This window comes from Gloeocapsopsis sp. IPPAS B-1203, assembly GCF_002749975.1.
In the GTDB taxonomy this organism is placed as follows: Bacteria; Cyanobacteriota; Cyanobacteriia; order Cyanobacteriales; family Chroococcidiopsidaceae; genus Gloeocapsopsis.
Genome location: NZ_PEIG01000008.1, coordinates 173,015 through 268,200, shown reverse-complemented (window position 1 = coordinate 268,200; position 95,186 = coordinate 173,015). Strand labels below are relative to the sequence as shown.

The following is a 95,186-nucleotide window of genomic DNA, read 5'->3' as shown; positions in this document are numbered from 1 at the left end:
TCTGATAGAATTTAGGCAGCATTTTTTGTGATAGGCAGGCGATGTCAATAGCCAGCCTATCTTTTTTTGACCCAAAGCTTAAAACTATTATCTAGCTTTACTTTTAGCCCTCCTGTCACCCCATCAGTTGAGTATAGTAAACAGCCAAGACGAGTTCTATAGATATTGGTCAATATCAACTCTTGCGCGTGCGTAATGAATCCGTAGCACAAGCCCTAAAGTTAACTGCTTCATAATCCAATAAAATATAGTAAGGATAATGAAGATAATAAAAACAACAAAGAGTGGGCGTCGCTCAGTTAAATCATTAACCGTTCTGAGTAGAACACTACCAGGTTCTGTTACTAAATCCCAACTATTAAAGCGGCGAAATCTACCAAGATAAACTCCAACTGCACACAAAACATGGGCGATCAGTTCTCCCCAAACAACAAATTGTCTTGCGCCCTGACGTCTTAAGTAATAACCTTGATTAATTAAAGAAACGACGTACGCTTCAAAACCAATAAGCATGGCAAATAGATGCACAGGGATCACAAACAGCGTAATGACCCACGGAGATAGCCCAGGGCGTATTCCGCGAATAAGATGAATAATATCTGTGAGTACATAAGGTGCATTAGGCAGAAAAGCCACGAAAACAACAAAAACTACCCACCACACAAAGGAACGAGAGTGTGTTTTGCGCCGAAATAGCCAAAAGCTAAGTGCTAATGGGACAAAAGCTAAGAACAAGTTCCATAGAATCCAACCACTGTAGATTGCGTCAAAGGCGCGTACTAGTTGGGTGGATAATTCAGTAAATACTCGGGTTGCAAAAATGTGAGTCTCCATCTTAGCTGTAATAGTCTAATCTTGTTTTTCCTAGATTAACCCCTATTCAAAACGGTTCCAGAAAGATAAAGCTATCCTGGTATGGAATGTTCAAACAAAGGTAGAATCTTGCTACTACCTCGATCGCATCATTACCAAAGAAAATTATGATATCAAGGAATGATCTAGCGATCGCCATATTTGTTGGTAGTGTCAATGCTGAAGATTGCTCTTTACTTTTAGAGCTACTTTAATAATACAGATGACTTTCACCACAAATACCATAAACTGTATTTCACAAGCCTTCAGAGATTTTGTCTTGCTTGCGCTGCAAACTTATTCAATTCAAAATCATGATGAAAACCTGGTTACAACCTCCACGGTTACGCATAGGCGAAGATAGCGAGGGAGAACGCCACGCCACCTGGTTAGAACTGTTTTATGACTTGGTGTTTGTTGTTGCCGTCTCTCAACTTGCACACAACCTCAATGATGATGTTTCGCTGTCAGGATTTTGTGGCTTTGTTGTTCTATTTATTCCTGTATGGTGGTCGTGGATTGGCACAACACTGTATGCGAACCGCTTTGATACCGACGACATCGTGCATCGGATACTTACAGCAATGCAAATGCTGGCGATCGCAGCTTTAGCTGTGAATGTACATCACGGTTTAGCCGAAAATGCACCTGGTTTTGCTCTTGCATATGCTGCAGGACGGGCATTACTCGTTTTTGAGTATATTCGTGCGGGAAAACACGTCAGCGTAGCGCGATCGCTAACAAATTATTACGCTAGAGGTTTCGCTATTGCGGCGTTGCTGTGGCTCATATCAGCATTTGTCTCACCACCGCTACGTTTCATTCTTTGGGCATTCGGCTTAATTATTGACTTTGCCACACCATTAACTGCTAGAAAATTCATAACAGGATTGCTACCCCACGCGGCACATTTACCTGAACGTTTCGGGTTGTTTACGATTATTGTTTTGGGTGAGGCGATTATTGCCGTTGTGGATGGTGTTTCTGAGCAAGAATGGGATATTGGCAGTGCGATCGCTGCTGTCTTCGGCTTGAGTATTGCGTTTAGCTTGTGGTGGCTTTACTTTGATAATATTGGAGTTTCGGCAGTTCAACGTGCACGTAACGAAGGACGCATAGCAGTTTTGAATGCATGGCTTTATACGCATCTACCGCTAGTCATCGGTATTGCTGCAACTGGAGTTGGTGTAGAACAAGTCTTGTTAACTGAAGCTAATGTTGCCTTACCTACTCCTCAACGGTGGCTACTTTGCGGCGCAGTCGCATTATGCTTACTTGCTTTAGCAATTTTACACCGCACTGGTACAATCGTATACTGCAAAATCAGAACCAAATACCGGCTCATCGCAGCTGTACTAGTCTTGCTGATCGGTTTAATTGGTGTAGGTTGGTTGCCAATTGTGGTTATTGGATCAGTCGCGTTCGTTTGTGGAACACAAGTGATCCAAGATTTGAGGCAGAGTCGCCCGTTTACGCGCTTGAGCGATCCAGAGTAAAGTCGCTAAATTTGGGTAAGCTATTGCGTTATATAATGATAGGTTTATCTATGCAAAAAAACAAAAAGAAAACAACATTTTAATAACTACACAGTAATACTTAAAGTACCACAAAATTGATAACGGCTCAAACAAGAGAAAACCGTTAATTATTTGAGAATATTTAGCAGGGTTTTCTAGCAGTTCAAAAAAATTAATATGTTACTAACTGAATTAAAGTTACCACCGATATAAATCTTTCTATAACTTATTGTCTTTCTGAGTCACAAACTCTAGGTAGCAGTGTTTTCAGCTACAGTATGTGCGTCATTAGTAGTCAAAAATGGTGATTTAGACAACAGTAGATTACTTTTGCTTGCTACTGTTGGTTGTGACTGAGATATGACTCGAATTATTGTCTGCGGCTTAGAACGCACGGGCTACAAAATCTTTTGTTTACTCAGACAACAAGGAGCAAGTGTCGTTGGCATTCATCATCAACTAATTCCCAAAGAGGAAACGATTGTTGTGGGGGATCTCCAAGCAGCAACAACTTTACAGGCTGCAGAAATTGAAACCGCCCAAACATTAGTACTGGCAAACAGTGATGATGCTTTGAATTTGGCAATTCTGATTCAAGCACGAGTACTCAATCCGCGAATTCGGATTATCAATCGTTTATTTAATGCTAACTTAGGCGATCGCCTTGACCACACCTTACCAGATCACGTCAGTATGAGTGTTTCCGGTTTAGCCGCACCTGTATTTTACTTTGCTGCACTCGGAAGTCGAGCGATCGGACAACTTAAACTATTTAATCAAACTTGGCCTATCCAAGAAGAATATATTCACGAGCACCATCCGTGGCGCGGGCGCTTATTAAGTAATTTATGGGACGATCGCACTCGGATGTTGATTTACTATTTACCTGTACGAGGTGAAATTGATCTTGTCTGTGCAGTCAGTTCAGGGCAACAGTTGCAAGTAGGCGATCGGCTGATTGTTGGTACGCAGCCAAATATCCGTACAATGCGAAAGTCAGCAATTTCTAAACTACTAAAAGTACTCACTAACTTACGTCAATTTCGCCAACATGGACAATCTTTAATGATTGTGACGCTAGTCCTGCTCGTAACTATCTTTACTGCCACACTCACTTATATCTGTTTTGATTTAAACACTTCGATTATTGATGCTTTATATTTTTCGGTTGGTATGATCACAGGTGCTGGTGGCAAAGAAGAAGTTGTCGAAAAAGCACCTGATAGTATCAAAGTGTTTACAGCGTTCATGATGTTAATTGGCGCAGGTATTATTGGGATTTGTTACGCGCTACTTAATGATTTTGTCTTAGGCACGCGCTTCAAACAGTTTTGGGATGCGGCACGAGTTCCCCAACGCAATCATTACATCGTCTGCGGTTTAGGCGGAATTGGCGTGCAAGTTGTGCAACAATTCCATGCGAGTGGGCATGAAGTCGTCATTATCGAACGCGATCCTAATAATAGATTTCTCAATACTGCTCGTGGATTAGGTATTCCAGTTATTCAAGGTGATGCTAGCTTGCCTGAAACATTACAAGCTGCGAATCTTAAATCAGCAGGCGCTTTGTTAATTGTGACAAGTAACGATGCAGTTAACTTAGAAATTGCCCTTAATGCTAAAACATTAACACCAAGTATTCCCGCGATCGTTCGCTATGAACATCCAGACTTTGCCCATATGGCACAACAAGTCTTTGAATTCGAGGCGGTGTTGAGTCCAGCTGAACTTGCAGCCCCTGCTTTTGCCGCCGCAGCTTTAGGTGGGCGCATCTTAGGTAATGGTATCACTGCAGATAGCCTTTGGGTAGCTTTAGCAACTTTAATTACACCTTCGCATCCTTTTTGCGGTCAGCGCGTCAAAGAAACTGCAATGCAATCTGATTTCGTTCCGTTATATATCGAAACTAACTGCCAAACGATCCACGGCTGGGATTTATTAGACACATATTTGAGTGCAGGAGATGTATTGTATCTTACAATGCCTGCAAATCGGTTAGATCAGTTGTGGCGAGCTGTACCTTCTCAAATTATGGTGAGTTGAGAGCAATTCATTTATTCATGCGGTACGCGAGAGATACTAACGACTGCTAGTAAAATCAAACTACCTCCCATTCCTTGTGAAACTAAAAGCCGCTCTCCTAGTATTAAGTAAGCGCTGATAACTCCAAAAACAGGAGTCAATGTTAAGTAAAGCGAAAGTCTACTTGCAGGTAAATAACGCACAGCAGCTAGGTAAAGTAAAAATGCTAATCCATATCCAAATGCTCCTGATGTAACAGCAATAAGTAAGCTACCCCACATTGCAGGTACAAACTCAAAAGACTCTAGACCCAAAAACAATGCGCCTAATAGCATCATCATAAAGAGAATGAGAGCAACAGATTGCTGAATTGCCGCTAATGCTACAAGATGTAAACGTTGAACTGAACGAGCAGCCGTCACTGCATAAAGTGAAGCAAACAAAACACTGAGACAAACAAGCAGATCTCCCCAGATTGATCCTTGACCGATTGAAGTTGCATTAGGAATAGAAATAAACGCAACCCCCACACAGGCTAATAGTCCTAACCCAATCAGAGGAAAATTAATGTGTTCGCGCAGAATTATCCATGATAGGGCAATGGTAACAATAGGTTCAGTTGTGCTAATAAATGTGGAATTACTGGCTGTTGTCAACGATAGTCCAAACACAGCAAAAGTGTAAGATAAACCTGGTTCGAGCAGTCCTATTAAGCTCAATTTGAGTGTATTCCACTGTAAAGGAACTTGGATACCTTGGAAAATAATGATTGTCCAGAGAACAACCACGCTAGAAGCAGTTTGAATGCATAATAAGGTAAATGGTGGTATTTGTTCTAATGCTCCTTTAGTTAACACAATGGTTAAACCATAAATTGCCGCAGCTAATATAATTGAGTAAGTTCCTTCAGGAAGATCGGGCAAACGTTTAAAGCCGCGCAGCGATTCGGTCATAAGATTTACAGTTTATCTTTAACAAGGTTTGTATTGTTTAGCTGTAACTCAACGATGATAGCTAAGAAGCTTGAGGATGATATGCTTTGAGCAATTAAAGCACAGTTTGTATAGGCAACTGTTGCAATACTACCCACATCCGTGCAGCATAGGCACAGACAGTAGTATTTATTTCAATACTTCCCAGCTAAACTAAAAATAGTTAACTAGCTGTAATAGTTACAGACTCTACAATATACACAATTGCTTTTGATATACCAGCAATATTAACTACAGTAAGACTTTTCAAATTTAATATCACAACCTTAACTCCTTTATTGAGTCGGAATTTTGGTTTATTTGTGATGATTCAAGTAAGGCTGATAGTGTTTTTATCTAAGTTATGAAGATCTAGTTGAAATGGTTAATTGTTTATGGCTATTTGTGACATTCAAGCTGCTTCCATCTCGGCAATACACTGCTGTAGTAGATGCTGCATCTTATCAGCATCGGCATGATGTCTGCGTCCATGACCTGGTAATACCCACTCAAAAGCGTATTTTGTCAACTTCCGCATCGATTTAATTTGTTCTGACCAAGAATACCAGCAAACATCGCGCCAAGCAACGAGTGAATTGCGATGCTCTGACCAAGCCAGGTGATCTCCAGTAAAGAGAAACTGCTTGTAGAGTAAAACTGTATGCCCTCTAGTATGCCCAGGTACAGGAATAACGAGTAAATGTGAATCAATTTCAACAGGTTGTGAAGCTGTCAGTTGAACTTCGACACTGCGGGTACTAGAAGTTATATCGTCTCGATGCAGAATGCGATCGCACTGAAAATACTCGTGGTACTTCTGATGATCGGCAACATCATCTTTGTGTGTGAGATACAAGTAGCGAATTCCTCCCATTTTCTCAATTTGCTTCACCAATGGCGGTGTAAACCGAGGTGAATCGACCATAACATTACCTTCAGGACGGACAATCAAGTAACTTGCTGCGCCATAGGAATTTTCGGCATGGTAGCCGCAGTGGTAAACATTCTCGGCGACTGGAATGGGAAAGCTTTGTTGTGCTTTTTTAATATCGTGTGGCTTCTCGATTGTCCCAATCGAACTTGTCGGACACGCTAAAAGTGCTTGCAGCGATCGCAGTCGCTCGCCTTGATTCACTGGCTGATGATAAACTGCTGACTGTTCTCCTACACGATTAAACACCTCTGGAGTCATCCAACGGCAAGTATCGCAATCAATACAGGTGCTATCAACGTAAAAGTCTCCACTCACGTTTTGCGGGCGACGCTGATTTAAGTGAGCCATAAGTGAACCTCTAGGACGCAGTGAGATAGTAAAATCACTGTTATATTCCTAAGCTAGCGCACTTGACATCAGCTTGCCTTTTTGCTAAAGAGCTAAGTCGGGAAACACCTGTTGTACTGCCGGATGTACAAGACGATGACTTTGGACGTTCACACCTGCTGCTAAAGCTGGATTAGTTTGCATCGCTTGCATTCCCAAGTTAGCTAACTGCACGATATAAGGTAAAGTACTATTATTCAACGCTTGTGTTGCTGTCCACGGTACGGCTCCTGGCATATTAGGAACACCGTAGTGAACTACCCCTGCTGCAACATATGTAGGCTTGGTATGACTCGTCGCGTGTAATGTTTCAATACAACCACCTTGGTCAACTGCCACATCGACAATTACTGAACCTGGACGCATTTGTCCAACCAATGCACGACTGACAAGAATCGGCGCTCGTCGTCCAGGAACTAAAACAGCGCCAATAAGGAGATCTGCCTCTGGCACGACAGCATCAACTTGCGCAGAATTACTATAAAGTAACTCAACTCTAGAGCCAAATAGTGTTTCTAAGTAAGATAATCGTTCGACATTGACATCTAAGATTTGAACAGTAGCACCCATGCCGATTGCGATTCGTGCTGCTTCTGTACCGACAACTCCACCCCCTAAAACAACCACTCTTCCAGATCTGACACCAGGGACACCACCTAATAAAACACCGCGCCCTCCTTGTTGACGTTCCAAAAACCGAGCGCCAAACTGTACAGATAAGCGCCCAGCAATAATGCTCATAGGTGTGAGAAGTGGTAGTTTATTTGTGCTACTCGCGACTTCTACCGTTTCGTAGGCGATCGCTGTTACCCCACAATCAATTAAATGCTCTGTTAAAGCTTTATCAGCTGCTAAATGCAAATAGGTGAATAGCAGTTGTCCTTTTTGTAAAAATTGATATTCTGGCTGTAGCGGTTCTTTAACTTTAATAACAAGTTCTCGATTCCAAGCATTTTTAGCAGTAGAAACAATTTCTGCTCCAACTTGGCGATAATCCTCGTCTGTAAACCCAGCGCCAACACCTGCTTGTGATTCTACAAAAATATTGTGACCATTCTCTTTAAGAACTCGCACGCTACTCGGACTCAAGCCCACCCTAAACTCTTGATCTTTTGTTTCTTTAGGAACGCCAATTTCCATTTTTGATGATTTTCTTCTACATCTGTTTTTAGCTTAAGCGCGTCCGCTGCAAGTGGCGAGATAGCGAGTGTAATCTCATATACTACGTCAATCTCCTGCGTAGACTAGTACCTGTCTTTAGATACCACTTTTGACAAGTCACTTTGTACGATATAGTAAAGAAATGTAAATAAAACGTAATTTTGGGTACAATTTAATCTCAATTCTTATAGAAGCTCCTAGCCAATTTCCTTACAATTTAGAGGTTTAGCAAATGACAACTCAGCCACAACCTACAACGACTCCTAGCTTAGAGGAACCTAAGTTTGGATTTAATGAGTATGCCGAACGCTTGAATGGCAGAGCAGCAATGATTGGATTTCTCATTTTAGTTGTGATTGAATACCTGACAGGTAAAGGCGTGCTTGCTTGGCTTGGGCTAAGATAGAGTAGAAGAGAGTTTGATATCAATACTGAGGTCAAAAGCAAGCTAGCAAAGTTGCTAAGAAAAGACCTATTCAGCTCTAACTATAGTTTGCGGATCTCAGTCCAGACTCACAGTGTACCTTAATGATGATTCTGCCCAGCTTAATTGCTGTCTTGTACATAAAACAATGCAAATTGCGTAAAGACATCTGCAAGTCTGGAAAGTAGGTCTTAAGATGATAGGTAACTTGAGATAATAGCTGACCCAAAGAATATATTAATTTTGTGATGAACGCAGCACTACCGAAGTTGTTATCTGCATACCGTAAAGAGCCGTTACCCAGTGTATTAGTGACTATGGGAGCGGTGGACGCTGTTATTGGCGGACTAGGCGATCGCTGGTCTTTGTTTACGTTTGGGTTAGTCACTGTGAGTATGGCTATTGGTCTGCGTTGGTGGTTATTACAGCAGCGCCGTCCTTACCCGACAGAGGAGATTGCTACACCGCGCTATTTGCCGCCTAGTAGTTCGCATCAAGCACTACCCGTTTTAAAGGTATCCAAACGCCGACCACGATAAGATCACTTTGTGCTTCTTGATGCCCTTCTACTAACTAGTTTGCTAGTAGCAAACTATTTATGCTTGTTGTTCTGCTGTTTCAACTAATTTTTTTAGCTTCATGTAAGCTTCCTCTGGTGTGAGTGCCTCTGATTCCTTTTCATTAGGAATATAGTACTGTCTGTTATCAGGAAAGTGTCGAACAACGAAACTAGGAATTAAGCCTAGCTCCATAGCTTTCTCTCCTAGCATATCAGCAGCTTCTGCCAAACTATATTCATCGTGAATTTTATACTGACTCATATTTTTTGTATTCCTATAAATACTGTATACACCTAGTTGAGCTAGTACTTTAAATATAATTTAAATTTACAAATTTACAAGTTTATCGAAGACGCATTCTCCTATCTGTTTATGTAAAGCATTACTACCAGCCCTTTGATATTCTTCTTGCTGCCAGTTTTAAAAAATCTAAAATGCGCGGCACGTTTTGCATGCATTGTTATTCCTTGTTGTGAGCTACGTTTAGTTCATTAATAGTCATAAAAACTAAAAAAACTTCAAGCTTAAATTTCTCCATAATAATAGGTGAATTGTCTGTAGATTCTTTACTTTTTTCATCTTATAATTCGTGGATGTAAAGGCTACTCATTTCTTAGTTAAGGACATATACTAATATTTTTTTTATGTTTTAGTAAAAGCTATCTCCTACAATAGAGTTAAGAATAATTGTTTAATTAATAGAATTGAGACAACATTTTAAGTGACTCCTGACAGGAGTACAAAGCTGACTAAATCTCTGGAACGAAAGTAACTTAGTTTTAGATATGGCGCATCTCTCTAAAGAATGGTTTAAGCAAAAAATGCGTAGTTTCTTAAAAAGGTTGACAAGGCTATAAGCACTTTTACGCTAACCATCCACCAGTAGCCCAACATGATTGTGCTGCTTCAAGGGCTAAATATTCAGTAAGGAAAATGTCGAGTTTAAATTTTGCAAGCTAAGTTACTATTACTCTTGGAGATAGCATGTGAATGTAGATAAATTTGCTCAACCAGTCTATAAACAAATAGAAAGTTTATATCAGCTAGGTAATTCACCAGATGCTTCGCAAGAGATGCTACCGATAGCTCTTACAAATCTTGGCATTGTATCAGAAGAGTTACAACTAACAGTAGATGAGCTACAGCGTCAGAATAAAGAACTCTTGGCGACACAAGCAGCACTTGAATTACAAGTTTGCCGCTATCAAGAACTATTTGATTTTGCTCCTGATGGTTATATTGTCATCGATAAGTCTGGAAAGATAGAAGAAGCAAATCGTGCTGCGGCTAAACTGTTTAATGTTCCACAGCGATTTTTGGTGGGCAAACCGCTGATTATTTTTGTTGCAGAAGACGAACGCCAAGCGCTTTACAGTAAGTTGATGCAGTTGCAGCAAGCACAATCGCTGGAGTGGGTGGTAAATCTTTGCCCGCGTAATCAGGCACCTATAAAGGTAGTATTAACAGTAGCTATCGTAATAGGTAACGCAGGTAACAATAGCAAAATGCAAGTATGTATTCGCCAGGTGAATGCTGTTCAGGATCAACCTTGCACAGATCAAGAAGAAACATCGAATGGCGATCGCCGTAAATATGTTTATCTAAAAGGCGAACTAATACCGCTTAAGCCACAAATGATTTGGCAAGTCGATCAAGGAATTGTCAAGCTTAGTACTTTAAGTGAAACTGGGGAAGAGGTTGTTGTAGGTTTGGCAGGACCTGGAATGCCCTTTGGCGTCGAGCTAACATCGCTACACACATATCAAGCTACTGCGCTATCCCAAGTTCAATTACTGTGCTACTCCTTTAACGAACTTGCTGCATCACCGTTGCTGGCTGCTCAAGTATTACCGCGCATTAATCAAAGGTTACGGCAATCTGAAGCTTTGTTAGCTATTTTTGGGCAAAGGCGAGTCAAAGATCGTTTTGAGCAGTTACTACAGCTATTAAAACAAGAAATTGGTCAGCCAACTGAGCGAGGAATTCGTTTGAGCGTGCGCTTTACACATCAAGAATTAGCTGAAGCTTGTTCAACGACCCGCGTGACAGTTACGCGATTGTTAGGAAAACTTCAAGATGAAGGTAAAATCTCTATCGATGCCAAAAATCATATTATTCTTAAAGAACAAAGTTTATTCGATAGATTACCCGCAAAAGATATCTACACTGTGTAAAAGAAAAACCCCATTGCAGGGGCTTTGCTACTGACTAATAACTCAATACGATCGCCAGTTGATTTAGAGAATGTACAATAGCCCAAATAAAACAATCCACACAACATCAACAAAATGCCAGTAGATTTCTGCAGCTTCTACGCCAAAGTGTTTTTCATTTGAATAGTGACCAGCAACACGCGATCGCCATAAAACAGCCAAAATCGCGACTAGTCCAATAAAAACGTGCAATCCGTGAAAGCCAGTCAGGACATAAAAGGCACTAGCAAATAAATTGGTAGTTAGACCAAATTCTAAATTACTGTACTCGTAAAGCTGTCCAGCTAAGAAGATTGCGCCCATTGCCGCAGTAATTGCGAGCCAAGTACGCATTCCACCTACATCATTTTTTTTGATGGCAGTGTCTGCATTATGCATGACAAAACTACTAGAAATTAGAATGATCGTGTTAACTCCAGGTAACAAAAGTTCTAATTCTGGTGTTCCTTCGGGAGGCCACGATGGTAGCACAGATCGAAAAGCCAAATACGCACCAAACATACCGAAGAAAATCATTCCTTCAGCTACCAGAAACATAATAAGTCCAGTAATACGATGATCTGGATGTTCCTCATGATGCGCTTCAGCTTCAGTGTGATGGTAGTTAAGCGCTGTTTTTGCTGGGTCAATAGTTTGACTTTGCATGATTTAATTTGATAACGAATGTAGGAATAGTAAATCGTGAGCCACCATAAAAACTGATTGCTCACAACTTATCAAGTTATTTGCGGTCTTCAGGGTTAGCAGCAAATTTGGGATCGGGATCAGCACGTAATGCTGAATTAGGACCAGCAGCTAAAGCAGGTTCTCTTTCATCAGATAGTGGCACATCCTCCACTTCTTGATCATCAGCATTACTCATACCATAGTCATAAGGTCCTGTTGCTAGCACAGGTAGCTTGTCAAAATTCTCAATTGCTGGTGGTGAAGTCGTCATCCACTCTAAGGTTAATGCTTGCCAAGGGTTATTACCTGCCTTAGGACCGTACATCCAACTCCAAATAGCATTGATGATGAACGGAAAAGTAGAAACGGCAAGCAAATAAGAACCCATTGTGCAGATAAAGTTGATTGTTTCAAATTTAGGATCGTACACTGCAATCCGTCGGTTCATGCCCATCATGCCCAACTTGTGCATAGGCAAGAAAGTCAGATTTAAGCCTACAATCGTGAGAGCAAAGTGAACTCTGCCCCAAAACTCGTTGAGCATTCGCCCAGTAATCTTAGGAAACCAGTGGTAATAACCCGCAAAGATACCTAAGACACTACCTCCAAAGAGAACATAGTGCAGGTGAGCAACAACAAAATAGGTATCATGAACGTGAATATCAAAAGGTACAGCAGCTAACATGACGCCGCTAATACCACCGATAACAAACGTGCCGACAAAACCCATAGCAAACAGCATGGCGCTATTAAGACGAAGCTTACCACCCCAAACTGTGGCTACCCAGCTAAAAACTTTGATCCCTGTGGGTACAGCGATGATCATTGTTGTGATCATAAAGAACATCCGCAACCAACCAGGAATACCACTAGTAAACATATGGTGCGCCCAGACGATTAAGCCCAAAAAGCTGATTGCCAAACTTGAATAAGCGATCGCTTGATAACCAAAAACTGGTTTACGGGCGTGTACTGGCAAAATTTCGGAGATCAGCCCGAAGAAGGGCAGAATCATAATGTAAACCGCAGGGTGGGAGTAAAACCAGAACATATGCTGGTAAACAATCGGATCTCCACCGCCAGTCGGGTTAAAAAATGTTGTCCCTGCGAGTAAATCAAACCCTAAAAGAATTAAAGCACCTGCTAGTACAGGAGTAGAAAGCAAAGTAATTGCGGAAGTAGCAATCATTGCCCAACAAAATAACGGCATTTGGTTTACCGACATTCCTGGAATCCGCATTTTCCAGATTGTCACCAGAAAATTGATCGCCCCCAGAATGGAAGAAGTACCAAGTAAGAGGACGCTCATAATCCAAATTGCTTCACCCACCTGTCCTGTCACCAAGCTTAAAGGTGGATAGGACGTCCAACCTGCATCAGGTGCATCTCCCACAAGTAAGCTACTGATAAGTAACAAACCAGCAGGTGGAATCATCCAGAACGCGACTGCATTCAAGCGAGGAAATGCCATGTCTTTTGCCCCAATCATTAGGGGAATGAGATAGTTGGCAAATCCAGCCCCCGCAGGTACAATCCACAAGAAAATCATGATCGTCGCGTGGAGTGTAAACAAGCTGTTGTAGACTTCTGGACTGACAAAATCAGTTTCTGGTGTTTTTAATTCTGTGCGTACTAAGTCAGCTAAAACGCCACCAATACAGTAAAAAATAAAAGTTGTGACGAGATATTGAATTCCGATAACTTTGTGATCGGTATTAAAGCTGAAGTAGTCGCGCCACTTTCTTACTCCGTGTTCTTCACTGTGAGCAGGATTAGCGCTTTCTTGTAGCTGTGCTTGTGTCATATCGAAAAAGGAAGTAGGGAGTGGGCAGTAGAGAGTAAGACTGATGAGTCGAACTCCTAACTATCTCTAATGATGAGTGTGGTGGATTTGGTGAAGCATTTCCGGTTGAATTTCTAAATTGCTGATGTAGGGAGCTAAAAATTCTGCTGGAGATAAATCAGCCGAGTTGACTGCAACAAGTTGTTGCGAGTCTGTGTTTGCGATCTGCTCTTGCTGCCACTGTTCAAATGCCTCCGGTGTTTCAATGACAAATTGTGTATTCATTGCACCGTGGTATGGACCACAGAGTTCAGCACAGATCAGTTTATACTCACCTACAGTTCTCGGTGTAAATCGAATTTCTGACTGTCTACCAGGAATTGCATCCTGTTTTAGGCGTAATTCTGGTACCCAAAAAGCGTGAATGACATCGTTTGCGGTCATACTAATTTGAACTTCGCGTCCTACCGGAACGTGTAATTCACCACTTGTAATGCCTGTATCAGGATACGTGAAAATCCAAGCGTACTGTAATCCTGTAACGTTAACTGTTAAAGCTGGGGATGTACCCTCTTGATCGGGACTTGCACCGATGCTCGGAGAAACAACTCCTACACCTGGAGCGTTTTGCCTTTGCGGTATTTGATCGGCGTTGCGAACTTCTGCCGTTGCTGGGTCTTGCATTGCTGCGTCAGACTTCTGTTGATTCAAATTAGAATCTGTATTTGGCGGTGTATCACTCAGTGTTGCTGCGATCGCTGCTCCTGGCATTCTGACTGCTTGCTCTCCTATAGGTGCCTCATGCACACTATGCGGATTGAAGCCACCAATTGAGTTATAAACATCAAAGCTGTAAATCGCAATTCCAATGACAAGAATTGCTGGTACTGCTGTCCACAAGATTTCTAGTGGTATATTACCGAAAATGGGTGGTCCGTCAGAATCGTCACCAGGGCGACGCCGAAAGCGAACAGCAGAGTAAATTAGGGCACCCTCCACAATAAGAAATAAACCTGTGGAGATAGTCAACATTGCATTGAATAGCCTATCTACCAACTCGGCTTCATCTGATGCTGGTGTTGGCAACAGACCATGATTTTGACCGTACCAAAGGCTAACTATGGTTACGACTATACCGACGATTAAAGTCCAGATCGATGATGGAATGTTCACGGTTTAGCTATTTTAATGACTTTACTTCTATTGTTAACTCTGCTCATCTTCCACGGTAGTGTAGAGACAAACTACCGTCGAGAAAATCAAGGTTATTTTTACTAATTTCTTTGGGATCGCTCAATTAGATTTAGTTAGCGTGCTTCTCTAGTATCACCTGTGGCAGATGTTAAGCAAAGTAAATTGTGTTACTTAATGGACGTCATTGATATAAGAGTGGTCAGAGGATGCGCTTTTCTCAGACCTACAGTTCATGAGTCAGGGGTCAGGGTTAAAAGTCGTTTAGAGTAATGGTTCTAAGCCTCTATAATATCCTAATAATATTGACCGTTGCTATATAAGCAAACTCTAACAATAATATTTGAGTGATAGTCAATGTCATTTAAAAGTTGGAGATCCAGTCACTTGAAAGTTCTTATTTCCTATAGCTCATTTTCTGTTGGGAATGCGCTAGCGTGGAAATGAGCAAATAATCACAAAAACATTAACTTTGATAGCTCTCAAACAGGCAGAAGGTATCGTTCATGACCGAATCCGTCCTGCATCAACAAACTATAACGAGTGGCGAACAATCGCAGCCAAAAGAACGAATCCGGCGGCTCGTATGGAAAATTGCGATCGCTACCTTGATTTTGATGGCAATCGGTAGTGCCACTCGCGTGATGAATGCTGGGCTGGCTTGCCCAGACTGGCCTTTGTGTTATGGTGAGCTTGTCCCAGCAAAGCAAATGAATTTTCAAGTATTCCTCGAATGGTTTCATCGTTTAGACGCAGCTATGGTAGGGTTGGGAGCGATCGTATTGGCGAGCTTGTCTTGGTGGAACCGTCGAATGTTACCGCAGTGGTTGCCTTGGGCGGCAACTTTTGCGCTTGGCTTAGTTGTCTTTCAAGGTGTTTTAGGTGGCTTGACTGTCACAGAACTTTTACGTTTTGATATTGTGACTGCTCACTTGGGCACAGCCCTGCTGTTTTTTGTGACACTACTTGTCATTGGCACAGCATTAGTACCCTATCAAGGAACTGGTACAGCAGGTAATCTTCCTTGGATAGGTTTGATTGCAGCTAGTCTTGTTTATTTACAAAGCCTGATGGGTGCCTTAGTAGCTTCTCGCTGGGCACTGCATCAGTGTTTTGCGGGTAATGCTCTGTGTAACGTAATGTATAGTCACATCGCTGGCGTCGTTCCACCAACTTTGGCAATTGTTACCGTTGTCTTTTTTGCTTGGCGGACTCCTGCATTACATCCAGCGTTACGACAACTCGCAAATATGGCAGGTGGGCTGCTGGTTCTCCAAATGTTGTTGGGTATAGCAACATTCCGCTTGCACCTACAAGTAGAGCCACTCACAGTAGCACACCAAGTAGTCGGTGCAGTTTTACTGGGAACGCTAGTTGCTTTTACCGTATTGGGATTACGCGATCGCACAACAGCTATTATCGCAATTCCTACAACTGAACCATCAATTTGATAAAGTTGCAGCCAATACAAAAATCGAGCGCAAATGACAATTTAATTTTGTTGATCAAGAGCAGATTCTGTTCGCGAGTTAGCTCATCTGGTTGTATGTTGTTTCAAATATTAAGGAACTGGTGCAAATATGATTGAGACGAGTGTCTCACGCCATCATCAAAACTTTTTTCAAGTTATTCAAAGCTACTACCAACTGACAAAGCCAAGGATCATTCCACTTTTATTAATCACAACTGCTGCGAGTATGTGGATCGCTTCTGATGGTAAAGTCGATCCAGTTTTACTTGTAGCAACTTTGAGTGGCGGTACTTTTGCGGCTGGTGCAGCACAAACAATCAACTGTATTTACGATCGCGACATCGATTATGATATGGAACGCACTCGCCACCGTCCACTCCCCTCAGGACGAGTGCAATCGCGCGATGCACTGATTTTTGCGATCGCACTTGCTACTATATCTTTTACTTTACTTACAGTATTTGCTAACCTGCTCAGTGCACTCTTAGCCATGTCTGGCATTGTGTTCTATGTTGGTATCTATACTCACCTACTCAAACGCCATACAACACAAAATATTGTTATTGGTGGTGCTGCTGGAGCTATTCCAGCCCTTGTTGGCTGGGCAGCTTGTACTGGTGCGTTAAGTGTACCAGCTTGGGTACTCTTCGGGATCGTATTTTTGTGGACACCGCCACACTTTTGGGCATTGGCACTGATGATCCGAGATGATTATGCCAAAGTAGGAGTCCCTATGTTACCTGTTGTTGCCGGAAATACAGCAACGACTTGGCAGATTTGGTGGTATACCTTAATTTTGATTCCCACAACACTGCTACTTGTTTATCCGCTGCATGTTTCAGGGCTGTTCTATGCCATTGTTGCCTTGCTTTTAGGAAGCATCTTTATTAAGAAAGCTTGGGCATTGTTGCGCGATCCCAGCAATCAACAACAAGCGCGATCGCTCTTCCTCTACTCAATTCTTTATATGATGCTATTGTGTGCTGGCATGATGATTGATAGCTTACCAATTACACATCAAGTTACTACCGCAGTGATGGCTTTGGTTACAAAATAGCTACCAGGTGGGCTTTTTGCCCACCCTTGATCCCCAACTGCATTAAAGCCTTAAAATAGATTGTATAGAATTGTGTATTTTTGCAAGCAGAGATATATTATATGGCTCCTGCTGTTTTAATAGAGAATTTAAAGAAACGCTACGGCTCAACGGAAGCTGTTCAAGACGTCTCCTTTCAAGTCGAACCAGGAGAAATATTTGGCATTCTAGGTCCAAATGGAGCCGGAAAGACAACAACACTGAGAATTTTGTGTACTTTGGCAACACCAGATGCGGGAAATATTGCTGTTTCTGGTATCTCAGTAGTTGACAACCCTAGAGAAGCTAGAAAAAAACTCGGCTATGTAGCTCAAGAAGTTGCACTTGACAAGATTCTTACAGGGCGCGAATTATTACAGCTGCAAGCAGCACTGTATCACCTTCCCAAAGCAGTCGCTAAAGAAAGAATTAAGAATGTCATTAGTTTACTAGGCTTGGAAGAATGGGCAGACAAGCGCACGGGAACATATTCTGGCGGAATTCGCAAGCGCCTCGATCTCGCTGCTGGTTTACTTCATGCACCAGATGTTCTCGTTTTAGATGAACCGACGGTAGGACTTGACATTGAAAGTCGATTCATTGTCTGGAATTTCTTGCGTCAAATTCGAGCAGCAGGGACAACCGTCCTCATAACAAGTCATTATTTAGAAGAAATAGATGCTCTGGCAGATCGCGTTGCCATTATTGATCGCGGTAAAGTTATCGCCGTAGGAACTCCATCAGAATTAAAAGATCGCGTGGGTGGCGATCGCATTACCTTACGCATTCGCGAGTTTTCTCCAGAAGAAGAAGCAGAAAAAGCAAAAAACTTATTGGAGAACTTACCCTTTGTTCAAGAGGTGATTATCAATAGCGCTCAAGGTAATTCACTCAATTTGGTTGTCACTCCCCAAAATGATGCCCTAACTGCTGTTCAGCGATCGCTGAACTCAGTGGGTTTACCCGTTTTTGGGATCGCTCAGTCGCGCCCTAGCCTAGATGACGTTTACCTAGCTGCGACGGGAAAAACACTCATGGATGCAGAACTAGCTGCAGTGGGAAGCCGCGATCTCAAGGCGGAACGCAAACAAAATATGCGATAAAGAAGAGGTCAGAGGTCAGAGGTCGGAGATCAGGGTAATTCAATGGCGCAGAAGAGAAGTTTTAATTTTGATGATAGTTACTTTATAAAGATTGGAAGCAAACAGCGATCGCTCCCTTCTGGATTCAACTCTGACCTCCGACCCCTGATCCCTTCTTCATCAATTTTATAATCTCAAATCTAAAACTATTATGAGTGGTACTGTTACACCTCCTAAATCGGAAATTAATTGGCAGCAAATAGCATCACCGCAACTTAATACAGATGCTACTCCCAATTTTTTAAGTGAAATAGTTCAAGAAACACTTGCTTTAACTCGCCGGCTGTTTATTCAGTTGCAACGACGCCCCTCAACGTTAGTTGCTGGAATTATTCAGCCAGTCATGTGGTTGATTCTCTTTGGTGCCCTATTTCAAAATGCTCCTCAAGGATTGTTTGGTACAAGCCAAAGTTATGCACAGTTTCTTGGTGCGGGCATTATTGTTTTTACTGCTTTTGCTGGCGCACTCAATGCTGGATTACCAGTGATGTTTGACCGCGAGTTTGGCTTTTTAAATCGTTTACTTGTGGCACCATTAGCCTCTCGATTTTCAATTGTTTTAGCTTCCGCAATCTTTATTATTACGCAAAGTTTACTGCAAGCTGCTGTTATTGTTACGGCAGCAGCCTTTCTGGGCGCTGGACTACCTGATGTAGCAGGGTTGAGTGTAATTACACTTGTAGTCTTTTTACTTGCTTTAGGTGTGACAGCTTTAAGTTTAGGTTTAGCTTTTGCTTTACCTGGTCATATTGAATTAATTGCTGTCATTTTTGTAACGAACTTGCCATTGTTATTTGCCAGTACTGCCCTAGCGCCTCTATCATTCATGCCAAAATGGCTACAAGTCGTAGCAACGTTGAATCCTCTGAGTTATGCAATTGAACCAATTCGCTATCTTTACACTCATAGCAATTGGAACTTCAGCAGTGTCGTTATGCAAGCACCTTGGGGAACAATTACTTTTGGTGGAGCGTTGCTAGTATTACTTGGCTTCAGCCTTGTTGCTTTACTTAGTATTCAACCACTATTGCGCAAGTCACTTGCGTAAGATATAAGCATCACAACAGTGTTTACCCCATCAAGATTATGAAAATACCACGCATCTTGCTGACTCAAATTATGTTAGGGACAGTAGCTGGAGTTGGTCTAGCATTGCTAGTTCCTCAACCTAGCTTGGCGCAAGTAACTAATAGTGCCGATCCCCAAGAAATTTTTAGAAGAGAACGTAACAACGATCCCTTTTCTAGCCAGAATACGGATGATTCATGGGGTATGTTTGACCTGATTCATCGCGCTCAGCTAGGCACTATGCGCGATCCAAACGAATATGCCAATGAACAAAATCAGAATATCAATTCGGCAGCAGATGCATTTCGCGAACGGCAAAGACAGTTGATGCAACAATCTAATCAACAGCAGCAAGTTACTCCAGCTAACTCAGCGCCAGTAATTCGTTTAGAAAATTAGATTCTCCGTAGTAGTACTATTGAGAAGCCACAAAGCATAAAACATCTTTGTGGCTATTTTACGTATTAAGATTAGTCTCCTGCACGAATTGTAGATGCCCTGCGCCTTCCTACCCAAACGAAGTGTACTAAAAATTAGAGGTTTGAGAGGTGTAGTCCACGGAGGTGGGCTTTTTGTCTACCGAAAAGCGAATAAATTCGCAATTCTTTTCGTGCAAGATGTCTGTATTAAAGTCCCAATGCTGTGAGAACATCGCTCGCGTGAGTTGTCGTATTCACTGCACTATCTATATGAGCGATTTTACCCTGAGGATCAATGACATAAGTGACGCGCTTAGCATAACCGCCACCGTCTACATCATAAGCCTTGATAATTGATCCGTCCGTATCTGCCAATAACGGAAAATTCAAATTATACTTCTGCGTAAATTGCTGGTGGGAAGCTTCGTCATCTTTGCTTACACCCAAAACAACAATATCCTTGTTTTGATAATCGGGTTGGGCATCGCGAAAGCTACAAGCTTGTTTAGTACATCCAGGGGTGTCGTCTTTAGGATAGAAGTACAAAACAACCGTTTTACCTGCAAAGTCAGATAGCGAGACAGTGTTGCCATTTGTATCTTTGGCGGTAAAAGTAGGAGCATCAGTACCAACTGCTAAGGTCATACTTGCATCTCTCTATTTATAAGGTTAGCTGATCTATTTATCAAGGTTATTTTACCGCTTAATCTATCTACACATTACAGCGATCGCAACTTGTTAGGGCAACTATCACAATCAGTAACTTGAACTTATTACGCAATTATACTTAAATTATATCGACCTCACAGTTGTTTTTTAGCTGCACAAAAGTATTGGGATCAGATTTTTCGTGAAATAGGATCAGAATCAACAGACACTTATTTATTTTATTTATAGTATGCTTATAGCTTGCTTGCTATTACCCTAGACAATATTCTTTTAACAGCGGCATTAATAGACTAACTAAGTTTTTCAATAAATATAAACAACTAGTTTTCATGATTATTTTGTGTATTGATGTGTTGGTCATTATGTTTACTTATACTATGGATTTATTACATCCATTTTCTGCTAGCAAAGAAGTTGACCAAGTTATCAAGAGTCAAGATCTAAATCAGTATTTAATTTCTGGTAGTAAAATTATGCAGTAGCTCCTCTGGTTGCCCTACTAAACCAAAATATTATTTAGAGAGCGATCGCTTGAGAGGTTTTATTAATTGAAATCAGAGAGAAAATTGAGATGAGACAGAATTTACTATAGGTTAGAAAAGGTAGTTCTTCAACAGAATACTACAGTTTTAGTTGTTAATCATGAGCTGAGCAAAAAAAGTAAATAAAATTTTAAATGTTACTCAAAAAAATAAAACAAATAAAAGTATTGTTCAGGGTGAAGATTACTATTTGTATTTGGTAGATAAACAGATTGCTCAGGGAGCAAACGATTAAAACGCGATCGCTACAATTAATTAAAAATAAGCAATATCGGTGGTTTACTCTAGAGTAAAACTCAATAAAAAGATAAAAGTCCTTTTCAAGTAAGAAAAGAACCTTACATACCAACTCTTATAAACTGTCAAAGATTAATTACTGAGCACTAGTGTTACCTGCTTCAGAAGTGCTATCTGTTGAGTCCTCAGTTGAATTAGTTGTCTCACTACTTTGTGTCTCTGGTGTAGAAGTTGTACTGCTGTCTTGTGGTTGCGATTGTGTAGATTCTGGCTGAGTTATTGGTGCTGGTGCAGCAGGACTAGGAAGTGTAATATTGACGTCTGGTGCTTCTGGGGCTGGGGCTTGTGGTTGCGGAACTGGAACCGGAACGGGGACTTCTCTCACTCTGTCAATAATTGTTGTTTGGTTCTCAGGTGCTGGAGTTGGTAATGGTGATGGTTCGCTGTTAGGCGCTGGAACAATAACATTTGTAGGAACAGGTTCATCACGTTGATTGAGTAACCAAATTCCGCCCGCTGTTAAAGCTGCTAGTGAAGCAAGGAGAATACCAAGTAACAAGCCACGGGAAGCATTTTCGTTGTCTCTTACAGCTAAAACTTCTTCTTGGTAAAGATTTTCTGATACTTGACCTTGAACATAGCCTTCGCGGTAAGCTTCAGCATTAGAAGCACCACCACTCAATGTTTCGTTTGTACGCGTGACGTTAGTGTGGGTATTTCCATTTGTATCAGTGTGGGTCTCTTGGCGTTCGCGGTTATAGCTTTTGTAATCGTTAGGGTTGGTAGACATAGTTTTAAAGTTACTCTCTCACAGAAATGTATGACTTCGGAATTTACTGAGTTTTTAGTATTTTTTGATACTCATCTTTTGGATTGCTTTTAGAATAACTTCTGCGATCGCTCATTCAGCTCTGTCTGGAGTAATGCTTTTTTCTTCTATCTAGAGGTATACTTTGCTCAGATATGTCGTCTTTTGTTAATTTTCCGAGTAATTACGCTTGACACTAATAAGTGTCAAGTACTAACAAAATCGCGGGCAGGCGAGATGCCTACCCTACATCTCATCATCGGATATTTTCTAAATACAGTAGTCCACTTGCAATCACTAACATTGCTGCACCCAGTAACCCAATTGCACCGATTTGCTCGCCAAAAAACCACCAAGCGAGTATAGTTGCGGTTAATGGTTCAAGTAGAGTAGCAATACTAGCAATGGTTGCTGTTGTATGGCGAATTCCGCTGAAGTAGAGTAAGTAAGCTAGGGCAGTGGGTACAATTCCCAAATAAAGTAAAATCAACCAACTCCAGTCCCTAATGCAAAAGGTAATAGAATAAGAGTGCCAGCACTAAACCCAACCGTCAGCGATTGCAGAAGATGACATTTCCTAGCTAGAGTACGACTACTTAGAACGCCAAGTGCATAGAACAAAGATGAACTGAGTGCTACTGGAACAAAGTATTTATCAATTTGTACTGGGATTCAGTCAATTCTAAAAAATCCCAATATCGACACAAAATATTAAGAATCGTAAAGGTAATGACTGGAAGGCTAGAAACCTAATATTCTCGTGGATAGACTAGGCAACAGTGCAAATGTACTGTTATTTCTTAGATATATTCCAAGTGTGGCGCTATAGCCTAGATGATTCCAGTTCAACTAACACTGAAAAATTTCTTGAGCTACCGCGATGTCACCCTTGACTTTTCGGGGCTGCATATTGCTTGCATTTGTGGTTCTAATGGTGCAGGCAAATCTTCCTTACTTGAAGCAATGACTTGGGCAGTATGGGGACAAAGTCGTGCTGCTGCTGAAGACGATATCATCCATACAGGAGCTAAAGAAGTTCAAGTAGATTTTATTTTTACAAGTAACCAACAGCAATATCGCGTGATTCGGACTCGCCATCGCGGGCAAAGTAGTTCGTTAGAGTTTCAAATTGCAACGCCGAATGGCTTTCGGGCTTTGACAGAACGAGGTGTTAGAGCAACACAGCAATTAATTCTGGAACATATCAAGCTTGATTACGATACTTTTATTAATTCAGCGTATCTTCGTCAAGGGCGTGCAGATGAATTTATGCTCAAACGTCCGACTGAGCGTAAAGAAATTTTAGCTGAGTTACTGAAACTCAATCAGTATGACGATTTAGAAGAAAGAGCAAAAGATTTATCGCGATCGCTAAAAGGCAAAGCAGAAGAACTTGAACGGACTTTAGCAGGAATGCAAAATCAGTTGCAACAAAAAGATGCGATCGCATCAGATCGCGCACAATTAGAAGCACAACACAATCAACTGCAACAACAGCAAGCTTTTGATACAATTCAACTGCAAAGTTTACAAGTCGTTCAACACCAACGCCAAACCTGGGAACAACAGCTAGGATTTCTGCAACAGCAGTATCAAAATTTGACACAAGACAGCGATCGCTTAGCAGAAGAACGTCGTGCTATCAATGAACAATTATCAGCAATTGAGGAAGTTCTCAGTCACACTGATGAGATTCATGCAGGCTACGCTAAGTACGAAAGCTTGCAAGCAGATGAAGAAAGCCTTTCAGCTAAATTCCAAGAACATTCTCGCACTACTTTGCAACTCCAGCACTTGCAGCAGCAACTCACGCAGCAAGTTAATGAAGTTCGCTCTGCATTGCAACACGCCGAAGCACAATTTGCAGCTTTACAACAGCAAGAACAAGAAATTCAGCACACGTTACAGAAATCTGCTGAAGTTGAAACAGGGTTAGCACAACTTGCCACCGCCCGCAATCGATTAGTACAGTTGGATCAGTTGCAACTCCAAGTCACACCACTATTACAATACCGCACCACAATTCAAACACAACTCGAAAGGGTACAAGCGCGACTTCAGGCGCGACTCGAAGAACTACAAACTTCCGAACATCAACTTACCCATCAACAGCAACGCCAACCGCAATTGCAGCAAGCGGTGATGGATGTGGCGGTACAACTCGATCAACTAGAGAAAAAGCGCGTTTACCTGGAAAGAGTCCGCGAAAAAGGACAAGAACGGCGTCATTTTATGGAACGCCTACAAGCGCATCAGCGCGATTATGAAAAGCAGATGGGCGAACTAGAGCAAAAACTGCAAATGCTGCAAAATCCTGATGCAACTTGTCCACTGTGCGATCGCCCTTTAACTGAACACCATTGGCAAAAAGTTGTCGAAAAAACCCAAAGCGAACAACAGGAGATTCAACAACAATTCTGGGTTATCCGCGAACAAATGGCAGTGTCTGATCGTGAAATTCAGGTATTGCGTCAAGAATATCGCGAAATTTCGCAAGAACTTGCAGGCTACGATGCTTTGAGAGAACAACGCGGACAACTCGCCGCCCAACTTGAAGCAACAGACGACGTACAACGCCGCTTGCAGCAGATTGTAACTGAAAAACAACAACTAGAGCGATCGCTAACGCAAAATGACTATGCGTTGGATAAACAAGCAGAATTGCAGCAAATCGAGCAACAATTACAACAGTTAAACTACAACGAGAAAGACCATGCTTTAGCCCGCAGTGAAATAGAACGGTGGCGGTGGGCAGAAATTCGCCAGGGACAATTAAAAGATGCTCAAAAACGACTGTCACAAATTTTACAACGTCAACCTCAAATTCAAGCCCAAATTGAGCAATTAAATCAAAAAATTGTCGAGCAGCAAACTTATTCTGAATGTGCCAGACAAATTGCTGAGTTAGAAGAACGCATCAAGATCATTAACTACGCACCCGAACAACACAACGCCACTAGAGGAGCATTACGTAAGGCTCAAACGTGGCAAGTTCGCTATCAACAACTGAAAAATGCTCAAGAGCAGTATCCGCAATTGCAAGCGCGATCGCAAGATCTCAAAGAAGCAATTCAATCTCGATCAGCTGAACGTCAAGTTTTAATTGCCCAAATGGAATCCTTGACTCAGCAACTTGAACAAACGCCTTTACCTACAGTTGCAATTCAAGCTTTAGAAGAGCAACTAGCGCTACGCAGACGACAGCTTGACGATCAACTCAGTCATTTAGGACAACTTCAACAACAATTCAATCAACTTGAAGAATTACAAGCACAATATCAACACGGACAACAACAACTGCAAGCGACAAAACAACAGCAGCGCGTTTATCAAGAACTAGCACAAGCCTTCGGGAAAAATGGCATTCAAGCATTGATGATTGAAAATGTCTTACCGCAACTCGAAGCTGAAACTAATCAACTTTTGGCACGGTTAAGCGCAAATCAACTTCACGTCCAATTTGTGACTCAAAAAGCTGGACGAAGTGGCACGAGGAAAAAAGCAACTAAAATGATCGATACGCTTGATATTCTTATTGCCGATGCACGCGGTACAAGACCATATGAGACTTACTCAGGAGGAGAAGCGTTTCGGATTAACTTTGCAATTCGCCTTGCATTAGCGAAACTTCTCGCCCAACGAGCAGGTGCAGCGCTACAATTACTCATTATTGATGAAGGCTTTGGTACTCAAGATCAAGAAGGGTGCGATCGCTTAATTGCGGCAATCAATGCGATCGCCAATGATTTTGCCTGTATTCTCACAGTGACGCATATGCCTTACTTTAAAGAAGCTTTTCAAGCTCGAATTGAAGTTGCTAAAACCCAAAATGGATCTCGCCTAAGTTTAGCAATTTAAAATATTGCAATCTATTGAGATAATACAGATATTTTAATTTGAGGAGTATTGATCGTGCGTTCTAGAGCAATTGAAATGTTTCTTGCACTTGGGCTAGCTGCAACTGTTTCAGCTTGTAATGGTGGGACAACTCCTGGTGGAGAAGCTGGTGAAGCCGGTGAAGTTGGAGAACCAACACAAACTCAACCTGTTGTTCCTGGTGGAGAAGCTGGAGAAGCTGGTGAGGCTGGTGAGGCTGGTGAGGCTGGGGAAGGTGGTGAAAGCTAATTCAATATAACTTACTTAAATGTGGGATAGCCGTCTTGGCTGTCCTTTTAGTAAACGTCGGATCAATTATGATTTTATGCATCGATGCAGTTCTCACTTTAGATGAACTTGAACAAATCACGACAAAACTTAAAGTTGCTGAGTTTGTTGATGGTAAACTAACAGCAGGATGGCACACTAAAGAAGTAAAAAATAATACTCAGCTTAAAGGAGATTCCATAATAACACAGGAATTGCGTCCGATTGTGCATCAAGCACTGCAACGCAATCGGCTGTTTCAAGCTGCCATACGACCAAAAGTAATACGTCCAGTACTATTTAGTTACTACGAGCCAGGAATGTACTATGGCTATCACGTAGATAATGCATTGATGGGAATACCGCCAATGCGCTCAGATGTATCGTTAACACTATTTCTGAGTTCTCCTGATACTTATGAAGGTGGTGAACTTGTTATTGAAACTTCGTTAGGCGAACAGACATTTAAACTGGCTGCTGGCTCGGCGATCGCTTATCCTTCTTCAACGTTACATCGTGTTGAACCTGTAACAACTGGAATTCGACTTGCGGCTATTACTTGGATACAAAGCTTGATCCGCGATTCAAACGAGCGAGAAATTCTCTTTGACTTGGATACTACCAAACAAGTGATGTTTGAGAAATATGGTAAAACACCAGAATTTGACCTCATTTGCAAAACTCATGCTAACTTGCTCCGTAAATGGGTTGATATTTAGCTAATTCTTATCCACCTCACTAAGAAGCAACTATAGTATTAAGTAAATGAGTCAAAATAAACGTAACTTCAGGGCTGGTGACTGGTCATTGAACAAAGTATCTATTACCCGATAGATGTTGTCTGTAATATTAAAGTTTTGACATTTGGCTAGCTGCAACAATTTGTTCTGTAGTGAGGTTTATTTCTGGAAAAGTTAGTGAGATAATTCTATCCGCGCCTTTAAAAGCTTGTGTTTGATACTTGCTATCGACTAGCTGATGAACAAAAACAGTAGGAAATTTTGGCGAACCCAAGATAGTGCGAGAAGCGATCGCTAAATAATCAATAATCCAATACTCAGCAATTCCTAACCTTTGATACTCATCCAACTTATCAATATAATCATCTTCCCAATTCGTAGAAACAACTTCTACCGCAAGTTGAATCGGTTCAGTTACCGCACCGTAAGCGGATACATTATTGTTCCACACACTTGATAAAACCACACCAACATCGGGGTTTCTGCCTTGTTCTTTACCAGACGCCTTGACAGTGCGGATGACGATATCTTTGTCAACAATGTAATCAAGTCCTAATCGCTCAATTTCTCGATCCATGCATCTAACAAGGTATCTTGCCACATTTTTGTGCGCTCTCGTCGGTTCCACCTGAACAATTTCTCCATCCACAAGTTCAAAGATACCTTCGCCATCTGGGTATTGTTCAAGAAATTCGATGAAAGTTAGTTTTTTTAGCGTTGTCGTACTCATACAATTTTAGAATTGCGTTTTTTAGCGTATTGGTCAAACACTGTGCTATCTAATCATCACTCTCTTGTTTACTATCCCAAAAATCTTGTAGCTTTGAATCATCAATAATGTATGCTGCATCACCATCGCGGATCGCACGTTTACCCAATCGAGGAAAAACACCAATATCGCAACGAACTTTTTCACCACCCATTAAATAAACGAGATCTTCATTGAAAGGATTACGGAGATGATGTGGTTGTTGCGGTAGCCCAAAGCCCATAAAGTCACCTGAAGCTACTTCATATTCGCTGTCTCCAATTTCTGCTATTCCTCTACCAGAAAGGATGTAAATCCACTCTTCCTCATGATGGTGCAGATGATAAATAAAAGATTCTTTTCCTGATGGTACGCGAGCAAGTGTAATGGCAATATGTTCTAGCCCAACAACACGACTGATATTACGCCAATAAATTTCTGATTTGGGATTGAGTGGATGATGAAATTCAAACTCATCCATAGAGTTAATATCTGAGGCTTTTAGTAAAGAATGTGGTTGCTCATCCATAGCGACTCATGACCTCATAATAGCGACATTTGAGCAAGAAAAATAAGCTTAAGATTAACTTATCAGTCTCATAGCCTGTTCTTAACAATACTTTTGTAAGTTTTCTGCATAACTCTACATATGAAAGCATGAGCAGGTTAAACAGCATGAGGGCGATCGCTTTTGCCCAGCTTTGTTTGTTAAGTCGAGCGCTGGAAAGTATTTTACAGTTTTGGAAAGCAAGGTTATTTGGGCGTTTTATTCTAATTGTAGTAGCTGTATTTATCGTGGCGATCTTTGCTCATTCAACTGCTGCAAGACAAATACTAGGTAATATAAAGCAACCTAAGATAATTGTCATCTCAATCGGTTTAGTTTAGACACCAATGAATTTATTGGTCAAGATTATAGCGATGTGTTTGCAATTCTCAATCTGAGTCCACCTCCGTGGACTACCCTACGGGAAGCCCTTCGGGTTCGCAGTCGCTTCAAGTCGGCGCAGCCGCCCAACGCGCTGTTCACCGCTTTGCGTCTATGTTTGTTTGGCGGTGAATTCATTTGCACTCGCATTCTTAGGTAGCATTTGTATAAAGCTTTATCAGGTTGTCACGCTTTCTGTGTTGATAACCTACCTTGTACAGGCTTTTCTCTTTTTCAAATGCTCTTTAACGCCAATACAGATCAACTATGCTACAAGTGTCTAAAACAGTCACTATTCCTGATAGCGAAATAGAAGTGAGTGCCGTTCGTTCTCAAGGGGCGGGCGGTCAAAATGTCAATAAGGTGGCGACAGCAATTCATCTGCGCTTTGATATCCAAGCTTCCTCATTACCTGATCTCTATAAAGAACGATTATTGCAACTAAGCGATCAACGCATTACAAAAGACGGCGTGATTGTGATTAAATCACAAGAACATCGCAGCCAAGAACAAAATCGTGAGGAAGCACTGAAACGCTTGCAAGATTTGATTCAAAGTGTCATGGTTATCCCTAAAAAGCGTAAACCCACTAAGCCATCGTATCTTTCTCAGCAAAAACGGCTTGATAGTAAAAATAAGCGATCGCGGATTAAAGCAACTAGAAGGAAAGTGGATGAATGAGGTTATAGAGTGCGATCGCCTAACATAAGAAAGGGTCATCGCAGTATAAGCATCTTATGGCAACATATTTAGTGACAGGGGCAAATCGCGGTATTGGTTATGAATATTGTCGTCAACTTCAGCAGCGCGGGGATAGTGCGATCGCAGTTTGTCGAACAGCAACGGATGAGTTAAAGGCGTTAGGAGTTCGTTTAGAAGAAGGTATTGATATTACCTCTGATGCTTCAGTTGCAGATTTGCACAAGCGACTAGGAGAAACCCCGATTGATGTCTTAATCAACAATGCTGGTATTATCAAGCGCGTTACATTAGAACATCTCGACTTTGATAGTATTCGAGAACAGTTTGAGGTTAATGCGCTTGGTGCATTGCGGGTTACTCAAGTATTGCTTCCTCGCCTAAAATCTGGTGCAAAGGTTGTATTGATGACAAGCCGGATGGGTTCGATTGCAGATAATACTTCTGGTGGATCTTACGGCTATCGGATGTCAAAAGTGGCACTATCTATGGCAGGTAAATCGCTTGCCCACGATCTCAAACCACAAAGCATTGCTGTAGCTATTTTACATCCAGGCTTAGTGCAAACTCGCATGACGAATTTTACAGTCAATGGCATTACAGCGGAAGCCTCAGTACAAGGATTGTTAACGCGAATTGATCAATTAACGTTGGAAAATACAGGGATTTTTTGGCACAGCAACGGTGAGATATTACCTTGGTAGAGATACACAAAATCGTTACTGCATAGTTCTCACTTTGACTAAATTAGAGAAGGGGCTTTAAGGAATCGCAATTTCATGCTGCAATGCGGACAACTTTTACAAGGGCGCTACCAACTTCAGGAAAAGCTGAAGAATTGCCGAAGCAAGCAAACTTGGCTAGCAGTTGATTGCACACACCCAACCACTTGTGTGATTGTAAAAGTACTGTTTTTTAGTCATGTGACAGAATGGGAAGAATTAAAACTATTTGAACGCCAAGCCCAAGTTTTACAGCACATCAGTCATCCTCAAATTCCCCAATATCGAGACGCATTCTGGCTAGAAGCACAATCACCTGCTTATGTTTTAGTTCAAGAGTATATTCCTGGCATATCACTACAACAATGGCAGCAACAATGCTTGAGTGAATCGCAAATTCGTCAAATTGCTGCACAAGTATTACACATCCTCGTATATCTCCACGAGTTGTATCCGCCACTTATCCATCGCGATATCAAACCGAGTAATTTAATCTGGAGTAACGATGAGAAAGTATATTTAGTTGACTTTGGTGCAGTTCAATATGATACACATCTCGGTGAGACATTTACAGTCGTTGGCACTGACGGTTATACGCCTTTAGAACAATTTGGCGGGAAAGCTGTTGCTGCATCTGATCTTTATGCTTTGGGTGCAACTTTAATTCATCTACTTACTGGTACTTCACCTGCAGATTTACCCCAGCACAACTTACATTTTCAATTTGCTGACTTGGTAAATTGTAGCTCTAGTCTGCTTAGCTGGTTGCAGAAAATCACAGAACCAGCAGTAGAAAAACGATTCAATTCTGCACGTCAAGCTTTAGCTGCATTAGAATCGGGGATTGTTGTTAGTACTACTGTGGTGAATAACTCTGGTAAAGGTGGTTTATTTGATACCTCAATCTGCGTACCAGAAGAAATTCAAGGTTGGAACTGGGGTGCATTTTTACTTGCACCTTTTTGGTTAATTTCAAATGGCGTGTGGATTGGTTTTTTGTCTTGGGTTCCTGTATTGGGGTTTTGGATGGCGATCGCTCTTGGTGTTAAAGGTAATGAATGGGCGTGGAAAAGTCGTCGTTGGCAAAGTATTGAACACTTTCAGCAACATCAAAAACGCTGGGCGATCGCCGGAATTGCCACAGGTATCGCTGTCAACCTGGTATTCTGGCACTTAGGAATACTTTTTGTACTTTCGACTTTTTTGTGAAAGTGGTAATGGGTAATAGGTAATTGGTATTTTTTTAAACTCTTAACTCTGCTAATCCTAAATAGCTGATACCTTCAGGAGTAATTTCAAAGCGACACGGTAAGACTATTAACCCAAGTGCGATCGCAGCCCGTAATAATTGACCATAAATTGGATCGGCACCATCTCCAGGTGCAAACGCAGTACAATCACCGCGATTGATAAAGTACAACATCACCGCATCGTTTGCTGGTATTAATGCCGTAAGTTCGCGTAGATGTTTTTGTCCGCGTGTTGTTTCGGTGTCAGGAAATAACGCAGTTCGCCCGTTTACCCAAGTTGTGCTTTTTACTTCAATATAAGTTGTGCGATCGCCTCTGGTGCTGCGCGAAGCGCAATCGCCATCTAAAACAAAATCTACTCGACTTTTTTTATCTGTACCATAGGGAACTTCAAAACGAATCTTGTTGTAACTCCCCAAAGGAAACAGATTTTGTTCTAGCGCTAGTTTGATAATCCGATTAGGTAAACTCGTATTAACACCTACCCAAGTAGGCTCATTATCATTGACGAGAATCATTTCCCAGGTGTACTTAAGCGATCGCTTTGGATTGTCGCTATAAGATACTTGCACAGTACTACCAGGTTGACAAATGCCCGTCATTGGTCCAGTATTCGGACAATGTGCTGTAACAACTTCTCCAGACTCCAACTGCACATCTGCAAAAAAGCGCTTGTAGCGTTTGAGAAGAACACCAGGATATAACGTTGGGTAGTGGTAAAGAAACGTCATCACTAAGCCAGAATAATAGCATAGCAACCCTAAATTGTTTGTGAAGTCTTTTCTTTGAGACCTTTAGATCCTACCGCCTGCGGCTAACATTGTGCTGGCAATACGCTGGTGTGGTTTGGTGCAAAAAAGAGTTTATAACTTAGATAGGATTGCTCTACTACTTTAACAGCTAGCGACGACTTCAAGAGGAGCGAGGAGTGAGACACCCCCATGCTTAAAAGTGAGGATCTCATTTTAGATACCTTTTCTCCTACTCCACGATTAAAATCGGGGACATCACAATTCTAATTAACAGGGCTAGGTTTTTATATTTTCCCCTCGCTCCTCGCCCCTTCTAACAATTTTTACACCTGAATTGTAAAGTCGCTAACAGTAATTTCTGGGAGTCCTTGCAGTTGGACAAAAGCACCACCTGTACCAAAGCCAGTTTGAACACCGTTTTGGTTGAAGAAGACGCGATCCGAGCCAAGGCTAAAGCTAATTAATGCATCGCTAGTAGCAGCGATCGCATCATTAGCGACAATCTCAATATCATTCACCGTGATATTTCCGAATGTGGTTTGATCCAGAACGATCTTGTCGGTTCCTGTCACAAAGTCACGAATGGTATCAACTCCAAAGTCGCTGCGCTGGAACGACTTACCAGAATCGAATAAGAAGCGATCTGCACCTGCACCGCCTACTAAGACATCATTGCCTTTGCCACCGGAGAGTTGGTCGTTACCTGCACCACCATTGAGAATATCAACTCCATTGCCACCAATCAGCGTGTCATTGCCTGCTAAACCATTCAGCGTATTATTAGCACCATTTCCTCTGATCGCGTTATTGAGTTCGTTGCCGGTACCATTAATCTTGGCAGTGCCTGTCAACGTCAAGTTTTCGACAAAATTACTCAAGGTAAAACCAACCGAAGCCCGAACAGTATCATTGCCACCTTCGATGATGCCACCACTTTCAGGATCAATGACTGAGCCGAAAAACTCAATGACTGTATCACCCACGCTATCGACAATATATGTATCATTGCCAATTCCACCCGTCATTGTATCATTGCCAACACCACCATCTAGGGTATCGTTGCCTGGATCGCCTAGATTCACAATTCCATTCGGTTGATTAATAAACGCTTGGACAACACTGAGGCGATCGTCACCCGCAAGTCCTTGAATCAGGTCATCTCCATTCGACCCAATCAGTGCGTCATTACCAGCAGTTCCTACTACTTGTACCATGATGAGTTATTCCTTAATTTAGATAAATCAAATTGCTTTTCTGGTGCGAGCAGTTAACAAGTGCGTTTGCGTTCTGCTCGATGACCTAATCTTATGCAACTCAACCCTGGCTCAGCGTCTAAAGAAAGTTTGAATTCCACATCAACGAAATCATGACAACAACTCTAACTTTCGTTGACCCGATTACTCTATCTTTTGATCAACATCACGCAACGTCTGCAACCAAAGTTTGAAAAATTCCTTTGCAATCACTCATTCAAGCTTGTTCGCAGTATTAATAAAATAAGCTCTCAACTTTAGCAAGGATACCTATGCTTCTGTCGCCACTCCAACCTACTCCCTTCCGATTCTTGCTCTACACAGAATGGGCGATGCTTGCTAGCTGTACCGCAATGGCGGTGTTTGAAGCATGGGAGCGGCAAAGTATTCCGGTACAGCATCTATTGATCTTAGCTTTGTTGGGGTTGATGGGGTTAATGCTGCCTAGTGGTAGCAATTTCATGCGGTATGTCTACACCGCGATTGAGATTAGTTTGATATTTTGCGGGACAATTTTGGGATACTTGCACATCTTGCCCACGCTGTATGTGATTGTGATGATCCGGAGTTGCTTTTTATTCGAGCCACCAGGACGCTGGATTGTTGCAGGTTTGTCTTTAATTTTGTTTGCAGTACATCAAATGCAATATCTCAGCACGTTTCTGCCTTTGATACTGCCTGATGTTCAGTTACAGCGAATTTTGATGCACCAAATTGCCGAATTTTTGATGTTTGGGCTAGTGCTGTTTTTAGTGTCGCAGTTGGTCAACACTTTGTTAGCAGAGCGCCAAACCCAGCAACAACTGTTACTTGCGCATAAACAACTGCGGCAGTATGCGCTGCAAGTTGAAGACTTAGCAGCAGTACAAGAACGCAATCGCATTGCCCGCGAGATTCACGATGCCTTAGGTCATGCGCTGACAACCTTGAACATTCAACTGCAAACAGTTGCAAAGCTTTGGCAGCGCGATCGCGATCAAGCACAAGCCTTTTTAGAACACGCGCAACGGTTGGGAAAGTTGGCAATGCAAGAGGTGCGTCAATCGGTAAATGCACTGCGGGCAGATGCTCAAGCCGAACCTTCTTTAGAGGCGATCGCTGCTCTTGTGGAAGATTTTCGTCGAAGTACAGGAATCGAGACTGCAAGCAATATTGATGTCAAAGCAGATTTGTCACCTCAAATTGTGAAAACACTTTATCGAGTTATCCAAGAAGCCTTGACTAATATCTGCAAGTATGCACAAGCTACCCAAGTTCAACTTCAACTGCAAGCAACGTCAGATGTGGTACATCTAGCGATCGCAGATAACGGTCAGGGATTCGATGTAACGGCTGATACTAGCGGCTTTGGACTGCAAGGAATACAAGAACGAGTAGCGGCACTAGACGGAGATTTTCGCCTGGAAACAGCCCTTGGTTGTGGTTGTCGCATCATTGTTAGCCTGCCGACACAAGTCGCAGCACAAAATCTTTCCACAAAGGTGACTAGTGACTAATAACACCGTAATAATACTGTTATTCTGATTATTTAACCGGAGATGATATGATTTCAAAATAACAGAAATTACTTAATCAGAAACGTCGCTCGTGTATTAAATTATTAGACGTTTCGGAGCACACTACATGATTCGCCTGCTGTTGGTTGACGATCAGACTCTTATCTGCCAGGGTTTAAAAGCTATGTTAAGCCTAGAGCCAGACTTAGAAGTTGTTGGAATTGCCAACAATGGCAAAGCAGCCCTAGATCAAGTCACTACGCTGCAACCAGATGTTGTGTTAATGGATGTGAAAATGCCTCTTATGGACGGGAGAGAAGCAACCCGCCTCATCTGTCAGGCGTTCCCAAACATTAGTGTATTAGTTTTAACTACCTTTGATGACGATCAGTACATTTCAGATGCTATACGAGCGGGTGCAAAAGGATATCTACTCAAGGATATGCCGTCAGAAGAGTTGGCACAAGCAATTCGTCTCGTTCATCGTGGCTACACGCAACTTGCTCCCAAACTTATAGAGAAGTTGATTGCGGGTATTCCAGCAACTAAGGCTCCTTTAGTACCTAGCCAGCTACAATCTCAGCTAACTCGTCGGGAACAAGAAGTATTGCAGCTAATTGGGCGAGGTTGCACCAATCGTGACATTGCTGAACAGCTTTACATTTCGGAAGGAACCGTTAAAACCCATGTAAATCATTTACTCAATCGCCTTGAGCTGCGCAACCGTGCTCAACTTGCCATTTATGCACATTCTCAATTTCAGTCTTAGCGACCAAATTTTTTTGATCGCTATTACTATGCGATCGCCCGATTAACTTGTGACTCCAACGCCAAAATCGCCCTTACTGTGTCGATCTCATAAGGAAACGGTGGTTTGTGCGGTTGGTAATCTTTTTCAACTGTTGGACGATGACGTAATACCGCATTGACTAATACACAAGGTTCAGATGACAGATTTATTGCTCCATGCAACACTCCAGGAGGAATTTTTACTACCGTAGGTTTGCGATCGCTCAAGGGTATGTATTGATAATGACGATTTACTAACACTACTAGTACAAAACTACCTTTAACAACTAATAGCTGGTCAGTTTGTGTTTTGTGCACAAAAAGATCGTCAATTGTTTTTGGTGGAATTTGCACCAGCATTGTCTCATGGCTCGATTGAGGGGTATAAAACTCAGTCATACCCCCTTTTATTGCTGATAACGGATGAATCTCTACACCCCTGACTGAACTCATATCAGCACCCATAGATTTCAAGACTTACTTTCTAGTCTAAGTCACTTATTTATAAAAAGTTGTTACAAATGAACAAAAAAGACCAAAGTATGGTAAAGACACAAAAATAAGTGTTAGCAAAAAGCTCATTGCTAATTGCTAACTGAAGAGCGCTAATTAATCGTCACAGTTAAACTACTGGGATCGCCGAAATTACCATTTAAGATGACACCACGTTTATTAGCGTGAAGATGACGCAGGATTTTGTAAATTGTCTCAATTTGGTCAGTTGCTTGAGCTTTTTCTGCTAGTTCTGCGATTGAAAGCGATCGACTGTCGTCTTCGAGAACTTGTAATATACGTTTTTGTAAATCCAAGACCGCAGCAGCAGCTTTTTTGCCAGCTTCAACGCCTGGTTGATGATACGCATTAACATTGACGAGAGAACCATACAAACCAACAGCGCGCTCGTACAGTGCAATCAGTGCTCCTACCGTGCGCGGATTAACTTGCGGGATCGTTACAGTAATTGAGTCGCGGTGGTTATCATACAAGGCTTGGCGGGTTCCTTGCAGAAATCCTGATAAGTAATCACCGGATGTTGTTCCTGGTTCTAATTCTGGGGAACCATACTGACGATCTTCTAAAACTTCAATAAAGGTGGCAAAGAAATTCGGTACACCTTCGCGTAACTGCTGCACGTAGGCGTGTTGATCGGTTGATCCCTTGTTGCCATAAACCGCAATTCCTTGATTGACAACATTGCCATCCAAGTCTTTTTCCTTACCCAGCGATTCCATGACTAGCTGTTGCAAGTAGCGGCTAAATAATAGTAAGCTGTCTTTGTAAGGTAGGACTACCATATCTTTTTCACCGCGTCCGTTACCAGCGTAGTACCAACTTAGTGCAAGTAAAGCCGCTGGATTCTGTTTAATATCGGGTACGCGAGTGGCATCATCCATCTCTTTAGCCCCAGCTAGCATTGCCTGAATATCAATTCCCTGTAAGGCAGCAGGTAGCAAGCCAACAGACGACATTTCCGAGGTACGTCCGCCTACCCAGTCGAACATAGGAAAGGTTGCTAACCATTTTTCAGTTTTCGCTAGTTGGTCTAATTTGCTATCAGGAGTGGTAATGGCGATCGCATAGTGAGAAAAATCTAAATTCTGCCCTGCATAAACTCTTTTAACTTCGAGCATTCCATTACGCGGTTCTGGCGTTCCACCTGATTTAGAAATCACAATCACCAATGTACTTGCTAGGCGGTTGCGCAAGCGTGTGAGAACGCGGTCAATTCCTGCAGGATCGCTGTTGTCAATAAAATGAATTCCCAGAGGTGGAAAATCTGGGGCGAGGGCTTCAGCAACAAATTGCGGTCCTAATGCCGAACCACCAATACCAATTGAGAGAATATCGGTAAATCGCGGGGCTTGTGGCGGGTGAATTGCACCGCTAAGAATTTTTTTGGTAAAAGTTTCGATTTGCTCAATCGTTTGCGTAATATCTTGTTTGATTTCTAAAGTTGGGGCAAGATCAGGATTACGCAACCAGTAGTGACCTACCATGCGATCTTCATCAGGATTAGCGATCGCGCCTTCCTCTAAAGCCGCCATATCTTGAAACGCTTTTTCAAACTTGGGTTGTAATTGCGCTACAAAAGCATCATCAAAGCTCATGCGACTGACGTCTAAATAGAATCCCAAACCTTCGTGGTAATAAAGCCAGTCTTGGTAACGTTGCCACAGTGTTGCAGCGTTCATAGAAAATCTCAACTTACTCGTTATCATCACACCAGTTTAATTTAAGTGTTCAACTATAAACGTTCAGCCCTCTACAGTGAGATTATTGATTGTATTCATGCCTAACTCGTAACACATTTGGCTAGCAATGCTGTAAAATTCACCATCAACAAGCATTTTGCACGGGCTGTCACTAAAGTATATGTTCGAGAATTTATCAGGTTGGGTTGGTTATCTGATTTTCTTAATCATCTCGACAGCTATTTTTGCTTTATTTAGTTTAGGCTTAAATTTGCAGTGGGGATTTACTGGGCTGATTAACTTTGGTCATGTCGCATTCATGACGATGGGTGCTTACACAACCGTTTTATTAACCTTGCACGGTGTTCCTTTAATTATAGCCACACTTGCTGGAGCAGGTACTGCCGCACTGCTGGGACTAATTATTGGTTTATCTACGCTGCGTTTGCGCCAAGATTACCTTGCAATTGTCACAATTGGTGTATCTGAACTACTACGATTAGTTGTCAACAATCAAGACTTACCCACTGGAAATGGTTTTACACCAGGTTCATTTGGGTTACAAGGTTATCCTTTACCACTAGCAAGTTTTGACCCGACTTTACTAACAAGATTGGGTATGATTGGGCTGCTAACACTAGTTGTTGGAGTATGTTATTGGCGTTTGTGGAAGTGGGTAGGAAAGGGGCGCAGAAGTACCTTTGTACAGAAAAAGTTAAAAGAAAAAGAATTTTCTATCTCGCGTTTGATGTTGGGAATTTTGGCGGTGGGGTTGATTTTAGTGTTGTATCTTGCGGGTACGATCGCGCTGTATAACTACACGAACTATGCAAATGCTGGGTTGATGCTAATATCGGTTGTGATTTTAGCGTTGGTGTTTTGGCGACTAGAAGTGCTAGTGCGATCGCCTTGGGGAAGAGTATTAAAAGCTATTAGAGAAGATGAGGATGTGGCGACAGCGTTAGGAAAAAACGTATTTTGGTACAAGTTGCAAGCATTGATGTTAGGAGGGGCGATCGCCGGAGTTTCGGGTGCATTGTTAGCATGGCAATTAACAACGATTTACCCTGATAATTTTCAACCACAGATTACCTTTGATGCTTGGACAATGGTTATTTTAGGTGGTGCGGGCAACAATGTAGGTACGCTACTAGGTGCGGTGATTTACTGGGCATATGATGCAATTACACGCTTTGCTTTACCCGCAATTTTTCCTTTGGATGAAGCGCGCTTAGGTGCATTTCGGATTATGGTGATTGGTTTAATTTTGATGTTACTGATGCTGTGGCGTCCGCAGGGAATTTTGGGTAAGAAAGAGGAATTGACGTTAGGGAAATAAAAGCGGAGTAATAGATATTATGTCCAATTTCCAGCCTTGAATTTACGTTGATTTTTACCCATTTAATTTATATTCCCTAGGGGTTTTTCCTGTCCAACGCTTGAAGGCGCGATGAAATGCACTCGGTTCTGAAAAACCTAGCAGAAATACAATATCGTGAATCATCACATCTTGTTTTTTGAGATACCGCATTGCCAACTCTTTGCGAGTTTCGTCGAGTAGTTGTTGGTAAGAAGTACCTTCTGAGTGAAGTTCGCGTTGTAAGTTACGGACACTCATTGCTAAGCTACGGGCGATCGCCTCAAGTGAAGGAACTTCACCTTGCAAGCAGTGAGTAATTTCACGAACTACTTGTTGAGTATAAATATTCTTTTGATTAATAGTATCAAGCATCACTGTAGCGTGTTCCTCAAATGTAGATAAAAGTAATGAATTAGATGATAAAACGGGCAAATTTAAGTAAGCTGCATCAAAGATTAAGCGATTTACTGACTGGGAAAATAAAATAGGCGATTGAAATATTCGTTGGTGTTCAGTGATGTCTGCGGGCTGAGGATATTGAAACCAAACTTCGTGTAGATGTAAAGAGTAACCTGTGAGAGTTTTAGCTGCTGTAAGTAATGCTGAAAAGTTGACTTCAATTGGTTGTCGGGGTTCTTCTAGGAGGTAGTTTTTCCAATCGCTTATGACATGATATTCAAATAAAACTTGTGTTTGCAAAACAGTAAAATTAATCTCAACTCCTTGACTGATAAGACACAGATAACGGGAAAGCTTATTAAGGACTTGTCCAAAAGTTTGGCAATTGAATAACACATAACCCAAAATACCGATCGCTGCTAGATTGAATTTCTCACCAATGTGTAAACCAATATTTTGATCGCCAGTCTGCTGAACTAGTTCGCGCCACAATGTCTGATCGACTTCTCCTGTAACATAGGCATCAGGCATTTCTAAAAGACTTGGCTTGATACCAATCGCCGCACATAAACTTTGGGGATCGATACCACAGGCGGCTGCATACTGAATTGAATTGCGAATGAGCAATACTGAAATTGCCTGTTTCATAAAAATCAAAAACGGCAGATGCGGTCAATTTTATGGCGTTAGCGGTCAACTTCTCTTTCAATTAACCGAATATCTTTAAATTGTTGGTCAAAACGTTCCAACTTGAAATTGACAACAGGAAATTTTAAAACATGACATCAACACTTCAATCTCAGCAAGCATCCACAATGCTTAATTCTATAACAGGCGATCGCATGACAATCTTTTGTACTACTCAAGATAGTGATGGCAAGTCTTTCAAAGCTCAATACGTTCTTCCACCCAAAGCCAACGGCAGCCCTTTACACTACCACAACTCTATTACTGAAACATTTGAAGTTTTGAGTGGTTCTTTAGAAATGGAATTGGGAACGAAAGGCAATATTAAGATCCTCCAACCTGGAGAAATTGTCTGTGTACCTGCGGGAATGCCACATAGTTTTCGCAATTCTGCAAACAATGAAGTGATATTTGTTTCAGAGGTACTGCCACCACGACAATTTGAGCAGTTTATTCGCGCAATGTACGGTCTTGCCAATGATGGCAGAGTAAATCAAGCAGGAATGCCAACAAATATATTACATCTTGCTGTAATTATGCAAAAAGCCGATCTTGTTCTTGTTGCACCACCGTTATTCATGTTGGTGCAGAAGTTGATTATTGCAAGTTTAGCACGGTTAGCTTACCTGCTGGGAGTAGAGCGATCGCTAATCAAGTATTGGTCAAATTAATTTCCAAAACAGTGAGGTAAATGTGATGAACCGTTTACAGCTTGTGCGGATAACAGGTATTTTATTAATTCTTTTTGCAGTTTTGCTGAATGTACCCTACTACTTATTAGCGCAAACTTTTGAGTATGACGATATCTTACGTCAACCGACAGCTAAGGTTTTAACAAGCTTTCATGCAGGTGGTACAAAATTAATCTTAACTTGGTTTGCCTTTGCGCTTTTGGCACTACTGTTTATCCCCACCAGTGTTTTACTACACCAGGTTTTAAGACGAAAAGACACTCCTTATCTTGCTGCTATCACTTTGATGGGAGTGCTTTCAGCACTGTTACAATCGATTGGACTTATGCGCTGGGTGTTTGTGATTCCGATTTTGGCTAACCTATATGTCGATCCCGATGCTAGTACAACAACTCGGGAAACGGTTACAGTCGTCTATCAAGCAGTTCATCAATATGGCGGTGTTGTTATTGGCGAACAACTCGGACAATTTTTGCTTGCTTTTTGGACATTAGGAGTAGGTTTTGTCATGCTTAAGTCTGCGTTGTTCAAATCTTGGGTAGCTTGGCTGGGTATTTTTACAGTACCTTTGTGGATTCTGGGACAAAGTGAGTTGCTAGCAACGGTGATGCCATCAATGCCTACTTGGGAAGTGACACCTATTGGTTTTACAATTTGGGGGGTTTGGTTATTTGTTGTGGGAATATTTTTGCTAGGTGCAACTTATGGTAAAGGTCGGAGGTTGGGGTTAAAGGTTGGTTGAAGCATTGATCGTGATTGGAACTTTACTCTTCTAAAAAGTACAGCAGTAAATTGAGTTTATGGATTTGCTAGCAGCGAGTGGTTTAGTGAAAAGCTTTGGTGGCATTAAGGCAGTTGACAATGCCGAAATTAGTGTAGCACCAGGTAGTATTACAGGTTTAATTGGTCCTAATGGTGCAGGGAAAACCACTTTATTTAATCTATTGTCAAACTTTATTCGCCTAGATCAAGGTCGCGTGATTTTTGATGGCAAACCGATTCAGGATTTACAGACTCACAAAATTGCGCAACAAGGAATGGTACGGACGTTTCAAGTAGCTCGCACTCTATCACGGTTATCGGTGATGGATAATATGCTACTAGCAGCACAATCCCAAATTGGGGAAAACTTTTGGCAAGTACAGTTGCAACCTTACATAGTTAAGAAACAAGAACGTCAACTGCAACAACAAGCAATGTTGCTTTTAGAATCTGTTGGGCTAGCACATATGGCATATGAGTATGCAGGGGCGCTATCAGGGGGACAGCGAAAGCTACTGGAAATGGCGCGGGCGTTGATGACAAAACCTAAGTTGATTTTACTCGATGAACCTGCTGCGGGCGTCAATCCCACTTTGATTAATCAAATCTGCGATCGCATTCTCACTTGGAATCAGGAAGGTATGACGTTTTTGATTATTGAACACAATATGGACGTCATTATGTCACTGTGCGATCGCGTTTGGGTATTAGCTGAAGGTCGCAATCTTGCTGTTGGTACTCCAAGTGAAATTCAAAACAACCCTGAAGTTTTAACTGCTTATTTGGGACAGTAGCTAGTCTTTTTACATTATTAGTTTAAACACTTATGAATATGGTTTTTGAATAAAGACTGTTTATCTCAATTTTACTTTTGACTATCCCAATCTATTTGTGCTAAATATTTGAGTAAAAGTTTACCAAAATTGCCACTTTATTGTGTAATTATTGAGGTTTAATCAATATTTTATCGTTCTTTAGACACACAGCAAACCCTGAGTAAACACTAACTAGTTCTTGATCAAGAATTACATTAAATACAAAGATATAACCCCATATTTTTCTAATTCTTTAGTATTAATTAATACATTTATTTAATGTACAAATGTATATTTTTAAAAATATATAAGTCTAGGACAAAGTTTAATTGAATGTGGGGAGAATCTGTGTCTAAAGTGGTACGTAAAACAGCGAGTTATAGTGTAGTTTTAATTAATTTTTTATTGTATCAAATTGCTGATGTTGCGATCGCCTCAGAAGCTAATCAAGCAAACAACATCGTATCTCAATCACTAAGATCTGAAGTTACGCCATCAGAAATGACACAACTAACGTCGGTTTCGCAACTATCTGACGTACAGCCAACAGATTGGGCGTTTCAAGCTTTACAGTCATTAGTAGAGCGCTATGGTTGCATTGCTGGATATCCTGATAGTACATACCGTGGTAATCGCGCACTCACAAGATATGAATTTGCTGCTGGCTTAAATGCGTGTCTAGATCGCGTTAACGAATTGATCGCCGCAGCAACAAGCGGTTTGAGTCGAGAAGATCTAGCTATTTTGCAAAGATTACAGGAAGAGTTTGCAGCTGAACTTGCTAGCTTACGCGGGAGAGTTGATGCTTTAGAAGCACAAACAGCAGAACTTGAAGCAAATCAATTTTCTACGACAACGAAACTTGCAGGAGAAGTCATTACCTATCTTGGTGATGCCTTTGGTGACACTGCGGGTGACATTAATAATACAACTCTCGGTTATCGCGTTCGCTTGAATTTTGACACGAGTTTTACTGGACAAGATCGCCTGAGAACTCGCGTGCAAGCAACAAATTTAAGACTCTTTGACACTGGGGCTACTTTTGGTGGTAGTCAAGGAACCCGCGAGGGACAAGATGCCACAATTGTAGAAGATTTTATCGGGTTTGGCGTCACAGGTGAAACGCGCGTCGCTCCTAGTAGTATTGCCCAAAGTGGTGAAGTACTTGCGACTCAATTACAGTATCAGTTTCCGCTAGGCGATCGCTTCCGCGTCTACTTAGAAGCAGGTGGTACCGATCCTACTTTTATTACCGATCCGATTAGTCCGTTTGTCGATACTGCAACAGGTGCGGTTTCTAACTTTGGGCAAGTTAACCCCATGTATTTCCCCATCGGAAACCAAGCCGGTATTGGGGCAAATTTTTTAGTCACTCCAGAACTTAGCTTAGATTTTGGTTACTTAGGGGGACTCGATACAGCCAATAACCCTGGTGAAGATACAGGATTGTTCAATGGCGATTATAGTGCGTTTACACAGTTAGTCTACAACAATGATCGCTTCAAAGTCGGTTTATTCTATCTCAATGCTTACTCAGGTAGTTTTGGTGTTGACACGCTTGCAGGTAGTAATCCGGCTAAAGTGATTGTTGTCAATGATGTTAATAATCCAGAAAATAATTTTAGTAATCCAGTCGTTGCTAATACTTATGCTGCACAACTGAATTTCCGAGTTTTTGATGGCTTTGAATTGGGTGGATGGGTAGGTTACACTGCGGCGCGTGCGGTTGGTGAAATCAAAGGCGATGCAGATATCTGGAATTATGCGGTAACGTTGCACTTTCCTGACTTATTCCGCGAAGGAAACGCAGGTGGTATTGTCGTCGGTATGCAACCACGCTTGACAGGGACAAGTAATGCAATTTTAGCCTCAGCAATTGGCTTACCCGATGGACAACGCAGCGATCGCGACACAGGTTTACATCTCGAAGCTTTTTACCGCTATCAGTTGACTGATAATGTCTCTATTACTCCTGGTGTCTTTTGGTTAACCGCACCAAATCATGATGCGCGTAACTCTGATGTTGTTATTGGCGTGATTAGAACCTCGTTTATCTTTTAAACTTTTTGTTGAAAGCTAACTAGTAATGGGGAACGTGGTAATGATAGCCCTAGTCAATAGAGTTAGGACATTATAGAAGCTCATGGTGATTTCCCTAACTAAAGTTTAACCCTGAACCGTAGGTCTGCGCTTCGGCGCGTCTTGTGACCTCTGCTATAAAATAATTGCCGATCCCCACTACGTTACTACTCAAGAAAAATCCTGTGAATCCAAAACAAATATGCGATAGTTGGTTTGCAACGCACAAGATTAGCGATCTCCTGTATCGGATTAACGAAATTCACTACTGGGAGTGGAATCGAGCAAATATCTGGTTAATTAAAGGAAAAACGCAAGATTTACTGATTGATACAGGTTTAGGCGTTGCTAGTCTGCGTCAGTATATTGCCAGTTTAATCGATAAACCACTCCTGGCGATCGCTTCCCACGTCCACTTCGATCACGCGGGGGGAATTCATGAATTTGACAATATTGCCATTCATACCGCTGAAGCTGAAGCTTTACGTCATGGAGATTGTCACGCAGCTTTGTGCAATCCTGAATCAGGTTGGCTACTCGACGAACACTTTTCGCAACTTCCTTACACTGGTTTCACTGCGACACAATACACTTTTCAAGCCGCAGAACCAACACAATTACTGCAAGAAGGCGACGTCATTGATTTAGGCGATCGCGCTTTTGAAATTCTACATCTTCCTGGACATTCTCCTGGATGCATTGCCTTGTACGATCCATTTAGCCAAGAAATTTTTTCTGGCGATATAGTTTACGACGGTGACTTACTCGATCAACTTCCTGGTAGCGACATTTCCACCTACATCGCGTCCTACGAACGCTTACAGCATTTACCCGTCGAAATCGTTTACCCTGGACACTATCACATGTTTGGACAACAAAGAATGCAAGAACTCATTGCAGATTATCTTGAAGCCAAACGTCAACCTGGTTGCCCTTCAAAAAATTTTAGTCTCAATACTCAAGAAATCGTTAAGCAACACACGCACAGAAGTGGTAGCTAAACACTAATTAAACCTGTTCTCGAAACTGATCCAGACCATTGAGGATCAATTCAAGTCCGAACTCAAAGTCATGAATACCGTCATAACGACCTTCAATGACGTGATGCGTCAGCTGATTGAGGTAAGGGTACTGATCCGCAGGGATGAATGAAACAAAGTTTTTCGCGACCTCTGCATACTCCGTCGTTGCGAGGGGAAAGTTCAGTTCCTGAAGCGTAAATCCATAAATATGGCTATCGATCGCATTCCACGCCCGATCTGCCATCTCAAACGAAAAGCCTGCTTTGTGTAGACAGCCCAACGTCGCATCTACATAGCGCAACATCGCTGAACCTGTATTCATCTGTGACATTAACGCCATCGTTGCCCAGGGATGACGCAACAGCACTTCGTGAGCCGAGATCGCCCGTCGCCGCATTGCTGTTTTCCAGTCAGTTTCAAGGCTAGGCACTTCAATTTCGCTCACTACAATATCAACTATGCCACATAAGATATCGTCCTTATTGGTCACGTGATTATACAGTGACATCGCCTTGACGCCCAATTTCTGAGCCAGCTTCCGCATAGAGAGTGATTCAACGCCTTCCTCGTCAGCTAGGCGCATAGCCGCGTACAGTACTTTTTCCCGATTTAGTGAGGTTGGGGGAGGTGTATGAGAGTTTTTTTTAGCCATCTAATCGAATCAATTCTTAACGCACAGAACAAGCAAATTCTAGGGTTTGAGTTTGCTTTTCATCTTGACAAACTTACGGCGTAAGTTAAACTTACAGTGTAAGTCAGAATGTTGAAGGTCATGAAAACATCGAGTACCCCCATCCCCGTACCAGGGGACAACAAAAATGACAAAATGAAAGCGATCGTCCTCACCAAATACGGTTCACCAGATGTGTTGAGTCTGCAAGAAGTTGACAAGCCGGTTGTGCCAGACAATGGCGTACTGGTGCGGGTTCATGCTGCGTCTGTCAATGCTGGTGACTGGCATCTGATGCGAGGAACTCCATTCTTCATGCGTTTGATGTTTGGGGGAGTCCTCAAGCCAAAAATCAAGATCATCGGTTTTGATATAGCAGGACAAGTTGAAGCCGTTGGTAAAGATGTCACGCAGTTTAAGCCTGGTGATGAAGTCTTTGGAGACTTGTCTGAGTGTGGTTTCGGTGCCTTTGCCGAGTACGTTTGTGCAACAGAAACTGCATTAGTGCTAAAGCCGAGTGCCACGACATTTGAAGCAGCTGCAACTGTTCCTGGGGCAGCCCTTACCGCTTTGCAGGGTTTGCGAGATGTAGGTGAGATTCAGTCAGGGCAGAAAGTGTTGATCGCTGGTGCATCCGGCGGTGTGGGTTCTTTCGCAGTGCAGATTGCTAAGGCATTTGGTGCTGAGGTGACTGCTGTATGCAGCGCAAAAAAAATGGATATGGTGCGATCGCTGGGCGCAGATCTCGTGATTGACTACACTCAAACAGATGTCACCCAAAATGAGCAGCGTTATGATTTAATATTTGATGCAGCAGCGTACCGTTCAGTTTTTGACTATTTGCCAATATTGACTCCTGAGGGAACCTACGTCATGGTTGGCGGATCTATCGCTCGATTTTTCCAAGTAATGCTTCTTGGATCTGGGATTTCGAGAATCAGCCGCCGCAAGGTAAAATGTCTAGCTGTAAAACCTAATCAAAAGGATCTCGTCACATTGAGAGAGTTGATGGTAGCAGGCAAGATCGTCCCCTTTATCGATCGATACTACGACTTGAGTGAAGTCCCTGCCGCAATTCGCCACCTTGAACAGAGACAAGTGATGGGAAAAGTTGCTATTCGTGTTTGATATGCAGCTTATTAGTTTGTATTTCTCATTACAAAACAAAATTCTCTCTCACTTATACTTGTTATAATATGTACAAGTCACGTGCCTTGTTATGGGATCTACCATTCCAGCCAAAGCAAAATCAGTTGACACCTCTTACTATTTGCATCATAAAAAGCATCTGTGGAATGCGATCGCAATTACTTATGCTTTAGGTGGCTACGGTAGTGCGATCGCGCTGTTCCTTGCAAATTTTTGGCTCAATGCCTTAGGAGTTATACTACTTACCCATAGCCTGATTATTTCAGCATATCTCTCTCATGAGTTTATGCACGGCACAATCTTTACTGAGCGCAAGTGGAACGCCATAGGTGGTAATATCATGCTTTGGCTTAATGGTGGCTGCTATGCTCGATTCAAAGATTTAACTCAAGATCATATTGCTCATCACATTAATCGCGTAGACTTTGCCTCTTTTGATTTGCCAAGCTGGATGCATCAACTTCCTGCACCTATCCGCCGTGTAACTTTAGCCTTGGAATGGTTGCATTTTCCGATTGTTTCCTTTATCTTCCAATGGCGCAGTATTTTAGCCCCTTTTTGGGAACCCCGACGACAAGATGAACAAAAACGTGTCGTTACGATACTTATTTTACGCAGCTTGCTATTAATAGCATTAGCCTTGCTTTCTCTTAAAGCTGTGGCACTTTATTTTCTCAGTTATGTTGGGATGATTACTGTGCTGCGATTTGTTGATGCTTTTCAACACACTTATGAAGCTATTCCTGTGGGTTCGCCGTTACCGAAACGCGATTATATCTACGAACAAACCAATACATTTTCTAACGTGATTTCGCAGCATTATTGGTGGTTGAATTTACTACTTTTAAACTTTGGTTATCATAATGCCCATCACGAATTGATGAAATGTCCTTGGCATAGTTTACACGAACTCGACCGCGAGGTTTTTACAGGAGAGGAAGTTCATTACGTTACGCTACCTGAATTGCTAGGAAACTACCATCGCTTCCGCATTACTCGCCTTTTTTCAGATCAAGGTACTGCAATTGATAGTCAAGGTAACTTGCAATTAGAGACATTTTATGGTGCGATCGGTGTGTCATTCTTAGTGAAGTTTTAATTTTAATGCAGTTACCTGAAGTTTTAGAAGACATTTTTGCGACTCATAGCGAACCTGATGCCATTTTTAAGGCATTATTACCCGCATTGTGTGATGTATTGCAAACAGATCGCTGCTTTTTATATCTGCGCAATCCTCATAATCAAAAGGGGAAAGTCGCTTATTGTTGGCGACGTAGTACGGAAATTCCTGATGTGATTGATTCTGAGTGGAGTCAAGAACCAGAATCATTAGCCGCAGAAGATCCCTTATTTTCAGCAGCATTACAAGCTAAGCCTTCGGTTTATGTAGAAGATGTAGAAACGGCAAATCCTGAAGTTGTTAACTTAGCTTTTGAACGCAAACATTTCGGACATCGTGCTTTGATTCACGCGCATCTGTGTCAAGATAATTTGATGTGGGGAATTTTACAGCCGTGTATTTTTGGTCAACCTAGAGAGTGGAGTGAAAGCGATCGCGCGATCGTGACAGAATTAGAACAACGGTTAACACCACTTGCGATTACTTATGTCAAAAGTATGGGAATTTAACAATCTCGTAAACAATGCATAACTTTGCGCTTAATGGCTGTAAATTCGGGCGTTAATTTAATTTCAACATCGCGATCTTGTGGTAAATCTATCGCAATTTCTTGCTTAATTTCTCCTGGATTAGAACTCATCACAAAAACGCGCTGCGATAAAAAGACAGCCTCTTCTACATCGTGAGTAATCATCCAAATTGTTGTCTGAGTTTGTTGCCACAAATTCAGTAAAAACTGTTGCATTTGCTCTTTTGTTTGAGCATCTAAAGCCCCAAAAGGTTCATCCATTAATAATACATCAGGTTCATTTGCTAAAGCACGGGCTATCGCAACTCTTTGTTTCATTCCCCCTGATAGTTGTTTAGGGTAAGCTTTGGCAAACTGAGTTAATCCGACAACTTCTAAAAAGTAAGCAATACGTTCTTTGCGTTGTTTGGCAGAAAGCGATCGCAGTCGCGAACCAAAACTAATATTTCCGGCAACAGTTAACCAAGGATATAAAGTATAGTTTTGAAATACCATACCGCGATCGGGTCCTGGACCAAGGACAACTTCGCCATCAACTTTTACTTCTCCTGATGTTGGTGGTAGCAATCCTGCAATGATATTAATTAATGTCGATTTACCACAGCCGGAAGCACCCACAACACACACAAACTCACTAGGGTATAACTGAAAATTAATATTTTGTAAAACTACTAATTGTTTACGTTGAGTTGTAAAGCTTTTATTTAAGTTACAAACTTCTAGCTTAGGGTATTCTTGATAACGATTATTAATTTGTAAACTTTGTGTTTTAAGATTTTTCCGTGAGCTTTGAATCATTACATTTTTATGAGCAATGGCTGGTCAATAGACATCTTTTTGTTATTTAATCGAATCGGAAATCGATAAACTGTTGTCTAAGATACAATGAGTCTTTGATAAAAAGTCATAATTCCGTTATGACACAAGTATTTTCTCAACCTCAGAAAAGATATCTTCCTCCTTCTACATTTTGGAGTTTGCGTCAAGGGTTTCCTCAGTGGTTACGGCTTTTGCTGTCAGCGATCGCTTTAGCTTTACCACTCGTTATTTGGGCATTTGTTAGCTACAGTGGATTAACAACTCCTGTGTTTTTACCAACACCTACTGCGGTGATTGATGCAGGGGTGCGAATGTTTACTGAAGAAAATTTACATGTGGATATTATTGCCAGTAGTTTGCGCGTTGCTGGTGGTTTTTTGATTGCCGCACTAGTAGGCGTACCTATAGGAATTTTGATGGGAACTTTCTACAGCATGGAAAGTTTATTTAGTCCTATTGTTGGTACGGTTCGCTATATGCCTGTTGTTGCCTTTGTCCCATTAATTATTATTTGGGTTGGATTGGGTGAAGCTGCAAAGATTTTAATTATTTTTCTGGGTGTTGTTCTTTACAATGCGATGATGATTGCTGATACTGTTAAGTTTATTCCTAATGAAATGTTAAATGTGGCTTATACTTTGGGTTCTAACCGCAGAGAAGTTTTATTTAGTGTCATTATTCCTGCGGTATTTCCGAGTATATTAGATACACTGCGCATTAATATTTCTGGTGCTTGGAATTATTTAGTAATTGCTGAACTGATCGCTTCGCAAAATGGTTTGGGATATCGCATTGTGCAATCACAACGCTTTTTACAAACAGATAAGGTTTTGTTTGCGATCGCCATTATTGGTGTGATTGGTTTATTAATTGATTACAGCTTAAAATTACTCTCCAAAGCTTTAACACCGTGGGTAGATCAAACTCGTAACTAGGTTATTTTTTCCCTAGGGCTAGGGTAGCTCATTTTACTTAAAATAACTATGGTGCAATTAAACTTATCAAAAACCGCATTAATTTGCGTCGATATGCAAGCAGGAGTCTTCACAGGTGAAGGAAACTTACATCATGTTGGCACTAGTGAAGTTCTTCCTAAAGCCAAAAAAATTCTAGCAGCAGCGCGGGAAACCAAAATACCAATTATTCACTTCCAAGAAGTACATCGTAAAGAGATGGTAGACTTTGGTAGAGAATTAGATGGTGCTGAACCTGTACATTGTTTAGAAACTTGGGCTAGTACGAAATATTACTGGGAATTAGCACCAATTGATGGTGAGTTTGCAATTTCTAAACGACGTTATAGTTGCTTTTTCGGTACAGAATTAGAAATTCTCCTTCGTGGGTTGAAAGTAGATACTGTTGTGTTGATGGGAATGATGACAAATGTTTGTGTTCATTACACTGCAGCCGATGCACATCAACGCGATTATCATTTTCACGTTATTGAAGATTGCTGTGCTGGTTCTGATTGGGATGCCCATTGGGCAGCTTTAAATGCAATGGAATATTTGCAAACAGGTGCACGCATTTTCCACACTGATTTTATGGCAGCTTTGCAGTTAGTAAAAGCCAAGTGACTAATGACTATTATGTTTGTACTTCCTTCAGAAATTTAGGTTCTAGCGTATTAGTTAAATTTGGGGCTTGAGGAATCTGTTTTTGCGATACAAGAAATTGGGACAAGTCATTCATATGATTGAGTAAATATATATCACTTTGAGGATTGCCCAGCATTTCTAAATTCGTTGGTAAATCGATTAATCTGACACCTTTGAGTTGTTCTTCTACTTCTTGGGGTGTCAACTGCAAACGTTTACCAGCGATCGCTAGCGCTTCATCGCGATCTGTTTCCATAAATTCTCGCGCCTGCAAAATTCCTTGAATAAATCCTGTCACAGCGTTGGGGTTAGCTTCAATGAACTGATTGCTAAACAGGTAGACATCCACAATTGCTGTTGGCATTTGAGAAGTATCGTAAATAATTCTGCCGTCTTGCTGTGCTTGATCTGCTTTTTGTAAAAACGGCGAATAAGTCACCGCAATCTCGGTTCTTCCTGCTTGATACGCCGCTGCTGCTGCATCAGGTGTGACGTTAGTAAGTCTGACATCATCACCACTTAAACCAGCTTCCTTCAAAACTTGTAGCAAGAAGAAATGACTGACTCCACCAACTTCAACAGCAACTTCTTTGCCTTTAAAGTCATTAATACTGGTAATACTGTTACGTGCCAGAATACCATCACCACCTAAAGAGTTGTCCGCTGCCATAATGATGCGATAGTCTACTCCCTTAGCAGCTAACGATACAGCTTCGGATGTCACCAGCGCTTGACTATCAAGACGCCCTGCACCAAAAGCCGCCATAGCATCGGTGGCTGAACTAAAATCTCTAAAATCAAGGTTTAAACCGTTTTCCTGAAAAAAGCCTTTCTCTAAAGCAATATACAAAGGCGTATATCCAATCCACAGGGTACTTCCTGATGTCGCTAGAACCGATTCTGTAGCAGTTGACGACGTATTAAAAAGCGATCCTGATGGTTGCTGAGTACAAGCATGTAATGCCAAACTCCCTGCAAATCCTGTAAATAACGATAGTGCTTGACGGCGCGTCCAATGTGAATTACTACTCATGCTCATGAGTATCTTGATCCTTAATTTACTCCTTCGCATCATTAAGCGATTTATTTAAATGAAAAATTGTTAATAAAAATACAATTTGCTGACTTATAATTCTATAACTTTTTAGGTATCTATTAATGGCATCTACGAATTAGCAGATAAATTGCTGCGTTAGTAAACTACTTACAATGAAAAAACTTAGGCTATTATTTACGATTTCACTTGCAGCAATCGTTACCTTAATTATCGTCGTCAGTGATGGCATAAATAACAAAATTGCCGCTCAATCACAATATGCTGGGCGTAGTTTGGTAATGGTGACATCAGCAGATTACCCACCCTACGAATTTAGAGATACAGCACAGGGAAATGAAATTATTGGTTTTGATATAGATATTGCCAATTATATTGCTCAAGAATTAGGATTTGAATTAAAAATTCAAGATACAGATTTTAGTGGTATAATACCTGCCCTACAATCGCAACGTGCAGACTTCGCAATGGCGGGAATGACACCAACAGAGGAACGCCGCCAAAACGTAGATTTTTCTGATATTTACTACGAAGCAAAAAATACAATTGTTGCACTCAAAGGTAGCAACTTTCAGCAACCTGAAGATTTAGCAGGAAAAAGAGTCGGCGTTCAACTTGGTTCAATTCAAGAAACTGCGGCAAAAGAATTTAAAGATGTTACTATTGTCCCGCTCAATCGTACTGGTGAGATTATTCAAGAAGTTAAATCAAGACGCGTTGATGCAGCAATTATTGAAGATACGATCGCTACAGGTTTTGTTGCCAATAACCCCGATTTAGAATTTAATACGATTGAAGCAGGCGAAGGTGGTTCTGCGATCGCATTTCCAAGAGGATCGCCATTAGTTGCTGATTTCAATGGCGTTTTACAACAAATGCAAAGTAGTGGAGAAATTGATAGGTTAATCAATAAATGGTTTGGTGGTGAACCTGAAACAAATGCAACTGCAAATGATGGTTTTTCTTTTGCCCAAATTGCCCCAAGTATTCCATTTATTTTGCGCGGCATTTTAGTTACTCTGCAATTTACCGCTTTATCTGCATTTTTTGGTTTTATCTGGGGAACAATTCTATCACTGTTTAAAATCTCCACATTTAAACCGTTAGTCTGGTTTGCAACAGCTTATACTTCAATCTTTCGTGGTACGCCGTTACTGTTACAAATTGCCTTGGTTTATTACGCCACACCACAAATCACGGGTTACAACATACCTGCATTATTAGCTGGGGTAATTACATTTACACTAAATTCTGGTGCATATATTTCTGAAACAATTCGTGGTGGTATTTTGGCAGTTGATAAGGGACAGCGCGAAGCTGCACTTTCTTTGGGTGTGCCTTACCGACCAATGATGTTAGATATTATCTTACCCCAGGCAATTAAAAATATTTTGCCAGCATTGGTGAATGAAAGTATCGCATTACTCAAAGATTCAGCTTTAGTATCTACAATTGGTGTAGCAGATTTGTTACGCCGCGCTCAAATTGTCGGTGCAGAAAGGTATATTTACTTTGAACCGCTGATAGTTGCTGGTTTGATTTACTACTTAATGGTTATGAGTTTAACTTGGGGTGGATATGCACTTGAAAGAAGATTACAACGTAGCAGTTGATGTTGCGGTTGATGTTGAAAATTTGCACAAATCTTTTGGTAATCTCAAAGTTTTACAAGGGATTTCTACCAAAGTCAGTAAAGGCGAAGTTGTTGCAATTATTGGTCCTTCAGGTTCAGGAAAATCAACTTTCTTGCGCTGCATGAATTTACTAGAAACGCCAACATCGGGCAAGATTTATATTGATGGCATTGATATTACGTCGCGTAAATGCGACATCATGAAGATTCGTCAAAATGTGGGAATGGTGTTTCAACACTTTCATTTGTTTCCGCATATGACGGTGTTAGATAATGTGGCGTATGCGCCGATAAAAGTTAAGCACGTTGATAAAAGTGTGGCGCGACAAGAAGCAATGGATTTATTAACGAAAGTGGGGTTAGCTGAAAAAGCTGATGTTTATCCTGCTAAACTATCAGGAGGACAAAAACAACGGGTAGCGATCGCCCGATCTTTAGCGATGAAACCGCAAGTCATGCTGTTTGATGAACCAACATCTGCACTCGATCCGGAAATGGTGAAAGAAGTGTTGGAAGTGATGAAAGACTTGACACAAACAGGAATTACAATGGCAATTGTGACGCATGAAATGGGTTTTGCAAGAGAAGTTGCCCACCGAATTTTATTTTTAGATGAAGGGCGTTTAGCAGAAGACGCAACACCAAAAGAGTTCTTTAATCATCCCAAAAGCGATCGCGCTAAGCAATTCCTCGAAAAAATGCTGTAAGATAAACGCAACTAGCCAATATACTATTTTCCAGAATCTCGCTAGCAGTTTGCGATCGCCATCTGGAGGACTGTATGAGTATCGGTGATCCGGTTGATTCGAGTTCAGTCCAAGCGCGGGATGACTACGATGTATTTATTTCCTATTCGCGTAAGGATGGGGAATTTGTGCATCAACTCTGGGAAGCTTTTAAACAGCACAACAAGAAACCTTGGCTAGATCAAGATAATATTCCACTCACAGCAAAGTGGCGTGAAGAGATCCGCGAAGGAATTGAAAAAGCTGATAATTTCGTTTTTATTATTAGTCCTGATTCTGTGACTTCCAACGCTTGTCGCGAGGAAATAGAACTTGCTGTGCAGTTGCATAAACGACTCATACCGATTCTTTATCGCTATACTTCCTCTAGAACTGTCCACGAAGCGCTAAGAGAAATTCAGTTTATTCCGTTTGCTGATGATTTTGCAAGTGCTTTTAATACACTTATTGCTGCACTTGATACCGATATAGCTCATGTTAAGGCTCATACAAGTTTACTTGTTAGTGCTCTTAATTGGCAAAGACACGAATGCGATCGCAGTTTTCTGTTAAATGGCGGACAAGTATTAGCAGAAGCAGAACAATGGCTAGCGCAAAATAAGGATAAAAACCCTCAACCAACAAATTTACACCAAGAATATATCAACACCAGTCGTCAAGCTGAAGAAGAACAAAAAGCTATTGAACTGCGGTTGCGACGCATGACACCCCAGCAATATCGCAATCGCCAAGCTTTACTCAACAAAGTTCATCAATATTGGGTAAAAGGTGTTTTAGAAAACTCACTGCAAAATCGAGCACCGATCGCTTTAGGGCTAGATGAACGACTTGATACTGTGGCTCAACCTTGGAACATGACGCTTGAGACAACCGAGCAACCAGAAAAACCGATTCCTGCTGGTACAAGAATTATTTCACTATTCGATCAACTTGGTGCAGGACGAACATTACTCATTTTAGGCGAACCTGGCGGTGGCAAAACAACAGCTTTACTCGAACTTGTCCGCGACTTAGTACTGCGTGCTGAGCAAGGAATTGATGACCGCATCCCTGTTGTTTTTAACCTTTGTTCATGGATTGATCAAAAACAAAAAATTACCGATTGGCTTGTTGAAGAACTTAATACTAAATATCAAGTCCCTCTACAGATTGGGCAAATTTGGGTAAAAGAACAGCAATTACTGTTACTCCTAGATGGCTTAGATGAAGTCCGCGCAGAGATTCGTGATGCTTGTGTGGCTGCACTTAATGTGTTTCAACAAGAAGAAAGTAGCGAAATGGTAGTGACAAGTCGAATTAAAGATTACGAAAGTTTGTCAAATAAACTCAGTTTTCAAAGTGCCATTTGCTTAAGGTTATTGACTTTAGAACAAGTTCATCTGTATCTAGATAGTACAGGTTTTGAGTTAACTAATTTAAGAACTTTAATTAGAGAAGATCGAGCACTGCAAGAACTGACGCGATCGCCTTTAATGCTCAATATCATGACTGTCGCTTATCAAGGAGTTAAGATTGCCACATTACCTCAAGCTGACACTACCCAACTATTCAATTCTTACATTGACCGCATGTTTCAGCACCGTCAACCAAAGCTTCACTACTCAAAATCTGTAGCAATACGCTGGTTAGTTTGGTTAGCACAACAAATGTCTCAACAGTCTAAAACAGTCTTTTTTATTGAGCAACTTCAACCGAGTTGGTTACAAACAACAGTTGACAAAATGACGTATCGCTTGGGAGTTATCTTACTTGGCGGAGTAGTTTGTTGGTTGATTGGAGGAGTGATTGGTGGATTATTTCAATGGCGCATCGAAATTGTCATTGGATGGCTACTATTAGGGTTAACAGTAGGGTTATTTATCAGTTTAGGAAGAAACACAATCTACACTGTAGAGACGCTGAAATGGTCATGGCAAGCAGCTTTTAAAAGCTTTATCAAAGGACTTTTTTATGGATTAGTTTATGGCATTGGTTTCGAGTTCATTGCTCAGGTCATTTTGCTACTAACTACGAGTGAAATGCAATGGTCGCTCATTGTTATCCTAACGACTACGCTAGTTATGGGAATGATTTTTGGCGTAGCTGGCGGGTTACGGGGCTGGGAAATTGAGACAAAAACAATCCCAAATCAGGGTATTTGGCGATCTATTGCCAATGCAGGAATTGTTGGTTTAGCAGGTGGATTAATTGGGGGAATACTGTTTGAACCTGCTTTTTGGTCACTGGAAGCGCGTAATGCGATCGTTGCTGGAGGTGCTGGAGTAGCTTTTGGTCTACTTTTCGGGCTAATTTTGGGTGGTGGTCAAGCTTGCATACGTCATTTTAGCTTACGCTTTGTCTTATACCGCAAAAATTTGATTCCTTGGAACTACGCTCAATTTCTTGATTACGCCACTGATTTAATCTTTTTGCAAAAAGTTGGTGGCGGCTATATTTTCATTCACCGTTTACTATTAGAGCATTTTGCACAGATGAAGTGATTATTAAAAACTGATAGGCAAAAAGCTATTCTCTAAAATTCACTCGGTATTCAGCTTTTCGGAAGGATCAATTTCTGTTTCTATATCCAAACTATCAATTAATTCTGAAAAGGGAAATTCTGTATTTTCTTGTGGAATATCATCGCTTAATGGTTCTGCAATTAAAGCTTCTATCTGTTGATGGAATTCTAAAATTTGGCTTTGTAGTTGATTTCGTTCTGCTTGTAAAGACAGTAACTCGGCTTGTTGCTGTTCTTTCTCTGCTCTCAAATAATTTATGTTACGCTGAATATCATTTTTCTGTTGCTCTAATTGTTCAACTTGATTTTTTAAGATGTCAGTCTTAAGCTCTATTTGTTGCTTCTGTTCTTGATAACTCTGGATTTCACTGCTCAGTGCTACTTTTTCAGCCTGTTGCTGCGCTACTTGTTGCTGAAATACTTTATTTTTTTCGATGCATTGTTCTAAAACACTGACTTGATTTTTCAAACCATCTATTTTAGATAACAAAGCTGATTGTTGCTGGTGTAAGTTTAAAATTTCTTGTTCTATAGCTTCTTTAGAAAATATTTTTTTTGTGAAGTCGCTATGTAGTTTTGTCAACTCTGATTGTAAAACATCAGAATCTTTTTCTAATGCTTCTTTTTCATTAGAAATAATTAATTTATGTTGTTCAAGTTCGCTGATATTAGCGTGTAATTTATTTAGTTGTTCTGCTAAATTTTCTTTTTGTTCCTTCAAGCTTTGAAGTTCGTGGTGTAAATCATCTTGATAGCTACGCCGTGTTTCAAATTGATTGCGTAGCTGATTACACTGCGACTGTAAGTAACTAATACTATTTTCTAATTCTTGTTTTTTAAAACTTCCATTAGAGAGAATTTGATTCAAGTTAATCTCTTGGGCTTCTAGTTCTTGAATTCGCTGGCGCTGAGAAGATAAAACGAGTAACTCATGTTGTTTGTGTCGTTTGTCTACAACAATCGCTGCTGCGTAGGTAGCAGGTAGAGAGATTAAACCTGTCAGTAACGCCCGATTTGCGTTTCTATTGGAAAGGAAGCTGATACCAAAGCTGACACCAAAGGCAACTGCACCTAATATAATTCGATTACTAACCATAGCGCGATCGCTTATCTTGAGATTGATGGTTACTTAAACTGAATCCAGATTAACAGCATCATCCCGAAAATAGATCTAGCTCAGCTTTAAGAAAATCAACAAACTGTCTTGCGGTACGTCCCGATCGTCCATTATGCCGTGTCGCCCATTGCAAAGCACGATATTCCAAATCTTCTTGACTAATGGTAATTTCAGCTTGTGCAGCAAGATGACGAATAATACTCAAATATGTTTTCTGATCTGCGGGTTCAAAAGTCAAAGTTAAGCCGAAGCGATCGCTAAACGATAGTTTTTCCTGCATTGTATCCCAGGCGTGAACCTCCTCACGATCTCGCACCTGTGGTCTATCATCAAAAAATTCTCGAATCAAGTGACGACGATTAGACGTAGCATACACTACAACGTTTTGCGATCGCGCTGTTAAGTTACCTTCTAAGACAACTTTTAAAGCTTTAAAAGCATCATCATCTTCTTCAAACGAAAGATCGTCCACAAAGATAATGAATTTCTGGGGAACATTGCGCAATTTCTCAACAATTTGTGGTAAATCTTTTAAATCAGATTTAGCAACTTCAATTAGACGTAGATTGCGAGCTTGATATTCATTCAATAAGGCTTTTACCAAAGAAGATTTTCCCGAACCACGAGTACCATAAAGTAATACGTGAAGTGCAGAATATCCTGAGAGGAGAAATTCAGTATTTTTTAGTAAAGTCTCTTTTTGCAGTTCATAACCTACAAGTTGATTTAGTTGAATTGTATCTGGATGTGAAATTACAACAAATCGCCCCGCTTGCCAACGTAAAGCACGATTTATAAATAAACCTGTGCCAAATTTACGATAATAAGCTACTAAATCGGCTACGAGACTTTCCCAATTTTCTGTTAGGTGAAAAGGAATTTTGTCAGTTTCTTTTACCTGATTATCCCATACAGTCGGTGGTGTTTGTAATTCTGTTGCAACTTGTACCCACTGACTCAAAGTATTGCTACTGCATTGATAAAGACTCTGCAATGCTTGTAAATCGTGTTTTGCTGCGGCTAAAAGGGCTAGTGGTAGGGCTTCTGTTTTCTGAACTTGTTGTGAGAATGGGTTATCGTCAAGAAGAATTTGCGTAATGAGAAAATCTTGCCAACTTTGGTTACTTGCAGCTAAAGCTTTGAAGTAATTGCCATAAGCTTGAAGACAACTGATTTGATCTACACTATGACTCAGTGTTTGTAATAATTGTAAAAAAGCTTGACCAACTTCATTATTTAGCACAGATTGGTATAGTAGCAACGATGCTGCTTGACACCTGAGAGTTTGAATTGAGTTACTGATGTGGGTATCCATAAATAAATTCAGCAATCTACCTCAGTTATGGTAAATTGTCTGCCGACAGTTAAAGATAAATTTAGAATAAGCAATGAATACGGCTATTATTGCAGCGATCGCTTACGGAATTATTGCTCTCATTGGGGGTATTATTGGTTACACTCAAGCTCGCAGTACTGCATCTTTAATCTCAGGAATTATTAGTGGGTTACTTCTCTTTGCTGGTGCAGTTCTTTACTTACAAGGACAAGCTTGGGGATTTACTTTAGCACTGATTGTTACAGCTATTTTAGTAATCGTATTTACAATTAGATTTGCAAAAACACGTAAATTTATGCCAGCAGGATTAATGCTGACTTTAGGAGTACTCACGTTAATAATTATGGTAAGTCAATTGGGAGCGATCGCCTAATCACTAATTACACTTCGGGTTCTACTCCCAATGCTCTTAATTGTGCTGCCAAACGCTCAGCCTTTTGGCGTTCTTGTTCAGCTTGTTGAGTCGCTTGTTGTGCTTTTGCTTGTGCTGCTTCCTCTGGTAACAAGACTAAATTGCCAGAACTATCAAAAAAACGCAACCAAGGTGCAGTTTCTCTATCTATTGTTCCTTCCCAGGTTCCCAGCCAAAAGCCCAACGCTTCACACCACAACCATCCTTGTTCATTTGCTTCTATTGGCTGATAGCGATGGCTAGCATCTAATTGCCATCCTTGTAGCGAACTCGGAGTAAAAGGATCGTAGACAAAATAATTTGGCGTTCTAAATGTGCGTTCGTAAATTTCTTTCTTTGTTACCTGATCAACTTCTGCAGTCGAAGGCGACATTAACTCTACTATTACATCTGGATATCGCCCGTCTTCTTCCCAAACTACCCAGCCTTGACGCGATTTTGTACCATCCACATCTAAAGCAGCAAAAAAGTCTGGTCCACGGAAGTCGCGATTACGCGCTTGAGTGCTGCTATAGTAAATAAACATATTACCGCCTGCAAAAAAGTCGTTACGCTCCGACCAAGCTTGTTCTAGCGATCGAATCAAGACATTCATGGCAATACGGTGGCGATTGCTTTCCAAGGGTTCACCATCATCGAATATCAAGTCAGTAGGTGGCATTGGTGGTTCCCAATCCCACCCTACATCTTGGGAGATTGTCTTTTCTTCAGTAGACGACATGGTAAAACTCTCCCTAGCTAAGATTTACTCGTTAGTACATTTATATTACCTGATGAAGGTTGGGTGCGATCGCATTTCTTGGATCAAGTCTAGTTAACTACCCACAATGTAAAGCAACTAGTCACTAGCCACTCAACCGAAGATAGTATTATTCTCTCAAAATTCCTATTCCAGCTTCCTGCTCGATATAATCTGCTAAGTTAATAAAATCTTCACGTGGATAGCATCTTCCACCAATTAAGTTAAATGCTAATTCACTGCGGGGATGTTCTGGATTTTCAAGAATATGAATACCCCAGTAATAAAGTAAATCGCTAGCCCGAATACAAACTTGCTCAGGATCAATGCAGTGAAATTTATTGTCTATTTTACTTGTTTCTCGATAAATATCGGCATAAGCTCTTTTCAAAATCTGTAAACGTCTATTTCCAGGATCTTTAAAGTTATTAACTAAGACAAATAAATGTGCAGTATTATTGATCCTACGAATGTGTTTTACAGTTTCTTGAATAACTTTACCATGCTTGTTGATTCCTAATGGATTTAAAGTTGTGGGAATCAGGCAATAATCAAATTTTGCTACTAATTCTGGGGAATTTCTTTCCATTGCAGGCGAACAATCAAAAATCACAATTTTGGCATCACGCGCAGCATCTTCATCCCAATCTTCACCATCAAATACTTCAATTGTCGCTCCCATTCCTCTAGAATTAGGAACATAAACACCATCACCGACAAGTTTTTGTAAATTTTTTTCCGGATCTAGATCTACTAATGCAACATTGAACCCTTGCAAAGCAAATGCACCTGCTAAATGTGCTGCAACTGTTGTTTTACCTACACCGCCTTTGCAAGTAAACACACCAAAATAAATTTTGCCAGGCTTGGGTGGTTCAGGTGGTGGCGTTACTTCAACATCCCCATTAATAAAATTAAAACCATTTTCGGTTGCAACACCGCAACGAATTTTAGTATCACCCCAAGATTTAATTAAAGCACGCGCTGGACCACCAAAACCTTTTGTCGTGAGAAAAATACCAGCATTAAACTTTTGACCTTCAGGAGAATCTAGATAATCAGCAAACCTTGTTAACTGTGTTGATGTTACATTATTTTTTAGCCATTTTACTTGCACAGCCGCGACACAATGATTTTTTTTAACAACTAAATCGTATCCTGGTTGATTCGGTTTAGGAGTTTCAACAGTCCAACCGTGCTTATGAAATATTTTAGCGACGTGTTGCTCAAAATGAGTGAAATCATGAGCAAAATTGTATTCTAATGTTGTTGCAGTCATAGTTAATTTTAAAAATATCTAGTTCAGTGTATTTAGGGATAAATGACTTCAAAGATGAAGCTTGATTTCTATTTAAAAGCTATACTAACACCACAACTATAGTGAATATACGGAAGCAACAATGAAGAATCGATGAAACTTGATGAAGAAAGTACGAAGCTAAAAAAATACTCACAGTTATGGAACAAATGCCATCACAGCAGCAGGTGAACCTGAACCGTTTTGTAAGCGTAAAATGCCGATCGCTAACGTAGTTCCACGGATAGGTAATTGATCGAGATTCGTTAAATTTTCTAAGACAATTCTTGGTTTTTCTAGTACTAAACGATTAGTAGTAAACATGGTATCTTGTCCAGAATCAACACCATGCGTATCAATTCCCACACCAGCAATGTGTCGTTGTAGCAGAAATTGCGTTGCATCCTTGCTAAAACCTGGAAAATGAAGATCGCCAGCCATGTCTGCATTGAGAAAGGCGGCTTTATCCCACCATTTGTTGTGCCAACCTGTGTACAGTAACACCACGCATCCAGGGGTAATTTCACCGTATTGTTGCTCCCAAGCTAAAATATCAGCAGCACTCAGCGTGTAGTCAGGGTTTGTTGCCTGTGGTTGGATATTTAAAACTACAGCAGGTACAACCAATGAATTGGCAGGATATTGATCGATTCCTACTCCATCAGCATAAAAACTTTTAGGGGCGTTGATATGAGTTGCAGTATGTTCGCCTAAAGAGAAACGCCGGAGGTAATAATCATCTTGATTTAACTCAGCAACAGTTTCAAATTCTACAGGTGGATCGCCTAGCCATTGAGGAATATCAGGATGAATAATGTGACTGAGATGAATGATTTGCGAATAGGTGATATTTTGATTTTTTGGGTGATATCGCTGTGGTGAAGTTAATTGCTTTAAAGTTGCTGCCATAATTGCAGGAGTTTGCCCCGAAACCGTATATACTAGGGCTTCGCGATAGACTCTTTGTGCTGGACGATCGCTATCATTTGCACTACCACTCGAAACTGTTACCGCTGCGTGTGCAGTGCGTACTGCTAAATCAATAGCCCAGGCTCGAAGTTGTACTTTTTGTGTAAATGTAGAGTAGTATGCTTGAGTAATTGCCTCTCGACATTCTCTCAATTCTCGATCTAACGCGGTAAAAGCTTCATCAATACAAGCCAAAGATTTTGCTTGCGCTGCTGCTTGTATAATATCTAATCCTGCCATTGCACATCCTATTGCTAATGGAGTTGCTCGCAGAATATTTTTGATATCGTTGTTATGAATCCATCCCGCAGGTTTGATAAAAACGACGCGATCGCTTGGTAAAAAGAAGCGAGTCAAAGTTGCGCTGACTGTACTTGTCGATCTCATTGAGGCGAGTTGCATTAAAGTGCTAAAAGCGATCGCACCTCCAGTTGCTTGTTGCGTCTCTATAAAAGGTACAATGCCAAAAACAGCACCACCATCTGGTAAAGTTGCAGCAACAATAAATTCAGCAAACAAGTTCCAACCAGTTACCCAAGGCACAAATCCATCAATTTGATATCCTCCTACTACAGGTATCGCTACAGTTGTTGGATCTCCTAACCGTCGAATGTGCGAAAAGCCCACACCAAGTAAAACGTCTCCATTACCCATGTGCGGAAGATATGCTTGTTGTAATGCAGTATTATTACTTTGTACCAACATCCCCGCAGCACTTTGATGTTGTGTTTGTAAAAAAGCTAACGCACCAGAATACCTAGCCACCAATTCTTGAAACTTTGCAAAAGTTGGATCACTGACACCGTATCCACCCCATTGTTGCGGTACTCGTAATGCAAGTAAACCCAAATTACCCAATCCTTTGAGGGCTTTGAGTAATACATCTGGGTTAGTGTCGATTTCGTTAGCTAACGGTGCAACTTCTGTCGGTAAATAAGATTTGGCTGTGTCTAGGATCATTGGTACTTGGTAACGGGTAATTGGTAATTGGTAATTGGTAAGTGTATAGGCATAGGATTGCGCCAGAATGGAATTTTTAGTAGTTTTGTCAATTAAGCATGATTTATCAACACCACATTACTTTATCGACTCAAACACACGGTGATATGCATGATATTACCGATCAGGTTAACTCGATTGTGCGAAAGTCTGGAATTAAAACTGGAATGGCGCACGTATTTAATGTAGGGAGTACTGCCTCGATTGGTACAATTGAATTTGAACCAGGGTTGCAAGGCGATCTACCCGAACTTCTTAAAGTGATTAGTGCCTAGTGATTAGTGGCTAGTAACTAGTAACTCAACAATAGTCTAGCTACTCCACCGGAGATGATTATTGATTAAAAGTACGTAGATAAATATTATGGCAGTAGAATACGATCTGGTTGTGATTGGTGGCGGTTCTGGTGGGTTAGTTGTTGCGGGAGTCGCTGCTGCACTTAAAGCTAAAGTTGCTTTGGTAGAACGCGATCGCTTGGGCGGTGATTGTTTATGGAATGGTTGCGTTCCGAGTAAATCTTTGATTCATGCATCGCGCATCGCCTACGAAGTCAAACACGCGTCGCGTTTTGGGATTCATTGTAACGATAACAAAATTGATTTTGCTAAAGCAATTGGACACGTACAAAGTGCGATCGCCGCAATTGAACCGCATGATTCACCTCAACGATTTGAAGCTTTGGGTGCTGAAGTGATTTTCGGTAGTGGTGAATTTGTTGATAAAAACACCTTTATCGTTAATAATCGTCGTTTAAGAGCAAGAGCATTTGTGATTGCAACAGGTTCGCGCCCTGCGGTTCCTAACATTCCTGGATTACAAGCAGCAGGTTTTATTACAAACGAAGAAGTTTTTGAAATTACCGAACGCCCCGATACTTTAGGTATTATTGGTGGTGGACCCATTGGCTGTGAATTAGGGCAAGCTTTTGCACGATTAGGTTCCAAAGTGACAATTATTGGTAGCAGCGATCGCCTTTTACCCAAAGAAGATCCTGAAGCCGCCGCCGTTGTACAACAGCAATTGATTTCTGAAGGAATCCGCGTACTGACAAAAACACGAGCAGAACGTGTCGAAGTTATCAACGATCAAAAGTACTTAATTGCTGGAAATGAAAAAATAGCCGTCGATCAAATCTTAATTGCAACTGGACGCAACCCAAATGTCGAATCCTTAAATTTAGAAGCCGCAGGAGTTGAACTGCATCAAAAAGAAGCCGCAGGTTACGATCAGCAAGGCAATAAAAAAGGAATTCGCGTCAACGCCAGACTGCAAACAACAAACCCGCGAATTTACGCTTGTGGTGATGTGATTGGTGGTTATCAATTTACTCACGTTGCTAGCCACGAAGCAAACGTTATTATCAGAAATGCTCTATTTCTACCAATTCTTAAAGTTGATTATCGCGTTATTCCCTGGGCGACATTTACCGATCCTGAATTAGCCCGCGTTGGTTTAACCGAAGCCGAAGCCCGACAAAGCTATGGCGATCATATCGACGTGATTAAACAAGAGTACGCGGAAGTAGATCGCGCTCAAGCTGAAGCTGCAACTCAAGGTTTTGCCAAAATTATTACTAAACGTAACGGTGAAATTCTTGGCGCACATATAGTAGGTGCATCCGCAGGCGAATTAATTCATGAAATTATCTTAGCAATGTCGCATAAACTTAAAATTTCTGCCTTGGGGGGGATTCATATTTACCCAACACTTGCAGAAGTTGTCAGTAAAGCAGCTTTTGCCCGAACGCAAGAGAAATACGAAAAAAATCACGTGCTACAAAAAATATTAGAAAAATTGTTTCGCTTGCTGCGATCGCTAGGATAAACTATCGGTTCTTAAGGTCAAACTTCTCGTACGCACTGATAGCAAAGGAAAAGCGATGTGATGCAAAAAAACACTGAGTCAAAACTATACGATCGAGATTTCAATTTATGGCTAGAGGATACTGTCACCAAACTCAGGAGACATGATGTAGATAATTTAGATTGGGAAAACTTGATCGAGGAAATTATAGCTTTGGGAAAACGTGAGAAGCGAGAACTAATCCACCGATTGGAAGTCCTCTTATCTCATCTACTCAAGCGCATCTATATTGATTCTGCCTATGATAATCGTGGTTGGGAATTAACAATCAAAGAACAACGCAGACAGCTACAACTTCAGTTAGAACAATCTCCTAGCCTCAAAAAATATTTGACAGAAATTTTTGATGACTGTTGGCAGTATGCTTTAACACAAGTCAAGCTTGAATATGCCAAAGTTCCCTTCCCTGAACATTGGGACTTTAGCCGCGATGTTGAGGCAATATTGTCACAAGAATTTTGGCTACAATAACTTACTTCTTTCGTTACCCCCCTGCTTCCTCTGCTTTCCCCTAGTAGCAACCTCAAAGAAAAACGGTATAAGCTAAAAGCGCTGCTAATTGAGGAGTGAACTCAAGCTATATGCACTGGCTGTTATCTGGATCTTTGAGTGTAGAGAAATTAACAGTTGCGATCGCAGATCTTCCTCCATCCTTACAAGGGACAAAGCTAGTCCAACTTTCCGATCTGCATTATGATGGCTTGCGACTGTCCGAAGAAATGTTAGCGCAAGCGATCGCCGCCAGCAATGAAGCTGAACCAGATCTCATTGTTCTTACTGGCGATTATGTCACCGACGATCCTACCCCAATTCATCAACTTGTCCTGCGACTCAAACACCTGCAAAGCCGTCATGGTATTTGTGCAGTCCTTGGAAACCACGATATTTATTATCCTGAATCGCAAGCTGAAATTACTAAAGCACTAACTAGCATCGACATTGATGTTCTCTGGAATCAAATTGCTTATCCTTTTGGTGCAAGATTACCGATTGTCGGACTTGCAGATTACTGGTCAAAAGAATTTAAAGTCAAACCTGTCATGCGTCAACTGGATAACAATATACCCCGCATTGTTTTGTCACACAATCCCGATACTGCCCAAATTTTGAAAAAATGGCGCGTAGATTTGCAACTATCTGGTCATACGCATGGCGGTCAGTTTACCATTCCTGGCATGGGACCTGCTATATCTATTTACAAAGACTTTCGGCGTAGCCTTCCTAAAGAAATGCGGCGTTGGGTTCCGTTTATGCAAAAGGAATGCGCCAAAGTTGTCAAACATTGGGAATGGGCGCAAGGCTATCATCGTGTCGGTCAAAATCAGTTATATGTCAATCGCGGTTTAGGAACATATCTTCCTGGACGCTTTTTTTGTCCTCCAGAAGTCACGGTGATTACTTTAGTGACTGGTGGATAGTAGCTAGTGGCTAGTGATGAGAAATTCACTAAGCGCTCATTAACTAAATTATGGCAGTCTATTAATGCAAAGTTAGTCAGTTCTTAACAATAGAGTGAGATATTGTTAGTGCCGCGATTACGCACGGCGCAGCGCCAAAGGCGATCGCAGGTATACTTTCATTTTAGTTTTGTTAAGTGAAAGCTGAATTAAATAATTAGGACTACCGTAGTTCTTAGATCCCATCTCCTGAAATTGAAAGTAACTAGATATCTTTCGATGTGGATTGTTTATAGAACTGCATTAGGTTTAGTCCAGCTTTGCTGTGCGCATAATTGGGACAAGTTTTACTAGTTAAACATTGTCCTGACTAAATTCCATTTTTTTAGGAGGGGAGTCGAACGATGCTGCAACTCCAAGGTTTTGCTAAATTACCCGCAGATACCTTTGCAGAAGGACCACCATCAGGTCAATACAATAGCGATGGTTCTCTAAAGCCCGAACCACCATTTCCTGGACAACCTGTTCAAGGTTTTAGTGCAGTTCAATTTGCTGATGAGAATTCTTTTTGGTTTCTTTCAGATAATGGCTTTGGTAATAAGTTAAATAGTCAAGACTATCTCCTACGTATTTACCGCCTCGATCCGAGTTTTAGAGGTGCAGAAAATAAAGATGGTAGTGTAGATGTTCTCAACTTTATTCAACTTGCCGATCCTGATAATAAAATACCATTTCCGATCAAAAACGAAGGCACAAATGCCCGCCTGTTAACAGGTTTTGATTTTGATATCGAATCTTTCGTTGTTGCTGCTGATGGGACGCTTTGGGTAGGTGAGGAGTTTGGACCGTATTTATTGCATTTTGACCAAACAGGTAAACTCCTAGATGCACCAATTCCTACACCCGATTTTGATTCTGGTGATTTTGTGCGATCGCCTGATAATCCTGATGTGTTAACTGGTGATGCTACTGAAAACCTCAGTCGTTCTAGAGGCTATGAAGGCTTAGCAATGACTCCTGATAAAACAAAGCTGTATGCTTTACTTGAAGGTACTGTAACAGGAGATCCAGAAGATGCGTTGCGAATTTACGAATTTGATTTAGCATCGAAAGAATTTACTGGAATCAAAGGCTATTACCGCAAAGAAAATCCTGACTATGCAATTGGGGATTTTGCAGTTATTAACGAAAACGAATACTTAGTGATCGAGCGCGATAATTTGAGTGGAGATGAAGCACAATTCAAAAAGATCTACAAAGTTGATTTATCGCAGCAAGATGCAAATGGTTATGTCGCAAAACAAGAAATTGGCGATCTTTTAAATATTCGCGATCCTCAAGATCTCAATGCTGACTCTAGCACAACGTTTACCTTTCCCTTTGTCACTATCGAAAATGTCTTAGTCATCGATGAAAATACAATTCTTGTTGCTAATGATAATAATTACCCTGCAACAGGTGGACGTTCAGATACCGAATCAGATCACAATGAGATCATTTTGTTGAAGTTAGATCAACCCTTAAATCTCGATCCGCGTGTTGGTATTAGTTCGATTATTGGTAGTAACTTGCGCTTTGGTACTCCTGGCGACGATGAGTTGTTTGCGACGCGCAATGATACTTTATTCGGTGGTGCAGGTGATGATACTCTAGATGCTACCGCAGGTCAGGGTAGTAATCGTTTATATGGCAACAGTGGTAACGATGAACTACTAGCAGGTATCAACGATCGCTTGTTTGGCGATCAGGGGAATGATATCCTCGATGCTTCTCAAGGACGTGGCGGTAATCGACTTTACGGTGGTGCAGGTAACGATACTTTATTTGCTGGTAGCGCCGGAGGCGATCGCCTGTTTGGTGGTGACGGTGACGATGTGCTATTTGCAGGCACTGGTGATAATATTCTCACAGGTGGCGATGGTAAAGATCAATTTTGGATTGCTGCAGGAGAGACTCCCACATCACCAAATACCATTCGTGATTTTCAATCAGATGTTGATGTTATTGGTTTAGGTGCAGGTTTAGCTTTTGCTGATTTAGCAATCGCCCAAACCGGAAGTAACACAACAATCAGCCTGAAGGATGGCACAGAATTAGCTATTCTTGAAGGAGTTGATGCAGGTACAATTTCAATTTCCGATTTTGTGAGTACTGCACCCCGTCCCCTCATTATCGGTCACAGAGGCGCGAGTGGTTTACGTCCAGAACACACTTTAGCAGCTTACGAGTTAGCCATCGATCAAGGTGCGGATTACATCGAACCCGATCTCGTCATTACCAAAGATGGTGTATTAGTAGCGCGTCATGAAAACGACATTTCTAATACAACTGATGTTGCAGATCGTCCAGAATTTGCAGATCGCCAGACAACTAAAGTTATTGATGGAGTCGAAGTCACAGGTTGGTTTACTGAAGACTTTACCCTTGCAGAACTTAAAACTCTCCGCGCCATTGAACCTTTACCCGAACTCCGTAGCACTGAGTATGATGGTTTATATGAGATAGCAACACTAGAAGAAATCATTGACTTAGCCCAACACAAAAGTGCTGAAGTTGGTCGCACAATTGGTATCTATCCTGAAACAAAGCATCCCACTTACTTCGATAGCATTGGACTATCGCTGGAAGAACCTTTAGTAGAGATTCTTGATGCAAATGGCTATAGCGATCGCGACGATCCTGTATTCATTCAATCCTTTGAAACAGCCAATCTCAAACAACTTGATGAATTAACAAATCTTCCTCTAATTCAGTTACTTGGAGGTAGTGGACAACCCTATGACTTCACTGTAAGTGGCGATCCGCGTACTTATCTCGATTTAACGACTCCTGATGAGTTGACAAATATTGCTACTTATGCAGATGGTATTGGTCCTTCTAAGCGATTGATTGTTCCGGTTAATGAGGAAGGAAGATTACAACCTCCAACATCATTAATCGATGACGCCCATGCAGCAGGATTACTTGTTCACGCTTATACTTTCCGCAATGAAGACTTCTTCTTAGCTCCCGATTATCAAGGTAATCCAGAGTTGGAATACGAGCAATTCTTTAGCCTCGGACTTGACGGCTTGTTTACAGACTTCCCTGGAACAGGCTTTGAAGTTACTAATCGGTTGTATCCTTTGACTGCTGCTGATCCTTTACTAGGAGTCGGTTTGCTCTCAACTGATACCTCTGTAGCTTAATCTAGATGTAACAAATAAGAGCGATCTCGCGATCGCTCTTACCACTTTTATATAGAATATAAGCTGCATAGAAAACTATTTGTTTGTCAATCTTATATATCAGGTGGGAAAACAAGATTACTGAAACTGAGTTAATAACCAAGCACTCACTTTGCCATGATTCATCTGACGAGTGTGTTGCAACGCTTCTTCTAGCACAGAAATGTCTAATCCTGGTAACACTTGCGATCGCCTAATTCTGCGACTGCCGTTATTTTCTACTGCAAACGCAATAATTTCAACATTCTGCACATCAATAATCCAGTACTCGCTCACTCCCAGATCTTCATACAGCAAGCGTTTATTGCCTTTATCATCCAATAAAGAGGTGTTGGCGACTTCAATCACCAAAGTTGGTGGAGGATAATTGTCAAGATCCACGATTCCTGTGCCCCAAGGAACCGCTTCTGCTGTTTCCCCAATGTAGTACGACACATCAGGTTGCGCTTCGTTCACTCCTGTTTTGCGATAAGTGCAGTTATCATGACCATTTAAATCAATATCTTTAATTCCCGCAAACAAATGAACTGCATAAATAACGATCGAGTGATCTCGCGAGTGATCGTTTCCAACGGGTGACATTTCAATCCTCATCTGACCGTTATAGTAGTAGCCTTTTGCTGTTTCGCCAACAGTTTCTAACACCCGCAAATAGTCATTCCAGGTTGTTGTCACCCAGGTATCGGTTGGCAGTTGTACACTTGGGCTATAATTCATACCTAACCTCCCACTGTTCAACTAGAATACCAAGTTGTATCCCAAGGATTACCGCCAGTTTCTAAGCCACATAGAGAACTATAAGCAGTAATAATTGATTGATTGGAAGTACGCGATCGCAACTCTAATCTCACCTCACCCTGCATCGTATCTTTACACGCAAACATCAAACCGTTTTCTGTTGGCGCACGTAGAGGAGTACCAGGTAAATCTGTCGTTCCAGTCACAGTTACTTCATATTCAGAATTAGTAGCTTGCATTCGCCATCCACCCCAAGGCTGAATTTGCCAAGAAACTTGCGAGTTCCAGGGCACGAATTCATAAAACTTCCCTTGATAGTGAACACCAATCATCGCCACCGATTCCATCCACCACAACACGCCTCGTCTACCGCCACCAGCAGTTAAAGCTAAGTCAGGTTCGCCTTCAAAACAATTGCAATTCACCCAAAACCACTTTTTGGGAAAAGCACCACCCCAATTTTTTTCTCCATAAGCAGGGGCGTCAGTAAATTCATAGCGTTTACCGTTCCAATCAATCCAACCAGAAGCTAGCCCATGTGCCATTAAAATCTGCCATCCAGGTTCAAAAATAGGCAAAGATGACAATAAACCAGCCGTTGATTTTTGGAGTTCGCCTTTATTTCCCCAACCGTATACTGGCTTAATTTCGTACTCCCAACGACAATATCCAGTTGCAGGGTTGTGAATAATTCCCTGATTAAGTGTAGCTGTAGCTTGGTAGCCTTCTTTTATCCGACTGTCAAATTCATTAGGAAGTAATAATGTTGGCTGAGTACGTAAATCAGTTTTACCCCAATGTCCTAATTCGAGTTTAGATGAATTTGCCCAAAAACCCTGCACATCTGGAAAAGTCCGCCAGAGATATTCATCATCAGGACCTAAAATTTGGGCTGCACCGCCACTATAAGGTTTACCACCAATCGGATCTTCAATAGAGTACATGAAAGCAAAAGTTTGCCCGCAATCAGGTAAAGTTACACGGTAATACCAACCTTCAAAGAAACGGCGATCGCTACCATCCCAGTGATAACCACTATGTGGTGTTTGCGTTGAGTTATGAGATTTGGGAATACTAGACATAAAATACCAGTATGTGCGGCTGATTACCCTTTTGAGGAAATTTTCTTTATCTATCCCTACAGTAGTTTAACAAGTTAAAAACTCAGGATTTTCATCAAAGCTCATTAATTCAATTAATGCTGGATTATCTATCATATCTTTTGCTGCTAAATACCCAGCAATGCTCCAAGTTTGATATCTTCTTGATTCTTTGCCAATTAATCGCCCATTTTTACCATCGTAGTATTCAGGCCATTGATCTTTACCTAAACGTTCTTCAGCGATCGCGATCGCTTTTTGGGCAAGTTCTTGACGATTGGTTTTAATTGCCGCAGCAGTTAGCATCCACAGTAATATAGGCCAATTTCCCCCATTATGATACGACCACGGTCGATTTTTAGGATCGCATCCTGTCACAGTCCGCCAGTCAGCACCCTCAACAGCAGGAAAACAAATTTTCATTGGCATATATCCTACTAAATCGTGCCAGCGATCTTCGATCAAATTCATGATTTGTTGAGATTCTTCCTCACTAGCTAAGGAAATTAAAATTGCCATCAAGTTTCCCAAAGCAAAAAAGCGAAAATCCATTCTTCCTGGACCTAAATTTCCGGCTAGATAACCCCCATTTTCTGGCAACCATTCTGTTAACCAAGCGGGGATAGAATCAGCGTAAATATTAAATTTATTAGCAACTTCGTGCCCAAATTCTTCACCAGTAAAGCGATAAATTTCATTTAAACGTTGTAAATTTAACCAATAATACTCGCGGATATGATATCCTAAAGTTCCCAAACGGTGTTTTACAGCATCAAGATATTCATCGCCATTGTTATCTGGTAGTAGTAACTCTTTAGCTGCACGTAAAGCTGCATAAAATAAAACTTGAATTTCTAAAGGATGACCATAAACGCCCATCCGACGATCGATCATAAAAGCACCATCAGGAACTAGCATCGTCGGATACATCGCAAAGCGATGTACTAAGCACAAATCAAGAATAAGTTTGATTCCTGCTTGAAAATCAGCTTGGTGGGCGAGTTTGATGTCTCCTGTTGCTTTCACATAAGCGCGTAGTAACACGATCCACCACAAACAGCAATCTACTGGGGGGACTCTGGCGATCGCGTGTTCGCCAAAATCAGCAATTAAGCGTTCTTTGCCATCAACGCATTCTACTTTAAAACTTGCAGGCATTAGCCCTGGTCCTGGACGAAAACAGTCCATTTCCTTTTCATGACTTTGTAGTTTGAGCGTCACAACCAAGAAATCACGCACGATTTCTATTTGTCCCTCAGTTAAAAACGCGATCGCCGATACAACAAAATCACGTACAAAGCACTGATCGTAATTCAACGCATCCATCTCAGGATCGTCTGCTGCTACTGTTCCTACTGGACGCCCTTGATAGTAGAGAATCGATTTATCAAGTAATGCTCTTGCTTCTTGAATTAGCTCATCTCTGTTTTGGCTAGTTGTCATTTTGCTAAAAAATATTCATAGCGAACAGACAATCTTTTATCTTGTTTAGTAGAACATATTCATCTCCAATTAGTAATAAAAATAGCTAGGGCTGACACCTGGTAACTTCTGCCGATTACCAATTACCCATTCCCATTTCTTCCCTACTTTGCTAGAAGCAAATTCTATGTTAGTTCCTGACTTGATAACGCACCAATCTCCGGACATTTTCGCGTGAAAGTCCGAGTTCTTGAGCAATCGTAGCTTCAAGTTGGTCAAAGTCAGTAACGGGAAAAATGAAATTTAACTTTTTCAATACAGAGTCTTTCGTCATCACTTCAACTTTCGTAAATCCTTGTTGCTGATCGACTTCAGCTTGAATAACGACGACAGTGACAGAAAGATGCACTTCAAGTTGAGTATCAGCTTCGAGTTGAGTCGTTGTACCATAGGGACGACTCAGTACATGATCTGTCAACACACTCGTGGCAAACCAGAAGGCACATCCAAGAAGAGGTAGCGCTAGCAAAAACTCTAGCCCAAGTGTATATAATGCTCTGAACCAGCGAAATGAAGTCATACGGCGACGCAAAAGGAATCTTGTAACAATCTTTCCGGTGACAGACGTACGCTGGAGTGTTGTTTACTTACTATGTGCATCATTCGTAGGCGATCGCGCTATATGAGAATCTTACTCGTAGAAGACGACCCCGCGCAATTAGAACCACTTTATGCTGCTTTGTCGCAAGCTGGACATATTGTCGATGGTGTTGAAGATGGGGAAACGGCACAGTGGCTATTATCTCAAAAAGAATACGATTTACTCATTTTGGATTGGCTGCTACCGCGTGTCAGTGGTTTAAGTTTATGTCAACAGTTTCGCCAAGCTGGTAAAACTGCTCCTGTGTTGATGCTAACAGCAAAGGATACGACAGCAGATAAAGTCACAGGTTTAGATGCTGGCGCAGATGATTATCTAGTCAAGCCTACAGATATTATGGAACTTTTAGCACGAGTTCGAGCTTTAGGCAGGCGATCGCCATTATGGCAAGGGGATACGCTACGGATGGCAGACTTGCAATTACATCTCAATAGTCTTGCCGTTGAACGCAATCATACAACCGTGCAACTATCTACACGAGAATTTCAGTTACTAGAATACTTTTTTCGCCATCCCCGTCAAGTACTCACTCGCGATCAAATTGAAGAAGCGCTTTGGGAATGGGGTACAGAACCGGAAAGTAATGCAGTTACAACCTTAGTCCGCCGACTACGTCAGCGGTTACAAAGCATTAATGCGGCTGATTGGATTGAAACAATTTATGGTATGGGGTATCGCTTAAATCCACCGGAAGAAGAGGGGTGAGGAGTGTTAGCGCAGCGGGACGAAGTCCGGAGTGAGGGGTTAGGGGTTAGTGACTAGTGGAAGTGTGGGAGAGTAGGAGCGTGGGAGCGTTGTAGAGTAGGTGAGTAAGCGAGTTGTAGAGATTGAGAGATTTAATTACTATTTTTCCCTCATACCCTCATACCCTCATACCCTACCACCCTCTGCTCCCCCGATTCCTGATCTCTAGTCATGTTCAACCGCAGTCGTCGAAATTTAGCACGCTGGTTTACTCTCTCGATGGGAAGTATCTTAGTTGTCTTCGCTACTGTTGTCTATTATCAGGAAGTTGAAGATGAACTTGAAGTTGTCGATCGCCTACTCTACAAAAAAACGCGGGCGATCGCTGCTAATGTAGATTATCGCCTTGAACCAGGAGAACGGCGAGTAGACCTAGAAAATGTTCCCTGGTTAGGTAATAATCCCTTACCAGAAGATACAGAATTAGTTTATGCCCGTTGGTACAATCCCCAAAAGCAAATTGTCCGATTTTTTGGCACTCCACCACCATCACAACTAACAACAGCAATTGGTTTTCATACAATTAAAAATACTAAATATTCAACACCGAATCAGCTTCAGCCTTGGCTGCGTCAAGTAACATTAGTTGTCGAAAAAAATGACACTGTTATTGGTTATTTGCAAATTGCAACACCTTTAGCTGCTGCACAAGATTCGCTTAGTCAATTACGATTATTTTTAGCTTTAGCAGTACCAATCACAATATTCATTATTGCGTTGACGGGTTGGTTTTTGGGAGGATTAGCAATGCAGCCAATTCGTCAAGCTTACATTCAATTACAACGCTTTACCGCCGATGCTTCCCACGAACTACGTACACCACTTGCAGCAATTCTCAGCAATGCACAAGTTGGACTACTCTCAGAAGATAGTTCTCAGCAACGTTTCCGTCTAGAAAAGATTGTCGAAGTTGCTAAATCAATGAGTACCTTGGTTAGCAATTTATTACTACTAGCGCGACAGCAAGGAATTGCTGCGCCTGAATCTTTACAAGAAATTGATCTAACTCAATTACTACAAGAAATAGCACGATACCAAGTAGAAAACAATACAAATGCACTGATTTTTACGACAAACTTGCCACCGTATCCAGTCAAAATTTTTGCAGATTATAGTTTAATTCACCAGGCAGTGATGAACTTGCTAGATAATGCCTTTAAGTATACTCCTGCTGGTGGTAAAGTGCAGTTGCGTCTTGCTGTGCGATCGCGTTGGGCAGAAATCGTAGTTGAAGATAGTGGGATTGGCATTCCTTCCCAAGATTTGCCTTATATTTTTGAACGGTTTTATCGTGTTGATACTGAACGCACTAGAAAAAGTGGTGGTTTTGGTTTAGGACTTGCGATTGCCCAGCAACTCGTGCAAGCTCATGGTGGGCAGATTAATGTTAGTAGTACCTATGCCCAAGGATCTACTTTTACAATCAAATTACCCCTCACAATGTCATAAACCTGTCATTTTCTTGTCACAAGGATCGTGATTAATGTTAATTAAGTTAAGAGGGAGTCTTATTTTTATTTTGGGATATATGCTATCGCCACTGTCTTGGTGGAACGATCTGTTTTTTAATTTACCAATTGCCTATTTTTTTAGTTATATTTTTGGTTTGTTTAATGCAGATTTATTTTTGCCTTTTTCGATAGTAGGCTATTGGATTTCTAATATTGCAGGTTTTCTACTGATGCAATTTGGGGCTGCTGATGTTCTACAACAATCAGAACGAAGTCTCAAGAAAGATTTACTGATTGGCTTAATTTCGTCTACTGTTTACACGATTGTCGTTGTATTACTGCTGCAATTTAATATCCTAGAAAATCCATTACTGAGTAACTTAGTAAAGGGATAAGTGTAAACAACGAACATCCTCGCTATCAAAAGGGTAGTTGCTTAATCTTCGATTAATATCTTTGTAATTCTGTCAAGTTATTAAGCCTTGCGCTGATATAGCTGCGCACTTTATTTGACTCAGAAGGAGGTTCACCTTGACTCAAGACTACAACGCTAATCACCCTCAAACTGCGTCGCGGGAAGAACTACGAGAGTTAGTTCGTATGCAGTTACAGACACTATTAGAGCAGCAAAATTTTCAAGGTGCTAAAGCTTTACTTGTCCCTGTACAACCTGTAGATATTGCAGAAGCGATTGAGGGTTTACCAGAAGCCATGCAGGCGATCGCATTTCGCTTGCTTTCTAAAGATGAGGCAATAGAAGTCTATGAGTATCTTGATCCTACTATTCAACAAAAGCTAATTGAGGAATTCAAACACCAAGATGTCTTGGATATTGTTGACAAAATGTCACCTGACGATCGGGCGCGTCTGTTTGATGAATTGCCTGCAAAAATTGTTCGGCGACTGCTAACGCAACTAAGCCCTGAAGAACGACAAGCAACTTCTTTACTTTTAGGCTACAAGCCCAATACTGCTGGGCGCATTATGACCCCAGAGTATATATCTTTAAAAGAAGGAATGACTGTTGCTCAAGCATTAGAGCGTATTCGTAGTGTTGCCAATGTTACTGAAACTATCTATTACTTATACGTTTCAGATGCAGCACGAAGACTTGTAGGCATCCTATCACTTAGGGATCTTGTGACAGCCCAACCCAATCAGACTATTGGCGAGATCATGACACGGGATGCTGTACACGTCTACACCGAAACCGATCAAGAAGAAGTTGCGCGTATCATCAAAGATTATGACTTCTTAGCTGTACCTGTCGTAGATACCGAACGACGTTTAGTTGGGATCGTGACTGTTGATGATGTCATCGATATTTTAGAAGAAGAAACTACCGAAGATATTTATACTCTAGGTGGCGTTCAAGCCGGTGGTGGTAATTATTTTCAAACTAACTTATTTACTGTTGCTCGTAAACGTGTCGTTTGGCTAATGATTTTATTGATCACAAATACAGCGACTGCAGTAGTTATTCAAAATGAAGAAGAAGTTCTCGAACAAGTTGTAGCACTAGCAGCATTTATTCCCTTACTAATTGACACTGGTGGTAATGTGGGGGCGCAATCTTCTACAGTCGTCATTCGTGGCTTAAGTACCAACGAAGTGCAAATTAATAAGTTTCTTAGAGTCATATCGCGGGAAACTCTTGCCGGCGTAGTTTTAGGAGTTATGCTAGCTGTTGTTGTAACAGTGTGGGCTTATTTTTTACAAGGTAATCTAGCAGTCGCGATCGCAGTTGGAGTGAGTTTATTTGCCATTGCCATTTTGGCTTCCTTCGCAGGTTCAGCATTACCCTTTTTGTTTCGTTCCCTCAAACTCGATCCCGCTTTGATGTCAGCACCATTCATTACAACTGCAGTTGACGTTTTGGGCGTCTTAATTTATCTGTGGACAGCGCGGCTAATTTTAGGATTGTAAAACTGATCAGCACAAACCTGCTATGCCCCCTACGGGGATGTTAACCTAGGTATAGTGTCGGTACTTAGTGAGCTATGGACAGCATCGTTAGGCGCTTCAAGTACCTACCGTACTAAAAAGTTTACATATTAATTTCATCGAGGAATGTAAATTGGTTGCCATCCCTGAAAAACAGCAACAACAAGTATCTGCTCATTTTAGCAATGACCGAGTTGCCGTCTTGCTGATGGGCTACGGCGAAGTCGAGAGTTACGAAGATTTTGCTAACTACAACGAACAAGCTTTAAATTTACTGACCGCTAAATTTGCCCCAGTACCAACATGGATTTATCCACCTTTAGCTAAAGTACTAGCGCTGTTTGATCGCCATGAGTGGGATCATCAACACGATCACTTTATCTCTCCTCATAATGCCATTTTTGAGCAGCAACGTGCAGGCATTGAAAAGCACTTACAACAACAGTGGGGAGATCGCGTTCAAGTATTCAAAGCATTTAACTTCTGTGCGCCCTTCCTTCCAGAACAAGTCTTAGCAGAGATTAAAGATCAAGGATTTGACAAAATTCTGATTTACCCCTTACTCGTTGTTGATTCAATTTTCACAAGCGGGATCGCAGTAGAACAAGTCAACAAAGCTTTAGCACTGACTGACGGTGAAGAACACTGGGTCAAAGCTCAACGTTATATTCCCTCTTTTTACAATGAATCTGCCTATATTGGTTTAATGGCACGTCTGGTTGAGGAAAAAATTGCTAGCGATCTGGCTGCAGCATACCTACCTTCCCAAATTGGTATCGTGTTAATGAATCACGGCTGTCCGCACAAGGCAAAAGGATTTACTTCTGGAATTACAGAAAGTGAAGCACTATACGAGCAAGTCAGAGAACAATTAATCTACCGCTATCCTCTGATTTCTGTAGGCTGGCTGAACCATGACACGCCGCTGATTGAATGGACGCAGCCTAATGCGACAGTAGCTGCAAAAAACTTGATTGAACTTGGCGCTAAAGCGATTGTGTTTATGCCAATTGGCTTTGCTACTGAAAATCATGAAACTTTACTCGATGTCGATCATATTATTCATGCTTTGCAGCGCCAGCACAAAAATATCACTTATGTGCAAATGCCTTGTGTGAACGATCACCCTGATTTTCTGAAAATGGCTGCAGAATGGGCTAATCCTCAAATTGCTGCTTTACTTTCAGAGCAAGTGATCGCAGTCAATCCTCACTTAGCAGCAGTACAGGCGCATCACCATCACCACCATCACCACGAACACCATCATCACTAAAAATCTTTAACTTTAGGGTAGGCTATTTTGCCTGCCCGAACAACTCACTTAATTCTACTCATCTCCAATAAATCAGAATCATACATAATAATGCTCCACCCCTGACGCAGGATTTTTCCTTCTATTGCGAATTGTCGCAACATTCTTGTCACTGTTACTCTTGTTGAGCCAATTGTATCTGCTATGTCCTGATGAGTAATAGGTAAATCTAGCCGCCGCCCCTGCTTAACATCACAACCAAATTTTTTATCAAGCCAAATCAAAAACTCCCACAATTTCAGTGCAACTGATTCTCTGCGGATGATCCGGATTAATTCTTCAGTTTGTTGCATCTGCTGTACAACGTCTTCTAAAATGTTTCCCCATGTATGAGACGGTAAAGCGCTACACTCTACATCAGTCAAGCATTCAATTTGAAAAGGACGAATACGAGATATTGCTTGCCCTACAACTTCACCAGATCCCCAATAACCTAAGACAATTAACGTACCATCTTCTGTCCAAGTAGACGTGCGTACAATCCCACGTTCAATTTTCCACAAAACTTCTGTTTGAAGAGGAATCTGTTTCCGGCGACGAAACGTGTACTTCGTAGAGGGTAAAGAAGGCTCTGAACCTGAGTCTGGCATTGCAATACTCTCTCACAGTACGAGAAGTACATCTATTACACTGTTATCACGCTATTGCAGTCTTCTTCGGCAATCAATAGTAATTTTACGGAAATATTTGGGTAGATTTCAAAACTCATCAAAAAAAACAATAAAATTACGGTTGTGAATTGGTTTAATATAAGTCTAAACTAGAAAGGTTTGCCATTATTAAAGTCAAAATGTCCTGCAAGCAACTGGTCTAAAGTTTTATGATGTTAACTATGACCAATTGCTATAACAGGAAACACATAACCTCAATCAGACCTCATGCTATGCAACGCCTTGCAGCTTGCGTGTATTTTCCACTAAACTCTGAGCAAATTGATCGAAACGCTGGGAAAGTTTTTCATCTAAAATTTTTCCATCAGAACTGAAAGCTTTCCATGCTTGTCCAACTGCAATTTGTTCGGGAATTACCCAAGCGTGTACCCAACGCATAATGACTCGCAAATCATTTAATGCGTTGCTATTAGACTGACCTCCGAGGACGCTAATCAATCCAACAACTTTGCTATCTAGCTGCTCAAAGCTCATCAGGTCTAGAGCATTCTTTAGAACACCACTTACACTACCGTGATACTCTGGAGTCGCCAAAATTAAACCGTCAGCTTGCTTGACTGTATTCTGCAGTTTGGCTACATCAGGATAGTCTAAATAGTCATCTCCTCCATCGCAAAATGGTAATTTCATTTGCCTAAGATCGAGAACTTCAACTTCTGTACCCAAAGCCTCAATTCGCCTTGCTGCTAAGCTTAAAGCCAGTTGACTATAAGAGTCAGGTCTTAAACTACCACCAATTCCTACAATTTTGACCATTGAATTGCTCCTTGAAGAAGTTTACTAAAACGCTAATTAATCTCGTTAATACTTAAATACGGTTATCCATCTTCGGAGCAAAATCCTTGATTGAGTGCAACGTCTAAACAGTTCTTTTTCGTCAATTCGTATAAGCGAAGTCGTTATGAGTATGATTTAATTATAGGGAACTTATTACGGTTGTGTCAAATCTCAAGTTATGCCAGCGCAAGAAATTGAGCTATTAGTGATACTAGAGGGAGTTATAGGAAAGCTAAACTAGATCTTGACAAGATAAATTTTAAATTTTTATTCACGCTCAGGCAGAACGCTCAAATGCAAGTGCTTGGGTTAAAGCAGTAGACAAAGGGCAATCAATATGAGAGGTTCGCAAAAAAAAGCATTGATGCGCCAAAGACCGGCAAGCGGTTTAGCTTTTACTGGTGCGATCGCCGCAGGCTGGATTATGTTACAGTCTACGCTCGTGGCAAGCCCAGCACTAGCGCAAAGAAGAGAGCCTAACGCTCTCACATATGGTGAATTACTAGAAAGAATTGATGCAGGTCAAGTCGAACGAGTTGAAATTGATCCAACTCAACGAGTTGCTAGAGTTCAACTTGAAGGACAACAAGCAGATGCTCCACCGCAAGAGATCCCACTACTCGACCAAAATCCAGAATTAACTGAAAGACTGCGGGCGAACCAAGTTGATTTTGAAGTAAGGTCTTCTGCTGATAGTAGAGTTGCCATTGGCATCTTGGCAAACTTGCTATGGATTTTGCCATTGATGGCTTTGATGTTATTGTTTTTACGGCGATCGAGCAACGCATCCAATCAAGCAATGAACTTCGGTAAATCCCGCGCTCGATTTCAAATGGAATCAAAAACTGGGATTACCTTTGTTGATGTTGCTGGAATTGAAGAAGCCAAAGAAGAACTACAAGAAGTCGTCACCTTCCTTAAACAACCTGAACGCTTTACAGCGATTGGTGCTCGTATTCCCAAAGGTGTGCTGTTAGTCGGACCGCCAGGAACAGGTAAAACACTTCTGGCTAAAGCGATCGCCGGCGAAGCTGGAGTACCATTTTTCAGTATCTCTGGTAGTGAATTTGTCGAAATGTTTGTTGGTGTTGGTGCTTCCCGCGTCCGTGACTTATTCAAAAAAGCCAAAGACAGTGCGCCTTGCTTAATCTTTATCGATGAGATTGATGCAGTAGGAAGACAACGTGGAGCAGGTATCGGCGGTGGTAACGATGAGCGCGAACAAACGCTCAATCAGTTACTCACAGAAATGGATGGATTTGAAGGCAATACAGGAATTATCATTATTGCTGCAACGAACCGTCCTGATGTTTTAGATTCTGCATTACTGCGTCCTGGAAGATTTGACCGTCAAGTTATTGTGGACGCTCCCGATGTTAAAGGACGTCAAGAAATTCTCCAAGTACATGCACGAAATAAGAAACTGGACGCGAATGTGTCATTAGACGCAGTAGCAAGACGGACACCAGGATTTACAGGAGCAGATTTAGCCAACTTGCTCAACGAGGCGGCAATTTTGACAGCCAGACGACGTAAAGAAGCAATCTCATTGTTAGAGATTGATGATGCGATTGACCGAGTTGTCGCAGGGATGGAAGGAACACCGCTAGTCGATAGCAAGAGCAAACGCTTAATTGCATACCACGAAGTAGGTCATGCATTGCTTGCTACGCTCTTGAAAGACCACGATCCCGTGCAGAAAGTTACACTGATTCCGCGCGGACAAGCCAGAGGACTAACATGGTTTACTCCTAATGAAGACCAAGGGTTGGTTTCTCGCGCTCAGCTTTTAGCAAGAGTTACTGCAACGCTTGGCGGACGAGCAGCCGAAGAAATTGTGTTTGGGAAAGAAGAAGTTACAACTGGTGCAGGTCAAGATTTACAACAACTGACAAACTTAGCAAAGCAGATGGTAACTCGCTTTGGGATGTCTGACTTAGGTTTACTTGCGCTTGAGAATCAGAACAGCGAGGTCTTTCTAGGGCGTGACTTAATGACTCGCTCAGAATATTCTGAGGAAATTACAGCACGTGTAGATGCTCAAATTAGGCAGATTATTTCCCATTGCCACCAACAAGCGTTGAAACTTCTCCAAGACAACCGCGTTCTTATGGATCGATTGGTAGATTTACTTATCGAACAAGAAACCATTGACGGCGATGAATTTCGGAAAATCGTAGCAGAATACAAGCAATCTCAACAAGATGTACTTGTTGCTAGTTGATGACAACTAGAATACTCCCAAAGTCGAAAGCCGATAAGTTTCATAGAACTCATCGGCTTTTTGTCAAGGTTGTGCAATAGAAAGAAATTTATTAAGACTTTTAGTTCTCTTCTTACTTGAACCAAGTACACAATTTCCTACTCTGCTCTGTTCAAAGCACAGCATAGGTAATAGCTTATTGAATCTTGGCTGAAGATTGTAGCGATCTCCCCGATTGCTGAGCATACATAGCTCTCAGAACAAGTGCGGGATCTACATAATTATTTGCGTACTTAAGTCCCCAGTGAAGATGAGGACCTGTAGTGCGTCCAGTCATTCCTATTCGACCAATTCGTACGCCACTGTCAATATACTGACCTTCCCAAATTTGAATTCCACCCTCACGGTCAATGAAGTAGCGATTACCACCTTGAGCTTCAACATGACCTTTCATATGACAATAGGTATGTTCCCAATCACCTGATTGAACAACAATATGAGTTCCACAAGCTGTACGATCCGAGACTTTAATAACTTTTCCTGACCACCAGTTACGAATATAACTTCCTTGGGGTGCGGCAAAGTCTAGCCCTCTATGAAACTCCCATCCTGACCCGCCAGTAGCAGAACGACGATAACCAAAGGGAGAAGAATAAGCTTGAAAATTTTCTACAGGGAAAGAGGCGTTTTGCCAAGTACTACTTGTGGCAACCTGGTTTTGTTCAGCAGCGACAGCTTGAGTCATGTGTTGTTGCAAAATCAAGCTTGATGCACTTAATATTCCTAATACAGCAAGCAAAAGACTTTTTTTAACACGAGCACGAATTTTGAGGGGTTGACGACTAGATGCAGACGCTTGCTTCATACTTTCACTCCTTAATGTAGATATCCGTCTTCGGTTAGTAGCTTTGACAATTCATCATCTGTATGACTTTTTGATTTGGCAATACTAATAGCCTTATCAGTTTGAACAATCATTTGATAATCATTTTTACTCTGTACAAAGCGCGATCGCCTGTTTAACAACAAACAACTGTGAATCCTTTAAAGAACTATTGAGTTTCCTAAAAAAGCAAAAGTTCCCTTCTCTGATGACAACACTTTTTAGCATTTTTTAACCATGTCTTTTTATAGACGAGGCTATGATTAACTTTTGTTAAGTAACCTGTTATAGCAAACATTAAAAGAAACTAGCGTCAGATCCACTTGTTATCCAAGCGCAATTCTACTGATAAATTTTGCTAAATTTATACTAAAAAGCTACTGCTAAAGCCGGAAATATACGGTAGTAAAATAGACTAATTTTGTGTCTACAATTAAGAAATTTACTAAATTCTGATTGAAGCTAAAAATTCAGTAAGTTTAAGTATTTTGTTTTGCTTTTGAGTTGACAATTGAAAAGACGTAGATCTCGACTGAGATTAACGCGAATGAGAAAGATAGATGCAGCGTTCCTATCAATGTCATGATTGAATCACGAGCTACTTCTACAAATATCAGCTCATTACGTCAGTCTCCACTGTCGTATCTTGCAAAACAGTATGCATCTATCTGCTTTTATCTAGTATTGAAGTGGGCAGGAGGAGAATCGAACTCCTATGACCGCAAGGTCGCCACATTTTGAGTGTGGTGCGTCTACCAGTTTCGCCACCCGCCCTTGGGTGCAGCTTTATGATTATAGTGCATAGTGTGACTTTCTAACAAGTTTTGATAATCTCGACTTGATGCCCAGCGATCTATTTCTCTTGCGCGTAGTACTGGTAAGGGATGAGTTAATTGAGATGTCCGCGCTGATTTTAAGACTTCTCCCATTTCAGTATTACTGATATCGTCATAGGCGCGTGCTTGAGCGAGAAAAGCATCTAAATTGAGTTGTGGTGCTAGTGTTGGCGAACCGCCAGACAACTTCATCAAAAGTGACATCACAATTTTGGGATCTTGAGTTGCAAGTAATGCTGCGCGATCGCACGTAAATTCTGCGCATCTTACCCACTCTAAAAGTTGTGCTTGTAGTGCTTGAGCAACAAAGCCACCGAAATTTGGTAACTGCCCTGCTGCTAATACCACCAAATTCACTAAGGTAAGATACACTCCATGATCGCATTTAAGATGACCTAATTCATGAGCAATAACTGCTTGAATTTCTTCTGGAGTCAGCAACTCTAACAAAGAAGTATGTATGACAATAAATGGCTGCTTTCCACGCATAGCAAACGTGTAAGCATTGGGTACTGGATGTTGACGGACATACAATTGTGGTGGTTCAAGATCCAATACTCGACAAGCTTCTACTAGTAGCTTGTGAAACTGAGGTAGTTGTTGCTCTCCTACCAGAATACTTGAGGCAATATTTTCTACATAAAAAAACTGTTCTGCCATTTGCCCTAGCAGATTACGCACTAAAATATCAACGCCAGGAATCTGCTTGAGAGCTTTGGTAGCTTCTAAATCTAATGGATGACGAAACTCGTCGGCTTTTAAACCAATTAGCTGAATTGTAGAAAACATGCGTCGTTTTGGCTTGAGAAAGAATAAAGGAATTGCCGCTAGGTGTGATTAGCCTAATGCGATGTTATGTGTTCAGTATAACGAACAAAGCTTTTCCACTAAGGTTTGACAATCATTTACTACAAGCACCTGAAAAACTATAGGCAAGTACAAAAACATTGCCAGCTCAAGTCTATCCTCTTGTATTGGTCAATAAAGCTACCCGACTTCCGGTATACACTAAATGTCAAATCTTTACTGATCTCAGCGTATTTTCATTTAAGATATAGCGCTCATAGTATAGTTAAAACCTGAAGTCAGTAGTCGTAAAACCACATAAATGACACCGAAAGTGGAAAAAACTTGCTAGTTCTTCTAAAGCTACAAAAATGTTAATCCTTTTCAGATAAAACGGGATCGCTTGTCAAACAAACACCACTGATATCTCCAATCGCGGGAATACGTTCTAGTTTTGCGCCTAACGCTAGCAGTTTAGTTTCTAATTGTTCATATCCTCGGTCTAGATGGTGCAAGCACTGAATGGTTGTTTTACCATCAGCTGCTAATCCAGCTAAAACAAGTGCTGCAGAAGCACGGAGGTCAGTTGCTACTACTGGTGCACCAGATAACATAGAAACTCCTCGCACGAGTGCGTGGTTGCCTTTAACGCGAATATCTGCTCCCATACGATTAAGTTCTGCCACATGACGCATGCGGTTTTCAAAAACCGTTTCCGTGATTAAGCTATTGCCTTCACTCAGTGTTAGCAAAGCCATAAACTGCGCCTGCATATCAGTAGGAAACCCAGGATAAGGCAAGGTTTCAATATCGGTTGCTTTAATGCTGTCTCCAGGAAGAATCCGCAAGCAGTCAGATGATTCAGTGATAATTTGAGCACCAGTTTCTTGGAGTTTAGCAATAACCGCAGTCAGATGTTCGGGAACAACTGGAGATAAGCTAATTTCAGAATGTGTCATTGCACCTGCGACTAGGAAAGTTCCAGCCTCAATCCGGTCTGGATTAATCGTATAGTCTGTAGAATGCAAGCTGGGAACTCCAGCGATTGTAATTGTATTTGTTCCTGCTCCTCGGATGCGAGCGCCCATTGCTTGACAGAAATTTGCTAAGTCTACAACTTCTGGCTCTTGTGCTGCATTTTCAATTGTTGTTTCTCCCTCTGCCAGAGTAGCAGCCATCATAATCGTTTCTGTCGCACCAACGCTGGGATAATCTAAGTAAATTTTTGCTCCTCTTAACTTGCGTTGACTACCAGTTACATAGGCATGGACAATACCATGTTCGATTTGAACATCAGCTCCCATTGCTTGTAAACCCCGAACATGAAGGTCAACAGGTCGAGCGCCAATGGTACAACCACCAGGTAGAGGAATGCGTGCTACTCCCAATCTTGCCAGTAATGGACCAATAATGAAGAAACTCGCTCGTAGCTGGCTAACTATTTCGTAAGGAGCTTTAGAGTGACTAATCGTACTGGCATTGATGTCTAAAACATCTTGCTGATGATCAATCTTGACTCCCAAAGCCGTTAAAATCTGCTCCATTCGCATAACGTCTACTAGTTTAGGAACATTGCGAATGCGGCAATCTTGAGGACAAAGCAGGGCTGCGGCTATGATTGTCAGCGCAGAATTTTTTGCTCCACTAATATTGACATGACCTTTGAGAAGATGCTTTCCCCAAATCTGTAGAACAGCAGCGTCAGCATCAGACTGTGTGTGTGTGTCTTTCAAACCATCAGAGGTAGTAATAGGTCTATCCTCCATAAATAATTAAGTACTTTTACAAGTTCAAAGTTGGTTTTGATTCTACATTGACATTTGCAAAAGTTAAACATTGTGAGTCATCGCATATTAATTTCATCGTCTTTTTAAGAAAAGAGTATTTACACGGTTGTTTTTTATTGTTTCATGTGATCTTATAAGAAACCTTTGATTAAGTAAACTTTCCTTTCTTGACTTTGAGCTAAAACTGAGAGATAATAAAAAGCTGCTTTAATAAACTCCATGCGGAACTGGCGGAATTGGCAGACGCGCTAGATTCAGGTTCTAGTGCCGCAAGGCTTCCGGGTTCAAGTCCCGGGTTCCGCATTTTTTGTGGACTCAACATGAAAATGTGTTGAGCAATTGTATTATGCTCTTAGTAAGAATGATGCTAAAGAAACTTGCAAGCTAGTCGGTTTAATTGCTTCATACGCAATCAGGTTAAGCTTGTTGATATCCTGCACGAGTTGAATCACAAAATTTCTATCGTCTAATTTTGCTTGTTCTCCATCAGTGTAATCGCGTAAAAGCTTCTGTACGTCTTTCTTTGTCTTTTGGGCTAGGTATAAATTTTAGCCGTTTTAGGATCGATTCGCAGTAGTTTATGCGTTGCGTGTTCGCCAACGATGCCAAAGAATGTGACAATATTTAGCAACAGATTGTCAGAATTGCGGTGCTTGAAAACAAGCCAATGTTGATTATCGATGCCCTTGATAGAGGTGTTCACGAATGATTTAGGAATGCCATATTACAAAGGATACGATTAAAGTAAAAGTACCCCAAAGTTGGGGAACCAGTGCGCCCTTGGGAGTTCCCCCCGTTGTATCAAGTGGCGTGGATTTAGGGGGCAAATACGACTCAGCTACCATCATCTATCTAAAAACGTGCGATCGCACTCGCAGGAAAATTCCAGGGCACAGCATTCACGCTTGAAAAAGTACACTGTAGCTGATAACTTTAAATTCATTCGGCAATTGACTGCTACAGATTGTATGCTCACCAGTTTGCAAAATCCTCTGGTCAAGCAGTTACGGAAATTGCATTCCGCAAAAGAACGGCGCGATCAAGGCGTGTTTTTAATCGAAGGAACGCACTTACTGCAAGAAGCTTGTCGCGTAAAATACCCATTGGCAACCATCTGCTGTACTCCACAGTGGCAAAGTCGCAACCCGATACTATGGCAACAAGCCTCTCAGCAAGCCCAACGCGGGGAAATTGTCAGTGAAGACGTTTTGCAAGCGATCGCCACAACAGTCAACCCTGATGGCGTTGTCGCAACAGCACACCGCAGTTCGCATCATGCGCAAATACCTTATAGTGGTTTAGCACTAGCTTTAGAAAATATCCAAGATCCAGGCAACATCGGTACAATCATCCGCACGGCTACTGCTGCGGGCGCGAGTGGATTATGGCTGAATGCAAATAGTGTAGATATGTATCATCCCAAAGTGTTAAGAGCGACAGCAGGACAATGGTTTCGCTTACCGATCGCCGTCAGTTCCGATTTAATGACAACAGTGAGCAAATGTCAACAAGCAGCAATGCAAGTTGTAGCAACACAAGCAGATGCGCCGTTAACTTACTGGGAAGTCGATTGGCAGCGTCCTAGTTTAATTTTGCTAGGTAATGAAGGTGCAGGCTTATCTTCTCAATTAGTCGCACAAAGCGATTTTTGTGTCAGAATTCCGCAAAATGCTGAAGTCGAATCTTTGAATGTAGCGATCGCAGCGGCTTTAATGTTGTACGAAGCACAGCGCCAAAAAATATTTTCCACAACGCAATAAAGCTGTATTGCGGCATATGCTTGCGAATAAGTTGCAATATCTACTTCTTTAGTTGCTTTTTTCCTAAAAGTTTACTTGGCAAGATAAGCATAATCATTTTCAATAAGTTATAGGGAAGACTTGCTGGCTTTCCTTACTGTGTTTAAAAGATTGGCTTATGATTCTCAAAATATAGTGAGAATTTTTCTTATCTAATCAAAAATGTAGAAGGAAATTAGTTATAAGAATTAACTTTAACATGGTGCAACAACTTCGCAGATGTAATTTAGAGTTTATGACGTTGATAGCACGAGTACTCGTTGCGAACAACGGGCACTACGACCACATTTCAAGGCAGATTTGACTAACTATGCAAATTTCTAGAGGGATCACAGCTCATAAACCGCCGTTATTTTTACTGATTACAGGTGCAATTACTGCCGTTGCAATTGTCATTCCTTTAACGTATTTAGTGATTCGGACTGCGGGTGTAGGCATAGAAGAATTAGCAGATTTACTTTTGCGCCCTCGAACTGTCACTGTATTAATCAACAGCGCCGGAATGGCAGCAGGAGTCACCTTATTTTCTGCCTTAATTGCTATTCCACTTGCTTTTTTGACAGTTAGAACGGATTTACCTTGGCGGCGGTTTTGGTTAATTGTGACGACTCTCCCTTTAGCGGTACCGAGTTATGTGGGTAGTTTTGCACTAATTGCAGCGTTTGGACCACGAGGAAGCTTATTACAACTACTACTAGAACCACTGGGAGTGCAAGAGCTACCGAGCATTTATGGTTGGTTTGGCACGATTTTAGCGATTACTTTATTTACTTACCCATATATTTTATTGAGTGTACGTGCGGGATTACACGGAATTGATCCTGCTATGGAAGAAGCCGCACTGAGTTTGGGATATAGTAAACGAGCGACCTTTTTTCGCGTCATCTTACCACAGTTGCGTCCTTCGATAGTTGCAGGTTCACTTTTAGTGGCTTTGTACGCTTTACGAGATTTTGGCACACCCTCACTCATGCGGTTTGATGCATTTACACGAGTCATCTTTCTGCAATACAGGTCGAGTTTTAACCGCAATTTAGCCGCTGCACTAGCTTTAGTTTTAGTTGTCTTAGTGCTAGGAATTTTGTGGTTAGAGAACAAGGCGCGATCGCGTGCGAGGTATTACAGTCGTCGTGCTTCCCGACGTACTTCACAAGTCAAACTAGGATATTGGAAGCTTCCAGCACTTTTGTTTTGCACAGCTATCACTCTGATTGGTTTAGTATTACCAGTTGGTGTAGCTTTGTTTTGGTTGATACGAGGCTTAAGTGTTGGTGGTGGAGATGCCGTTAATTTAGCTCAAGATATGGTGCAACCCGCACTTAACTCAATTTGGGCATCAGTATTAGCTGCGATCGCTGCAACAATTTGTGCTTTACCAGTAGCAATTTTGGCAGTGCGCTTTCCTAGCCGTATAACTGCGATCATCGAGCGCTGTAGCTACATCGGCTTTGGACTACCAGGCATTGTCGTCGCTTTATCACTTGTATTTCTAGGTGCTAACTATCTTCCTTGGATTTATCAAACTGTACCAATTTTGGTTTTTGCCTATTTAGTCTTATTTTTACCGCAATCTGTCGGCACAGTACGTAGTTCGCTGCTTCAGGTAAACCCCCAACTGGAAGAATCTGCTCAAGTGTTAGGTAGAACTCCGTGGCAGACTTTGCGAGAAATTACCTTACCACTCGTTCGCCCAGGAATATTAAGTGGCTCAATGTTGGTATTTTTGACAGCAATTAAGGAATTACCAGCAACATTGTTACTCGCGCCAATTGGCTTTTCAACACTCGCAACAAAAATTTGGACGGCAACAGAAAATGTAGCTTTTAGTGATGCAGCAGCAGCAGCATTGACGATGTTGTTAGTTTCCTTTGGATCAACTTTATTTATGCTTTCTCAAGAGCAATAGCAGGAGGTTAATTGAGTTTCATGGAGCAGGAGCAAGTAATTCTTCGTATAGATGGCGTAACTAAACAGTTCCACCAAACATCAAAACCAGCTGTTGTGAATGTCAGTTTCAGTCTTCTTCAAGGAGATTTACTCGGTTTATTAGGTCCCTCAGGTTGTGGCAAAACAACATTGTTGCGGTTGATTGCTGGGTTTGAGCGTCCGCAATCAGGGAGAATCAAAATTGCTGAAAAGATTGTCGCTGGTAGACATTGGATACCCCCAGAACAGCGATCGGTAGGAATGGTGTTTCAGGACTACGCATTGTTTCCGCACTTGACAGTTGCTGAGAATATTGCTTTTGGTTTGCGCTCCAGTAAAAAGTGTAGCGATCGCGTCGATCAACTAACAGAACTTGTTGGTTTAGCAGGATTAGAAAAACGCTATCCGCATGAATTATCTGGCGGACAACAGCAACGTGTTGCCTTAGCAAGAGCCTTAGCACCAGAACCAGCACTAATTTTATTAGATGAACCTTTGAGTAATCTTGATGTGCAAGTACGCTTGCGCTTACGCGAAGAGTTACGGGAAATTTTAAAAGCAACAGGAATCTCAAGTGTTTTCGTTACTCACGATCAAGAAGAAGCCCTGGCGATCGCTGACAAAGTTGCCGTCATGCGTCAAGGAAACATAGAACAATTAGGCACGCCAGAAGAAGTATATACTCATCCACAAACACGCTTTGTTGCAGAATTTGTCACTCGTGCGAACTTTTTACCAGCTAAACGTATTGGGCAATTATGGGAAACCGAAATTGGCTGTTTCAAAGTGAAAAAAGAGACAGCAGATAAACAAGAAGTAGGAGACTTGATGATTCGCGAAGAAGATTTGATCTTACAGCGTGTTGATAATGCTCCTGTGATTATTCACACTCGGAGATTTTTAGGGCGCGAATACCGCTACTGTTTGCAAACTTCATCTGGTAAAAGATTACACGCACGCACATCTGCAGAAATAGTTTTACCCGTGGGAGCGCGAGTTGAGTTAGCGGTTGCAGAGCAAGCAATTCGATTTTTTCCGCATAAAGACATCTCAGATAATTTAGTGATGAATTCATGCGCTTCTCACTAATTTTTAACTTCTTCGCTTGCACTGACTCATTGTTGCGGAGCGATCGCGAGTCATCTTGGATAGTTAAAATACACCATTAATGTAAACTTTTTTAGGTTGAAAAATAGATTTAATTTTTTGAGGAACGATGACTAAAGTTGATTTTGTGTGGATCTTTTCAACTCCGAAATGACCTTGTACCCGCAACCATGAGTTAGAAGTAAATCTTGCTGCCTTGGGTGTGTAAACAGGTAATCCCAGGGGTACTGTATCAGCTAAACAACAACGAATGACGTGTCGAGCTAGGATGAATTGCTCAGGTGAATTTATTACAGGCTGCACGAAACCAATTAAATCAACAGGTTCGCCAGGAAAAGTTTCTAAAGGATCTTTCACCGAAGAAATTAAACGCCGCCATTGCAAAACATTGCGTTTATATGGATTTGATTCTTCATGCGCAGATTCAGCATACTTCCAAACATCAATGTTCGGTTTCTCTGTTAACCAACTTTTTGTGATTTGTTTAGCAATATCTTGAAATAACTGAAGTGATTTTTGCATCTGCAATTGAATAACTAGCTAGTTGTTAGTTGTTAGTTGCTAGTTGCTAGTTGTTAGTTGTTAGTTGTTAGTTGTTAGTTGCTAGTTGCTAGTTGCTAGTTGTTAGTCAATCACTAATCACTAGTCACTAATCACTAATCACTAGTCACTAGCCACTACTTAATGCGAGTATCGAGCATTTCGGCTAATTCTTGTTCGGCAAAAGCTTTAGTGACTTCTGAGCGTAAATGTTCGACAAACATAGCACGATGACGTTCAAATTCTGTGCTAATCACATCGCGCGGACGTGGCATATTAATTTTGACACTTTCTAACACCCTTCCTGGACGCGCTGTGAGAATAATCACGCGATCTGCTAGATAAACTGCTTCATCAATGTGGTGCGTGACAAATATGACTGTTTTGTTTGTGCCTTGCCAGATATCGAGCAAAAACTTTTGCATATTGTATCGAGTTTGCACATCTAAAGCTGCAAATGGCTCGTCCATTAGAATAATATCGGCTCCCAAACATAAAGCCCGCGCGATGCAAGCACGTTGTTGCATTCCTCCAGACAGTTGATGCGGGTACTTGTTTGCAAAGTTACGCAAACCGACTTCGCTAAGAAAGTGTTGTGCGCGTTGATAGCGTTCTTGCTTATTGATGCCTTTCAAGGTGAGTCCGAAAGCAACGTTATCAATTAACGATAACCACGGTAACAGGGAAGGTTGCTGGAAAATTAATGAGCGATCGCTTTGTGGTGCTTTAATTGGTTTGCCATCATGAAAGATTGTGCCACTCGTTGGCTTTTCTAAGCCTGCAATCATTGATAGTAGTGTACTTTTACCACAACCACTAGGTCCAATAATGACAACAAATTCACCCGAATTAACAGAAAAACTAATGTCATCGAGTGTGAGTAATTCATCTGCAGTTCCTATTCCCCAAGCTTTACTGACGTGCTGACAGACAATCTCACCCATTGGTATTTACCTCATCTAAATTTGAGCATTACTCTTCCACCACAGCACGCGCTTTTGAATTTGAGCAAATCCGGTGTCTAGCAGGTATCCGACAACGCCAATCATTGCCATACCCAAAAACATCAATCGCGCATTAAACATCTGTCGCCCTACCATGACGATCGCACCCAATCCGGTGTTGACTCCTACCATTTCTGCAGCTAATACCGCCATCCACGCACCAAACAAGTTCATCCGCAGAATGACAAATAAATCAGGAATAATCGCCGGAATGATAATGTGACGCATCACTTGGCTGCGATTTGCACCGAGTACCCGCGCAGTATTGATGTAAATTTGCTCGACTTTATTGATGCTATTAATCGTACCGAGCGTCAGAATAAAGAAAATACCCACAAAAACAACAAAAATCGCTGCACTGTCGCCAATTCCAAACGCCAGAATTGCTAAGGGAATCCAAGCAACAGGTGCAATTGGAGCAAGTAAGGTAATGACTGGTAGCGTTAACTTACCGAAGATATTGAAGTAAGACGCTAAACAACCAAAGACAAGTGCTGCAGCAAAGCCTAGCGAAATTCCAATGAGTACGCGCTTGAGTGTCGCGGCGATCGCAGTTAAGGCAACGAAATTAGCACCTGTGCGTTCTACTCCAATCCTTGGCGTTAAAAACTGTTGTTGATTGCCAATTTCAGCTAAAAACTGATGTGGTGGTGGCAAGATGAGCGTATTAACTAACCCCAT

General features: G+C 41.4%; 86 protein-coding genes, 2 tRNA genes and 2 pseudogenes (1 of these 90 cut by a window edge). 50 read left to right on the top strand and 40 right to left on the bottom strand.

The features are described from left to right. Positions 1-156: 156 nt before the first annotated feature. The gene (locus CSQ79_RS16235; protein WP_289501207.1) at positions 157-834 is read right to left on the bottom strand and encodes a DUF1361 domain-containing protein; all 678 of its coding nucleotides are present in this window, start codon (positions 832-834) and stop codon (positions 157-159) included. Positions 835-1,169: 335 nt separating this feature from the next. Between CSQ79_RS16235 and CSQ79_RS16230 the strand changes: the two genes are divergently transcribed. Both CSQ79_RS16230 and CSQ79_RS16225 read left to right on the top strand, forming a co-directional pair. Continuing rightward, complete coding sequence (locus tag CSQ79_RS16230) at positions 1,170-2,348, top strand: low temperature requirement protein A (RefSeq protein ID WP_099702207.1); 1,179 nt, start codon at positions 1,170-1,172, stop codon at positions 2,346-2,348. Positions 2,349-2,729: 381 nt separating this feature from the next. Next, entirely contained in the window at positions 2,730-4,412 is a 1,683-nt protein-coding gene (locus CSQ79_RS16225; RefSeq protein ID WP_099702206.1) for an NAD-binding protein, read from the top strand. An 11-nt stretch (positions 4,413-4,423) separates the two neighbouring features. Here CSQ79_RS16225 and CSQ79_RS16220 read toward each other — a convergent pair whose 3' ends face one another. The 3 genes from CSQ79_RS16220 to ald all read right to left on the bottom strand — a co-directional run bounded on the left by CSQ79_RS16220 (position 4,424) and on the right by ald (position 7,823). Continuing rightward, on the bottom strand, positions 4,424-5,344 hold the full coding sequence (locus tag CSQ79_RS16220) for a DMT family transporter (protein WP_099702205.1): 921 nt from the start codon (positions 5,342-5,344) through the stop codon (positions 4,424-4,426). 430 nt (positions 5,345-5,774) lie between these two features. Beyond that, positions 5,775-6,644: an MBL fold metallo-hydrolase gene (locus CSQ79_RS16215; RefSeq protein ID WP_099702204.1), complete on the bottom strand. Its 870-nt coding sequence runs from the start codon at positions 6,642-6,644 to the stop codon at positions 5,775-5,777. Between the two features lie 84 nt (positions 6,645-6,728). Then, positions 6,729-7,823, bottom strand: a complete 1,095-nt coding sequence (ald, locus tag CSQ79_RS16210) for an alanine dehydrogenase (RefSeq protein ID WP_099702203.1) — start codon at positions 7,821-7,823, stop codon at positions 6,729-6,731. Between the two features lie 253 nt (positions 7,824-8,076). Between ald and CSQ79_RS16205 the strand changes: the two genes are divergently transcribed. Together CSQ79_RS16205 and CSQ79_RS16200 are read left to right on the top strand one after the other, a co-directional pair. Then, the gene (locus tag CSQ79_RS16205; RefSeq protein WP_099702202.1) at positions 8,077-8,250 is read left to right on the top strand and encodes a CAB/ELIP/HLIP family chlorophyll-binding protein; all 174 of its coding nucleotides are present in this window, start codon (positions 8,077-8,079) and stop codon (positions 8,248-8,250) included. Between the two features lie 266 nt (positions 8,251-8,516). After that, complete coding sequence (locus CSQ79_RS16200; RefSeq protein WP_289501205.1) at positions 8,517-8,807, top strand: hypothetical protein; 291 nt, start codon at positions 8,517-8,519, stop codon at positions 8,805-8,807. A gap of 57 nt (positions 8,808-8,864) precedes the next feature. Here the strand turns inward: CSQ79_RS16200 and CSQ79_RS16195 are convergent, their stop codons facing one another. Beyond that, positions 8,865-9,089, bottom strand: coding sequence for a hypothetical protein (locus CSQ79_RS16195; protein ID WP_099702200.1), 225 nt, complete (start codon positions 9,087-9,089; stop codon positions 8,865-8,867). A gap of 725 nt (positions 9,090-9,814) precedes the next feature. Here CSQ79_RS16195 and CSQ79_RS16190 point away from each other — a divergent pair. After that, positions 9,815-11,002, top strand: coding sequence for a PAS domain-containing protein (locus tag CSQ79_RS16190; protein ID WP_099702199.1), 1,188 nt, complete (start codon positions 9,815-9,817; stop codon positions 11,000-11,002). Positions 11,003-11,065: 63 nt separating this feature from the next. On the opposite strand, the gene CSQ79_RS16185 is transcribed toward CSQ79_RS16190, so the two are convergent. The 3 genes from CSQ79_RS16185 to CSQ79_RS16175 all read right to left on the bottom strand — a co-directional run bounded on the left by CSQ79_RS16185 (position 11,066) and on the right by CSQ79_RS16175 (position 14,663). Continuing rightward, positions 11,066-11,686, bottom strand: a complete 621-nt coding sequence (locus CSQ79_RS16185) for a cytochrome c oxidase subunit 3 (protein WP_099702198.1) — start codon at positions 11,684-11,686, stop codon at positions 11,066-11,068. A 76-nt stretch (positions 11,687-11,762) separates the two neighbouring features. Next, entirely contained in the window at positions 11,763-13,511 is a 1,749-nt protein-coding gene (ctaD, locus tag CSQ79_RS16180; RefSeq protein ID WP_099702197.1) for a cytochrome c oxidase subunit I, read from the bottom strand. Between the two features lie 66 nt (positions 13,512-13,577). Further along, positions 13,578-14,663 carry a cytochrome c oxidase subunit II gene (locus CSQ79_RS16175; protein ID WP_099702196.1) on the bottom strand — a complete coding sequence of 362 codons (1,086 nt, stop codon included), beginning with the start codon at positions 14,661-14,663 and terminating at the stop codon, positions 13,578-13,580. Positions 14,664-15,187: 524 nt separating this feature from the next. On the opposite strand from CSQ79_RS16175, the gene CSQ79_RS16170 reads away from it, so the two are divergent. The 5 genes from CSQ79_RS16170 (at position 15,188) to CSQ79_RS16150 (ending at position 19,836) form a co-directional block, all read left to right on the top strand. Continuing rightward, positions 15,188-16,132, top strand: coding sequence for a COX15/CtaA family protein (locus CSQ79_RS16170; protein WP_099702195.1), 945 nt, complete (start codon positions 15,188-15,190; stop codon positions 16,130-16,132). Positions 16,133-16,261: 129 nt separating this feature from the next. Next, a complete protein-coding gene (locus tag CSQ79_RS16165; RefSeq protein WP_099702194.1) occupies positions 16,262-17,209 on the top strand; it encodes a heme o synthase in 948 nt (315 codons plus the stop codon). 101 nt (positions 17,210-17,310) lie between these two features. After that, entirely contained in the window at positions 17,311-18,330 is a 1,020-nt protein-coding gene (locus CSQ79_RS16160; RefSeq protein WP_099702193.1) for an ABC transporter ATP-binding protein, read from the top strand. 190 nt (positions 18,331-18,520) lie between these two features. Next, positions 18,521-19,417 (top strand): ABC transporter permease, encoded by an 897-nt coding sequence (locus tag CSQ79_RS16155; RefSeq protein WP_099702192.1) that lies wholly within the window; start codon positions 18,521-18,523, stop codon positions 19,415-19,417. A gap of 38 nt (positions 19,418-19,455) precedes the next feature. After that, on the top strand, positions 19,456-19,836 hold the full coding sequence (locus CSQ79_RS16150) for a hypothetical protein (RefSeq protein ID WP_099702191.1): 381 nt from the start codon (positions 19,456-19,458) through the stop codon (positions 19,834-19,836). A 227-nt stretch (positions 19,837-20,063) separates the two neighbouring features. Here the strand turns inward: CSQ79_RS16150 and CSQ79_RS16145 are convergent, their stop codons facing one another. The 3 genes from CSQ79_RS16145 to CSQ79_RS16135 all read right to left on the bottom strand — a co-directional run bounded on the left by CSQ79_RS16145 (position 20,064) and on the right by CSQ79_RS16135 (position 22,602). Then, entirely contained in the window at positions 20,064-20,501 is a 438-nt protein-coding gene (locus CSQ79_RS16145) for a peroxiredoxin (protein ID WP_099702190.1), read from the bottom strand. Between the two features lie 939 nt (positions 20,502-21,440). Next, positions 21,441-22,094 carry a hypothetical protein gene (locus tag CSQ79_RS16140; RefSeq protein ID WP_099702189.1) on the bottom strand — a complete coding sequence of 218 codons (654 nt, stop codon included), beginning with the start codon at positions 22,092-22,094 and terminating at the stop codon, positions 21,441-21,443. A gap of 274 nt (positions 22,095-22,368) precedes the next feature. After that, positions 22,369-22,602, bottom strand: coding sequence for an EamA family transporter (locus CSQ79_RS16135; protein ID WP_289501200.1), 234 nt, complete (start codon positions 22,600-22,602; stop codon positions 22,369-22,371). Positions 22,603-22,946: 344 nt separating this feature from the next. Here CSQ79_RS16135 and sbcC point away from each other — a divergent pair, with 344 nt between their 5' ends. The 3 genes from sbcC to CSQ79_RS16120 all read left to right on the top strand — a co-directional run bounded on the left by sbcC (position 22,947) and on the right by CSQ79_RS16120 (position 26,974). Then, a complete protein-coding gene (gene sbcC, locus CSQ79_RS16130) occupies positions 22,947-25,970 on the top strand; it encodes an exonuclease subunit SbcC (RefSeq protein ID WP_099702187.1) in 3,024 nt (1,007 codons plus the stop codon). A 54-nt stretch (positions 25,971-26,024) separates the two neighbouring features. Beyond that, the gene (locus tag CSQ79_RS16125) at positions 26,025-26,237 is read left to right on the top strand and encodes a hypothetical protein (RefSeq protein ID WP_099702186.1); all 213 of its coding nucleotides are present in this window, start codon (positions 26,025-26,027) and stop codon (positions 26,235-26,237) included. A gap of 68 nt (positions 26,238-26,305) precedes the next feature. Further along, entirely contained in the window at positions 26,306-26,974 is a 669-nt protein-coding gene (locus tag CSQ79_RS16120) for a Fe2+-dependent dioxygenase (RefSeq protein ID WP_099702185.1), read from the top strand. Positions 26,975-27,104: 130 nt separating this feature from the next. On the opposite strand, the gene CSQ79_RS16115 is transcribed toward CSQ79_RS16120, so the two are convergent. Further along, positions 27,105-27,725, bottom strand: a complete 621-nt coding sequence (locus CSQ79_RS16115; protein WP_099702184.1) for a Uma2 family endonuclease — start codon at positions 27,723-27,725, stop codon at positions 27,105-27,107. A 49-nt stretch (positions 27,726-27,774) separates the two neighbouring features. Beyond that, positions 27,775-28,272 (bottom strand): cupin domain-containing protein, encoded by a 498-nt coding sequence (locus CSQ79_RS16110; RefSeq protein WP_099702183.1) that lies wholly within the window; start codon positions 28,270-28,272, stop codon positions 27,775-27,777. Positions 28,273-28,400: 128 nt separating this feature from the next. Between CSQ79_RS16110 and CSQ79_RS16105 the strand changes: the two genes are divergently transcribed. The 4 genes from CSQ79_RS16105 (at position 28,401) to CSQ79_RS16090 (ending at position 31,301) form a co-directional block, all read left to right on the top strand. Beyond that, positions 28,401-28,631, top strand: coding sequence for a hypothetical protein (locus CSQ79_RS16105; RefSeq protein WP_143755462.1), 231 nt, complete (start codon positions 28,401-28,403; stop codon positions 28,629-28,631). A gap of 307 nt (positions 28,632-28,938) precedes the next feature. Further along, positions 28,939-29,352 (top strand): alternative ribosome rescue aminoacyl-tRNA hydrolase ArfB, encoded by a 414-nt coding sequence (arfB, locus tag CSQ79_RS16100; RefSeq protein WP_099702181.1) that lies wholly within the window; start codon positions 28,939-28,941, stop codon positions 29,350-29,352. Between the two features lie 56 nt (positions 29,353-29,408). Then, positions 29,409-30,074 carry an SDR family oxidoreductase gene (locus CSQ79_RS16095; RefSeq protein ID WP_099702180.1) on the top strand — a complete coding sequence of 222 codons (666 nt, stop codon included), beginning with the start codon at positions 29,409-29,411 and terminating at the stop codon, positions 30,072-30,074. A 75-nt stretch (positions 30,075-30,149) separates the two neighbouring features. After that, positions 30,150-31,301 (top strand): serine/threonine protein kinase, encoded by a 1,152-nt coding sequence (locus CSQ79_RS16090; RefSeq protein WP_099702179.1) that lies wholly within the window; start codon positions 30,150-30,152, stop codon positions 31,299-31,301. Positions 31,302-31,335: 34 nt separating this feature from the next. Here the strand turns inward: CSQ79_RS16090 and sfsA are convergent, their stop codons facing one another. Together sfsA and CSQ79_RS27870 are read right to left on the bottom strand one after the other, a co-directional pair. Then, positions 31,336-32,073 (bottom strand): DNA/RNA nuclease SfsA, encoded by a 738-nt coding sequence (gene sfsA / locus CSQ79_RS16085; protein ID WP_099702178.1) that lies wholly within the window; start codon positions 32,071-32,073, stop codon positions 31,336-31,338. A gap of 344 nt (positions 32,074-32,417) precedes the next feature. Beyond that, positions 32,418-33,308, bottom strand: a complete 891-nt coding sequence (locus tag CSQ79_RS27870; protein ID WP_099702177.1) for a calcium-binding protein — start codon at positions 33,306-33,308, stop codon at positions 32,418-32,420. A gap of 311 nt (positions 33,309-33,619) precedes the next feature. Between CSQ79_RS27870 and CSQ79_RS16075 the strand changes: the two genes are divergently transcribed. Continuing rightward, complete coding sequence (locus CSQ79_RS16075) at positions 33,620-34,843, top strand: sensor histidine kinase (RefSeq protein ID WP_099702176.1); 1,224 nt, start codon at positions 33,620-33,622, stop codon at positions 34,841-34,843. A gap of 127 nt (positions 34,844-34,970) precedes the next feature. Beyond that, entirely contained in the window at positions 34,971-35,612 is a 642-nt protein-coding gene (locus CSQ79_RS16070) for a response regulator (RefSeq protein ID WP_099702175.1), read from the top strand. A 26-nt stretch (positions 35,613-35,638) separates the two neighbouring features. Here CSQ79_RS16070 and CSQ79_RS16065 read toward each other — a convergent pair whose 3' ends face one another. Both CSQ79_RS16065 and CSQ79_RS16060 read right to left on the bottom strand, forming a co-directional pair. Continuing rightward, entirely contained in the window at positions 35,639-36,085 is a 447-nt protein-coding gene (locus tag CSQ79_RS16065; protein ID WP_099702219.1) for a cupin domain-containing protein, read from the bottom strand. A gap of 152 nt (positions 36,086-36,237) precedes the next feature. Continuing rightward, positions 36,238-37,824 carry a glucose-6-phosphate isomerase gene (locus CSQ79_RS16060; RefSeq protein WP_099702174.1) on the bottom strand — a complete coding sequence of 529 codons (1,587 nt, stop codon included), beginning with the start codon at positions 37,822-37,824 and terminating at the stop codon, positions 36,238-36,240. 181 nt (positions 37,825-38,005) lie between these two features. On the opposite strand from CSQ79_RS16060, the gene CSQ79_RS16055 reads away from it, so the two are divergent. Then, positions 38,006-39,163, top strand: coding sequence for a branched-chain amino acid ABC transporter permease (locus CSQ79_RS16055; RefSeq protein ID WP_099702173.1), 1,158 nt, complete (start codon positions 38,006-38,008; stop codon positions 39,161-39,163). A gap of 54 nt (positions 39,164-39,217) precedes the next feature. Here CSQ79_RS16055 and CSQ79_RS16050 read toward each other — a convergent pair whose 3' ends face one another. Then, the gene (locus CSQ79_RS16050) at positions 39,218-40,231 is read right to left on the bottom strand and encodes an AraC family transcriptional regulator (RefSeq protein WP_099702172.1); all 1,014 of its coding nucleotides are present in this window, start codon (positions 40,229-40,231) and stop codon (positions 39,218-39,220) included. 131 nt (positions 40,232-40,362) lie between these two features. Between CSQ79_RS16050 and CSQ79_RS16045 the strand changes: the two genes are divergently transcribed. The 5 genes from CSQ79_RS16045 to CSQ79_RS16025 all read left to right on the top strand — a co-directional run bounded on the left by CSQ79_RS16045 (position 40,363) and on the right by CSQ79_RS16025 (position 45,619). Then, positions 40,363-40,941, top strand: coding sequence for a cupin domain-containing protein (locus tag CSQ79_RS16045; protein WP_099702171.1), 579 nt, complete (start codon positions 40,363-40,365; stop codon positions 40,939-40,941). 25 nt (positions 40,942-40,966) lie between these two features. Then, positions 40,967-41,704, top strand: a complete 738-nt coding sequence (locus CSQ79_RS16040) for a DUF4386 domain-containing protein (protein ID WP_099702170.1) — start codon at positions 40,967-40,969, stop codon at positions 41,702-41,704. 58 nt (positions 41,705-41,762) lie between these two features. Beyond that, positions 41,763-42,518 (top strand): ABC transporter ATP-binding protein, encoded by a 756-nt coding sequence (locus tag CSQ79_RS16035; RefSeq protein WP_099702169.1) that lies wholly within the window; start codon positions 41,763-41,765, stop codon positions 42,516-42,518. 369 nt (positions 42,519-42,887) lie between these two features. Next, positions 42,888-44,600: an iron uptake porin gene (locus CSQ79_RS16030; protein WP_099702218.1), complete on the top strand. Its 1,713-nt coding sequence runs from the start codon at positions 42,888-42,890 to the stop codon at positions 44,598-44,600. Positions 44,601-44,803: 203 nt separating this feature from the next. Continuing rightward, on the top strand, positions 44,804-45,619 hold the full coding sequence (locus CSQ79_RS16025; protein ID WP_099702168.1) for an MBL fold metallo-hydrolase: 816 nt from the start codon (positions 44,804-44,806) through the stop codon (positions 45,617-45,619). Positions 45,620-45,626: 7 nt separating this feature from the next. On the opposite strand, the gene CSQ79_RS16020 is transcribed toward CSQ79_RS16025, so the two are convergent. Further along, positions 45,627-46,292, bottom strand: a complete 666-nt coding sequence (locus CSQ79_RS16020) for a TetR/AcrR family transcriptional regulator C-terminal domain-containing protein (RefSeq protein WP_502693934.1) — start codon at positions 46,290-46,292, stop codon at positions 45,627-45,629. Positions 46,293-46,412: 120 nt separating this feature from the next. On the opposite strand from CSQ79_RS16020, the gene CSQ79_RS16015 reads away from it, so the two are divergent. From CSQ79_RS16015 to CSQ79_RS16005, 3 genes are all read left to right on the top strand, one after another. Then, the gene (locus tag CSQ79_RS16015; RefSeq protein ID WP_099702167.1) at positions 46,413-47,438 is read left to right on the top strand and encodes an NAD(P)-dependent alcohol dehydrogenase; all 1,026 of its coding nucleotides are present in this window, start codon (positions 46,413-46,415) and stop codon (positions 47,436-47,438) included. Between the two features lie 91 nt (positions 47,439-47,529). Then, positions 47,530-48,558 (top strand): fatty acid desaturase, encoded by a 1,029-nt coding sequence (locus tag CSQ79_RS16010; protein WP_099702166.1) that lies wholly within the window; start codon positions 47,530-47,532, stop codon positions 48,556-48,558. Positions 48,559-48,563: 5 nt separating this feature from the next. Continuing rightward, on the top strand, positions 48,564-49,088 hold the full coding sequence (locus tag CSQ79_RS16005) for a GAF domain-containing protein (protein ID WP_099702165.1): 525 nt from the start codon (positions 48,564-48,566) through the stop codon (positions 49,086-49,088). On the opposite strand, the gene CSQ79_RS16000 is transcribed toward CSQ79_RS16005, so the two are convergent. Then, a complete protein-coding gene (locus CSQ79_RS16000; protein ID WP_099702164.1) occupies positions 49,085-49,906 on the bottom strand; it encodes an ABC transporter ATP-binding protein in 822 nt (273 codons plus the stop codon). The genes CSQ79_RS16005 and CSQ79_RS16000 overlap by 4 nt on opposite strands. Positions 49,907-50,025: 119 nt before the next feature. Between CSQ79_RS16000 and CSQ79_RS15995 the strand changes: the two genes are divergently transcribed. Both CSQ79_RS15995 and CSQ79_RS15990 read left to right on the top strand, forming a co-directional pair. After that, positions 50,026-50,862, top strand: a complete 837-nt coding sequence (locus CSQ79_RS15995) for an ABC transporter permease (RefSeq protein ID WP_099702163.1) — start codon at positions 50,026-50,028, stop codon at positions 50,860-50,862. Positions 50,863-50,910: 48 nt separating this feature from the next. After that, complete coding sequence (locus tag CSQ79_RS15990) at positions 50,911-51,504, top strand: cysteine hydrolase family protein (RefSeq protein ID WP_099702162.1); 594 nt, start codon at positions 50,911-50,913, stop codon at positions 51,502-51,504. A 10-nt stretch (positions 51,505-51,514) separates the two neighbouring features. Here CSQ79_RS15990 and CSQ79_RS15985 read toward each other — a convergent pair whose 3' ends face one another. Next, positions 51,515-52,558: an ABC transporter substrate-binding protein gene (locus CSQ79_RS15985; protein ID WP_289501197.1), complete on the bottom strand. Its 1,044-nt coding sequence runs from the start codon at positions 52,556-52,558 to the stop codon at positions 51,515-51,517. A gap of 176 nt (positions 52,559-52,734) precedes the next feature. Between CSQ79_RS15985 and CSQ79_RS15980 the strand changes: the two genes are divergently transcribed. The 3 genes from CSQ79_RS15980 (at position 52,735) to CSQ79_RS15970 (ending at position 57,438) form a co-directional block, all read left to right on the top strand. Next, the gene (locus CSQ79_RS15980) at positions 52,735-54,192 is read left to right on the top strand and encodes an ABC transporter substrate-binding protein/permease (RefSeq protein ID WP_099702160.1); all 1,458 of its coding nucleotides are present in this window, start codon (positions 52,735-52,737) and stop codon (positions 54,190-54,192) included. Then, on the top strand, positions 54,158-54,919 hold the full coding sequence (locus CSQ79_RS15975) for an amino acid ABC transporter ATP-binding protein (protein WP_099702159.1): 762 nt from the start codon (positions 54,158-54,160) through the stop codon (positions 54,917-54,919). The genes CSQ79_RS15980 and CSQ79_RS15975 overlap by 35 nt, the downstream gene beginning before the upstream one ends. 74 nt (positions 54,920-54,993) lie before the next feature. Continuing rightward, on the top strand, positions 54,994-57,438 hold the full coding sequence (locus tag CSQ79_RS15970; RefSeq protein ID WP_099702158.1) for a TIR domain-containing protein: 2,445 nt from the start codon (positions 54,994-54,996) through the stop codon (positions 57,436-57,438). 39 nt (positions 57,439-57,477) lie between these two features. Here the strand turns inward: CSQ79_RS15970 and CSQ79_RS15965 are convergent, their stop codons facing one another. Beyond that, the gene (locus CSQ79_RS15965; protein WP_099702157.1) at positions 57,478-58,554 is read right to left on the bottom strand and encodes a coiled-coil domain-containing protein; all 1,077 of its coding nucleotides are present in this window, start codon (positions 58,552-58,554) and stop codon (positions 57,478-57,480) included. A 58-nt stretch (positions 58,555-58,612) separates the two neighbouring features. Continuing rightward, on the bottom strand, positions 58,613-59,890 hold the full coding sequence (locus tag CSQ79_RS15960) for an ATP-binding protein (protein WP_099702156.1): 1,278 nt from the start codon (positions 59,888-59,890) through the stop codon (positions 58,613-58,615). Between the two features lie 73 nt (positions 59,891-59,963). Here CSQ79_RS15960 and CSQ79_RS15955 point away from each other — a divergent pair, with 73 nt between their 5' ends. Beyond that, entirely contained in the window at positions 59,964-60,284 is a 321-nt protein-coding gene (locus CSQ79_RS15955) for a TMEM14 family protein (RefSeq protein WP_099702155.1), read from the top strand. A 7-nt stretch (positions 60,285-60,291) separates the two neighbouring features. On the opposite strand, the gene CSQ79_RS15950 is transcribed toward CSQ79_RS15955, so the two are convergent. The 3 genes from CSQ79_RS15950 to CSQ79_RS15940 all read right to left on the bottom strand — a co-directional run bounded on the left by CSQ79_RS15950 (position 60,292) and on the right by CSQ79_RS15940 (position 64,288). Beyond that, entirely contained in the window at positions 60,292-61,044 is a 753-nt protein-coding gene (locus CSQ79_RS15950; protein WP_099702154.1) for a Uma2 family endonuclease, read from the bottom strand. Between the two features lie 148 nt (positions 61,045-61,192). Next, positions 61,193-62,341: a nucleotide-binding protein gene (locus CSQ79_RS15945; protein WP_099702153.1), complete on the bottom strand. Its 1,149-nt coding sequence runs from the start codon at positions 62,339-62,341 to the stop codon at positions 61,193-61,195. A 177-nt stretch (positions 62,342-62,518) separates the two neighbouring features. After that, positions 62,519-64,288 (bottom strand): cyclase family protein, encoded by a 1,770-nt coding sequence (locus CSQ79_RS15940; RefSeq protein WP_099702152.1) that lies wholly within the window; start codon positions 64,286-64,288, stop codon positions 62,519-62,521. Between the two features lie 98 nt (positions 64,289-64,386). On the opposite strand from CSQ79_RS15940, the pseudogene CSQ79_RS15935 reads away from it, so the two are divergent. From CSQ79_RS15935 to CSQ79_RS28920, 6 genes and pseudogenes are all read left to right on the top strand, one after another. Beyond that, positions 64,387-64,584, top strand: a pseudogene (locus CSQ79_RS15935) (YjbQ family protein); the annotation flags it as partial. Positions 64,585-64,690: 106 nt separating this feature from the next. Next, complete coding sequence (locus tag CSQ79_RS15930) at positions 64,691-66,151, top strand: dihydrolipoyl dehydrogenase family protein (RefSeq protein WP_099702151.1); 1,461 nt, start codon at positions 64,691-64,693, stop codon at positions 66,149-66,151. Between the two features lie 60 nt (positions 66,152-66,211). Then, complete coding sequence (locus tag CSQ79_RS15925) at positions 66,212-66,661, top strand: DUF29 domain-containing protein (protein WP_099702150.1); 450 nt, start codon at positions 66,212-66,214, stop codon at positions 66,659-66,661. Positions 66,662-66,771: 110 nt separating this feature from the next. Beyond that, a complete protein-coding gene (locus CSQ79_RS15920; protein WP_099702149.1) occupies positions 66,772-67,608 on the top strand; it encodes a metallophosphoesterase in 837 nt (278 codons plus the stop codon). A gap of 383 nt (positions 67,609-67,991) precedes the next feature. Further along, a pseudogene (locus tag CSQ79_RS28925) lies at positions 67,992-69,506 on the top strand (esterase-like activity of phytase family protein); the annotation flags it as partial. A gap of 207 nt (positions 69,507-69,713) precedes the next feature. Beyond that, positions 69,714-70,775, top strand: coding sequence for a glycerophosphodiester phosphodiesterase (locus CSQ79_RS28920; protein ID WP_502693935.1), 1,062 nt, complete (start codon positions 69,714-69,716; stop codon positions 70,773-70,775). Between the two features lie 117 nt (positions 70,776-70,892). Here CSQ79_RS28920 and CSQ79_RS15910 read toward each other — a convergent pair whose 3' ends face one another. From CSQ79_RS15910 to CSQ79_RS15895, 4 genes are all read right to left on the bottom strand, one after another. Beyond that, positions 70,893-71,531, bottom strand: coding sequence for a Uma2 family endonuclease (locus tag CSQ79_RS15910; protein WP_099702147.1), 639 nt, complete (start codon positions 71,529-71,531; stop codon positions 70,893-70,895). 17 nt (positions 71,532-71,548) lie between these two features. Further along, complete coding sequence (locus tag CSQ79_RS15905) at positions 71,549-72,634, bottom strand: tocopherol cyclase family protein (protein WP_099702146.1); 1,086 nt, start codon at positions 72,632-72,634, stop codon at positions 71,549-71,551. 66 nt (positions 72,635-72,700) lie between these two features. Further along, on the bottom strand, positions 72,701-74,095 hold the full coding sequence (locus CSQ79_RS15900) for a glycoside hydrolase 100 family protein (RefSeq protein ID WP_099702145.1): 1,395 nt from the start codon (positions 74,093-74,095) through the stop codon (positions 72,701-72,703). Between the two features lie 169 nt (positions 74,096-74,264). Continuing rightward, on the bottom strand, positions 74,265-74,654 hold the full coding sequence (locus CSQ79_RS15895; RefSeq protein WP_289501193.1) for a hypothetical protein: 390 nt from the start codon (positions 74,652-74,654) through the stop codon (positions 74,265-74,267). A 102-nt stretch (positions 74,655-74,756) separates the two neighbouring features. Here CSQ79_RS15895 and rppA point away from each other — a divergent pair, with 102 nt between their 5' ends. The 5 genes from rppA to CSQ79_RS15870 all read left to right on the top strand — a co-directional run bounded on the left by rppA (position 74,757) and on the right by CSQ79_RS15870 (position 80,147). Further along, a complete protein-coding gene (gene rppA, locus CSQ79_RS15890; protein WP_099702143.1) occupies positions 74,757-75,440 on the top strand; it encodes a two-component system response regulator RppA in 684 nt (227 codons plus the stop codon). A gap of 210 nt (positions 75,441-75,650) precedes the next feature. Beyond that, positions 75,651-76,928, top strand: a complete 1,278-nt coding sequence (locus CSQ79_RS15885) for a sensor histidine kinase (protein ID WP_099702142.1) — start codon at positions 75,651-75,653, stop codon at positions 76,926-76,928. A 34-nt stretch (positions 76,929-76,962) separates the two neighbouring features. After that, the gene (locus CSQ79_RS15880) at positions 76,963-77,325 is read left to right on the top strand and encodes a DUF7980 family protein (protein WP_099702141.1); all 363 of its coding nucleotides are present in this window, start codon (positions 76,963-76,965) and stop codon (positions 77,323-77,325) included. A gap of 136 nt (positions 77,326-77,461) precedes the next feature. Continuing rightward, positions 77,462-78,856, top strand: a complete 1,395-nt coding sequence (mgtE, locus tag CSQ79_RS15875; RefSeq protein WP_099702140.1) for a magnesium transporter — start codon at positions 77,462-77,464, stop codon at positions 78,854-78,856. 151 nt (positions 78,857-79,007) lie between these two features. After that, entirely contained in the window at positions 79,008-80,147 is a 1,140-nt protein-coding gene (locus tag CSQ79_RS15870; protein WP_099702139.1) for a ferrochelatase, read from the top strand. A gap of 44 nt (positions 80,148-80,191) precedes the next feature. Here CSQ79_RS15870 and CSQ79_RS15865 read toward each other — a convergent pair whose 3' ends face one another. Together CSQ79_RS15865 and CSQ79_RS15860 are read right to left on the bottom strand one after the other, a co-directional pair. Beyond that, on the bottom strand, positions 80,192-80,776 hold the full coding sequence (locus tag CSQ79_RS15865) for a Crp/Fnr family transcriptional regulator (protein WP_099702138.1): 585 nt from the start codon (positions 80,774-80,776) through the stop codon (positions 80,192-80,194). 291 nt (positions 80,777-81,067) lie between these two features. Then, positions 81,068-81,613 carry an NADPH-dependent FMN reductase gene (locus CSQ79_RS15860; protein ID WP_099702137.1) on the bottom strand — a complete coding sequence of 182 codons (546 nt, stop codon included), beginning with the start codon at positions 81,611-81,613 and terminating at the stop codon, positions 81,068-81,070. A 358-nt stretch (positions 81,614-81,971) separates the two neighbouring features. Between CSQ79_RS15860 and ftsH the strand changes: the two genes are divergently transcribed. Further along, positions 81,972-83,858, top strand: coding sequence for an ATP-dependent zinc metalloprotease FtsH (gene ftsH / locus CSQ79_RS15855; protein WP_099702136.1), 1,887 nt, complete (start codon positions 81,972-81,974; stop codon positions 83,856-83,858). A gap of 175 nt (positions 83,859-84,033) precedes the next feature. Here ftsH and CSQ79_RS15850 read toward each other — a convergent pair whose 3' ends face one another. From CSQ79_RS15850 to murA, 4 genes are all read right to left on the bottom strand, one after another. Continuing rightward, positions 84,034-84,702 (bottom strand): M23 family metallopeptidase, encoded by a 669-nt coding sequence (locus CSQ79_RS15850; RefSeq protein WP_099702135.1) that lies wholly within the window; start codon positions 84,700-84,702, stop codon positions 84,034-84,036. A 708-nt stretch (positions 84,703-85,410) separates the two neighbouring features. Beyond that, positions 85,411-85,494: transfer RNA gene (locus CSQ79_RS15845), tRNA-Leu, on the bottom strand. Next, a complete protein-coding gene (locus CSQ79_RS15840) occupies positions 85,473-86,345 on the bottom strand; it encodes a M48 family metallopeptidase (RefSeq protein WP_099702134.1) in 873 nt (290 codons plus the stop codon). The genes CSQ79_RS15845 and CSQ79_RS15840 overlap by 22 nt, the downstream gene beginning before the upstream one ends. 371 nt (positions 86,346-86,716) lie before the next feature. After that, complete coding sequence (gene murA / locus CSQ79_RS15835; RefSeq protein ID WP_099702133.1) at positions 86,717-88,108, bottom strand: UDP-N-acetylglucosamine 1-carboxyvinyltransferase; 1,392 nt, start codon at positions 88,106-88,108, stop codon at positions 86,717-86,719. 242 nt (positions 88,109-88,350) lie between these two features. On the opposite strand from murA, the gene CSQ79_RS15830 reads away from it, so the two are divergent. Further along, positions 88,351-88,432: transfer RNA gene (locus CSQ79_RS15830), tRNA-Leu, on the top strand. A 232-nt stretch (positions 88,433-88,664) separates the two neighbouring features. On the opposite strand, the gene CSQ79_RS27865 is transcribed toward CSQ79_RS15830, so the two are convergent. Then, positions 88,665-88,832 (bottom strand): hypothetical protein, encoded by a 168-nt coding sequence (locus CSQ79_RS27865; protein WP_289501190.1) that lies wholly within the window; start codon positions 88,830-88,832, stop codon positions 88,665-88,667. A gap of 265 nt (positions 88,833-89,097) precedes the next feature. Between CSQ79_RS27865 and CSQ79_RS15820 the strand changes: the two genes are divergently transcribed. From CSQ79_RS15820 to CSQ79_RS15810, 3 genes are all read left to right on the top strand, one after another. Beyond that, entirely contained in the window at positions 89,098-89,889 is a 792-nt protein-coding gene (locus CSQ79_RS15820) for a TrmH family RNA methyltransferase (RefSeq protein ID WP_099702216.1), read from the top strand. A gap of 349 nt (positions 89,890-90,238) precedes the next feature. Then, positions 90,239-91,834 (top strand): ABC transporter permease, encoded by a 1,596-nt coding sequence (locus tag CSQ79_RS15815; RefSeq protein ID WP_099702132.1) that lies wholly within the window; start codon positions 90,239-90,241, stop codon positions 91,832-91,834. 20 nt (positions 91,835-91,854) lie between these two features. Next, positions 91,855-92,943, top strand: coding sequence for an ABC transporter ATP-binding protein (locus CSQ79_RS15810; RefSeq protein ID WP_099702131.1), 1,089 nt, complete (start codon positions 91,855-91,857; stop codon positions 92,941-92,943). Positions 92,944-93,006: 63 nt separating this feature from the next. On the opposite strand, the gene CSQ79_RS15805 is transcribed toward CSQ79_RS15810, so the two are convergent. From CSQ79_RS15805 to CSQ79_RS15795, 3 genes are all read right to left on the bottom strand, one after another. Next, a complete protein-coding gene (locus CSQ79_RS15805; protein WP_099702130.1) occupies positions 93,007-93,483 on the bottom strand; it encodes a TIGR03943 family putative permease subunit in 477 nt (158 codons plus the stop codon). Between the two features lie 155 nt (positions 93,484-93,638). Next, positions 93,639-94,445 (bottom strand): ABC transporter ATP-binding protein, encoded by an 807-nt coding sequence (locus CSQ79_RS15800; protein WP_099702129.1) that lies wholly within the window; start codon positions 94,443-94,445, stop codon positions 93,639-93,641. A gap of 15 nt (positions 94,446-94,460) precedes the next feature. Next, on the bottom strand, positions 94,461-95,186 hold the 3' portion of the coding sequence (locus CSQ79_RS15795) for an ABC transporter permease (protein ID WP_099702128.1). The gene runs 174 nt beyond the window's last position; the window shows 726 of its 900 coding nt (coding positions 175-900); the start codon falls outside the window, past its right edge; it ends in the stop codon at positions 94,461-94,463.

Coding starts and splice junctions, on each gene's coding strand:
- CSQ79_RS16150 (WP_099702191.1), top strand. CDS start 19,456: ATGAAAATACCACGCATCTTGCTGACTCAAATTATGTTAGGGACAGTA.
- CSQ79_RS16225 (WP_099702206.1), top strand. CDS start 2,730: ATGACTCGAATTATTGTCTGCGGCTTAGAACGCACGGGCTACAAAATC.
- rppA (WP_099702143.1), top strand. CDS start 74,757: ATGAGAATCTTACTCGTAGAAGACGACCCCGCGCAATTAGAACCACTT.
- CSQ79_RS16040 (WP_099702170.1), top strand. CDS start 40,967: ATGAACCGTTTACAGCTTGTGCGGATAACAGGTATTTTATTAATTCTT.
- CSQ79_RS16185 (WP_099702198.1), bottom strand. CDS start 11,686: ATGCAAAGTCAAACTATTGACCCAGCAAAAACAGCGCTTAACTACCAT.
- CSQ79_RS16120 (WP_099702185.1), top strand. CDS start 26,306: ATGATTTTATGCATCGATGCAGTTCTCACTTTAGATGAACTTGAACAA.
- CSQ79_RS16075 (WP_099702176.1), top strand. CDS start 33,620: ATGCTTCTGTCGCCACTCCAACCTACTCCCTTCCGATTCTTGCTCTAC.
- CSQ79_RS16230 (WP_099702207.1), top strand. CDS start 1,170: ATGAAAACCTGGTTACAACCTCCACGGTTACGCATAGGCGAAGATAGC.
- CSQ79_RS15905 (WP_099702146.1), bottom strand. CDS start 72,634: ATGTCTAGTATTCCCAAATCTCATAACTCAACGCAAACACCACATAGT.
- CSQ79_RS16035 (WP_099702169.1), top strand. CDS start 41,763: ATGGATTTGCTAGCAGCGAGTGGTTTAGTGAAAAGCTTTGGTGGCATT.
- CSQ79_RS15945 (WP_099702153.1), bottom strand. CDS start 62,341: ATGACTGCAACAACATTAGAATACAATTTTGCTCATGATTTCACTCAT.
- CSQ79_RS15925 (WP_099702150.1), top strand. CDS start 66,212: ATGCAAAAAAACACTGAGTCAAAACTATACGATCGAGATTTCAATTTA.
- CSQ79_RS15960 (WP_099702156.1), bottom strand. CDS start 59,890: ATGGATACCCACATCAGTAACTCAATTCAAACTCTCAGGTGTCAAGCA.
- CSQ79_RS15860 (WP_099702137.1), bottom strand. CDS start 81,613: ATGGTCAAAATTGTAGGAATTGGTGGTAGTTTAAGACCTGACTCTTAT.
- ftsH (WP_099702136.1), top strand. CDS start 81,972: ATGAGAGGTTCGCAAAAAAAAGCATTGATGCGCCAAAGACCGGCAAGC.
- CSQ79_RS16045 (WP_099702171.1), top strand. CDS start 40,363: ATGACATCAACACTTCAATCTCAGCAAGCATCCACAATGCTTAATTCT.
- CSQ79_RS15820 (WP_099702216.1), top strand. CDS start 89,098: ATGCTCACCAGTTTGCAAAATCCTCTGGTCAAGCAGTTACGGAAATTG.
- CSQ79_RS15895 (WP_289501193.1), bottom strand. CDS start 74,654: ATGACTTCATTTCGCTGGTTCAGAGCATTATATACACTTGGGCTAGAG.
- CSQ79_RS16220 (WP_099702205.1), bottom strand. CDS start 5,344: ATGACCGAATCGCTGCGCGGCTTTAAACGTTTGCCCGATCTTCCTGAA.
- CSQ79_RS15910 (WP_099702147.1), bottom strand. CDS start 71,531: ATGAATTATAGCCCAAGTGTACAACTGCCAACCGATACCTGGGTGACA.
- CSQ79_RS16020 (WP_502693934.1), bottom strand. CDS start 46,292: ATGGCTAAAAAAAACTCTCATACACCTCCCCCAACCTCACTAAATCGG.
- CSQ79_RS27870 (WP_099702177.1), bottom strand. CDS start 33,308: ATGGTACAAGTAGTAGGAACTGCTGGTAATGACGCACTGATTGGGTCG.
- CSQ79_RS15880 (WP_099702141.1), top strand. CDS start 76,963: ATGTTAATTAAGTTAAGAGGGAGTCTTATTTTTATTTTGGGATATATG.
- CSQ79_RS15840 (WP_099702134.1), bottom strand. CDS start 86,345: ATGTTTTCTACAATTCAGCTAATTGGTTTAAAAGCCGACGAGTTTCGT.
- CSQ79_RS16005 (WP_099702165.1), top strand. CDS start 48,564: ATGCAGTTACCTGAAGTTTTAGAAGACATTTTTGCGACTCATAGCGAA.
- CSQ79_RS15815 (WP_099702132.1), top strand. CDS start 90,239: ATGCAAATTTCTAGAGGGATCACAGCTCATAAACCGCCGTTATTTTTA.
- CSQ79_RS15980 (WP_099702160.1), top strand. CDS start 52,735: ATGAAAAAACTTAGGCTATTATTTACGATTTCACTTGCAGCAATCGTT.
- CSQ79_RS16065 (WP_099702219.1), bottom strand. CDS start 36,085: ATGAGTTCAGTCAGGGGTGTAGAGATTCATCCGTTATCAGCAATAAAA.
- sbcC (WP_099702187.1), top strand. CDS start 22,947: ATGATTCCAGTTCAACTAACACTGAAAAATTTCTTGAGCTACCGCGAT.
- CSQ79_RS16155 (WP_099702192.1), top strand. CDS start 18,521: ATGAGTGGTACTGTTACACCTCCTAAATCGGAAATTAATTGGCAGCAA.
- CSQ79_RS16200 (WP_289501205.1), top strand. CDS start 8,517: ATGAACGCAGCACTACCGAAGTTGTTATCTGCATACCGTAAAGAGCCG.
- CSQ79_RS16160 (WP_099702193.1), top strand. CDS start 17,311: ATGGCTCCTGCTGTTTTAATAGAGAATTTAAAGAAACGCTACGGCTCA.
- CSQ79_RS16060 (WP_099702174.1), bottom strand. CDS start 37,824: ATGAACGCTGCAACACTGTGGCAACGTTACCAAGACTGGCTTTATTAC.
- CSQ79_RS15805 (WP_099702130.1), bottom strand. CDS start 93,483: ATGCAAAAATCACTTCAGTTATTTCAAGATATTGCTAAACAAATCACA.
- CSQ79_RS15950 (WP_099702154.1), bottom strand. CDS start 61,044: ATGTCGTCTACTGAAGAAAAGACAATCTCCCAAGATGTAGGGTGGGAT.
- CSQ79_RS15975 (WP_099702159.1), top strand. CDS start 54,158: ATGCACTTGAAAGAAGATTACAACGTAGCAGTTGATGTTGCGGTTGAT.
- murA (WP_099702133.1), bottom strand. CDS start 88,108: ATGGAGGATAGACCTATTACTACCTCTGATGGTTTGAAAGACACACAC.
- CSQ79_RS15930 (WP_099702151.1), top strand. CDS start 64,691: ATGGCAGTAGAATACGATCTGGTTGTGATTGGTGGCGGTTCTGGTGGG.
- CSQ79_RS16170 (WP_099702195.1), top strand. CDS start 15,188: ATGACCGAATCCGTCCTGCATCAACAAACTATAACGAGTGGCGAACAA.
- CSQ79_RS16215 (WP_099702204.1), bottom strand. CDS start 6,644: ATGGCTCACTTAAATCAGCGTCGCCCGCAAAACGTGAGTGGAGACTTT.
- CSQ79_RS16090 (WP_099702179.1), top strand. CDS start 30,150: ATGCTGCAATGCGGACAACTTTTACAAGGGCGCTACCAACTTCAGGAA.
- CSQ79_RS16145 (WP_099702190.1), bottom strand. CDS start 20,501: ATGACCTTAGCAGTTGGTACTGATGCTCCTACTTTTACCGCCAAAGAT.
- CSQ79_RS15940 (WP_099702152.1), bottom strand. CDS start 64,288: ATGATCCTAGACACAGCCAAATCTTATTTACCGACAGAAGTTGCACCG.
- CSQ79_RS15970 (WP_099702158.1), top strand. CDS start 54,994: ATGAGTATCGGTGATCCGGTTGATTCGAGTTCAGTCCAAGCGCGGGAT.
- ald (WP_099702203.1), bottom strand. CDS start 7,823: ATGGAAATTGGCGTTCCTAAAGAAACAAAAGATCAAGAGTTTAGGGTG.
- CSQ79_RS16235 (WP_289501207.1), bottom strand. CDS start 834: ATGGAGACTCACATTTTTGCAACCCGAGTATTTACTGAATTATCCACC.
- CSQ79_RS16015 (WP_099702167.1), top strand. CDS start 46,413: ATGAAAACATCGAGTACCCCCATCCCCGTACCAGGGGACAACAAAAAT.
- CSQ79_RS16105 (WP_143755462.1), top strand. CDS start 28,401: ATGAGCAGGTTAAACAGCATGAGGGCGATCGCTTTTGCCCAGCTTTGT.
- CSQ79_RS15900 (WP_099702145.1), bottom strand. CDS start 74,095: ATGACAACTAGCCAAAACAGAGATGAGCTAATTCAAGAAGCAAGAGCA.
- CSQ79_RS16165 (WP_099702194.1), top strand. CDS start 16,262: ATGATTGAGACGAGTGTCTCACGCCATCATCAAAACTTTTTTCAAGTT.
- CSQ79_RS15800 (WP_099702129.1), bottom strand. CDS start 94,445: ATGGGTGAGATTGTCTGTCAGCACGTCAGTAAAGCTTGGGGAATAGGA.
- CSQ79_RS15850 (WP_099702135.1), bottom strand. CDS start 84,702: ATGAAGCAAGCGTCTGCATCTAGTCGTCAACCCCTCAAAATTCGTGCT.
- CSQ79_RS15995 (WP_099702163.1), top strand. CDS start 50,026: ATGACACAAGTATTTTCTCAACCTCAGAAAAGATATCTTCCTCCTTCT.
- CSQ79_RS15920 (WP_099702149.1), top strand. CDS start 66,772: ATGCACTGGCTGTTATCTGGATCTTTGAGTGTAGAGAAATTAACAGTT.
- sfsA (WP_099702178.1), bottom strand. CDS start 32,073: ATGACGTTTCTTTACCACTACCCAACGTTATATCCTGGTGTTCTTCTC.
- CSQ79_RS15955 (WP_099702155.1), top strand. CDS start 59,964: ATGAATACGGCTATTATTGCAGCGATCGCTTACGGAATTATTGCTCTC.
- CSQ79_RS15990 (WP_099702162.1), top strand. CDS start 50,911: ATGGTGCAATTAAACTTATCAAAAACCGCATTAATTTGCGTCGATATG.
- CSQ79_RS16010 (WP_099702166.1), top strand. CDS start 47,530: ATGGGATCTACCATTCCAGCCAAAGCAAAATCAGTTGACACCTCTTAC.
- CSQ79_RS16095 (WP_099702180.1), top strand. CDS start 29,409: ATGGCAACATATTTAGTGACAGGGGCAAATCGCGGTATTGGTTATGAA.
- CSQ79_RS15865 (WP_099702138.1), bottom strand. CDS start 80,776: ATGCCAGACTCAGGTTCAGAGCCTTCTTTACCCTCTACGAAGTACACG.
- CSQ79_RS15810 (WP_099702131.1), top strand. CDS start 91,855: ATGGAGCAGGAGCAAGTAATTCTTCGTATAGATGGCGTAACTAAACAG.
- CSQ79_RS16050 (WP_099702172.1), bottom strand. CDS start 40,231: ATGAAACAGGCAATTTCAGTATTGCTCATTCGCAATTCAATTCAGTAT.
- CSQ79_RS16195 (WP_099702200.1), bottom strand. CDS start 9,089: ATGAGTCAGTATAAAATTCACGATGAATATAGTTTGGCAGAAGCTGCT.
- CSQ79_RS16140 (WP_099702189.1), bottom strand. CDS start 22,094: ATGTCTACCAACCCTAACGATTACAAAAGCTATAACCGCGAACGCCAA.
- CSQ79_RS15885 (WP_099702142.1), top strand. CDS start 75,651: ATGTTCAACCGCAGTCGTCGAAATTTAGCACGCTGGTTTACTCTCTCG.
- CSQ79_RS16205 (WP_099702202.1), top strand. CDS start 8,077: ATGACAACTCAGCCACAACCTACAACGACTCCTAGCTTAGAGGAACCT.
- arfB (WP_099702181.1), top strand. CDS start 28,939: ATGCTACAAGTGTCTAAAACAGTCACTATTCCTGATAGCGAAATAGAA.
- CSQ79_RS15965 (WP_099702157.1), bottom strand. CDS start 58,554: ATGGTTAGTAATCGAATTATATTAGGTGCAGTTGCCTTTGGTGTCAGC.
- CSQ79_RS16115 (WP_099702184.1), bottom strand. CDS start 27,725: ATGAGTACGACAACGCTAAAAAAACTAACTTTCATCGAATTTCTTGAA.
- ctaD (WP_099702197.1), bottom strand. CDS start 13,511: ATGACACAAGCACAGCTACAAGAAAGCGCTAATCCTGCTCACAGTGAA.
- CSQ79_RS16055 (WP_099702173.1), top strand. CDS start 38,006: ATGTTCGAGAATTTATCAGGTTGGGTTGGTTATCTGATTTTCTTAATC.
- CSQ79_RS15985 (WP_289501197.1), bottom strand. CDS start 52,558: ATGAGTAGTAATTCACATTGGACGCGCCGTCAAGCACTATCGTTATTT.
- CSQ79_RS16110 (WP_099702183.1), bottom strand. CDS start 28,272: ATGGATGAGCAACCACATTCTTTACTAAAAGCCTCAGATATTAACTCT.
- CSQ79_RS16070 (WP_099702175.1), top strand. CDS start 34,971: ATGATTCGCCTGCTGTTGGTTGACGATCAGACTCTTATCTGCCAGGGT.
- CSQ79_RS16000 (WP_099702164.1), bottom strand. CDS start 49,906: ATGATTCAAAGCTCACGGAAAAATCTTAAAACACAAAGTTTACAAATT.